The sequence below is a fragment of the Plantactinospora mayteni genome, assembly GCF_016862935.1.
Classification (GTDB): domain Bacteria; phylum Actinomycetota; class Actinomycetes; order Mycobacteriales; family Micromonosporaceae; genus Plantactinospora; species Plantactinospora mayteni.
The window spans coordinates 1-103,686 of record NZ_BONX01000046.1 but is presented as its reverse complement, the minus strand read 5'-3'; the positions used below and the strand labels follow the sequence as shown (position 1 = coordinate 103,686).

At 72.4% G+C, this 103,686-nt stretch carries 97 protein-coding genes and 7 pseudogenes; 61 read left to right on the top strand and 43 right to left on the bottom strand.

Annotated features, from left to right (window positions below):
- The first annotated feature begins 24 nt into the window (after positions 1 to 24).
- The 9 genes from Pma05_RS31160 to Pma05_RS31120 all read left to right on the top strand — a co-directional run bounded on the left by Pma05_RS31160 (position 25) and on the right by Pma05_RS31120 (position 11,217).
- Positions 25 to 1,170, top strand: coding sequence for an exonuclease SbcCD subunit D (locus tag Pma05_RS31160; protein ID WP_203861078.1), 1,146 nt, complete (start codon positions 25 to 27; stop codon positions 1,168 to 1,170).
- Positions 1,170 to 3,653 carry an AAA family ATPase gene (locus tag Pma05_RS31155; protein WP_203861065.1) on the top strand — a complete coding sequence of 828 codons (2,484 nt, stop codon included), beginning with the start codon at positions 1,170 to 1,172 and terminating at the stop codon, positions 3,651 to 3,653. Before Pma05_RS31160 ends, Pma05_RS31155 begins: the two co-directional genes overlap by 1 nt.
- The gene (locus tag Pma05_RS31150) at positions 3,650 to 4,612 is read left to right on the top strand and encodes a hypothetical protein (RefSeq protein WP_203861064.1); all 963 of its coding nucleotides are present in this window, start codon (positions 3,650 to 3,652) and stop codon (positions 4,610 to 4,612) included. The genes Pma05_RS31155 and Pma05_RS31150 overlap by 4 nt, the downstream gene beginning before the upstream one ends.
- Positions 4,613 to 4,862: 250 nt before the next feature.
- Positions 4,863 to 5,720 carry a spermidine synthase gene (locus tag Pma05_RS31145; RefSeq protein WP_203861063.1) on the top strand — a complete coding sequence of 286 codons (858 nt, stop codon included), beginning with the start codon at positions 4,863 to 4,865 and terminating at the stop codon, positions 5,718 to 5,720.
- A 165-nt stretch (positions 5,721 to 5,885) separates the two neighbouring features.
- Positions 5,886 to 6,578, top strand: a complete 693-nt coding sequence (locus Pma05_RS31140; RefSeq protein WP_275414778.1) for a sigma-70 family RNA polymerase sigma factor — start codon at positions 5,886 to 5,888, stop codon at positions 6,576 to 6,578.
- On the top strand, positions 6,575 to 7,327 hold the full coding sequence (locus tag Pma05_RS31135) for a zf-HC2 domain-containing protein (protein WP_203861061.1): 753 nt from the start codon (positions 6,575 to 6,577) through the stop codon (positions 7,325 to 7,327). Before Pma05_RS31140 ends, Pma05_RS31135 begins: the two co-directional genes overlap by 4 nt.
- Positions 7,328 to 7,638: 311 nt before the next feature.
- The gene (locus Pma05_RS31130; RefSeq protein ID WP_203861060.1) at positions 7,639 to 8,277 is read left to right on the top strand and encodes a hypothetical protein; all 639 of its coding nucleotides are present in this window, start codon (positions 7,639 to 7,641) and stop codon (positions 8,275 to 8,277) included.
- Positions 8,278 to 9,026: 749 nt separating this feature from the next.
- Positions 9,027 to 9,989, top strand: coding sequence for a Pecanex-like protein 1 (locus Pma05_RS31125; protein WP_239313442.1), 963 nt, complete (start codon positions 9,027 to 9,029; stop codon positions 9,987 to 9,989).
- 307 nt (positions 9,990 to 10,296) lie between these two features.
- The gene (locus Pma05_RS31120; RefSeq protein ID WP_203861059.1) at positions 10,297 to 11,217 is read left to right on the top strand and encodes a DNA-3-methyladenine glycosylase family protein; all 921 of its coding nucleotides are present in this window, start codon (positions 10,297 to 10,299) and stop codon (positions 11,215 to 11,217) included.
- 154 nt (positions 11,218 to 11,371) lie between these two features.
- Here the strand turns inward: Pma05_RS31120 and Pma05_RS31115 are convergent, their stop codons facing one another.
- Complete coding sequence (locus Pma05_RS31115; protein WP_203861058.1) at positions 11,372 to 11,872, bottom strand: DUF1990 domain-containing protein; 501 nt, start codon at positions 11,870 to 11,872, stop codon at positions 11,372 to 11,374.
- Between the two features lie 112 nt (positions 11,873 to 11,984).
- Positions 11,985 to 13,007 carry an ArsR/SmtB family transcription factor gene (locus Pma05_RS31110; RefSeq protein ID WP_203861057.1) on the bottom strand — a complete coding sequence of 341 codons (1,023 nt, stop codon included), beginning with the start codon at positions 13,005 to 13,007 and terminating at the stop codon, positions 11,985 to 11,987.
- Between the two features lie 135 nt (positions 13,008 to 13,142).
- Here Pma05_RS31110 and Pma05_RS31105 point away from each other — a divergent pair, with 135 nt between their 5' ends.
- The 6 genes and pseudogenes from Pma05_RS31105 to nrfD all read left to right on the top strand — a co-directional run bounded on the left by Pma05_RS31105 (position 13,143) and on the right by nrfD (position 21,175).
- The gene (locus Pma05_RS31105; protein ID WP_203861056.1) at positions 13,143 to 13,961 is read left to right on the top strand and encodes an isocitrate lyase/PEP mutase family protein; all 819 of its coding nucleotides are present in this window, start codon (positions 13,143 to 13,145) and stop codon (positions 13,959 to 13,961) included.
- Between the two features lie 133 nt (positions 13,962 to 14,094).
- Positions 14,095 to 15,168, top strand: coding sequence for a glutathione S-transferase family protein (locus tag Pma05_RS31100; RefSeq protein WP_203861055.1), 1,074 nt, complete (start codon positions 14,095 to 14,097; stop codon positions 15,166 to 15,168).
- Positions 15,169 to 15,467: 299 nt separating this feature from the next.
- On the top strand, positions 15,468 to 15,758 hold the full coding sequence (locus Pma05_RS31095) for a hypothetical protein (protein WP_203861054.1): 291 nt from the start codon (positions 15,468 to 15,470) through the stop codon (positions 15,756 to 15,758).
- A gap of 57 nt (positions 15,759 to 15,815) precedes the next feature.
- Positions 15,816 to 19,079: pseudogene (gene fdh, locus Pma05_RS31090) on the top strand (formate dehydrogenase); the annotation flags it as partial.
- A gap of 28 nt (positions 19,080 to 19,107) precedes the next feature.
- Entirely contained in the window at positions 19,108 to 20,079 is a 972-nt protein-coding gene (locus Pma05_RS31085) for a 4Fe-4S dicluster domain-containing protein (RefSeq protein WP_203861052.1), read from the top strand.
- A gap of 67 nt (positions 20,080 to 20,146) precedes the next feature.
- On the top strand, positions 20,147 to 21,175 hold the full coding sequence (gene nrfD, locus Pma05_RS31080) for an NrfD/PsrC family molybdoenzyme membrane anchor subunit (protein ID WP_239313440.1): 1,029 nt from the start codon (positions 20,147 to 20,149) through the stop codon (positions 21,173 to 21,175).
- Between the two features lie 168 nt (positions 21,176 to 21,343).
- Here nrfD and Pma05_RS31075 read toward each other — a convergent pair whose 3' ends face one another.
- Positions 21,344 to 22,141, bottom strand: coding sequence for a TetR/AcrR family transcriptional regulator (locus tag Pma05_RS31075; RefSeq protein WP_239313438.1), 798 nt, complete (start codon positions 22,139 to 22,141; stop codon positions 21,344 to 21,346).
- A gap of 84 nt (positions 22,142 to 22,225) precedes the next feature.
- On the opposite strand from Pma05_RS31075, the gene Pma05_RS31065 reads away from it, so the two are divergent.
- A complete protein-coding gene (locus Pma05_RS31065; protein ID WP_203861051.1) occupies positions 22,226 to 23,401 on the top strand; it encodes an FAD-dependent oxidoreductase in 1,176 nt (391 codons plus the stop codon).
- A gap of 189 nt (positions 23,402 to 23,590) precedes the next feature.
- Positions 23,591 to 23,794: a hypothetical protein gene (locus Pma05_RS31060; protein ID WP_101370542.1), complete on the top strand. Its 204-nt coding sequence runs from the start codon at positions 23,591 to 23,593 to the stop codon at positions 23,792 to 23,794.
- A 33-nt stretch (positions 23,795 to 23,827) separates the two neighbouring features.
- Here Pma05_RS31060 and Pma05_RS31055 read toward each other — a convergent pair whose 3' ends face one another.
- Complete coding sequence (locus tag Pma05_RS31055; RefSeq protein WP_203861050.1) at positions 23,828 to 24,052, bottom strand: hypothetical protein; 225 nt, start codon at positions 24,050 to 24,052, stop codon at positions 23,828 to 23,830.
- Between the two features lie 142 nt (positions 24,053 to 24,194).
- Here Pma05_RS31055 and Pma05_RS31050 point away from each other — a divergent pair, with 142 nt between their 5' ends.
- Positions 24,195 to 25,289, top strand: coding sequence for an ATP-dependent DNA ligase (locus tag Pma05_RS31050; RefSeq protein WP_203861049.1), 1,095 nt, complete (start codon positions 24,195 to 24,197; stop codon positions 25,287 to 25,289).
- A 33-nt stretch (positions 25,290 to 25,322) separates the two neighbouring features.
- Positions 25,323 to 26,897 (top strand): alpha/beta hydrolase, encoded by a 1,575-nt coding sequence (locus Pma05_RS31045; protein ID WP_203861048.1) that lies wholly within the window; start codon positions 25,323 to 25,325, stop codon positions 26,895 to 26,897.
- 27 nt (positions 26,898 to 26,924) lie between these two features.
- Here Pma05_RS31045 and Pma05_RS31040 read toward each other — a convergent pair whose 3' ends face one another.
- Entirely contained in the window at positions 26,925 to 27,761 is an 837-nt protein-coding gene (locus Pma05_RS31040; protein ID WP_203861047.1) for a class I SAM-dependent methyltransferase, read from the bottom strand.
- 66 nt (positions 27,762 to 27,827) lie between these two features.
- Here Pma05_RS31040 and Pma05_RS31035 point away from each other — a divergent pair, with 66 nt between their 5' ends.
- The 9 genes and pseudogenes from Pma05_RS31035 to Pma05_RS31000 all read left to right on the top strand — a co-directional run bounded on the left by Pma05_RS31035 (position 27,828) and on the right by Pma05_RS31000 (position 33,538).
- Positions 27,828 to 28,451 (top strand): TetR/AcrR family transcriptional regulator, encoded by a 624-nt coding sequence (locus Pma05_RS31035; RefSeq protein ID WP_203861046.1) that lies wholly within the window; start codon positions 27,828 to 27,830, stop codon positions 28,449 to 28,451.
- A 150-nt stretch (positions 28,452 to 28,601) separates the two neighbouring features.
- Positions 28,602 to 29,069: a GNAT family N-acetyltransferase gene (locus tag Pma05_RS31030; RefSeq protein WP_203861045.1), complete on the top strand. Its 468-nt coding sequence runs from the start codon at positions 28,602 to 28,604 to the stop codon at positions 29,067 to 29,069.
- Positions 29,070 to 29,135: 66 nt separating this feature from the next.
- Entirely contained in the window at positions 29,136 to 29,501 is a 366-nt protein-coding gene (locus Pma05_RS31025) for a type II toxin-antitoxin system RelE/ParE family toxin (RefSeq protein ID WP_203861044.1), read from the top strand.
- Positions 29,498 to 29,815, top strand: coding sequence for a helix-turn-helix domain-containing protein (locus tag Pma05_RS31020; RefSeq protein WP_203861043.1), 318 nt, complete (start codon positions 29,498 to 29,500; stop codon positions 29,813 to 29,815). The genes Pma05_RS31025 and Pma05_RS31020 overlap by 4 nt, the downstream gene beginning before the upstream one ends.
- Before the next feature lie 206 nt (positions 29,816 to 30,021).
- A pseudogene (locus Pma05_RS42970) lies at positions 30,022 to 30,397 on the top strand (DUF5753 domain-containing protein).
- The gene (locus tag Pma05_RS31010; protein ID WP_203861041.1) at positions 30,388 to 30,576 is read left to right on the top strand and encodes a DUF397 domain-containing protein; all 189 of its coding nucleotides are present in this window, start codon (positions 30,388 to 30,390) and stop codon (positions 30,574 to 30,576) included. The pseudogene Pma05_RS42970 and the gene Pma05_RS31010 overlap by 10 nt, the downstream one beginning before the upstream one ends.
- A gap of 437 nt (positions 30,577 to 31,013) precedes the next feature.
- Entirely contained in the window at positions 31,014 to 32,483 is a 1,470-nt protein-coding gene (locus Pma05_RS31005) for an SNIPE associated domain-containing protein (RefSeq protein WP_239313434.1), read from the top strand.
- A pseudogene (locus tag Pma05_RS44105) lies at positions 32,480 to 32,614 on the top strand (DUF4236 domain-containing protein); the annotation flags it as partial. The gene Pma05_RS31005 and the pseudogene Pma05_RS44105, both read left to right, overlap by 4 nt.
- Before the next feature lie 102 nt (positions 32,615 to 32,716).
- Complete coding sequence (locus Pma05_RS31000; RefSeq protein WP_239313432.1) at positions 32,717 to 33,538, top strand: hypothetical protein; 822 nt, start codon at positions 32,717 to 32,719, stop codon at positions 33,536 to 33,538.
- Positions 33,539 to 33,697: 159 nt separating this feature from the next.
- On the opposite strand, the gene Pma05_RS30995 is transcribed toward Pma05_RS31000, so the two are convergent.
- Positions 33,698 to 34,105 (bottom strand): MerR family transcriptional regulator, encoded by a 408-nt coding sequence (locus Pma05_RS30995; protein ID WP_203861039.1) that lies wholly within the window; start codon positions 34,103 to 34,105, stop codon positions 33,698 to 33,700.
- Between the two features lie 52 nt (positions 34,106 to 34,157).
- Between Pma05_RS30995 and Pma05_RS30990 the strand changes: the two genes are divergently transcribed.
- A complete protein-coding gene (locus Pma05_RS30990) occupies positions 34,158 to 35,048 on the top strand; it encodes an NAD(P)-dependent oxidoreductase (RefSeq protein ID WP_203861038.1) in 891 nt (296 codons plus the stop codon).
- 67 nt (positions 35,049 to 35,115) lie between these two features.
- On the opposite strand, the gene ligD is transcribed toward Pma05_RS30990, so the two are convergent.
- From ligD to Pma05_RS30960, 6 genes are all read right to left on the bottom strand, one after another.
- The gene (ligD, locus tag Pma05_RS30985; protein ID WP_203861037.1) at positions 35,116 to 36,147 is read right to left on the bottom strand and encodes a non-homologous end-joining DNA ligase; all 1,032 of its coding nucleotides are present in this window, start codon (positions 36,145 to 36,147) and stop codon (positions 35,116 to 35,118) included.
- Positions 36,148 to 36,220: 73 nt separating this feature from the next.
- Positions 36,221 to 36,364: a hypothetical protein gene (locus tag Pma05_RS30980; RefSeq protein ID WP_203861036.1), complete on the bottom strand. Its 144-nt coding sequence runs from the start codon at positions 36,362 to 36,364 to the stop codon at positions 36,221 to 36,223.
- Between the two features lie 111 nt (positions 36,365 to 36,475).
- A complete protein-coding gene (locus tag Pma05_RS30975) occupies positions 36,476 to 37,108 on the bottom strand; it encodes a TetR/AcrR family transcriptional regulator (protein WP_203861035.1) in 633 nt (210 codons plus the stop codon).
- A complete protein-coding gene (locus Pma05_RS30970) occupies positions 37,092 to 37,835 on the bottom strand; it encodes a hypothetical protein (RefSeq protein ID WP_203861034.1) in 744 nt (247 codons plus the stop codon). The genes Pma05_RS30975 and Pma05_RS30970 overlap by 17 nt, the downstream gene beginning before the upstream one ends.
- Positions 37,832 to 38,581, bottom strand: coding sequence for an ABC transporter ATP-binding protein (locus tag Pma05_RS30965; protein ID WP_203861033.1), 750 nt, complete (start codon positions 38,579 to 38,581; stop codon positions 37,832 to 37,834). Before Pma05_RS30965 ends, Pma05_RS30970 begins: the two co-directional genes overlap by 4 nt.
- 27 nt (positions 38,582 to 38,608) lie before the next feature.
- Entirely contained in the window at positions 38,609 to 39,088 is a 480-nt protein-coding gene (locus Pma05_RS30960) for a hypothetical protein (RefSeq protein ID WP_203861032.1), read from the bottom strand.
- 245 nt (positions 39,089 to 39,333) lie between these two features.
- Between Pma05_RS30960 and msrB the strand changes: the two genes are divergently transcribed.
- The 4 genes from msrB to Pma05_RS30940 all read left to right on the top strand — a co-directional run bounded on the left by msrB (position 39,334) and on the right by Pma05_RS30940 (position 42,482).
- On the top strand, positions 39,334 to 39,762 hold the full coding sequence (gene msrB / locus Pma05_RS30955) for a peptide-methionine (R)-S-oxide reductase MsrB (protein ID WP_203861031.1): 429 nt from the start codon (positions 39,334 to 39,336) through the stop codon (positions 39,760 to 39,762).
- 45 nt (positions 39,763 to 39,807) lie between these two features.
- Positions 39,808 to 40,071: a metallothionein gene (locus Pma05_RS30950; RefSeq protein ID WP_107258665.1), complete on the top strand. Its 264-nt coding sequence runs from the start codon at positions 39,808 to 39,810 to the stop codon at positions 40,069 to 40,071.
- Between the two features lie 209 nt (positions 40,072 to 40,280).
- Positions 40,281 to 40,784 carry a GNAT family N-acetyltransferase gene (locus Pma05_RS30945; RefSeq protein WP_203861030.1) on the top strand — a complete coding sequence of 168 codons (504 nt, stop codon included), beginning with the start codon at positions 40,281 to 40,283 and terminating at the stop codon, positions 40,782 to 40,784.
- A gap of 174 nt (positions 40,785 to 40,958) precedes the next feature.
- Complete coding sequence (locus tag Pma05_RS30940) at positions 40,959 to 42,482, top strand: hypothetical protein (protein WP_203861029.1); 1,524 nt, start codon at positions 40,959 to 40,961, stop codon at positions 42,480 to 42,482.
- Between the two features lie 135 nt (positions 42,483 to 42,617).
- Here Pma05_RS30940 and hemQ read toward each other — a convergent pair whose 3' ends face one another.
- Genes hemQ through hemE form a run of 3 tightly spaced genes read right to left on the bottom strand, consistent with a single transcriptional unit; the run spans position 42,618 to position 45,998 of the window.
- Positions 42,618 to 43,370 carry a hydrogen peroxide-dependent heme synthase gene (hemQ, locus tag Pma05_RS30935; RefSeq protein WP_203861028.1) on the bottom strand — a complete coding sequence of 251 codons (753 nt, stop codon included), beginning with the start codon at positions 43,368 to 43,370 and terminating at the stop codon, positions 42,618 to 42,620.
- A complete protein-coding gene (gene hemG / locus Pma05_RS30930) occupies positions 43,367 to 44,857 on the bottom strand; it encodes a protoporphyrinogen oxidase (RefSeq protein WP_372441583.1) in 1,491 nt (496 codons plus the stop codon). Before hemG ends, hemQ begins: the two co-directional genes overlap by 4 nt.
- Positions 44,858 to 44,915: 58 nt before the next feature.
- Positions 44,916 to 45,998: a uroporphyrinogen decarboxylase gene (gene hemE / locus Pma05_RS30925; RefSeq protein ID WP_203861027.1), complete on the bottom strand. Its 1,083-nt coding sequence runs from the start codon at positions 45,996 to 45,998 to the stop codon at positions 44,916 to 44,918.
- Positions 45,999 to 46,180: 182 nt separating this feature from the next.
- Between hemE and Pma05_RS30920 the strand changes: the two genes are divergently transcribed.
- Both Pma05_RS30920 and Pma05_RS30915 read left to right on the top strand, forming a co-directional pair.
- On the top strand, positions 46,181 to 46,753 hold the full coding sequence (locus Pma05_RS30920) for a DUF3000 domain-containing protein (RefSeq protein ID WP_203861026.1): 573 nt from the start codon (positions 46,181 to 46,183) through the stop codon (positions 46,751 to 46,753).
- 125 nt (positions 46,754 to 46,878) lie between these two features.
- A complete protein-coding gene (locus Pma05_RS30915) occupies positions 46,879 to 48,201 on the top strand; it encodes a ribonuclease D (protein ID WP_203861025.1) in 1,323 nt (440 codons plus the stop codon).
- A 113-nt stretch (positions 48,202 to 48,314) separates the two neighbouring features.
- Here the strand turns inward: Pma05_RS30915 and galE are convergent, their stop codons facing one another.
- Positions 48,315 to 49,340 carry a UDP-glucose 4-epimerase GalE gene (gene galE / locus Pma05_RS30910; RefSeq protein ID WP_203861024.1) on the bottom strand — a complete coding sequence of 342 codons (1,026 nt, stop codon included), beginning with the start codon at positions 49,338 to 49,340 and terminating at the stop codon, positions 48,315 to 48,317.
- 222 nt (positions 49,341 to 49,562) lie between these two features.
- On the opposite strand from galE, the gene Pma05_RS30905 reads away from it, so the two are divergent.
- From Pma05_RS30905 to Pma05_RS30890, 4 genes are all read left to right on the top strand, one after another.
- The gene (locus Pma05_RS30905; RefSeq protein ID WP_203861023.1) at positions 49,563 to 50,756 is read left to right on the top strand and encodes a thiolase family protein; all 1,194 of its coding nucleotides are present in this window, start codon (positions 49,563 to 49,565) and stop codon (positions 50,754 to 50,756) included.
- Complete coding sequence (locus Pma05_RS30900) at positions 50,753 to 52,852, top strand: 3-hydroxyacyl-CoA dehydrogenase NAD-binding domain-containing protein (RefSeq protein ID WP_203861022.1); 2,100 nt, start codon at positions 50,753 to 50,755, stop codon at positions 52,850 to 52,852. The genes Pma05_RS30905 and Pma05_RS30900 overlap by 4 nt, the downstream gene beginning before the upstream one ends.
- 577 nt (positions 52,853 to 53,429) lie before the next feature.
- Positions 53,430 to 53,801, top strand: coding sequence for a hypothetical protein (locus Pma05_RS30895; protein WP_203861021.1), 372 nt, complete (start codon positions 53,430 to 53,432; stop codon positions 53,799 to 53,801).
- 26 nt (positions 53,802 to 53,827) lie between these two features.
- Entirely contained in the window at positions 53,828 to 54,289 is a 462-nt protein-coding gene (locus Pma05_RS30890; RefSeq protein ID WP_203861020.1) for a roadblock/LC7 domain-containing protein, read from the top strand.
- Positions 54,290 to 54,515: 226 nt separating this feature from the next.
- Here Pma05_RS30890 and Pma05_RS30885 read toward each other — a convergent pair whose 3' ends face one another.
- The 3 genes from Pma05_RS30885 to Pma05_RS30875 form a co-directional block, all read right to left on the bottom strand.
- Entirely contained in the window at positions 54,516 to 54,899 is a 384-nt protein-coding gene (locus tag Pma05_RS30885; RefSeq protein WP_203861019.1) for a VOC family protein, read from the bottom strand.
- A gap of 193 nt (positions 54,900 to 55,092) precedes the next feature.
- On the bottom strand, positions 55,093 to 55,467 hold the full coding sequence (locus tag Pma05_RS30880) for a type II toxin-antitoxin system VapC family toxin (RefSeq protein WP_203861018.1): 375 nt from the start codon (positions 55,465 to 55,467) through the stop codon (positions 55,093 to 55,095).
- The gene (locus Pma05_RS30875) at positions 55,464 to 55,718 is read right to left on the bottom strand and encodes a type II toxin-antitoxin system Phd/YefM family antitoxin (protein ID WP_203861017.1); all 255 of its coding nucleotides are present in this window, start codon (positions 55,716 to 55,718) and stop codon (positions 55,464 to 55,466) included. The genes Pma05_RS30880 and Pma05_RS30875 overlap by 4 nt, the downstream gene beginning before the upstream one ends.
- A 336-nt stretch (positions 55,719 to 56,054) precedes the next feature.
- On the opposite strand from Pma05_RS30875, the gene Pma05_RS42965 reads away from it, so the two are divergent.
- Positions 56,055 to 56,993: a DUF2637 domain-containing protein gene (locus Pma05_RS42965; RefSeq protein ID WP_239313427.1), complete on the top strand. Its 939-nt coding sequence runs from the start codon at positions 56,055 to 56,057 to the stop codon at positions 56,991 to 56,993.
- Positions 56,994 to 57,217: 224 nt separating this feature from the next.
- Here Pma05_RS42965 and Pma05_RS30865 read toward each other — a convergent pair.
- The 3 genes and pseudogenes from Pma05_RS30865 to Pma05_RS30855 all read right to left on the bottom strand — a co-directional run.
- Positions 57,218 to 58,363, bottom strand: a pseudogene (locus tag Pma05_RS30865) (sensor histidine kinase); the annotation flags it as partial.
- A gap of 8 nt (positions 58,364 to 58,371) precedes the next feature.
- Positions 58,372 to 59,058, bottom strand: a complete 687-nt coding sequence (locus Pma05_RS30860; RefSeq protein ID WP_203861016.1) for a response regulator transcription factor — start codon at positions 59,056 to 59,058, stop codon at positions 58,372 to 58,374.
- A 78-nt stretch (positions 59,059 to 59,136) separates the two neighbouring features.
- The gene (locus Pma05_RS30855; RefSeq protein ID WP_203861015.1) at positions 59,137 to 60,483 is read right to left on the bottom strand and encodes an outer membrane protein assembly factor BamB family protein; all 1,347 of its coding nucleotides are present in this window, start codon (positions 60,481 to 60,483) and stop codon (positions 59,137 to 59,139) included.
- A 163-nt stretch (positions 60,484 to 60,646) separates the two neighbouring features.
- Between Pma05_RS30855 and Pma05_RS30850 the strand changes: the two genes are divergently transcribed.
- Complete coding sequence (locus tag Pma05_RS30850; protein ID WP_203861071.1) at positions 60,647 to 62,509, top strand: putative glycosyltransferase family protein; 1,863 nt, start codon at positions 60,647 to 60,649, stop codon at positions 62,507 to 62,509.
- Positions 62,510 to 62,621: 112 nt separating this feature from the next.
- Here the strand turns inward: Pma05_RS30850 and Pma05_RS30845 are convergent, their stop codons facing one another.
- Both Pma05_RS30845 and Pma05_RS30840 read right to left on the bottom strand, forming a co-directional pair.
- Positions 62,622 to 64,613 carry a DUF6311 domain-containing protein gene (locus Pma05_RS30845; protein WP_239313424.1) on the bottom strand — a complete coding sequence of 664 codons (1,992 nt, stop codon included), beginning with the start codon at positions 64,611 to 64,613 and terminating at the stop codon, positions 62,622 to 62,624.
- Positions 64,574 to 66,568 carry a DUF6311 domain-containing protein gene (locus tag Pma05_RS30840; protein ID WP_239313421.1) on the bottom strand — a complete coding sequence of 665 codons (1,995 nt, stop codon included), beginning with the start codon at positions 66,566 to 66,568 and terminating at the stop codon, positions 64,574 to 64,576. Before Pma05_RS30840 ends, Pma05_RS30845 begins: the two co-directional genes overlap by 40 nt.
- 190 nt (positions 66,569 to 66,758) lie before the next feature.
- Between Pma05_RS30840 and Pma05_RS30835 the strand changes: the two genes are divergently transcribed.
- A complete protein-coding gene (locus Pma05_RS30835; protein ID WP_203861014.1) occupies positions 66,759 to 67,949 on the top strand; it encodes a hypothetical protein in 1,191 nt (396 codons plus the stop codon).
- A 107-nt stretch (positions 67,950 to 68,056) separates the two neighbouring features.
- Here the strand turns inward: Pma05_RS30835 and dxs are convergent, their stop codons facing one another.
- Positions 68,057 to 70,054 carry a 1-deoxy-D-xylulose-5-phosphate synthase gene (dxs, locus tag Pma05_RS30830; RefSeq protein ID WP_203861013.1) on the bottom strand — a complete coding sequence of 666 codons (1,998 nt, stop codon included), beginning with the start codon at positions 70,052 to 70,054 and terminating at the stop codon, positions 68,057 to 68,059.
- Between the two features lie 424 nt (positions 70,055 to 70,478).
- Here dxs and Pma05_RS30825 point away from each other — a divergent pair, with 424 nt between their 5' ends.
- Positions 70,479 to 70,730 (top strand): hypothetical protein, encoded by a 252-nt coding sequence (locus Pma05_RS30825; RefSeq protein WP_203861012.1) that lies wholly within the window; start codon positions 70,479 to 70,481, stop codon positions 70,728 to 70,730.
- A 119-nt stretch (positions 70,731 to 70,849) separates the two neighbouring features.
- Positions 70,850 to 72,706, top strand: a complete 1,857-nt coding sequence (locus tag Pma05_RS30820; RefSeq protein ID WP_203861011.1) for an RNA ligase family protein — start codon at positions 70,850 to 70,852, stop codon at positions 72,704 to 72,706.
- Between the two features lie 248 nt (positions 72,707 to 72,954).
- Here Pma05_RS30820 and Pma05_RS30815 read toward each other — a convergent pair whose 3' ends face one another.
- Positions 72,955 to 74,448, bottom strand: a complete 1,494-nt coding sequence (locus tag Pma05_RS30815; RefSeq protein ID WP_203861010.1) for a class I SAM-dependent RNA methyltransferase — start codon at positions 74,446 to 74,448, stop codon at positions 72,955 to 72,957.
- A complete protein-coding gene (locus tag Pma05_RS30810; protein WP_203861009.1) occupies positions 74,445 to 76,568 on the bottom strand; it encodes an APC family permease in 2,124 nt (707 codons plus the stop codon). Before Pma05_RS30810 ends, Pma05_RS30815 begins: the two co-directional genes overlap by 4 nt.
- Before the next feature lie 330 nt (positions 76,569 to 76,898).
- Here Pma05_RS30810 and Pma05_RS30805 point away from each other — a divergent pair, with 330 nt between their 5' ends.
- Together Pma05_RS30805 and Pma05_RS30800 are read left to right on the top strand one after the other, a co-directional pair.
- Positions 76,899 to 77,564 (top strand): potassium channel family protein, encoded by a 666-nt coding sequence (locus Pma05_RS30805; protein WP_203861008.1) that lies wholly within the window; start codon positions 76,899 to 76,901, stop codon positions 77,562 to 77,564.
- Position 77,565: 1 nt separating this feature from the next.
- On the top strand, positions 77,566 to 78,258 hold the full coding sequence (locus Pma05_RS30800; protein ID WP_203861007.1) for a potassium channel family protein: 693 nt from the start codon (positions 77,566 to 77,568) through the stop codon (positions 78,256 to 78,258).
- Positions 78,259 to 78,444: 186 nt separating this feature from the next.
- Here the strand turns inward: Pma05_RS30800 and Pma05_RS30795 are convergent, their stop codons facing one another.
- The 4 genes from Pma05_RS30795 to dut form a co-directional block, all read right to left on the bottom strand.
- The gene (locus Pma05_RS30795; protein WP_203861006.1) at positions 78,445 to 79,143 is read right to left on the bottom strand and encodes a DUF3159 domain-containing protein; all 699 of its coding nucleotides are present in this window, start codon (positions 79,141 to 79,143) and stop codon (positions 78,445 to 78,447) included.
- 43 nt (positions 79,144 to 79,186) lie between these two features.
- A complete protein-coding gene (locus Pma05_RS30790) occupies positions 79,187 to 79,567 on the bottom strand; it encodes an OB-fold nucleic acid binding domain-containing protein (RefSeq protein WP_203861005.1) in 381 nt (126 codons plus the stop codon).
- Between the two features lie 228 nt (positions 79,568 to 79,795).
- Entirely contained in the window at positions 79,796 to 80,539 is a 744-nt protein-coding gene (locus Pma05_RS30785; protein ID WP_203861004.1) for a DUF3710 domain-containing protein, read from the bottom strand.
- 110 nt (positions 80,540 to 80,649) lie between these two features.
- On the bottom strand, positions 80,650 to 81,219 hold the full coding sequence (gene dut / locus Pma05_RS30780; RefSeq protein WP_372441582.1) for a dUTP diphosphatase: 570 nt from the start codon (positions 81,217 to 81,219) through the stop codon (positions 80,650 to 80,652).
- 42 nt (positions 81,220 to 81,261) lie between these two features.
- Here dut and Pma05_RS30775 point away from each other — a divergent pair, with 42 nt between their 5' ends.
- Positions 81,262 to 81,753 (top strand): DUF3093 domain-containing protein, encoded by a 492-nt coding sequence (locus tag Pma05_RS30775; protein ID WP_203861002.1) that lies wholly within the window; start codon positions 81,262 to 81,264, stop codon positions 81,751 to 81,753.
- An 81-nt stretch (positions 81,754 to 81,834) separates the two neighbouring features.
- On the opposite strand, the gene Pma05_RS30770 is transcribed toward Pma05_RS30775, so the two are convergent.
- Together Pma05_RS30770 and Pma05_RS30765 are read right to left on the bottom strand one after the other, a co-directional pair.
- Positions 81,835 to 82,641, bottom strand: a complete 807-nt coding sequence (locus Pma05_RS30770) for a hypothetical protein (RefSeq protein ID WP_372441581.1) — start codon at positions 82,639 to 82,641, stop codon at positions 81,835 to 81,837.
- A 387-nt stretch (positions 82,642 to 83,028) separates the two neighbouring features.
- Entirely contained in the window at positions 83,029 to 83,325 is a 297-nt protein-coding gene (locus Pma05_RS30765; RefSeq protein ID WP_203861001.1) for a DUF4193 domain-containing protein, read from the bottom strand.
- A 423-nt stretch (positions 83,326 to 83,748) separates the two neighbouring features.
- On the opposite strand from Pma05_RS30765, the gene Pma05_RS30760 reads away from it, so the two are divergent.
- Positions 83,749 to 84,294, top strand: coding sequence for a LytR C-terminal domain-containing protein (locus Pma05_RS30760; RefSeq protein WP_203861000.1), 546 nt, complete (start codon positions 83,749 to 83,751; stop codon positions 84,292 to 84,294).
- A gap of 3 nt (positions 84,295 to 84,297) precedes the next feature.
- Here Pma05_RS30760 and Pma05_RS30755 read toward each other — a convergent pair whose 3' ends face one another.
- Positions 84,298 to 85,122 carry an inositol monophosphatase family protein gene (locus Pma05_RS30755; protein WP_203860999.1) on the bottom strand — a complete coding sequence of 275 codons (825 nt, stop codon included), beginning with the start codon at positions 85,120 to 85,122 and terminating at the stop codon, positions 84,298 to 84,300.
- 289 nt (positions 85,123 to 85,411) lie between these two features.
- On the opposite strand from Pma05_RS30755, the gene Pma05_RS30750 reads away from it, so the two are divergent.
- Complete coding sequence (locus Pma05_RS30750) at positions 85,412 to 87,058, top strand: RNA polymerase sigma factor (RefSeq protein WP_203860998.1); 1,647 nt, start codon at positions 85,412 to 85,414, stop codon at positions 87,056 to 87,058.
- 245 nt (positions 87,059 to 87,303) lie between these two features.
- Positions 87,304 to 87,537 carry a DUF7455 domain-containing protein gene (locus Pma05_RS30745; protein ID WP_203860997.1) on the top strand — a complete coding sequence of 78 codons (234 nt, stop codon included), beginning with the start codon at positions 87,304 to 87,306 and terminating at the stop codon, positions 87,535 to 87,537.
- A gap of 190 nt (positions 87,538 to 87,727) precedes the next feature.
- Here Pma05_RS30745 and Pma05_RS30740 read toward each other — a convergent pair whose 3' ends face one another.
- The 3 genes and pseudogenes from Pma05_RS30740 to Pma05_RS30730 all read right to left on the bottom strand — a co-directional run bounded on the left by Pma05_RS30740 (position 87,728) and on the right by Pma05_RS30730 (position 90,761).
- The gene (locus Pma05_RS30740; RefSeq protein WP_203860996.1) at positions 87,728 to 89,449 is read right to left on the bottom strand and encodes a DEAD/DEAH box helicase; all 1,722 of its coding nucleotides are present in this window, start codon (positions 89,447 to 89,449) and stop codon (positions 87,728 to 87,730) included.
- 416 nt (positions 89,450 to 89,865) lie between these two features.
- Positions 89,866 to 90,504: pseudogene (locus tag Pma05_RS30735) on the bottom strand (trimeric intracellular cation channel family protein); the annotation flags it as partial.
- Between the two features lie 38 nt (positions 90,505 to 90,542).
- Positions 90,543 to 90,761 (bottom strand): DUF3039 domain-containing protein, encoded by a 219-nt coding sequence (locus Pma05_RS30730; protein ID WP_203860995.1) that lies wholly within the window; start codon positions 90,759 to 90,761, stop codon positions 90,543 to 90,545.
- Between the two features lie 106 nt (positions 90,762 to 90,867).
- Between Pma05_RS30730 and Pma05_RS30725 the strand changes: the two genes are divergently transcribed.
- Together Pma05_RS30725 and Pma05_RS30720 are read left to right on the top strand one after the other, a co-directional pair.
- Entirely contained in the window at positions 90,868 to 91,785 is a 918-nt protein-coding gene (locus Pma05_RS30725; protein ID WP_203860994.1) for a pseudouridine-5'-phosphate glycosidase, read from the top strand.
- Positions 91,785 to 92,750, top strand: a pseudogene (locus Pma05_RS30720) (carbohydrate kinase family protein); the annotation flags it as partial. The gene Pma05_RS30725 and the pseudogene Pma05_RS30720, both read left to right, overlap by 1 nt.
- Before the next feature lie 187 nt (positions 92,751 to 92,937).
- On the opposite strand, the gene Pma05_RS30715 reads toward Pma05_RS30720, so the two are convergent.
- Positions 92,938 to 93,315, bottom strand: coding sequence for a DUF4259 domain-containing protein (locus Pma05_RS30715; RefSeq protein ID WP_203860992.1), 378 nt, complete (start codon positions 93,313 to 93,315; stop codon positions 92,938 to 92,940).
- A 144-nt stretch (positions 93,316 to 93,459) separates the two neighbouring features.
- Positions 93,460 to 93,816: a DUF3099 domain-containing protein gene (locus Pma05_RS30710; RefSeq protein WP_203860991.1), complete on the bottom strand. Its 357-nt coding sequence runs from the start codon at positions 93,814 to 93,816 to the stop codon at positions 93,460 to 93,462.
- A gap of 156 nt (positions 93,817 to 93,972) precedes the next feature.
- Here Pma05_RS30710 and Pma05_RS30705 point away from each other — a divergent pair, with 156 nt between their 5' ends.
- Together Pma05_RS30705 and Pma05_RS30700 are read left to right on the top strand one after the other, a co-directional pair.
- Positions 93,973 to 94,260, top strand: coding sequence for a hypothetical protein (locus tag Pma05_RS30705; RefSeq protein WP_203860990.1), 288 nt, complete (start codon positions 93,973 to 93,975; stop codon positions 94,258 to 94,260).
- Complete coding sequence (locus tag Pma05_RS30700) at positions 94,257 to 94,664, top strand: YlcI/YnfO family protein (RefSeq protein WP_239313418.1); 408 nt, start codon at positions 94,257 to 94,259, stop codon at positions 94,662 to 94,664. Before Pma05_RS30705 ends, Pma05_RS30700 begins: the two co-directional genes overlap by 4 nt.
- Before the next feature lie 33 nt (positions 94,665 to 94,697).
- Here Pma05_RS30700 and Pma05_RS30695 read toward each other — a convergent pair whose 3' ends face one another.
- Positions 94,698 to 95,915 (bottom strand): low temperature requirement protein A, encoded by a 1,218-nt coding sequence (locus Pma05_RS30695; RefSeq protein WP_203860989.1) that lies wholly within the window; start codon positions 95,913 to 95,915, stop codon positions 94,698 to 94,700.
- A 157-nt stretch (positions 95,916 to 96,072) separates the two neighbouring features.
- The gene (locus tag Pma05_RS30690; RefSeq protein WP_203860988.1) at positions 96,073 to 96,651 is read right to left on the bottom strand and encodes an HhH-GPD-type base excision DNA repair protein; all 579 of its coding nucleotides are present in this window, start codon (positions 96,649 to 96,651) and stop codon (positions 96,073 to 96,075) included.
- Between the two features lie 133 nt (positions 96,652 to 96,784).
- Between Pma05_RS30690 and Pma05_RS30685 the strand changes: the two genes are divergently transcribed.
- The 7 genes and pseudogenes from Pma05_RS30685 to Pma05_RS30660 all read left to right on the top strand — a co-directional run.
- Positions 96,785 to 97,291, top strand: coding sequence for a macro domain-containing protein (locus Pma05_RS30685; RefSeq protein WP_203860987.1), 507 nt, complete (start codon positions 96,785 to 96,787; stop codon positions 97,289 to 97,291).
- A gap of 238 nt (positions 97,292 to 97,529) precedes the next feature.
- Entirely contained in the window at positions 97,530 to 98,543 is a 1,014-nt protein-coding gene (locus Pma05_RS30680) for an RNA polymerase subunit sigma-70 (protein ID WP_203860986.1), read from the top strand.
- Positions 98,544 to 98,548: 5 nt separating this feature from the next.
- On the top strand, positions 98,549 to 98,845 hold the full coding sequence (locus Pma05_RS42960) for a cupin domain-containing protein (RefSeq protein ID WP_239313416.1): 297 nt from the start codon (positions 98,549 to 98,551) through the stop codon (positions 98,843 to 98,845).
- Positions 98,842 to 99,297 (top strand): DUF6069 family protein, encoded by a 456-nt coding sequence (locus Pma05_RS42955; RefSeq protein WP_239313414.1) that lies wholly within the window; start codon positions 98,842 to 98,844, stop codon positions 99,295 to 99,297. The genes Pma05_RS42960 and Pma05_RS42955 overlap by 4 nt, the downstream gene beginning before the upstream one ends.
- 371 nt (positions 99,298 to 99,668) lie before the next feature.
- The gene (locus Pma05_RS30670) at positions 99,669 to 100,253 is read left to right on the top strand and encodes a hypothetical protein (RefSeq protein WP_203860985.1); all 585 of its coding nucleotides are present in this window, start codon (positions 99,669 to 99,671) and stop codon (positions 100,251 to 100,253) included.
- A gap of 127 nt (positions 100,254 to 100,380) precedes the next feature.
- On the top strand, positions 100,381 to 100,821 hold the full coding sequence (locus Pma05_RS30665; protein WP_203860984.1) for a cupin domain-containing protein: 441 nt from the start codon (positions 100,381 to 100,383) through the stop codon (positions 100,819 to 100,821).
- 299 nt (positions 100,822 to 101,120) lie between these two features.
- Positions 101,121 to 101,744: pseudogene (locus Pma05_RS30660) on the top strand (lytic polysaccharide monooxygenase auxiliary activity family 9 protein); the annotation flags it as partial.
- 268 nt (positions 101,745 to 102,012) lie between these two features.
- Here the strand turns inward: Pma05_RS30660 and Pma05_RS30655 are convergent.
- A complete protein-coding gene (locus Pma05_RS30655; RefSeq protein WP_203860983.1) occupies positions 102,013 to 102,516 on the bottom strand; it encodes an NUDIX domain-containing protein in 504 nt (167 codons plus the stop codon).
- Positions 102,513 to 103,514, bottom strand: coding sequence for a hydroxymethylbilane synthase (gene hemC, locus Pma05_RS30650; RefSeq protein WP_239313412.1), 1,002 nt, complete (start codon positions 103,512 to 103,514; stop codon positions 102,513 to 102,515). The genes Pma05_RS30655 and hemC overlap by 4 nt, the downstream gene beginning before the upstream one ends.
- Positions 103,515 to 103,686: the final 172 nt, after the last annotated feature.

Below are 103,686 nucleotides of genomic sequence, written 5' to 3'. Positions count from 1 at the left end.
GAACGGAGAAGAGGTCGGGCGGCCGTGAAGATCCTGCACACCTCCGACTGGCACGTCGGCAAGGTCCTCAAGGGACAGTCTCGGATCGGCGAGCACCGGGACGCCCTCGCCCAGCTCGTCGAGGTCGCCCAGGCCGAGTCACCCGACCTGGTGATCGTCGCCGGTGACCTCTACGACACCGCCGCGCCGACCCCGGAGGCGACCCGGCTGGTCACCCGGGCGCTCTCCGCGCTGCGCCGCACCGGCGCCCAGGTCGTGGCGATCGGCGGCAACCACGACAACGGCCCGGCACTGGACGCGCTGCGCCCGTGGGCCGAGGCCGCCGGGGTGGCGCTGCGGGGCAGCGTCCGGGACAACCCGGCCGAGCACGTCATCGACGGCACCACCGCCGGTGGCGAGGCGTGGCGGCTGGTCGCGCTGCCGTTCCTCTCCCAGCGGTACGCGGTTCGGGCCGTCGAGATGTACGAGCTGACCGCTGCCGAGGCGGTGCAGACGTACGCGGACCACGTCGGGCGGGTACTCGGGCGGCTGACCGAGAGCTTCGACGAGCCCGACCGGGTGCACCTGGTCACCGGGCACCTGACCGTGGTGGGTGCCCGGACCGGCGGCGGTGAGCGGGAGGCGCACACCGTACTCAACTACGCCGTACCGGCCTCGGTGTTTCCGGGCGGCGCGCACTACGTGGCGCTGGGGCACCTGCACCGGGCGCAGCAGGTGCTCGGGCCGTGCCACATCCGCTACAGCGGCAGCCCGCTCCCGATCGACTTCGGCGAGGAGGAGAACCGCCCCTCGGTCAGCATCGTCGAGGTGAGCACCCGGACGGCCGCCCGGGTCCGGGAGGTACCGATCACGGCGGCAGCGCCGCTGCGCACCGTACGCGGCACCCTGGCCGAACTCGCCAAGGTCGACGACCGCACGGCCTGGCTGCGGGTCTACGTCCGGGAGGCGCCGAGAGCCGGGCTGCGCGAGGAGGTACAGGAGTTGCTGCCCCGGGCCCTGGAGGTGCGGATCGACCCGGAGATGCTGCCGACCTCCAGTGCGACCCGGGCCGCCCAGCGGGCCGGACGCTCCCCCCGGGAGCTGTTCGGCGACTACCTGACCAGCCGGGGCCAGGCCGACGACGGAGTACGCGAGCTGTTCGACGAACTCTACGAGGAGGCGACCAAATAGTGCGTCCGCTCCGGCTCGACCTGGCCGGCTTCACCGCCTTCCGCGACGCCACCACCGTCGACTTCACCGACGCGGACTTCTTCGCCCTGGTCGGGCCGACCGGTTCGGGCAAGTCCAGCGTGCTCGACGCGATCTGTTTCGCGCTCTACGGCACCGTGCCGCGCTGGGGCGGCGCCCGGGGCATCGCGAACGCGCTGGCGCCGTCGGCCGCCGAGGCCCGGGTCCGGCTGGTCTTCGAGTCGGCCGGTGCGCGCTACGTGGCGACCCGGGTGGTCCGGCGGGACAGCCGGGGCAACGTCAAGACCGGCAACGCGGGGCTGCAACTGATGCCGCCCGGCTTCGACGTGACCAAACTGGACACCGGACTGTCCCCGGAGGACCTCGGCGAGGTGGTCGCCGGTACCCCGGCCGAGATGGACGACGCGGTGCTGGAGGCGGTCGGGCTGCCGTACGAGCAGTTCACGAGTTGCGTGTTGCTGCCGCAGGGGCAGTTCGCCGACTTCCTGCACGCCAAGCCGGCGACCCGGCAGCAGATCCTGGTCAACCTGCTCGGCCTCGGCGTCTACGAGGAGGTGCAGAAGCGGGCCACCGCCCGGGCTGGCCGGGCCGACGCCGCGCTGGAGGCCGTCGACCGGATACTCGACGGGCTCACCGGGATCGACGACGAGGCGCTGGCCGATGCCGCCGCCCGGGTGGACGCGATGCGCGAGCTGGCCGAGGGGGTCGACGGGGCAGTACCCGAGCTGCGCGCCGCGCGTACCGCCGCGACCGAGGCCGAACGCGAACTGGCCGCGCTCGACGCCGAACTCGCCGAACTGGCCCGGGTGCGGCCACCCCGCGACCTCGCGGTGGTCGCCGAGGCGGTCGCGACCGCCCGGGAAGCGGCGACCGAGGCGTCGGCGGCGGTGACCGTGGCCGAGGAACGCGAGGAGAAGCTCCGGGGCGAACTGGCCGGTGCCGGCGACCCGGCGGCGCTCCGGCTGCTGCAACAGGCGCACACCGAGCGCACGCAGGTGGCCGGCGAGGCGGCGACGCTGTCCGGCGCGCTGGACTCGGCCGGTGCCGACCATGACGCGGCGGTGGCCGCGCTGGCGGCGGCCCGGACCAGGGCGGAGCGGGCCGGTGCGGAACTGGAGGCGGCCCGGGTCGCCTACCAGGAGGCGCAGACCGCCGACCGGGCGGCGGCGCTCCGGGCCCACCTGCACGCCGGGGCGCCCTGCCCGGTCTGCACCCAGCCGGTGACCGAGGTGCCGCCGCTGCCGGCGGGCTCGGCGGTGGCCGCCGCGAAGCAGGCCGGCGAGGCAGCCAGGGCCGCCGCCGACACCGCCGACCGGCTGGTCGCCGAGCGGGACCGGGCCGCCCGGGACCTGGAACGCACCCTCGACCAGGCCCGGGCCAGGCACGAGCAGCTCACCGCCCGGATGGCCGACCTCGACGCCCGGCTGGCCGACTCCCCCGGCCCGGCCGCGCTGCGCGAGCGGCTCGACCTGCTGGCCGGGCTCCGGCGTGACCTGGAGACGGCGGGCGGCGCGGTACGGGCGGCCCGGGAAACGGCCCGGCGGGCCCGGGCCGGGGTGGAGGCGGCCGAGGAGCGGCTGCGCGGCGCCTGGCACGCCTTCGACACCGTGCGGGACGGAGTGGCCCGACTCGGCCCGCCGGCCGCCGACCGGGCGGACGTGACCGCCGCCTGGACCGGGCTCGCCGGCTGGGCGGCCCGGGCCACCGAGCAACGACGCGCGAACCGGGCCGGCGCCGCCTCGGCGGTGACCGAGGCGCACGACGGCGTCGACGGGGTGCGGGAACGGATCGCCACGCTCTTCACCGCCGTCGGGCTGGACCGGCCGGCCGCCGACGCCGACCCGGTCCGGCTGGCGGTGGTCGCCGTCGAGCGGGCCGAGGCCGAGCACCGCCGGCTGGTCGAGCGCCGGGAGCAGGCCCGGGAGCTGACCGAGCAGCGGGCCGGGCACGAGCGGGAGTCCCGGGTCGCCAAGGCGCTCGCCGGGCACCTGCGGGCCAACAACTTCGAGCGCTGGCTGCTGGCCGAGGCGCTCGACATGCTGGTCGACGGGGCCTCCCGGATCCTCCGCGAACTCACCGACGGGCAGTACGACCTGGCGCACGACAAGGGCGAGTTCTTCGTACTCGACCACCACGACGCGGGGCTGCGCCGGGCGGTACGGACGCTGTCGGGCGGCGAGACCTTCCAAGCCTCGCTGGCGCTGGCGCTGGCCCTCTCCGAACAGCTCGCCGGGCTCTCGACCACCACCGCCAGCCTGGAGTCGATCGTGCTCGACGAGGGCTTCGGCACCCTGGACGCATCCACTCTGGACACCGTCGCCGCCACCCTGGAAAACCTCGCCGCCCGGGGCGACCGGATGGTCGGGGTGGTCACCCACGTACCGGCGTTGGCCGAGCGGATCCCGGTCCGGTTCGAGGTACGCAAGGACGCCCGCAGCTCCCGGGTGGAACGGACCGGCCGGTGAGCGCCCGGCTCTTCGTCGACGCCTGGGATCCGGCCTACGGTGCCTCCTTCGAGGCGGCCGGTGGCCCGGCGGCGCCGAGCAGTGCCCAGGTGCAGACCGACGTCGAGCTGCCCGCCGACGAGTGGCACCCGCTCGCCGCCCCGGACTCCGTCGAGCCGCCGGACGTCGTACTGCTGGTCGACGGGGTACGCCGGATCGACGCCAGCGTCTGGACCGAGGAACCGGACGGCACCTCCTTCCCCGGGCTGGCCGCCTCGTACGCCGCCGGAGTGGTCCGGTGCGACCTGCGCAGGGGCGCCGCCGAGCTGGCCGGTGCCGAGGTGGAACGGGGACTCTTCACCGCCAGCCCGTCCGCGCAGGACGTGGTCGCGGGGCAGATCCGGTACGCCGTACACCGGCTGAGCGGGACCGGTGAGCTGAGCAAGCTGCCGGCGGCGGTCCAGGGGCCGCTGACCGCGCTCGAAGTGAAGGTCTCCGGCGCGGTCCGGGACGACGGCGACCTGCTGGTGGTGGACGGCCCGCTGCGCAGCCGGCGGCAACTGCCGCGCACCCTCGGCTACATCAAGACCCAGCACAGCCAATACCTCGACGCCCGGCACACGGCGCTGGTCACCGGGCTGGCCGCCCGGGAACGCTCCCCGGTCTTCCGGCTCGGTACGGCCTGGGGCGGCTATTCGTGGTATCTGCGGCTGCCCGGCTCCGGGCGCGGCCCGTGGGCCGGGATCGTCCGGGTCGAGTGCTCGGCCGAACTGGCCGAACAGCAGGCGATCGAGCTGGCCAACCTCTCCCTGGTCACGCTGCCGAGGTTCGCCTCCACCCCCTACAAGGATCCCCGGGCCCCGCAGAACCTGATCCCGATCGCCGGGCTGGAACGCCGGCTGCGGGCCCGGCTCGGCGACGGCCGGCTGCTGCACCGCGCGCTGACCCTGGCCACCACCCGGGCCGCCGGGCCCGCCTAGGGGCTGTCTCGCGGATCTCTGGCGGGCTGCGGCGGGCCCAGACGGCGCCCGGCGGCGTTGGAGGTTCGCCCGGATACGACACCGGTATCCGGACAAACCTCCGCCTTGCCGGATCACCGCCTGGACTCCGCCTCGCTCCACCGAGATCCACGAGACAGCCCCTAACCCCGCTGACCGGGCGGGGTGTGCGGAACGGCTCCTTCCGCCGACCCCCGCCCCGACCGGGCGGCCCGGCGGCCATACTTCAGCGGTGGGGCGGAAACGGCGGACCGACGCGCTCGCGGTGAAGGTGGCGAGCGGTCTGGCCGAGCTGCGCCCGGACCCGGACCGGCCGGGCTCCTACACCCTGCTGGTCGACGGGGCGCCGCAGTCGCACGTCGACCTCGCCGACCCGACCCACCTGGAATTCGAGTACGTCCGCCGGATCGCGATCGTGCTCGACCTCGTCGCGCCGGCCGGCGAGCCGCTCCGGGTGCTGCACCTGGGCGGCGGCGCGATGACCCTGCCCCGCTACCTCTGCACCACCCGGCCCGGCTCGACGCAGCGGGTCGTCGAGATTGACACCGCCCTGGTCGACCTGGTCCGGGAGAAACTGCCCTGGCCAGCCGATCCCCGGCTGCGGGTCCGGGTCGGCGACGCCCGGGAGGTGCTCGGGACGATCCGGGACGGCAGCTACGACGTGGTGGTGGCCGACGTCTTCGCCGGTGCGCGTACCCCGGCGCATCTCTCCTCAGTGGAGTTCGCGGCCGAGGCGGCCCGGGTGCTCCGCCCCGGCGGCGTGCACCTGGTCAACGTCGCGGACGGCCCGCCGCTGCGGTATGCCCGCGCCCAGGTCACCACCGTCCGAACCGTACTCCCCGAGGTCTGCCTGATCGCCGACTCGGCGGTGCTGCGCGGGCGACGGTACGGCAACCTGGTGCTGGCCGCCAGCCGGGCCGAACTGCCGGTGCCGGAACTGGTCCGGCGCACCGCCGGAGACTGGTTTCCCGGCCGGGTGCTGGCCGGCGCCGACCTGGACCGCTTCACCGACGGTGCCCGGGTGGTCACCGACACCGCCGCCCGGCCCTCCGCACCACCCCCGCCGGGCACTTTCCACATCGCCATCTAGTCGGACACATCGGTTGAACGGTCGCTGCGGCGCAGGTCCCGGCACAACTTCTCCGAGCTGCGTTGATCCGACCCGGGCCGGAATCCGTACTTCTGCGCGGCGGGATCGACCGGGCCCCAGGCGGGGGGCCGGCTCACACGCCTTCGACGCGGAGGTATGGGTGGGATGCAGGCGGTAGCCGGGGGATGGCATGGCGACACACTCATGCCGGGACGAATGTGCACCACCTCCCAACGCCGGGCAATTCGGTACCAGAAAAGTCTCGACGCGCGGCCAAACGGACGGAATGATGGGCCGGTGACATCGCGACCGGCTGCCGGCCGCCACAATTCGACCCCCGCCGAGACGAGGCACTCCGACGAGCTCGTTCGAGTGCTCTATGAGGAACATGCCAAACCTCTGCTGATGTTCGTCCTGCGGCTGACCGGCGGCGACCGCCAACGCGCCGAGGACGTGGTGCAGGAGACGCTGTTACGCGCCTGGCGCAACGCACACCGGCTCGGCACCCACGGCCAGTCGTCGCTGCGCCCCTGGCTGGTCACCGTTGCCCGGCGGATCGTGATCGACGACCACCGCAGCGAGCAGGCCCGACCCGCCGAGACGTACGACCGCGATCTCGAGGGGTTCTCCGAGTCGGACGACACGGACCGGGTGCTGCGGATGATGACCATCACGGATGCCCTGCGCACGCTGAGCCAGCCGCACCGGGAGGTGCTGGTGGCGACGTACTTCCAGGGGCGCACCGTGCCGGAGGCGGCCGAGGAGTTGGGGCTGCCGCTCGGCACCGCGAAGTCCCGGGTCTACTACGCGCTCCGGGCACTCCGCGCCGCCCTGCTGGAGCGGGGGGTGACCGAGTGAGCGCCGAGATCCACCGGGACGTCGCGTCGTACGCCCTCGGCGTCCTGGACGAGCGGGACGCCGTGCGCTTCGAGGAGCACCTGGCGGGCTGCCCGCAGTGCGGACTGGAGCTGGAGTCGCTGCTGCCGGTGGTGGACCTGCTCGGCGAGGTCGACGGCCACGACCTGATGGTGGCCGAGCGCGCCGAGACCGACGGCCAGCTCTTCGAGCGGGTGGTGGCGGCGGTCGGCGCGGACCGGCGGCGGGCCCGGAGCCGGCGGCTCTACAGTCTCGCGGCCGGGGTGGTCCTGGTGGCGACGCTGAGCGGCGTGGCGCTGTTCACCGGGACCCGGATCGCCGATCCGGGGACGACCGCGCAGCCGCCCGGCGCCGGCACGGTCACCAGCAGCCCGGGAGCCACCGGGCGGCCCGCGCCGACCGGCGAGCGGTCCACCGCCACCGACCCGGCCAGCGGGGCACACCTGGAGGTGGTCCTGGGGTCGACCGCCTGGGGCACCCGGATCTCGTACACGCTGAGCGGGGTGTCCGGCCCGAAGAAGTGCCGGCTGGTGCTGATCCACAAGAACGGCGAGATCGAGGCCCTCTCCAGTTGGAAGGTGCCGGCCGCCGGCTACGGCACGACGGCCCAGCCCAACCCGCTGACGCTGGAGACCGCCACCTCCACCGGCCTGGACGACATCGGCAAGCTCCAGGTGCAGGTGCTCAACGACGACGGCTCGGTGGACCGCCTGGTGACCGTACCGGCCTGACCGTGCCGGCCGCACTTCGTGACCCGAGGTGCGGCCCGGAGTTTCCCGGCTCGAGCCGGAGCCGGCGGATACGCGTTGTCCCGGTGACGCCACTCCTCGGATAATCGCACGCCCGAAATCGGGTCACCGACCCGCTGTCAGGGGTTTTGCCGCGATCGAAAAGCACGTCGCCACGACGGCTCTTGATTTGTACGGACCGGCACCGCGCAAGAGTTCAAGGTTTCGCTGTGAAATTGTCCACTGCGAATAGCCTCATCCGGGCGGCCGAGGCGGCCGTACTTCCCGGCAACCTGTCCAGCAGAGGAGGGGACGTGGCACCGACGAAGCGTACCGTCGTCGTTCTGGCCTGCGCGGCGCTGGCCGCGTTGACGGCCTGCGCACCAGCGGGAACCACCCCGGACAACAATACCGCCGGCAATGCGAAACCGGCGGCGAACGCGGTCGCCGAGCCGACCGCCGAACCCACCGCCGAGCCGGCCGCGCAGCCCGTCGAGGTGGCCGATGTGGACGTCACCGCCGGGCTGGTCGGCAAACGGGTCCCCCGGATGGGTCAGGTGGTGACCGACGACAAGGGCTGGGTGCTCTACCGCTTCGACCAGGACTCTGCGAAGCCGCCGACGACGACCTGTGCCGGCGAGTGTGCCCGGGTGTGGCCGCCCGCGCTCACCAACGGCAAGCCGGATCTCAAGGGCGTCGCCGCCGACAAGGTCGGCACGGTCACCCGGGCCGACGGCACCAAGCAGATCACCATCGGCGGCTGGCCGGTGTACCGCTACCTCGGCGACAAGAAGCCCGGACAGTGGAAGGGCCAGGGTGTCGGCGGTACCTGGTTCGTGGTGACCCCGACCGGCACCAAGAACCTGAGCTGCCTGCCCACCGGTACGCCGAAGCCGATCGCTCCGCCGCCGGGCGAAGCGGAGGACGAGGAACAGCCCCCGCTCAACTACTGAACCGTCCAGGCGCTCGGCAAGAGGGGCTGCGGACTCGTCCGCAGTACCCACGGGTGCTGTCCCACAGACCCGGCGGCCGGCCGTTGCCAGGGTAGGCGCGGTCGGTCGCCGCTGTGATCCCGGACTCGGCGCGCGGCAACCGTCGATGTCCGGCTGCGACGCCGACCCTGTCGGGGCCGGCGTCGCGGCCTGTCCAGACCGCCCCGACCGGGCCACAGCGGAGGCTTTCCGGAGTACGACCACAGAGGCTTCCGGAGCCCGACCACGGAGGCTTCCGGAGCACGATCGCGGAGGCTTTTCCGGAGCGTGGACGACACCTTCCGGCGACCGGCCCGACGGCCCTGCCGATGGTTCGCCCTCCGAAACATAATTTCCTTTTAAGTGGGCCTCAAGAGATCCCTATCTTCTCTACTGCGGTTTGACTCTCAGCCAACGCATTCCGTACGGTTTTTTTCGCACCGTTACCGGCTGAATATTCGGAAAGGCGGGAAGATGGAGACGATATACGGGTTGCCACGCGGCGACTACGATCGTCCGTCGCTTCGCCGAATTTCCCTGGCCAGCGCCGCGCCCGGTGACCCCCACCGGGTCGACAGCGCGCCGATCGCCGGACATCCGGGCCCGCTTGGCCGTCGGCCCGCCCAGCATCCCGCCCCGGCCGACGACCTCCTGGCTGTCGGCACCACCAGCCTGGTCCCGCTGAAATCCGACCTCGCTGACCGAACCCTCTAAGGAAGAGGTGGCACCACGTGAAGAACACCCCCGTCCGCTCCTCGCGGCGCTCGAACCGACCACCACGCAACAAGCGCCTGATCGCCGTACTGGCCACGCTGGGCGTGTTCGGCGCGATCATCACGGTGACCCAGGTCTCGAACGCCGGTACGTGGGGCCGGGGTCGGCCGCCGGCGGCCAAGCCATGCCCGACCGCTCCGGCCCCGGCGACCAGCGCCCCGGGTACGCCGAACCCGACCTCCTCGGCCGCCGCCGAGGGCCCGGGCACGGCGGCGAAGCCGCAGACCCGGTCGTACCAGGACCACGGTGCCGTCCAGCACCCCGGTGACGGGCAGGAGCCGGGCACCCTGGCCCAGCGCGGTCGCCCCGGCAGCGGTACCAACTGCACCCCGAGCCCCGGCACCAGCAGCAGCGCCGCCCCGGGCAACCCGGCGGCACTCGAACCGCTCGGCGCGGACTGCTCCGACAGCGGCCTCCAGGCGCACGACGGCTTCCAGAACGGCCCGCGCTGCGTCGGCACCGCCTTCGGTGAGGTCGGCGGCCCTGAGCAGAACCCGACGCTGCTGATCGCCCAGGCGCCGAACTCGGTCCGGGTCAACCAGCAGTTCACGCTCCAGGTCAGCACCCGCAACCTGGTCCGGGACCGGTTCCTGCCGGCCGCGCAGGGCGGCTACTACAAGGAGAGCTCCTTCCTCACCGAGGAGGGCCTGGTCCGTGGCCACTTCCACTCCGCCTGCCGGATGCTGACCAGCAACCGCAACGCGCCGGACCCGGCGCCGGTCCCGGCGTTCTTCGTGGCGACCGAGGACGGCCGGGGCGGTGCCCAGCCGGACACCGTCACGGTGACCGTGCCGGGGCTCACGCAGCGGGGTACCGCGCAGTGCGCGGTGTGGGCCGGCGACGGCTCGCACCGGATCCCGATGATGACCCGCGCCAACCAGGTGCCGGCCTTCGACGTAGTGCGGATCACCGTCCGGTGATCCCGGCCGGCTCCGGCCGGCCGGCGGCCGCAGCGGTGTAACGCTCCCGCCACAACCCGCACCACCCGGCGGTGACCGGTCCCCAACCCCCACCGCCACCAGGTCAGTCCGACGACGAGAACCCGAGAGGAGGAGACCGGGTCGGATCACACCTGACACCGCTACAGGCCGGACGGCACCGGAACGCGCACGGGCGTTCCGGTGCCGTCCTGTCGTAACACGGTCGGCCTGCCGTTCCGGGTGGAGTAGGAGTGCGCTGGTACCGGCGAGTCCGCCCTTCTCCGGTCCCGCGTGGCAGAGTGTCCGGGTGACCGACACCGGGCCGACCGCGAGCCGGCTGCTGCGCCCGCCGGAGCGCTACGACCTCGGCGGCTCGCTCCGGTCGCTGGCGATGGGAGCGCACGACCCCTGCGCCCGGTTCGTCGACGGCACGTTCTGGTGGGCCACCCGGACCCCGGCCGGGCCGGGGACGCTGGCGCTGCGCCGGGTCGGGGGCGACCTGGTCGCCGACGGCTACGGGCCCGGCGGGGCCTGGGTGGTGGACCGGGCCGACGCGGTGGCCGGACTCCGCGACGACCTGACCGGCTTCGACCGGCTCGCCGCCGGGCACCCGCTGGTGGCCCGGCTGGCCAGCACCCACCGAGGGCTCCGGCTACCGGCCACCGGGCAGATCTTCCCCCGGCTGCTCCGGGCGATCCTGGAGCAGAAGGTCACCGGCAAGGAGGCGTTCCGGGCGTACTCGGCGACGGTGCGCCGGTTCGGCGTACCCGCTCCCGGCCCGCTGGCGCGGCTCTGGGTCCCGCCCGAGCCGGCGGTGATCGCCGGTCAGCCGTACTGGGTGTTCCACCCGTTCGGGGTGGAGCAGCGGCGGGCGGAGACGCTGCGCCGGGCGGCTGCCGAGGCGGACCGGCTGGAGCGCTGCGCCGACCCGGTCGAGGCGACCCGTCGGCTCACCGCCGTCGCCGGGATCGGCCCGTGGACCGCCGCCGAGGTGGTCCGGATCGCCTTCGGAGACCCGGACGCGGTGAGCGTCGGCGACTACCACATCCCGAACACGGTCGCCTGGGCCCTGGCCGGCGAGGTACGCGGCGACGACAACCGGATGCTGGCCCTGCTGGAGCCGTTCCGGGGCCACCGTGGCCGGGTCTGCCTGCTACTCGAAGCGGGCGGTCACCACGCGCCCCGGTTCGGTCCCCGGATGCCGATCCGCTCCTTCGCCCGGTTCTGAACCGGCGACGCCCTCTCTCCGGCGGGTCGGGCGGGCCGGGTCCCGTATCGCCGCCCCCGAGTCCGGCGATCCGGCCCACGAATTTCCTCCGCCACCCGCCGCCACTCGCCGCCACCCGCTCCGCCCTACGGCCGGCTGGCACCTCGGGCGGTCGTCAGCGGGTGACCAGCCGGCGGAGTACCGACGCGCAGCGCCAGGCGTACCCGCGCTGGAAGAGTGGGACCAGCGGGCCGGCGGCCCGGGTCAGGGGACTGGCCGGCAGGCTGAACGCGGTGACGGTGAACCACACCCCGCCGTCGTCGGCGCGCTCCACCAGGAACGCCTCCTCGCCCCGTTCCGGGTGCCCGGGCAGGGTGCCGTAGCCGAAGCCGGCCCGCCGGTCGTCGCGTACCGCCCAGACCACCTCGCAGGGTGCGGCCAGCCGGAGCCGACCCACCCCGAGCCCGACGGTGACCGTGCAGCCCGGCTCGGCCCGGGGCGCGCTGGCGTCGATCCGCACCCCGATGGCCCGGTGCATCCGCCAGGAGAGCACCGCCTCGCCGGCCGCCTCGAAGGCGCCCGACGGCAGCGCGGCGCGGTACCGCAGGTGCTGGTATCCGGACGGCAGCCGGCCGGTACGGGTCGCGCCGACCTCCGGATAGGTCAGTCCGGGCATCGCGTGCCGCCTCCTCGCAGGGGTACCCGCCGTGGGCCACGGGTACGGCGTCGATTCCGTCGGGCAGCCTAACCGCCGCGCCCCGGCACCGTGCCGGAGCACACTCGTCGACTCAGCCGGCCACCGAGAGCAGCGCCTCGGCGACGGTGGTACGGCTGTTCAACACCGTCCGCCCGGCCCGGTGCGTGGCCACCAGCCCGGCGGCCCGGAGCACGGTGAGGTGCTGCGACACGCCCCCGGCCGAGAGCCCGGTACGCCGGGCCAGCTCGGTGGTGGAGACCGGCGCCCGCATCTCGGCGAGTACCCGGGCCCGGCCCCGGCCGAGTACCGCGGCCAGGCTGTCGGACGCCTGCCGGGGTGTCTCCCAGAGCGTGGCGATGCCCCGGGCCGGGTACCCGAGCTGCGGCGCCGGGCCGGCGGCGACGCTGAGCACCGAGGGCCAGACGAAGACCGACGGGATCAGTACCAGTCCGTTCCCGGTCGGTACGTCGGCGGCGGTGCAGTGCTGCTGGGCGATCGCCAGCGTCTCCCCCTCCCACCGGACCTGGCGGTGCAGGTCGTTGAGGAGTCCGGCGGCACCGTCGGCGGCGAGCCGTCGGGCCCGGTGGTGCACCTCGGCGTCGAGCAGCAGCCGGATCCGGGCCCAGTCGGGGGCGAGCGCGATCCGCCAGTACCGGGCGATCTCGTCGGTGAGCCGGCGCAGCCCGTCGGCCGGGTCGGCGTGCAGGTGGCGCACTGCCGGGGCGTGCCGGCCGGCGTAGCGGTCGAGGTCCGCCCGGACCACTTCGGCCGGGGTGGCCCGGAGCGCCGCGAGTTCGGTGTCGAGGTCCGGGTCCAGCCCGTCGGGCGCCGGGGTGAGGAAGTCGGGCAGGTAGTGCGGCCCGGCCGGAATGAGCTGCCAGAGCAACCCGCCGCCGGCCGCCCCGGCACCGCCGTCCGGGCCGGGGTGCGCCGGGCCGGCGGGGATCAGCCCGGCGTCGACGAGCCGGGGGCGTACCCGGGTCGCCCAGGGCAGGTGCACGGCGTGGTCGCCGGCGTCGCGCAGCACCCGGACGCTGGCCGCGACCTCCCAGAGGCAGGAGATCGCGAACCGGATCCGGGCGACCGCACCGCCCGGCAGACCGATGGAGACCACGTCGACCTTTCGCTTTGACCGGACCCGTCGTTTGGCCGGTCGCCTTGACCGGACCCGTCGTTTGGCCGGAACCGTCGTTTTAGCCAGCGCTGAAAGAATACGGCGGCGACGCGCGGGCGGCGGAGACTACCGGGCATGAGCGATCAACGCAGCCGCGCCGAACTGTTCCGTTCCCTGCACGTCCCGTCCACCCCGATCGTCCTGGTCAACGCGTGGGACGCGGCGAGTGCCCGGATCGTGGCGATCGCCGGCGCGCAGGCCGTCGCGACCACCAGCGCCGGGGTGGCGTGGAGTCTCGGCGCCCCGGACGGCGACGTCCTCGGCCGGGAACTCGCCACCGAACTCGTCGGGCGGGTCGCCGGCGCGGTCTCGGTGCCGGTCACCGCCGACATCGAATCCGGGTTCGGCACCACCCCGGAGCAGGTCGCCGAGACCGTCCGGGCGGTGCTGGCGGCCGGCGCGGTCGGGGTGAACCTGGAGGACGCGGCGCCGGGCGGCGGCCCGGGGCTGCGCGAGGTCGCCGACCAGTCGGCCCGGCTGGCCGCCGCCCGGTCCGTCGCGGACGAGGTCGGGGTGCCGCTGTACGTCAACGCCCGGGTCGACACCTTCCTGCGCGGTGCCGGCGGGGTACCGGAGACCCTCGACCGGGCGGCCCACTACCTCCGGGCCGGTGCCGACGGGATCTTCGTACCCGGAGTGGTCGACCCGGAGACGGTGGCGGCGCTGGTCGCCGGCATCCCGGCACCGGTCAACGTCCTCGCCGGCCCCGGTGCGCCGACCGTGCCCGAGTTGGCCAAGCTCGGGGTGGCCCGGGTCAGCCTCGGCTCGGCGGTGGCCGAGGCGGCGTACGCGGTGGTCCGGCGGGCCGCCGAGGAGGCGTACGGGTCGGGCGGTTACGACGCCCTCGCCGACGCACTGGACTACGGGGCGATCAACGAGCTGATGCGCCGCTGACACCGGCCCGGGGCGGGCGGGTGTGCTCGGTTCGGTTCGGGGCGTTACTGACACCGGCCCGGGGCGGGCGGGTCGGGTCGGTTCGGGGCGTTCCGGCGGTGGATCCGGGGAGAGTTTGGGGAACGATAGCGGAATGTCGAACACCACAGAGGGCAGCACGACAGCGGGCAGCACCGCCGAGGCCAGCAGCACCGAGGGCAGCTACGTCAACCCGGGTGGCGAGTTCACCCGGGACCAGCGCTACATCGCCACCCGGATCACCGCCGACGGTCGGGACGGCTATCCGGTGGAGCCCGGCCGATACCGGCTGGTGGTGAGCCGGGCCTGCCCGTGGGCGAACCGGGTGGCCATCGTCCGCCGGCTGCTCGGGCTGGAGGACGTGCTGTCGATGGGGATCGCCGGGCCGACCCACGACGCCCGGAGCTGGACCTTCGACCTCGACCCGGGCGGCCGGGACCCGGTGCTCGGCATCGAGCGGCTCCAGGAGGCGTTCTTCGCCCGGTTCCGGGGGTACGAGCGCGGGATCACGGTGCCGGCGATCGTGGACGTACCGACCGGGCAGGTGGTGACGAACGACTTCGCCCAGATCACCCTCGACCTGTCGACGCAGTGGCGGGCGTACCACCGGCCGGGTGCGCCCGACCTCTATCCGGAGGCGCTGCGGGGCGAGATCGACGAGGTGAACGGCGTCGTCTTCGCCGACGTCAACAACGGGGTGTACCGGTGCGGCTTCGCCGGCAGCCAGCGGGCGTACGAGAAGGCGTACCGGCGGCTCTTCGACCGGCTGGACTGGCTCTCGGCCCGGCTGGAGGGGCAGCGTTATCTGGTCGGGGACACCATCACCGAGGCCGACGTCCGGCTGTTCACCACCCTGGTCCGGTTCGACGCGGTCTACCACGGGCACTTCAAGTGCAACCGGCAGAAGCTGGCCGAGCAGCCGGTGCTGTGGGCGTACGCCCGGGATCTGTTCGGCACGCCCGGGTTCGGCGACACCATCGACTTCGACCACATCAAGCGGCACTACTACGAGGTGCACCGGGACATCAACCCGACCGGGGTCGTGCCGCTCGGGCCGGACCTGCGGAACTGGCTGGAGCCGCACGGGCGGGAGGCGCTCGGCGGTCGCCCGTTCGGGGACGGCACCCCGCCGCCACCGCCGCGCGCCGACGAGACCGTGCCGGCCGGGCACACCCCGCTGGCGGACTGACCGGTCACGCAGGGCCGCTTCCCGTCGCAGCCTGACGGGGAGCGGCCCTGCGCCATGTCCGTCCAGCACCTGCTCACGCTGGGAGTGCCTGCCAACCACCCCCATCGCGGTCCGCCTCGACCCGCCAGCGCTGTTCGCGGTGCGAGAGGGCCAGCACCGATCGCGGTGCGCAGATCGCGGCGCACCGATCGCGGTGCGCGGAGCGCAAACCGGCTCCGGCGCCCCGGGCGAAATGAGAGGCTTGTCGGTGGTTGGCGGTCGGCCGGTGGGTACCGGTCGGCACGGCGAACGGGGGCGGCGTGGCGAGCAAGGAAACGGTGCTGCACCTGGTCGGCCTGGGCCGGAGCTACCAGGAGATCGGCGCGACGTTGGGCATCCCGGCCGGGCAGGCGTACCTGGTCGGCACCGGGATCCCGGCCGACGGCGGCGGCACGGTGACCCGGGCGCAACGACAGCGCCCCGGCGTCCTGCCGTCCCGCACCCAGGCCCTGGTGAATCCGCGTGAGGTCAACCCGACGACGTCGCGGCGGGTGCGCGACTGGATGCGGGACCGGGCCCGGGCCGACGGGCTGGCTCGACCGGACCGCTAGCGGACGGGCCGCCCCGGGCAGTGCCGGTGGTGCGGCCATCGACGACAGGAGGCGCAGGTGCGGGGTCTACCGATCGGGTCGTGGCCGGTCTGGCGCCAGCTCACCGGTCCGGACCGGACCGGGCGGGCGGCCGCGGTGAAGTCGCGGCACAGCGCCGACCTGCGCGCCCGGACCGCCGACGCCGACCGGGTGGTCAAGTCGGTCTGCCCGTACTGCGCGGTCGGCTGCGCGCAGAACGTCTACGTCCGGGACGAGCAGGTGGTGCAGATCGAGGGGGACCCGGACTCGCCGGTGAGCCGGGGACGTCTCTGCCCGAAGGGCGCCGCCTCGCTGCAACTCACCACCGACCCGCGCCGGCTGGCCAAGGTCCGCTACCGGGCGCCGTACGCCACCGAGTGGCAGGACCTCGACCTCGACACCGCGATGGAGATGATCGCCGAGCGGGTGATCCGGACCCGGCGGGACACCTGGCAGGAGGAGCACGAGGGCACCCGGGTGGCCCGGACGATGGGTATCGCCAGCCTCGGCGGCGCCACCCTGGACAACGAGGAGAACTATCTGATCAAGAAGCTCTTCACCGCGCTCGGGGTGGTCCAGGTGGAGAACCAGGCCCGGGTCTGCCACAGCTCCACGGTGATCGGCCTCGGTACGTCGTTCGGGCGCGGCGGCGCGACCACCTTCATGCAGGATCTCCAGCACGCCGACTGCATCGTGATCGAGGGCTCCAACTTCGCCGAGGCGCATCCGGTGGGCTTCCAGTGGGTGCTGGCGGCCAAGGCCCGGGGCGCCACGGTGATCCACGTCGACCCCCGGTTCACCCGGACCAGCGCGCTGGCCGACCTGTACGTGCCGATCCGGGCCGGCACCGATGTCGCGTTCCTCGGCGGGATCATCAACCACGTACTGACCGAGGGGAAGGACTTCCGGGAGTACGTGCTGGCGTACACGAATGCCTCGACCATCGTCGACGAGCGGTTCCGGGACACCGAGGACCTGGACGGGCTCTTCTCCGGATTCGACCCGGAGAGCCACACCTACCGGGAGGAGAGCTGGCAGTACGAGGGCGTACACCTGGTCTCGGCGACCGGCGAGCGGGACAGGCAGTTCGAGGCCCGGGTGGCGGCCGGGCACGGCCTCCAGGACGACGCGGAGGGGGCGGCGGAGCGCAACGGGCACGGCGCCGGCCGGGAAGAGAAGTTCGGCTCCGGCAGTGCCGCCCTGGACGGTCAACCCCGCCGGGACCTGACCCTGTCCGACCCGCGCTGCGTCTACCAGATCCTCAAGCGGCACTTCGCCCGCTACACCCCCGAGATGGTGGAACGGGTCTGCGGCATCCCGCCGGAGGTCTTCGCGCAGGTGTGCCGGCAACTGGTCGACAACTCCGGCCCGGAGCGGACCAGCGAGTTCGTCTACGCGGTCGGCTGGACCCAGCACACCGACGGCTCGCAGTTCATCCGCTCGGCCAGCATCCTGCAACTGCTGCTCGGCAACATCGGCCGGCCCGGTGGCGGCATCCAGGCGCTGCGCGGGCACGCCAGCATCCAGGGCTCGACGGACATACCGACGCTGTTCAACCTGCTGCCCGGCTACATCCCGATGCCGCACGCGCACAAGACACAGAACCTGGACGACTTCATCCTCGCCGACGCCGCCCGGAAGGGGTTCTGGGCGAACATGCGGTCCTACACGGTCAGCCTGCTCAAGGCGTGGTGGGGCGCGACAGCGACGCCGGAGAACGACTTCTGCTTCGGCTACCTGCCCCGGCTGACCGGCAGCCACTCGCACTACGACACGGTCATCGAGCAGATGAACGGCGCCTGCAAGGGCTACTTCCTGCTCGGCGAGAACCCGGCGGTCGGCTCGTCCAACGCCCGGATGCAGCGGCTCGGCATGGCCAAACTGGACTGGCTGGTCGTCCGGGACCTCGCGATGATCGAGAGCGCCACCTGGTGGAAGGACGGACCGGAGATCGCCTCCGGCGAACTCGTCACCGAACGGATCGGCACCGAGGTCTTCGTGCTGCCGGCGGCGGCGCACACCGAGAAGGACGGCAGTTTCACCAACACCAACCGGCTGCTCCAGTGGCACCACCAGGCGGTCGAGCCGGCCGACGACCGGCGCAGCGAACTCTGGTTCATGTACCACCTGGGCCGGATCATCCGGCAGAAGCTGGCCGGCTCGACCGACCCGAAGGACCGACCGATCCTCGACCTGACCTGGGACTACCCGACGATCGGCCGGACCGCCGAACCGGACGCCGAGGCGGTACTCGCCGAGATCAACGGCTGGGACGCCGACGGCCGGCCACTGTCGACGTACACCGAACTGGCCGACGACGGGTCGACGGTCTGTGGCTGCTGGATCTACTGCGGGGTGTACCAGGACGGGGTCAACCAGGCCGCCCGGCGCAAGCCGGCCGAGGAGCAGCACTGGGTCTCCCCGGAGTGGGCCTGGGCCTGGCCGGCGAACCGGCGGCTGCTCTACAACCGGGCCTCGGCCCGGCCGGACGGGCAGCCGTGGAGCGAACGCAAGAAGTACGTCTGGTGGGACGCCGACGCCGGCAGGTGGACCGGGTACGACGTACCCGACTTCGAGCCGACCAAGCCACCGGACTACCAGCCGCCGGAGGGCGCCCGAGGGGTCGCCGCGCTGCGCGGCACCGACGCGTTCATCATGCAGGCCGACGGGCTCGGCTGGCTCTACGCGCCGGCCGGGGTCCTCGACGGGCCGATGCCGACCCACTACGAGCCGCAGGACTCCCCTGTGGACAATCCGCTCTACGGCCAGCAGCGCAACCCGTCCCGGCTGCTCCGACCGCACGAGCAGAACAGATACCACCCGAACGGCTCACAGCGGGGCGCGCAGACCTTCCCGTACGTGGTGACCACCTACCGGCTCACCGAGCACTTCACGGCCGGCGGGATGAGCCGGTTCACCCCGTACCTGGCGGAGTTGCAGCCGGAGTTCTTCTGCGAGGTCTCCCCCGAACTGGCCGCCGAACGCGGGCTGGTGCACTGCGGCTGGGCCACCATCGTCACCGCCCGCAACGCCATCGAGGCCCGGGTGCTGGTGACCGAGCGGATCGCCCCGCTGCGGGTCGACGGGCGGGTGGTGCACCAGATCGGCCTGCCGTTCCACTGGGGACCGAACGGTTACAGCCGGGGCGACGCGGCCAACGAACTCACCTCGATCTCGCTGGACCCGAACTCGCACATCCAGGAGAGCAAGGCGTTCTCCGCCGACATCCGCCCCGGGCGGCGACCGCGCGGGCCGGAGCGGGTGGCGCTGGTCCGGGAGTACCAGCGCAAGGCCGGGATCACCACGGCGACCGGCACGGAGGTGTGAGCGGATGGCTCCCGACCTGCGCGAGACGACCGCGGAGCGGCGCGACCCGGCCACCGTCGGCGGGTACGCCGAGCCACCGGAACGGGTCGGCTTCTTCACCGACACCAGCGTCTGCATCGGCTGCAAGGCGTGCGAGGTGGCCTGCAAGGAGTGGAACGCCGTACCCGAGGACGGGCTGACCTTCACCGGCATGTCGTACGACAACACCGCCCAGCTCGACGCGAACACCTGGCGGCACGTGGCCTTCGTCGAGCAGCCCCGGCGGCTCGGCCGGCAGGAGGCGCAGCTCGCCCCGACCGAGGTACCCGTCGAGCTGCGCCGCTCGGCGGGCGGCCGGACCGCCGTCTCGCTCGGCATGCCCGGCTCGGCACCGCCGGACGGGCACGTCGACACCGTGCCCGGGATGGACTTCCGCTGGCTGATGTCCTCCGACGTGTGCAAGCACTGCACGCACGCCGCCTGCCTGGACGTCTGCCCGACCGGCTCGCTGTTCCGTACCGAGTTCGGCACCGTGGTGGTGCAGGAGGACATCTGCAACGGCTGCGGCTACTGCGTACCGGCCTGCCCGTTCGGGGTGATCGACAAGCGCGAGGACGACGGCCGGGTCTGGAAGTGCACCCTCTGCTACGACCGGCTCTCGGTCGGCCAGGAGCCGGCCTGCGCCAAGAGCTGCCCGACCGACTCGATCCAGTTCGGCGAGCTGTCCGAGTTGCGGGCCCGGGCCGCCGCCCGGGTGTCCGACCTGCACGACGCCGGGGTGGAGAGCGCCCGGCTCTACGGCGCGGATCCACACGACGGGGTCGGCGGGGCCGGCGCGTTCTTCCTGCTGCTCGACGAACCCGAGGTGTACGGGCTGCCACCCGACCCGGTGGTCACCACCCGCGACCTGCCGGCGATGTGGCGCCGGGCCGGACTGGTCGCCGCCGGGCTGCTCGCCGCCCTGGTCGCCGTGTCACTTCCCGGAGCCCGCCGATGACCTGCCGCCAGGCGGTCGGCCCGCTGGTCGGGAGCCGCCCGTCCGTCACCACGTCCGGAGCCCGCCGATGACCCACACCGACGTACGCCTCGACACCGCGCCCGACCTGCCGGTCGAGCGGGACGCGCTGATCGGCTCGTCCGGTCGCCCCGGGCGGCGGCAGCGCGGCGAGCGGCTGATGGTGCCGAGGGCCGAGTTCCGGTCGTACTACGGCCGGCCGGTACTCAAGCCGCCGACCTGGGCGGCCGGGGACATCGCCGGCTACCTGTTCCTCGGCGGGCTGGCCGGTGCCTCGTCGGCGCTGGCCGCCACCGCAGAACTCACCGGCCGGCCGGGACTGGCCCGGGGGCTGAAGGCCGGTGCCGCGGTCGCGCTGGGCGGCTCGCTCTACTCGCTCGTGCACGACCTCGGCCGCCCGGAACGGTTCCTGCACATGCTGCGGGTGGTCAAGGTGACCTCGCCGATGAACGTCGGCTCCTGGCTGCTTGCCGGGTACGGCCCGTTGGCGCTGCTCGCCGCCGGCAGCGCGGTCACCGGTCGGCTGCCCCGGCTCGGCCGGCTCGGCACGCTCGGCGCCGCCACGCTCGGGCCGGCCGTCGCGTCGTACACCGGGGCGCTCTTCGCGGACACCGCCATACCACTGTGGCACGAGGCGCACCGGGAACTTCCGGTGCTGTTCGGGGGCTCGGCGGCGGCCTCGGCCGGTGCGCTGGGCCTGCTCGCCGCCCCCGGCCCGGAGGCCCGGCCGGCCCGCCGCGCCGCGCTGCTCGGCGCCGCCACCGAGCTGGCGGTGGCGTACCGGATGGAGCGCCGGCTCGGCATGGTGGCCGAACCGATGCGACAGGGCCAGGCCGGCGGGTTGCTCCGGGCCGGCAAGCTGCTCAGCGCGGCCGGCGCGCTGGCGGTGGCGGCCGGCGCCCGGCGTGGCCGGGCGACGACGGTGGCCGGCGCGGCGGCGATGCTGGCCGGTTCGATCTGCCTCCGGTTCGGCATCTTCCAGGCCGGGGTCGCCTCGGCGCGGGATCCGAAGTACACCGTGGAGCCGCAGCGGGAACGGCTGGCGGCCCGCACCGGCAGGCGGGAGCCCCGATCGTGAGAGTCGTGACCAAGTTCCTGCCGTTCGCCGGCATCGTGCTCGGCACCTGCGCGGCGGCGATCCTCGCCGGAAGGCGGACCGTCCCGGCGTCTCGGCGCACCCGCCGTCGCTGACCCGGCCCGTCCGGCCGGCGGAGGATCGGGTGCCGGGGCGGTCCCGGCAACCCGGTCAGGCGTCGCCGGTCTCCGGGGCGCCGAACTCCGAGATGCCGGCCATCGCGAACAGTACGGTCCGGACGGCCTGCTGGAGGTCCTGCCGGCTCTGCTCGCTCCCCGGGTCCGGCGCGGTGAGCGAACCGGCGCCGACGAGGCGGTCGAAGAGCAGCCCGTCCACGCAGGCGACGAGGTGGTTGCCGGTCCGCTCCGGATCGGTCGCTCCGGCCCGGGCGAGCAGCGCCCGGGCCTGGGTCCGGAACGCGATGCCGTACGACAGGATCTCCCGCAACTCTGGGTGGTGGGTGGCCTCCAGCAGGCAGGCGTACCGGGCCAGCGTCCGGGTACGCCCGTCGGTCAGCCAGCGGTCGAGCAGGCCGGCTATCCGACCGGCGAGCTGGTCGAGTTCCCGGGGCCCGAGCGATCCACCCCCGCCGGCCGGTACCGCCGACCCGGTGATCGCCTCGGTAGGCAGTTCGGTCGCCAGTCCGCTGGCCTCGGTGGCCCCGGTCGGCGGTCCGCTGGTCGCCTCGGTGGGCAGTTGGGTGGGCACTTCGGTGGCCTCGACGTCGGCACGGTCGAGGTCGGTAGGGAGTTGGGTGGCCTCGAAGTCGGCACGGTCGAGGTCGGCGAGGCGGCGTACGACCGCCTCGATCAGCGCCTTCCGGGTCCGGAAGTACGCCGAGGTGGACCCGAGCGGCAGTCCGGCCCGGGCGTCCACCGCCCGGTGGGTGAGCCCCCGCATGCCCAGCTCCGCCACCAGCTCGATCGCGGCGTCGGTGATGACGGCGAACCGGTCCCGCCGTGCGCCCACCCGTGCCCCTCCACTCCACTTTTCTACGCCTGTAGTATGCCCTTCTACAGCTGTAGAAGAACTGGTTTCTCGGAGGTGGGCGCGATGGTGGATCGGACGGCGGTGGTGGTCGGCGCCGGGATCGGCGGGCTCTGCACCGGGCTGGCGCTGCGCCGGCAGGGCTGGCAGGTGACCGTCCTGGAGCGGGCACCCGCGTTCGGGGCGGTCGGCGCGGGCATCGCGCTCTTCTCCAACGCGCTGACCGGGCTGGCGTCGCTCGGCGTCGACGAGCGGATCCGGGCGGCCGGCCGGGTGGAGGCGTCCGGTGGCACCCGCACCTCCGACGGCCGCTGGCTGGCCCGGCTCGACGCCGCCGACCTGGTCGACCAGCTCGGCACGGAGTCGCTCGGCATCCACCGGGCGACCCTGCACGGGATCCTCCGCGACGCGCTGCCGGAGGGCACGACCACGGTCACCGGGGCCGAGGTGGTCGAGGTGGTCGCCGGCCCGCCGGCCGAGGTCACGTACGTCTCCGACAGCACCCGTACGACACTCCGGGCCGACCTGGTGATCGGCGCGGACGGGCTGCGCAGCGTCGTACGCCGCCGGTTGTGGCCGGACGCGCCCGCACCGGTCTACGTCGGCACCACCGCCTGGCGGGGCGTGACGGACCAGCCGTGGGCCGGTGAGCCGCTGGTGGGGATCACCTGGGCGCCGGGCGCCGAGTTCGGGACGGTGCCGCTCGGCGACGGCCGGATCTACTGGTTCGGCGCGGTGAACGCGCCGGAGGGTGGGCGGGCGCCGGACGAGTTGTCGGCGGTCCGGGAGCGCTTCGGGTCGTGGCACGCCCCGATCCCGGCGCTGCTGGACGCGACGAGCCCGGAGACGGTGCTCCGGAACGACCTCTACCACCTCGGCACCCCGCTGGGCAGCTACGTGACGGGTGCGGTGGCACTGCTCGGCGATGCCGCGCACGCCATGACGCCGAATCTGGGCCAGGGCGCCGCGCAGGCCATCGAGGACGCGGTGGTACTCGGGCTGAGCCTGGCGGGCGGGACCGACGTGGCCGCCGGCCTGGCCCGGTACGACACCGAGCGCCGCCCCCGCAGCCAGCAGATCGCACGGGCCTCCTACCTGGTTGGCCGGTTCGGCCAGCAACTGCGCAATCCGCTGGCGGTTGGACTACGGAACGTGATGGTCCGGCTGACCCCACCCCGGGTCGCGCTCCGCTCGATGGCCCGCTACGTGGACTGGCGACCCCCGTCCGAGACCCGCGCCTGAGCTGCGGCATCCGGGGGCCGATACCAGAAAAAGCCCCGGATCCAACGCGAGATGAATCGTCCGTTCACCTACATTCACGCCACCACGTTCCTGTGATCCGTGCCCGAACGTCCCGATTAGCCCATAATGCAACACAGACCGCTGGGGCATCCGGCCCAAAGTGGCATAAAAGGAGCGAGAGGCCCGATTGTGAAGCTCACTTTCATTCGTAAGACCGCACAGTCCCAGGTCAACAACTGCCCGTCGCTGTACCGCACCGACCGGGACACCTTCATCGTCCAGGGGTGGCGGGTCTCCGACCCGGAGGCGCTGGCCCAGCTCGACATTCCGGCGCACGAGACCGCGGTGGAGGTCCCGGCCGACGTACTGGCCGAGATCGCGAAGGCGCTCTAGGCACCGCGACGACCCCGACAGACACAGATCGGTTCACGAGGCCCGGCCGGCCGGACGTTCGCGCAGGTCGGCCAGGGTCACCGGGGTACGGGCCAGCAGCAGCCGCTCCAGCGCCGCGATCGAGCCCACCTCCCCGAGTACGTCCACCCCGCCCACGTCCGGGCGATAGCGGTACGCCAGCCGGTAGAGGTATCTCCCGGCGATCCGCTCGACACTCACCTGCCACCGGCCGCAGCAGACGCACACCCAGCCCCGCATCCGGCGAAGATAGCCCTGACCTGCGAAAACGCGTCAACTGCGGTAGCTGGCCCGAGACTCCTGAGCGCGGTGGGGCCGATGGGGCCGACCGGTACGGCCACGGGGCACACCGGTTCGGCGCCCATCTGGTTGACTTGGCCGGGTGGAGCTGCCGATCAACCCGCCGGTCGAGCCGATGCTGGCGAAGAGCGTGCCGAAGATCCCCACCGGGCCGGGGATGAGCTACGAACCGAAGTGGGACGGCTTCCGGTGCATCGTCTTCCGCGACGGTGACGAGGTCGAGCTGGCCAGCCGGGGCGGCAAGACGATGACCCGCTATTTTCCCGAGGTCGTCGCGCAGGCACGGGCGCAGTTGCCGACCCGCTGCGCGGTCGACGGCGAGCTGATCCTGATCCGCCGGGACGGCCCGGACGGCGCGCCCAAGCTCGACTTCGAGCTGCTCAGCCAGCGCATCCACCCGGCCGCCTCCCGGGTCAACATGCTGGCCGAGACGACCCCGGCCGACCTGGTCGCCTTCGACCTGCTCGCCATCGGCGACGAGTCCCTGCTCGACCAGCCGTACGAGCGGCGTCGGGCCCGGCTCGTCGAGGAGCTGCGCGGAGTCGTGCCTCCGGTGCACATCACCCAGACCACCACCGACCCGGAGACGGCGGCCCGGTGGTTCGAGATCTTCGAGGGCGCCGGGCTGGACGGGCTGGTCGCCAAGCCGGCCGACATCCCGTACGAGCCGGGCAAGCGGCTCATGTTCAAGGTCAAGCACACCCGTACCGCCGACGTGGTGGTCGCCGGGTTCCGCTGGCACAAGTCCGGCCCGGTGGTCGGCTCGCTGCTGCTCGGCCTCCACGACGAGGCGGGGACGCTGCACCACGTCGGCGTCTCGGCGTCGTTCACCGCAGCCCGCCGGGCCGAGTTGCTGGACGAGCTGGCGCCATACCGCGAGGGCGTCACGGAGCACCCCTGGGTGCACGGCGACCACACCAGCGGGCAGCGCATCCCCGGCGGGCCGAGCCGGTGGACCGGCACCAAGAGCCTGGAGTGGGAGCCACTCCGGCCGGAGCTGGTGGTCGAGGTCGGCTACGACGCGATGGAGGGGGACCGGTTCCGGCACACCGCCCAGTTCGTCCGCTGGCGGCCGGACCGGGAGCCGGCCTCCTGCGGGTACGACCAGCTCGACCGCCCGATCCGGTTCGACGTCGACCAGGTGCTCCGGGGCGACCCGCTCGCCCCCGGCGGGTAGCCTGGCCGTCGATACGATCACGGAGGATCTCTCTTGGCCCGCTCGCACCTTCGCCGACTGCCCCTGGCCGGCCTTCTGGCCGTCGTGACGCTGGTCGCCGGCTGCACCATCCCGATCTTCCGGCCGGACGACGAGGGCGACCGCGGTGACCCCGCCACCTCGTCCAGCGGCGCGGGTGCCGCGAACTGGAAGTCCTGTCCGGAGGTGCCGCGCAAGCTCGTCGGCCGGGGCGCGCCCACCATGCGGTACGACTGCGCCACCATCTCCGTACCCGCGGATTGGAGCGCGGGCGGCGGTGCCGGCGCGGGCGGCGACAAGCTGGAGATCTCGCTGCTGCGGATCCGCTCCAGCAAGCAGCAGGACCGGATCGGCTCGCTGCTGGTCAACCCGGGCGGGCCCGGCGGCTCCGGCGTCGACTCGGCGGTCTACCTGTCGTTCGGAGCCAGCTTCGGCGGGCTGCCCGACGAGGTGACCCGGCGGTTCGACATCATCGGCTTCGACCCCCGGGGCGTCTCCCGGTCCTCCCCCGTCAAGTGCGTCTCCGACGCCGACCTGGACAGCACCTTCGGCTTCGAGCCCGACCCGGCGAGCCAGGCGGAGTTCGACGAGCTGGTGGCGCTGAACCGGAAGATCGGTGACACCTGCGGCAGCAAGTACGGCGAGCGGCTGCGGCTCTACTCCACCGAGCAGGCCGCGCACGACATGGACGCGATCCGGAGCGCGGTCGGCGACGAGAAGCTGAGCTACCTCGGATACTCCTACGGCACCCTGCTCGGCGCGACGTACGCCCAGCTCTTTCCGCGTAACGTCCGGGCGCTGGTGCTGGACGGCGCGATCGACCCGAAGCAGGACATCGTGGCCGGCTCGGAGAGCCAGGCCAAGGGCTTCGAGCGGGCCTTCACCAACTTCACCAACTGGTGCAGGGCAAACCCGGGCCGGTGCCCGATCGCCTCGGACGCCCGAGGCGCCGTGACCGACGCGATGGAGAAGGCCCGGGTCTCCCCGGTACGCGGCGACGGCGGCCGGGAGGCGACCGCCGGTTGGATCTTCTACGCGGTGATCTCCTCGCTCTACACCGAGGCCGGCTGGCAGAAGCTCGCCGCCGCGATCGACTCGTTGGCTGACGGCGACCCGAAGGAGGTCTTCGAACTCGCCGACTCGTACGCCGAACGGGCCGAGGACGGCAGCTACACGAACCTCTTCGACGCCAACCTCTCGGTGAACTGCGCCGACGAGGAGAGCAAGGTCGGTCTCGACCGGATCCGATCGTTGCAGTCGGAGTGGCGCAAGAAGTACCCGCTGTTCGGCGGCCCGCTGGCGGTGGGCATGCTGAGCTGCGAGTTCTGGCCCGGCCAGCGGGACCCGTACCCGACCGGGCCGGCGACCGGCGCCCCGCCGATCGTGGTCGTCGGCACCACGGGCGACCCGGCCACGCCCTACGAGCAGACGCCGAAGCTGGCCGAGATGCTCGACGTCGGCGTGGTACTGACCTGGCAGGGCGAGGGGCACACGGCGTATCCGCAGACCCGCTGCATCAGCAACGCGGTCGACGACTACCTGATCGACCTCAAGCCGCCGAGCGCCGGTACCACCTGCCCGGCCCGCTGACGCCCGGCCCGTCGATCGGGCGGGGTGTCAGGGCCGGGTGGCCGTGACCAGCCAGATGCCGCCGCGCAGACGTACGCCCGCCGGGGTCTCGTACTCGCGCAGTGCCGACCGTACGTCGTCGCGAACCCGCTCGACGGCGGCCGGGAGGACCTCGGCGAGGTTGTGCCGTACCGGACCGGTGGCGAAGTAGAACCCGACCGCGTCGCTGGCGTCCCGGCCCCAGACCACGGGCACCTCGACCGGCGCGATCGACACGTCGACGAACCCCGCCGCGTCGAGGACTTCGTGGATCCGATCCGGATCGGTGAGCGAGCCCATTCCGCGCGCGGCCGGCGAGGGCTCGCGCATCAGCGGGCCGAGCGCGGCGAACGCCCGTGCGTGGTCGCCGGCCGAGCCCGCCGGCTGCGGACCGGCGAAGACGAGCCGGCCGCCTGACCGCAGAGCCCGACCGAGATTGACGAACGCGGCGACGTGATCGCTGAAGAACATCACCCCGCCCCGGCTGATCGCCACGTCGTAGCCGCTGTCGACGAAGGGATGCACCTGTGCGTCGCCCTGCGCGAAGGTGACGTTGGCGACGCCTTCCTCGGCGGCGGCGGCCCGGGCCCGCGCCAGCATCGGGGCCGAGAGGTCGACTCCGAGCACCGTTCCCCGGGCGGCCTGGCGGGCCGCCTGCCGGGTGATGTAGCCCGTACCGCAGCCCACGTCGAGCACGCGATCCCGCTCGCCGATCCCGGCCGCGGCGAGCAGCGGGCCGTTGATCCCCTCGGCCATCGTGTCGTACCGGTCGGCCTGCTCGGCCCAGTGCTGACCCTCGTGGCCGTTCCACGCCTCGGACTGCTGGATGTTGACGATCCCCTGCATCCTGACCCTCTCCCCATTTCACTAGAGCTGGACTCTAGAGTCGGACTCTAGATATAGACTACAGCGGTGACCCAGGTCAAGGGCAGGCGCGCCAAGAAGAGCAGACAGACCCGACGAAAGATCGTCGAGGCCGCGCGCGAGCTGTTCATCGAACGTGGTTACGGCGCGACGGCTCTACAGGACATCGCCGACCGGGCCGGGGTCGCGGTGCAGACCATCTACTTCACGTTCGGCAACAAGCGGAGCGTGCTCAAGGAACTGGGCGACGTCACGGTCGCGGGTGACGACGAGCCGGTGGCGACGATGGACCGCCCCTGGTTCCGCCGGTCCCTCGCCGCCGACACCGTCGACGGCCAACTACGGGAACTCGTCCCCGGGGCACGCGGGATCCTCGAACGGATCGCCCCGATCACCGAGGTACTGCGGACGGCCGCGACGATCGAGCCGGAGGTCGCCGAACTCTGGGGGCGCGAGAGCGACCCCCGGTTCACCGTCTACGCCACCGCCGCCGAGGCGCTGGTGACCAAGCCGGACGCCCGCGCCGGGCTCTCGGCCGAGGAAGCCGCCGACGTACTGTTCGGCCTGCTGAGCCCCGAGCTGTACCTCGTGTTCGTCCGCGACCGTGGCTGGTCACCACAGCGATGGGAACGCTGGGTGTCCGAGACCCTGCGCGCCCAGTTGATCGCGTGACACCGGTACTGACCCGGTGGTTCGACCAGCGTTGACCCGCTACCCCGACGGGCCATGGTGTCACCCGCGCCTGCCAGCCCGGTTCGTCGGCGACCAGGCCCGCTGCCCGGTCGGCCGGGTTGGCCAGGCCCGATGTGCCACGCTAAGGGCATGAGTGAGCTGATCTTCCGGACCGCCCGCCGGGACGACGTACCGGCGATCGTCGCGATGCTGCTCGACGACGAGGTGACGGCGAGCCGGGAGCCGGCGGAGCCGACCGGCGAGGAGGTCGACGCCGCCTACTGGGCCGGCTTCGAGGCGGTCGACGCCGACCCGCGCAACGAGCTGGTCGTCGCCGACCTCGACGGCGAACCGGTCGGCACGATGCAGCTCACCTTCATCCCCGGGGTGAGCCGGCGCGGCGCCGAACGGATGCAGATCGAGGCGGTCCGGGTCCGTTCCGACCTGCGCGGCGAGGGAATCGGCCGGCGGATGATGAACTGGGCGGTGGACCAGGCTCGGGAACGCAACTGCCGGCTGGTCCAGTTGACCACCGACAAGCGACGTACGGGCGCACACCGGTTCTATGCCGCACTGGGCTTCGAGGCCAGCCACGAAGGCATGAAGCTGCCGCTCTGACGCTGCCGCCGAACGGCTCGGTTCCGCAGTCCTCGCGAAGGTATAGCAGGCGCTATACTCAGCCTGGTGGAGGCCGAGGAGTGGGAAATCTATGTCGTCGACGAGGTGCGGGACTGGATCGACGACTTGGACGAGGGGACCCACGCCCGAGTCGTGCAGGCGATCGACATGCTTGCCGAGAATGGACCAGGGCTGGGCCGTCCATTGGTCGACACCATCCGGGACTCCTCGATCGCCAACCTGAAGGAACTGCGACCGGGGACGGCACGCATCTTGTTCGCCTTCGATCCCTGGCGGTGCAGCATCCTCCTCGTCGCAGGCGACAAGGCGGGGCGGTGGAACGAGTGGTACCGCGTAGCCATCCCGCTGGCGGAGCAGCGTTACGAGCTCTATTTGAAGGAACGCGCTGATGAGGAGGGCAGCGGACGATGAGTGGATATGTGCGCTGGAGGGACATCCGCGCCGCGCACGTCGAGCGCGCCGGCGGCGAGCAGGCGGTCGAGGCTGGCAAGGAAGAACTTCGCGCCACCGTCGTCGGACATCGGCTCGCCGAGGTCCGCCGTGCCCGCGGACTGACGCAGCAGCAGGTCGCCGATCGGATGGGTGTTACCAAGGGGCGTGTGTCACAGATCGAGCAAGGAAAGGTCTCCGGGCACGACATCATTGCCCGGTACGCCGCAGCCCTCGGCGGTCGCCTGCATCAGGCCATCTACTTCGACGATGGCGACATCGCCGCTATCGCCTAGCGGATCGCTAGCACGATCGCGACAGCGTCACATCGCTCGATCATGGGCATTCGTTGCTCAGTCGTTCCTCATCGCACCGGCGCTTCGCGATTCGCTGTTTACACCACCATTCACCAGCCCACAGGGTCAGGAGTCCTACGAGGACCGTCCCGCGTGCCGGCGGATCGGAACCGCGCCGAGTCCAGGCTCGGATCGACCGCCAGCAGGTGCTCGACGCGGAGAACCCGCCGACATTCATCGCAGTGCTCGACGCGACCGTGCTGCATCGAACCATCGGTCGACCCCAGGTGATGCGGGAACAGCTCGACGCCCTTGCCACGATGGCCGAGCGACCGAACGTATATCCACGTCGTCGCGAACGACGCCGGGGCGTATCTTGGACTGGCCGGCCCGTTCACGATCGCGACGTTGACGGACAGTCGGGAACTGGCCTATCTGGACAACCAACTCCAGGGGGTCGTCGCCGAACGACCGGGCGACATCCTGATCATCCGGGACGCGTGGGAGAACGTGTGCGGGTTGGCGCTACCCCTCCAGCGGTCCATCGAGATGATCAGGAAAGTGGCGGAGACATGGACGTGACGGACGCCCGCTGGCACAAGTCGACCCGCTCGGGCCCCAACGGCGGCGACTGTGTCGAGGTGGCCGACAACCTGCCGGGTCGGGTACTGGTCCGGGACAGCAAGGAGCAGCAGGGGCCGATCCTGACCTTCGGACCCGACTCCTGGCGAGCCTTTGTCACGAGGGTCGTCAGCCGTTGATCCACTGGGGAGGATTCCCGCCGCCGTCACCCGTCCGGCGGAACCCTCCCGACTGATCGCACAGTCTGCCCCGGACAGACTTCCACGTTCCTTCCCCTATCAATCGACTCTGACGGCGGCCCTTCGGCCCCGAACCCTGGCGAGCGTCCACCCGCTATCTCCCGTCGGCCGAGGCGTCTCCCCTTTCCGTGGCGCTGGCCGGGCCGCCCGGAACACCACCACGCCTGGCCGTAGGAGTTATCAGGCGGACACGCTGTGCAAGGGTGGTCTCCCCGTCGGAGACCGCCAAAGGACACGTCGTGCGCCAGCGCTTCAACTCGCCGCCCGGATGGCCCGCTCCACCACCTGGCTGGGCACCTCCGCCAGGGTGGAAGCCTGACCCGTCCTGGCCACCGGCGCCGGCCGGTTGGCAATTCTGGTTGGCCGATCCACCCGCGATGCCAGCGCACACCGGCAGCGCCAGCGTCCAGCCGATAGCCGCTCAACCGGTAGCCGTACCGGCCGCACTACCGCCGGTGCACATCCCGCCCCAGCCGGTGGAGACGACGCCAACACGTCCGAAGTCCGGCCTCTTCGGGCCGGGCCGGAAGCAACTCGAGGCCGAACAGCGGATGCTGTCCGCCGAAGTCGAGCGGTTGCGGGTCGAGAACACCCGGCTGCTCGGCGCGGACCGGAGACAGCTTGACGCCGAGATCAACCAATGGCACGCCCGGCTCGCCGATCTCCAGCGCCAGGCCGCTGAGGCGCGGCAGGACCTCGCATCGGTACGGCGGCAGGTCGAACAGGTAGGGGTCGAGCTCGTACAGACTCAGGACGCCGCGCTGCTCCAAGAGGTCGGGCTATACCACTACCTCCACCCGCTGGAGGACGCCGTGGCGTATAAGGAGCGGCTCAACCGGCTTCAACAGTCCATCAAGACGATGGCGCGGGGCGATCAGGCGGTCCTGGCGGTGACCAACTGGACGGTCAACGGATCGTCACGGGAAGGCGCGGCGATGGTTCGGGACTTCTCCCGACTGATGCTGCGGGCCTACAACGCCGAGGCCGACAACTGCGTGCGCAACGTGAAGCCGCACCGGGTGGCCGCCATGGTCGACCGCCTGGCGAAGGTACGGGCCACCATCGCCAGGCTGGGCAAGACGATGGACATCCAGATCGCCGGGTCTTACCACGAGGCCCGGGTCATGGAGATCAGGCTGACCGCCGACTATCTCGGCAAGGTCGAGGAGGAGAAGGAGCGGGTACGCGCCGAGCGCGAGCGCCAGCGTGAGGAGGAACGCGCCCGCCGCGACTTCGAGCGGGAGAAGGCGCGACTCGCCAAGGAGCAGGCGCACTACCAGTCCGCGTTGGCAAAGTTGCAGGCGAGCGGCTCCACGGCCGGGGTGGAGGAGCTACAGCAGAAACTCGAGGAACTGGCCGATGCGATCGCCGGAGTTGACGCGCGAGACGCGAACGTGCGGGCCGGCTACGTCTACGTCATCTCCAACCTCGGTGCGTTCGGGCCTGACATGGTGAAGATCGGCATGACCCGCCGGCTGGAGCCACAGGACCGCATTCGGGAACTGGGCGACGCCTCGGTACCGTTCCGGTTCGACACTCACGCGTTGATCTTCTCCGAGGACGCCGTCGGGCTGGAGTCCCGCCTGCATGCCGCGCTGGCCGAGCACCGCGTCAACCAGGTCAACACCCAGCGGGAGTTCTTCTACGCAACACCTGCCGAGGTACGCGCGGTGCTGGAGCGGATCGCCGGCCAGCACCTGCTGGAGTACCGCGAGATGCCGGAGGCGTTGGAGTGGCGCGCCAGCGGTGCGAGGACGAGCCGTGGGAACGCTCCGGACCGCGCCGTCGAACCGTCGGTGCCGGCCGCGACGATGCCACCCGTCGCACCACCGGCGGTGACGGCATGAGCATCTACCTCCGGTGCAGTCTGCGGGCCGGCCCGTTCCGCTTCACCATGTCCCGTTCAGGGATCGGAGTGTCGGTCGGTGTTCCCGGATTCCGAATCGGTACCGGCCCGCGGGGCAACTACGTCCGGGTCGGTGGCCTGGGAACTCACTACGCCAGTGTCCGTCGTGAGCCATCCGCGCTCGCCGATCCGGCAGTGACACGAACTCCGGCACCGGTCCCGGCGACCACCCCGATGCCGGTACTCGACGAGCTGACCGGCACGTCCGTGGAGCAGCTCGCTGCCACCCATCCGGCGGAGATCGTCAATCAGATCCAGGCCGCCGCGCGACGGATATCGCTGTCGCCGTACGCCGCAGTGACCGTCGCGCTCGTCGCACTTCTGACCGTGCCGTACGGCCTCCTCGGGCTGGTGCTGGCGCTGCCCGGCATCTGGTGGTTGCGGCAACGTGACATCGCACGTCGGTCGGTAGTGGTGTTCTATCGGGTCGACGACGAACCGGCCCAGCGCTTCACCCGGCTGTTCGCCGCGCATTCGCTGGCTTGCCAGACCCAGCGCGTCTGGGCGGTGGAGGCCCAGGGCTTTCTGCATGCCCCGTACCAGCGCAAGGTGAACGCCGGAGCCTCCAGTCTGATCCGGCGCGGCCCGGCGACCCCGAGCATGACCGGCCCGCCCGTGCTGGTCACCAACATCGCGGTGCCGAGCCTGACCAGCGGGAACCGGTCGGTGCACTTCCTGCCGGACCGCATCCTCCTGAGGCAGGGCAGAGCCTATGCCGAGATCGGCTACGCGTCCCTTCAGGTCCGCATGGCACCTCAGCGGTTCATCGAAGACGGCAGTGTTCCGACCGATGCCCAGATCGTGGACACCACCTGGCAGTACGCCAACGCCAGGGGCGGCCCCGACCGTCGTTTCAAGAACAACCGCCAGTTGCCGGTGATGCAGTACGGTCGCCTGAGCATCAGCAACCCGAGCGGCCTGCTGATGGTCTGGGACTTCTCGAACGTGCAGGCGGTCGCCCGGTTGTCCGAAGCGCTTCAGGCGATGACCAGGTAGAGCTTCCGTCCCCGACGATCGTTTCCCTCGTCGCCGGGAGGATCCTGAGGCGCGAAAATGCCGCTGCGGCGTTCGCTCAACCGGCATATGGCTATCCGCTTGGAGGGGTTCCACCCTTGCCGTCGGGCGGGTGGACCTCCAGAACGTCCCCTACCGCGATCACGTCGCCGCCGGCTCCGGTGGGCCGGCGTCGTGGCTCCGGAGGTACGTCGACACCCGCTTCTCGGTGACCGAGATGTAGTCGGCCAGGGTCTCGCGGGATCGGGCGAGCGTGTCGATGCGGTCGTCCAGCCCGTGCAGGCGGGCGCGCAGCGTGTCCAGGAGTTCGGGGCAGGGTTCCAGGTCGGGGGCCGAGCCGGTGGCACAGGGCAACAGGAACCCGATCTCCTGAGTGGACAGTCCGGCTTCGAGCAGTCTCCTGATCTGGGTCACGGTCACGACGTCGTCGGTGCCGTACTCGCGGTAGCCGCTGCTCCCCCGCGCCGGTTCGATCAGGCCCTGGGCCTCGTAGTAGCGCAACTGGTGCGTGTTGACCCCGGTCTGCCGGCTCAGCTCCCCGATCAGCATGTAGCCACGCCTCCTTGACCTTCATACCGGTGTGAACGTTGAGAATTCTGCCATGACCACCAACAAGACCCCCGTGACCGTTGTCGGCCTGGGCCTGATGGGCCAGGCGCTGGCCGGTACGTTCCTGCGCAACGGGCACCCCACGACCGTGTGGAACCGGACGGCAGCCAAGGCCGACGCACTCGTCGCCGAGGGCGCACGGCTCGCCGACTCACCCGCCGACGCGGTCACGGCCAGCCCGCTCGTGATCGTCTGCGTCTCGAACTACGACGCCGTACGCGAACTCCTCGACCCACTGGGCGAGGTCTTCGACGGTCGGGTCCTGGTGAACCTGACCTCGGGTACGTCCGAGGGTGCCCGGCAGACCGCCGAGTGGGCGGCCCGGCGGGGCGGCAGCTACCTCGACGGCGCGATCATGGCGCTCCCGACCGCGATCGGTACCGCCGAAGCCACCGTCTTCTACAGCGGGCCGCAGTCGGCATTCGCGCAACACGAGTCGACCCTGCGGCTGCTCGGCGCCGGGACGACCTACCTCGGCACCGACCACGGCCTGTCGTCGCTGTACGACGTGGCGCTGCTCGGCGTGATGTGGAGCGTACTCAACGGCTTCCTCCAGGGTGCCGCCCTGGTCGGCACGGCGGGCGTGGACGCCTCGACGTTCGCCTCGATCGCCGGCCCGCTGACCGGGACCGTACGCGACTGGCTGCCCGACCTGGGGCGGCAGATCGACAAGGGTGACTACACCACCCGGGACTCGACCATCGACACGCACCTGGGCGCGATGGAGCACCTCGTGCAGGAGAGCGAGTCCCTCGGCATCAACGCCGACCTGCCGAGGCTCGTCAAGGCGCTGGCCGACCGGGCCGTCGCCGACGGGCACGGCGGCAGCGACTACGCGGCGATGATCGAGCAGTTCCGCAGGCCCGCCGGGAACCGACCGTGACCGACACACCGTTCGACCGACGCGCACCCCTGGCGAAGAGTCGACTCGGACCGGGCCCGCCGCCCGTTCACTCCTTGAGGTCGCGGTCCCGGGACGGCTGGACCCGCTTCGGCTCCCCCGGCATCTTCGGGTGGTCCGGCGGATAGGGCAGGTCTCCGGAGCCGCCCCGGTCGTCCCGGTCGGCCCACTCCAGCAGCGGGGTGATGTCCCACGGTGCGTCGTCGATGCCGGCGTGCGGGTCGCCGATCTTCGCCACCCGCTCCGGCACAGTCCTCAGGTCGAAGTCGTCCGGCTCCACCTCCGGCAACTCGTCCCAGGTGACCGGGGTGGAGACGGTGGCCCGGGCGTTGGCCCGCAGCGAGTAGGCACAGGCGATCGTCCGGTCCCGGGCCATCTGGTTGTAGTCGATGAAGACCTTCTCGCCGCGCTGCTCCTTCCACCAGGAGGTGGTGACCAGATCGGGGCGGCGCCGCTCGACCTCCCGGGCGAACGCGATCACCGCCCGGCGTACCTCGGTGAAGGTCCAGCGCGGCTCGATCCGAAGATAGACGTGCACGCCCCGGCCGCCCGAGGTCTTCGGCCAGCCGGTCGCGCCCAGCTCGTCCAGTAACCCGCGCACCTCGCCGGCCGCCTCCACCGCGTCGGCGAAGTCGGTGCCCGGCTGCGGGTCGAGGTCGATCCGCAGCTCGTCGGGGCGGTCGACGTCGACGCCCCGCACCGGCCACGGATGGAAGACCACGGTACCCATCTGGGCCGCCCAGGCGACGTGTGCCAGGTCGGCCGGACACAGCTCGTCGGCACTCCGGCCGCTCGGAAACTGAATCTTGGCGGTCTGGATCCAGGGTGGTACGCCCCGAGCCGGCACCCGCTTCTGATAGAACATCTCCCCCTCGATGCCCTCGGGGAAGCGCTGCAACGCCGTCGGTCGGTTGCCCAGGGCACGCATGATCCCGTCGCCGACCGCGAGATAGTAGTCGAACATGTCCTTCTTGGTGAACCCGCGACGAGGGAAGTAGACCCGGTCCGGGCTGCTCAGCCGTACCGTGTGCCCGGCCACCTCGACCTCGACGGGCTTCGCCTTCGTGCTGCCACCAGCCATGCGCCGACCCTATGCCACGGGTCCGACGAAGGTGACCCGACACGGAGACGCCGCCCGCCGGGCAGGCTCACAGTCAGCCGAGCACACCCACGGCGTGCAGCGTCAGGCCGAGGGCGGCCACGAGCAGCACGGAGAGCACGATCAGCAGCGTGCGGCGCCGGTTGGCCCGGGCACCGTGCGGACGGTACGGGGTGCGGTCGTCGTCGGAGAGGTCCATCTGCGCCTCCGGTCAGGTCGAGTCGGCCAGGTCAGGTTGGATCGGCCAGGTCAGGTTGGATCGGCCAGGTCGAGTAGCTCGGGTGGGGTCGGAGCAGTCAGATCAGAGCAGTCAGGTCGGATCGGGCCGGGACCCGGAAACGGAGGCGATCGCGGCGGCGGTGGCGTGCAGGAACCGGTCCAGTTCGGCTCGCTCCGGGCGCGGCCAGGCGTCGCCGACGACCACCAGGTTGTGCAGGGCGCCGGCGACCAGGAAGCCGAACGCCGCCACCTCGACCTCCGGACGGATCCGCCCAGCCTGCTGCTCGGCGTGCAGATAGTTGGTCAGCAGGACCGGAAACGCCGTCGGGCCGAAGCCGTGCTCGTGTGCGCCGGCCATCACGGCGTGGGTGTGCGCCTCGTCGGCCAGCAGTTCCCCGGCCAGCGCCACCGACGGCGAGTCCAGCAGGAAGCCGGAGAACCAGCTCAGGTTGCCGCCGACCGTACCGGTGCCGGCCCTGGCCAGCAGCTCGGCGGCGGCGGAGCGGAACCGGTCGAGGTCGGCCAGTACGATCGCCCGGACCAGGTCCCGCCGGTCGGCGAAGACCTTGTACGGCAGGCCGACCGAGGAGCCGGCCTCGGCCGCCAGCGCTCGCATCGTCAGCGCCGAGGCGCCGCCCCGGGCGACGATCCGCCGGGCGTGCTCGACGAAGGACGCCCGCAGTTGGGCGGTGGTCTCGGCATCGCGTTTAGCTGGTGACATCATCGCGTTCTACCATCCGCAGTCCGACGGCCAGCGCCACGGTGATGGTGCCGAGCAGCACGGCGGCGGCGGTGACCGGCGGCAGCAGGTCGTCGGCGGGTTGGCCGCGCAGGGCCAGCGACGCCACCCCGGGCAGCCAGCGGGACACCGCCGGCACGGCGGCGAAGAGCGCCGGCTCGACCAGTACCAGCCAGGCCAGCGTGCCGACCAGGGCCGGCACCTGCCGGCGTACGGCGGCGCCGACCGCGACACCGAGCAGCCCGAAGAGCCCGGCGACGGCGACGCAGCCGAGCAGGGTCAGCCAGACGGCCGGCCGCTCGACCGGCAGCGTCAGACCCTTGCGGTCGTACCAGATCCAGGCCGCGACCGCCGAGCCCAGTGCGGCGACGAGGCCGTAGCCGAGGCCGACGCCGAGTTGGAGTACGCCCTTGGCCAGCACCACCCGCCAGCGGCGCGGGCTGGTCAGGAACGCCTGCGCCGCCTGGCCGTACCGCCACTCGCCGGCCATCCCGACGATCCCCACCACGATGACCAGCACCGATCCGCCGGCAGCGCCGTGCAGCGCGGTCCGGAGCTGGGTGTCGGTCAGCAGGTCGACCGGGCGGCCGTCCATCGCGATCAGCGGGGCGATGGTGCCGAGTACGCCGATAGCGGCGGTGCCGAGCAGCAGCCACCAGGTCAGCGGGGTGCCGAGCACCTTGCGCAGCTCGGCCCGGAGCAGCCGGTTCACGACGCCGCCCCCGGCTGGCTGGCCGGCGTCGAGAGCGAGCCGGCGAGGTCGAAGTACGCCTCTTCCAGGCTGCGCCCGCGCAGCAGGTCCGGCAGGGTGGTGTCGGCGACCAGGCGACCCCGGTCGATGATCACCACCCGGTCGACCACCTCGGCGAGTTCGCCGAGCAGGTGGCTGGAGACCAGCACCGCTCTTTCCTCGGCGGCGAGCCGACGGAGCAGGTCGCGCAGCCAGGCGATGCCCGGCGGGTCGAGGCCGTTCACCGGTTCGTCCAGGATCAGCAGTCCGGGGTCGCCGAGCAGCGCGCCGGCCAGGGCGAGCCGTTGCAGCATCCCCATCGAGTACGTCCCGACCCGCTTGCCGGCGTGCTCGGTCAGCTCGACCTGGTCGAGTACCTCGGCCACCCGGCGGACCGGCAGGCCGGCCCCGGTGGCCAGGATCGTCAGGTGGGTCCGCGCGGAGTGCCCGGGGTGCGCCCCGGGCCCGGCCAGCACCGCGCCGACCTGGCGGCGCGGGTGCGGCAGTTCCCGGTACGGCCGGCCGTGCACCAGCGCGCTGCCGGAGGTGGGCGCGACCAGGCCGAGCAGCATCCGCATCGTCGTCGTCTTGCCGGCGCCGTTGGCCCCGACGAAACCGGTGACCGCGCCGGCCGGCACGTCGAAAGAGAGCCCGTCAACGACGGTACGCGACCCGAAGAGCTTGGTCAGCGAGCGGCAGGAGGCCGCCGGCCCTTGTTGTGAACGCATGTTCACGACCATAGCGTGAACGCGCGTTCACGACAAGGGTCGGGCCTCCGGTTCCCGGCTGCCGTGCCGGTGCCCCTCCCAGACCTGGCAGATCAGTACGAGCTTCTGCTCGAAGCGGGGATCCCGGTCGAGCAGGACACCGTCGTACGGGGCACGCAGCCGCAGCGGCCCGGCATCGCCCAGATAGACGGCGACGACCGTACGCCCCCGGCGCCGCTCCGCCCGGACGTCGACCACCCGCCGCCAGGCCACGAACGCGTACGCCCCGTACGCCCGGCCGCGCAGCCCCGCCTCGTCCAGCCGGACCCGGGCCCGGAACCGGTCGGCGGTGCCGCAGAGCACCCCGAGTGGCAGCGGGGCCAGCACCGCGACCCATGCCAGTTCGGAGAGTTGCCGGTGCCCGGGCAGCGCGCCAGCGATCACGATCACGGCACCGGTGCCCAGACCACCCCAGCGCAGCCCCCGGACCACCGCCTGCCGCCAGGTCAGCCGGAACTCGGCCAGCACCGGTCGGTGCTCGCGTCGCCGTCTCTCTCCGCCCGGCCTGGTGGCCGCCCGCATGCCCTGTCAACGACTCGCCAGCCGCCCAGTGATTTATCAGCGGTTTCTCGTTGTTTTCCGGCGATTCCGTGGCGCCCAGCCGCCCGAGGAGGCGCCCAGCCACGCAAGGAGGCGCCCAGCCGCCCGAGGAGGCGCTCAACCGCGTAAGGAGGCGCTTAGCCGCCCGGCGATCTCCGCCGTACCGTTGGGATATGGCTGACGACAGTGTCCGGGGCGACCAGGCAAACAGGCTGCCCACCACGGAGGAGGAGTGGCGGGTCCGGCTCACTCCCGAGGAGTTCAAGGTGCTCCGCCAGGCCGGCACCGAGCGCTCGTGGACCGGCGAGTACGTGGACACCAAGACCGAAGGCACCTACCACTGCCGGGCCTGCGGGGCGGAACTCTTCGCCAGCGCCACCAAGTTCGACTCGCACTGCGGCTGGCCGAGCTTCGACCAGGCGCTGCCCGGCGCGATCCGTTACCTGGAGGACCGCTCGCTCGGCATGGTCCGGATCGAAGTACGGTGCGCCACCTGCGACTCCCACCTAGGGCACCGCTTCGACGGCGAGGGCTTCACCCCGACGAACGCCCGGTACTGCATCAACTCGATCTCGATGCGCCTCGACCCGTCGACCACGTAGAATCGTCGCAGATGCGATGAAACGGGAAAACGGGGGAATTCGACAATGGCGACGACCTGCGAGGTCTGCGGCAACGACTACTGGCTGGCCTTCGAGGTCCGCACGATGAGCGGGGACGTGCACACCTTCGACTCGTTCGAGTGCGCGGCGCACAAGCTCGCCCCGGTCTGCGAACACTGCGGCATCCGGATCATGGGGCACGGCGTCGAGGTCTCCGGCCGGTTCTTCTGCTGCGGGCACTGCGCCCGGGTCGTCGAGGGCGAGCGCGGCGCGGAGATCCGGGACGCCGTCGGCGCCCGCCCGGCCTGACCCGCCACCCGGGTTCCCGACTCCCGCACAGACCGGGCCACAGACCCGGCACGGCAAGGCCCAGCGCGGCCGCCCACCCGCCGGGTCGCCGTCCACCCGCCCGATCGCCCGTCCACCCGCCCGATCGCCCGTCCACCCGCAGGATCGGCCGTCCACCCGCCCGATCGCCTGGGCGGCGGCCAGCGCTCGGGCACGCCTACCATCGCGGGATGCACCAGTCGCAGACGCCACCGCTGGAGGCGAACCCCGCGGACCGGGTCGAGTTCCGGGTCGCCTCGTTCGCCGACCTCGACGCCCGGACCCTGCACGACCTGCTGAAGCTGCGGGTCGACGTCTTCGTGGTGGAACAGGAGTGCGCCTATCCCGAACTCGACGGCCGGGACGTCGAGCCGGGCACCCGGCACCTCTGGCTGGCCCGGGGCGGTGCGCCGATCGCGTACCTGCGACTGCTCGCCGACCCGGGCGGGGTGGAGCGGATCGGCCGGGTCGTGGTGGCCAGGGAGGCCCGGAGCGGCGGGTACGCCGGACGGCTGATGACCGAGGCGCTGGCCGTGGTCGGCTCCCGGCCGTGCGTACTCGACGCCCAGGCGCACCTGGTCGACTTCTACGCCCGCCACGGCTTCACGGTGAGCGGCCCGGAGTACGTCGAGGACGGCATCCCGCACGTGCCGATGCGCCGCGACCCGGCGGACCGGGCCGAGGCGACGAGCTAGTCTGCCTGGCCAGCCCCGCCCGACGGTTCGGACGGAACTGCCCGCCGATCGCGGGCATTTGCGGGGTTCGTGCCGGCCGGGGTTGCTGACCCGACCCGGCCACCTCTAGCCTCCCGAGCACCGCCGTGGAAATCCGCCCCGGCGCCTTTCCACGCATCCCTCTGGAAGGTCTACATGCGCCCCCTCCTGCCCTTGGCCCGGATCGGCGTGGCCGTCACCGTGGTCGCACTGACCACGGTCGCCGCCGCCACGCCGGCCGGTGCCCAGGAGCCCGAGTCACCGTACGCCGCCGCGTACCCGTCGCTGCCGGTCGTGGTCAACGTCGCCGAGAACGCGACCAAGCCCAAGCCGGTCACGCTCACCATCGACAACTACTCGCGCGTCGCCGCCCGCAACGTCTCGGTGAAGGTCGACGCCTCCGGGCTGCCCGCCGCCATCACCGCCACGCTGCCCGGTCCGGACCAGGGCTGCGCCGTCTCCGGCGCGGTGGCCACCTGCACGCTCGCGGAACTCGCGGCCGAGACGACGCACACCTACACCATCGGCGTCGCACCCGGAAACCTCGCCGAGACCCCGTGGGGCGGCACCATCACCGCTACCTCCCGCGCGGAGAACACCATGGGCGAGGCCAGCACGGAGGGCATCGTCCACGTCAGCGGCCCCGGCATCGACCTGGTGATCGGCCGGATCGCCGACGTCGAACTGAAGGCCGGCGCCTCGACCAACGTGCCAATCTCGGCCCGCAACGACGGCACCGTCGCCGCCGACGCGGTCGCCGTGGTGATCAGCACCACCCACTACCTGGAACTGCCCAACCCGTACGAGAACTGCCTGTACAGCCGGGACGACCTCGCGCTGACCTGCATTGTGGACGGAGCGGTCGGCCCGGACGAGACCTTCGAGATCGATCCCGCGACGCCGCTGCGACTCAAGGTGGCCGACAAGGCGGCCGGTCCGGACACCTACGGGGTCTGGGCCTCGGTGTTGCCGCTGACCGACGACGAGGCCGAGCAGCGGCTCAGCCAGGCAGGCAACAAGTCGAGCGGCAAGCGGCTCCGGCTGGTCCCGACCAGCAAGGCGTTGCGGGCCCCGGCTGAGGACCTGAACTACGACGACAACGTGACCGAGTTCTCCGTGAAGGTGCCGCTGCACGAGGCGGACAGTGTCGCGATCGGGGCGACCGTCAACGGCGCGGTCGACGAGACCAGGTCGATCCGGGTCGGCATCCGCAACGACGGCCCGGCGAACACGCTCACCCCGAACGAGGAGTGGTCGTCGTCGGCCGATGTGGTCCTGCCGGCCGGCCTGTCGGTGCTCAAGGTCGACGAGCAGTGCGAGCCGAACACCGACAACCCGGACGGTGCGGATCGGCGGGGAGTGGTGGACGGCTTGTCGTACCACTGCTGGCCGTCGGAGCAGCTCCAGTCGGGTAGGACCTGGCTCTTCGACTTCACGGTCAAGGTTGCCGGCGAGCCCGGGGCGGCCGGCTCGATCGTCGTCGACGGCGGCGTACAGGACAAGAACACCGGCAACAACACCGCTCCGATCACGCTGGAGACCGGTGGCGCCGGCGGTGGCCTGCCGGTGACCGGTGCCCGGGCCGGGCTGGTCGCGCTCGGCGGCGTGCTGCTGCTCGCCGCCGGCGTACTCGGCGTCGTCGTGGCCCGGCGCCGCCGGATCGTCACGGTCGTCGACTGACGCTCCTATCGACGGAAGGAGTAGGGGCAGCGGCGCGACGCGGTTGCCCCTACTCCTCTCCGGCCAGGTGCTGCCCGGCTGCGGCCGTGTCCGGATCTGACGCGGCACCACCGATGGCAGTGCGGCGCGCTCGCGTCACGGCAGCGCGTTGACCAGTTCGCCGATGCTCCGGCGCCGGCCGGTGTAGAACGGCACCTCCTCGCGGACGTGCCGGCGGGCCCGGGAGGCGCGCAGGTCGCGCATCAGGTCGACGATCCGGTGCAGCTCGTCGGCCTCGAAGGCGAGCAGCCACTCGTAGTCGCCGAGCGCGAACGAGGCGACCGTGTTGGCCCGGACGTCCGGATAGCCGCGCGCCATCCTGCCGTGCTCGGCCAGCATCTCCCGGCGCTCGGCGTCGGGCAGCAGATACCACTCGTAGGAGCGGACGAACGGGTAGACGCAGACGTACCCCCGGGCCGGCTCGCCGGCCAGGAACGCGGGTACGTGGCTCTTGTTGAACTCCGCCGGCCGGTGCAGCGCCATCTGCGACCAGACCGGCGCCAACTGCCGACCGAGCGCGGTACGCCGCAGCCGCCCGTACGCGTCCTGGAGCGCGTCGCTCGACGAGGAGTGCCACCAGATCAGCAGGTCCGCGTCGGCACGCAGCCCGGAGACGTCGTAGCTGCCCCGTACCACCACGTCCTTGCCGGCCAGCTCCTCGAAGAGCGACTCGACCTCGGCCGCGATGCCGTCCCGGGCCTCGGGCAGCGGGCCGGTCGCCCGGAACACCGACCACATGGTGTAGCGAATGCTCTCGTTCAACTCGCGCAGCCGCGCCGCGTTGCTCTGCTCCACGCTGCTCTGCTCCAGGTTGCCCTGCTCCGCGCCACCGGTCTGTTCCGCAGTCATGTCCTCGATACTCCCAGCACCTTGATGATCTCCTCGGCCGCGGTCTCGCCGGAGCGTACGCAGACCGGAATCCCCACCCCGTCGTAACCGGCGCCGGCCAGCACCAGGGTCGGGTGTGCGGTCCGCAGCGCCGCCCGGGCCGCGGCCACCCGGTCCAGGTGGCCGGGGGCGTACTGGGGCAGCGCGCCGCCCCACCGTTGCAGGTGGCTGTCGACCGGCTCCGGCAGCTCCGCACCGAGCAGCCCGGACAGCTCCCGGTGCACCGCCGAGACCAGCTCGTCGTCGGCGCGTTGCAGCAGGTGCTCCTCGCCGTGCCGGCCGACCGAGGCACGCAGCATCAGGGTGCCGTCCGGCCGGCGCAGGTGCGCCCACTTGCTGGTGAAGAAGGTGGCCGCCTTGACCAGGGTCCCCTCGGTCGCCGGTACCAGGAACCCGGACAGGTCGGCCGGCAGCACACCGCCACCGACCGCCGGCAGCACACCGCCACCGACTGTCAGCACCGCAGCGCCGCCGCTCGCCGGCAGCACACCGCCGTCACTCGCCGCCGCCCCGGCGGGCGGGCCGGGCAGGGCCAGGCTGACCAGCGCCACGCTGGCGTAGTCGAGCCGGCCGACCAGTGCGCCGACCGCCACGTCGACCCCGCCGAGCAGCCGGGCGGCGGGCCGGGCCGGCAGGGCCAGCACCACCGCGTCGACCTCGACCAGTTCCGGGTCGCGGGTCGGGCCGATCACCAGCCGCCAGCCACCGGGTACCGGCAGCAGTTCCCGGACCGCCGCGTTCAGCCTGATCTCGGCCCGGGCCGCCTCGGCGGCGGCGGTCACCAGCCGGCTCACCCCGCCGTCGACGGTGGCGAAGACCGGAGTGCCGGCCGGCCGGGGCGCGGCGGCCAGTGCCGCCCGGACCGCCCCGGTCAGGGTCGGCTCGGTGCGCGCCGCCCGGGCCAGTCCCGGCATCGTGGCGGTCAGCGACAGCTCGTCGGCGCGGCCGGCGTAGACCCCGCCGAGCATCGGGTCGACGAGCCGGTTCAGCACCTCGTCGCCGAGCCGCCGCCGGACCAGCTCGCCGACCGTCGGGTCCTCGTCCGGGCCGACCAGCGGGCGGCCCTCGTCGGTGTCCCGCTCCGCCGCCGGCCGGGCCACCGCAGCCACCGCGGCCAGGTCACCGGGTACCCCGACCAGGGTGCCCGGGGGCATCGGCCGCAGCTCGCCGCCGATCGCCAGTGCGGCCCGGCCGATCGCCGGGTGCACCAGCGCGTCGGCCAGCCCCACCCGGCGGGCCAGGGCGACCGCCGCCGAGTCCCCGCCGGCCGGGTCACGGGTCAGGAACGCCTCGGCGCCGAACTCGACCGTCGTACCGGCCAGCGACCCGGTACGCAGCTTGCCGCCGAGCGCGCCGGACTGCTCGTACACGGTGATCTCGGTGCCGGCGGGGAGCCGGTCCCGCAGCCGGAGCGCGGCGGCCAGCCCGGTGATCCCGCCGCCGACCACGGCGATCCGCGGCCCGCCGGACCGTGTCGTGTCGTTCACCCCCGTGCCCGCCTTTCGATCAGCTCGCGGACGCCTCGTGGACCAGTGCGACGACCCGGGTCAGCACGTCCGGATCGGTCTCCGGCAGCACGCCGTGCCCCAGGTTGAAGACGTACCCGGGAGCGGCGGCGCCCTCGCCGAGGACCCGGCGCACCTCGGCCTCGACCACCGGCCAGGGCGCGAAGAGCACCGCCGGGTCCAGGTTGCCCTGCACCGCCAGGTCCGGCCCGATCCGCACCGTCGCCGCGTCCAGCGGGGTACGCCAGTCCACCCCGACCACGTCCGCGCCGGCCTCGCCCATCGCGCCGAGCAGCTCGGCGGTGCCGACCCCGAAGTGGATCCGCGGCACTCCCGCGTCGGCGAGCCCGCGCAGCACCGTCGTCGAGTGCGGCAGCACGAACCGCCGGTAGTCGGCCGCGGAGAGCGCCCCGGCCCAGGAGTCGAAGAGCTGCACCGCCGAGACGCCAGCGCCGACCTGCACCCGCAGGAAGGCGAGGGTGATCTCGGCCAGCCGGGCCAGCAGCGCGTGCCAGACGTCCGGGGCGCCGTGCATCAGCGCCTTGGTGCGTACGTGGTTGCGGGACGGCCCGCCCTCGACCAGATAGCTGGCCAGGGTGAAGGGCGCACCGGCGAAGCCGATCAGCGGGGTCTCGCCGAGTTCGGCGACGAGCAGCCGTACCGCCTCGTCCACAAAGGACACATCGGAGGGGTCGATGGTGCGGATTCGGTCGACGTCGGCGAGGGTGCGTACCGGTTCGGCCACCACCGGCCCGGTGCCGGGCACGATGTCCAGGTCCACCCCGGCCGCCGCCACCGGTACGACGATGTCGCTGAACAGGATCGCCGCGTCCACGCCGTGCCGGCGTACCGGCTGGAGGGTTATCTCGGTGACCAGCTCCGGCCGGCGGCACGACTCCAGCATCGGGATCCCGGCCCGCACCTCGCGGTATTCCGGCAGCGAACGCCCGGCCTGCCGCATGAACCAGACCGGGGTGTGTGGCACCGGCTCCCGCCGGCAGGCCCGCACGAACGGCGAATCGGCCGGGCCACCCAGGGCCGGTTGGTCGTCTCGGGCCGCGTTGCCCGCAGTCGTGGTGCTCATCGGCGCAATCGTGCCACGCGCCCCGATCCCGGCGACGCGCACCGCCGGGTTTTGTGGCGTGCCAGACGTACCGCTGCGCGGGTCTGTCGGGCCGACCGCAGTGCGGGTCTACCGGGCCGACCGGGCGGGCTGACCGGCGCGGCGCCCCACCACGGCGCCGACGATCGGCTTAGGCTGCGGATATGGCCTCCCCGATCGTCCAGCCCGAGACCTTCGCCCGCGCGGTGGCCGGGTTACGGTCGGCGGCGCCGCGCGCGGAGATCGTACTGGAGGAGGTGGGCGCCCCCCAGCGGCTCGCCCCGTACGCCTTCGCGCTGGCCGCCACCGTGCGCCGTGACGACGAGGAGGTGGCCACCGGCCGGCTCATCCTGCTGCACGACCCGGCCGGACACGAGGGCTGGGAGGGGACGCTGCGCCTGGTCACCTACGTCACCGCCGAGCTGGAGATCGACCTCGCCGCCGATCCGCTGCTCCCCGGCGTCGGCTGGACCTGGCTGACCGACGCGCTCCAGGTGCGGGACGCCACCTACCGGGCGCTCGGCGGCACGGTGACCCAGACCATGTCGACCCGGTTCGGCGAGCTGGCCGGCCCGCCGGCTGCCGGTGACATCGAGATCCGCGCCTCCTGGACCCCGGTCGGCGACGACCTGCGGGCGCATCTGCTGGCCTGGTGCACGCTGCTCGCCTCCACCGCCGGGCTGCCGCCGCCCGGTGTCACCGCACTGCCGCACTCCCGGCCGGCCGGCGCCGCCTGACCAGCCGCAACTTCCGCCGAACCTCGTACGCCCCAACCGCTTCGGCGGACCTCAGCCGCCCCACCGGACCCGACTCGCCGGACCGGCTGCGCGACCCGAATCTCGGCGAAGACTAGGGTTGCCAGGTGACCGACGAACCACCCCTGCGCCGTCGGGCCGCGCAACGCCGAGCAGGGGACGAGCCGCACAGCCTTCCGGTGTCCGCGCCGGATCCCGAGACAGTGGGGCCCGACCCAACGCCCGGCGGGCCCGTACCGCTTCTCACCCCTCGCGACGGCACTCCGGCCCCCGTCGAGACACCCGCCGGCCTGGCCGACCTGGTGTCCCGGTTCGGGGCCGGCACCGGCCCGGTCGCCGTCGACGCCGAGCGCGCCTCCGGCTACCGCTACAGCCAACGGGCCTACCTGGTCCAGCTCCGGCGGGCCGGGGCCGGCACCGTGCTGATCGACCCGCTACCGCTCGGCGACCTCCGCACCCTCGACGAGGCGATCGCGGACGCCGAATGGGTGCTGCACGCCGCCAGCCAGGACCTCGCCTGCCTCGCCGACCTCGGGCTGCGACCGAGACGCCTCTTCGACACCGAGCTGGCCGCCCGGCTGGCCGGCTTCGAACGGGTCGGCCTGGCCGCGCTGACCGAACAACTGCTCGGCTTCACCCTGGAGAAGCACCACTCGGCGGCGGACTGGTCCAGCCGGCCGCTGCCGGAGTCCTGGCTGACCTACGCCGCGCTGGACGTGGAGATGCTGACCGAGCTGCGGGACATCCTCGCGGCCGAACTGGAGCGCCAGGGCAAGGAGAAGTGGGCGGCCGAGGAGTTCGCCGCGCTGGTGGCCTGGGGTGCCCAACCGGCCCGGCAGCGGCCGGACCCGTGGCGGCGGACCTCCGGCATCCACCGGGTACGCGGCGCCCGGGCGCAGGCCCGGGTCCGGTCACTCTGGTACGCCCGGGACGAGATCGCCGCCCGCCGTGACTCGGCACCCGGCCGGGTGCTCCCCGACGCCGCGATCATCGCCGCCGCCGAGATGGACCCGAAGGACGAGCGCACCCTGCTGATGCTGCCCGGCTTCGGTGGCCGCTCGGTACGCCGGCTCGTCCGGACCTGGCTGGACGCCCTCGCCGACGCCCGGCAACTGCCGGACGACGCGCTGCCGGTGAGCCCGACGATCGACGGGCCGCCCCCGCCACACCGCTGGGCCGAGCGGGATCCCGTGGCGGCGGCCCGGCTGGCCCGGTGCCGCGAGGTGGTGACCCGGATCGCCGCGACACACACCCTGCCGCCGGAAAACCTGATCACCCCGGACTCGGTACGCCGGCTGGCCTGGATCCCGCCGGAGGAGATCACTCCGGACACGGTCGCCGAGACCCTGCGCGGGTACGGCGCCCGGGGCTGGCAGGTCGGCCTGATCGCCGAGGAACTCGCGGTGGCGCTGGCCGAGCCGACGGCCTGACCCGTCCGCACCGGCCCGCCGGCGGCACAGCTCTCCGGCGGGCCGGCATGGCAGCACTCGCAGGCGAGTTCGTCGATGCTTCAGGCGGCCAGCGCGTGCACGGTCCAGATCAGTCAACGGTGCAGGTGCAGGGCGGGTCGGTGGAGGCCGAGCAGCTCGTCGCGGACCCGGCACCACTGCACGGCGTGCCGGATGCCGTCGACGACGGAATACTCCGGCTTCCAGTCGAGCAGCAGCCGGGACCGGGTGCTCCGGGTGAACGAGCCGGCCCCGTCGCCGGGGCGGGGCGGCGCCTCCCGGGTACGTACCGGCCCGACCGCCTCGGCGAAGGCGGCGACGAGTTCCCGGACGGTGGTGCCGTCCCCGGTGCCGAGGTTGACCGCCTCCACCGACCGGTCACCGCCGGGCGGCAGGATCCCGTCGAACCGGCGCAGCGCACAGACGTGTGCCCGGGCCAGGTCCCAGACGTGGATGTAGTCCCGGAGTCCCGAGCCGTCCCGGGTGGGCCAGTCGGTGCCGGTGATCAGGAACTCCCCGCCGTCGCTCCAGGCGTCGATCAGTTTGCCCAGCGCGTGCGTCGGCCGGGGCACCTGGAGACCGGTACGCAGCAGCGGATCGGCACCGATCGGGTTGAAGTAGCGCAGCGAGAGCGCCCGCAGCGGGGTCGCCTCGGCGGTGTCCGCCAGCACCGCCTCCATCATCGCCTTGGTCCGGGCGTACGGGCTGGCCGGCTCCAGCGGTGAACTCTCGTCCACCGAGAGGTCGGCACCGGTACGGTAGATCGCCGCCGAGGAGCTGAAGACATAGCGGGTGACCCCGTTGCGGATCACGTGTTCGAGGAAGTCGAGCGACTTGGCGACGTTCTCCCGGTAGTAGCGCAGCGGCTCGCTCACCGACTCCGGCACCACGATCAGTGCCGCCGCGTGCACCACCGCGACGATCTCCGGGTGCTCGGCGAAGATCCGGTCCAGCAGCGCACCGTCGGAGATGTCGCCCTGGTAGAAGATCCGCCCCCGGGTGAACTCGACCCGGCCGGTGCAGAGGCTGTCCAGGATCACCGGCTCGATGCCCTCGTCCAGGCAGGCCGACGCGATGGTGCTGCCGATGAAGCCGGCACCGCCGGCGACCAGCACCTTCACCCGGACTCTCCTGGCTGGATTCGAGTAGCGTGGCTGATTCGGAGGCTGATTAGGAAGCTTTTTCGTTATTGCTCGGTGTTTAGACGGCAATAGCGGGATTACTGAGCACCCAGCCGGACGATATGTGGTCCGAGCCACACGGGGGGCGCAAACGGCGTTAGTTACTGGCTAGTAGCATCCGAGGTACCCGCCCATCCAGGCCCCTGCGGCAAGGAGGCTCCAGTGCCCCGTGAAGTCCGGGACGTCGTCTTCGTCGACGGCGTCCGCACCCCGTTCGGCAAAGCGGGTGGGATGTACGCCCACACCCGCGCCGACGACCTGGTGATCCGCTGCATCCGCGAACTGCTGCGGCGCAACCCGCAACTGCCGCCGGAGCGGGTCGACGAGGTGGCCATCGCCGCCACCACCCAGATCGGCGACCAGGGCCTCACCATCGGCCGTACCGCCGCGCTGCTCGCCGGGCTGCCCAGGACGGTGCCCGGCTACGCCATCGACCGGATGTGCGCCGGGGCGATGACCGCGGTCACCACGGTGGCCGGCGGGATCGCGATCGGCGCCTACGACCTGGCGATCGCCGGCGGCGTCGAGCACATGGGCCGGCACCCGATGGGCGAGGGCGTGGACCCCAACCCGCGGATCCTGGCCGAGAAGCTGGTCGACCCGTCCGCCCTGGTGATGGGCTCCACCGCGGAGAACCTGCACGACCGGCTCCCGCACGTCACCAAGGAGCGCGCCGACGCGTACGCGCTCGCCTCGCAGGTCAAGACCGCCAAGGCGTACGCCAACGGCAAGCTCCAGCCCGACCTGGTGCCGGTGGCGACCCGCGACCCGGAGACCGGCTGGGAACTCGCCACCGTCGACGAGGCGCCCCGGGAGACGTCACTGGAGAAGCTCGCCACCCTGAAGACGCCGTTCCGCCCGCACGGCAGGGTCACCGCCGGCAACTCGGCCGGGCTCAACGACGGGGCCACCGCCAGCCTGCTCGCCGCCGAGGACGTCGCCCGGGAACTCGGGCTGCCGGTGGCGATGCGGCTGGTGTCGTACGGCTTCGTCGGGGTGGAGCCGGAGGTGATGGGCTACGGCCCGATCCCGTCCACCGAGAAGGCGCTGCGGATCGCCGGACTCTCCATCGACGACATCGGCCTCTTCGAGCTGAACGAGGCGTTCGCGGTGCAGGTACTGGCCTTCCTCGACCACTTCGGCATCGCCGACGACGACCCCCGGGTCAACCAGTGGGGCGGGGCGATCGCCATCGGCCACCCGCTCGCCTCCTCCGGGGTACGGCTGATGACCCAGCTCGCCCGGCAGTTCGCCGAGCACCCCGAGGTGCGGTACGGCCTCACCGCGATGTGCATCGGCATCGGCATGGGCGGCACGGTCGTATGGGAGAACCCGATGTGGGAGGGGGACAAATGACGGTTCCGCGTAACCCGAACGAGGTGATCACCCGGTCGCTGCTCCGGCTGGTGGACGTGCCAGGGCTGGACCGGCCGGCCGCACTGATCACCCTGGACAACGGCCTCGACCACACCAAACCGAACACCTTCGGCCCGGCCGGTCTGTCCAGTCTGGACAACGCCGTCACCGAGGCCCTCGCCGCCGAGCCGGCGTTCGTGGCGGTGACCGGCAAGCCGTACATCTTCTGCGTCGGCGCCGACGTGACCGGCATGCCGCTGCTCGCGGACCGGGACCAGGCCCGCGAGATCGGCCGGCTCGGCCACCGGGTCTTCGGCCGGCTGCGCACCAGCGCCGTGCCGACCTTCGCCTTCGTCAACGGCGCCGCGATGGGCGGCGGGCTGGAGTTGGCGCTGCACTGCCACTACCGGACGCTCTCCGGCGGCGCCGCCGCGCTGGCCCTGCCCGAGGTCTCGCTCGGTCTGGTGCCGGGCTGGGGCGGTACCCAACTGCTGCCCAACCTGATCGGCATCGTCGGTGCGGCCCAGGTCGTCATCCAGAACCCGCTGACGCAGAACCGGATGCTCAAGCCGAAGCAGGCCGCCGAGCTGGGCATCGCGGACGTGCTGCTGGAGCCGGCCGACTTCCTGGAGCGCTCGCTGGAGTGGGCCGGGCAGGTGGTGCGCGGCGAGATCCAGGTGACCCGGCCGGAGGTCGACCGGGAGATGTGGGACGGCGTGCTCTACTTCGCCCGGCAGACCCTGGACGAGCGGCTGCACGGCGCGGTCCCGGCGGCCTATCAGGCGCTGGAACTGCTGGAGCTGGCCCGCGAGGCGCCGGCCGGCGCCGCCGACGGCGACCCGGACGGGCTGCCGCCGGGGATGGCCGCCGAGGTCGAGGCGCTGGCCGAGCTGATCTTCAGCGAGGAGCTGCGCAGCGGCCTCTACTCCTTCGACCTGGTGCAGCGCCGGGCCAAGCGGCCGGTCGGGGCACCGGACAGGGAGCTGGCCCGGCCGGTGACCAAGGTCGGCATCGTCGGCGCCGGCCTGATGGCGTCGCAGCTCGCGCTCCTCTTCGCCCGCCGGCTCCAGGTGCCGGTGGTACTCACCGACCTCGACCAGTCCAGAGTGGACAAGGGCGTCGGCTACGTGCACGCCGAGATCGACAAGCTGGTCGGCAAGGGCCGGCTTTCCGAGGGTACGGCCGCCAAGCTGCGCGCCCTGGTCAGCGGCTCGGTCGACAAGGGCGTCTTCGCCGACGCCGACTTCGTGATCGAGGCGGTCTTCGAGGACCTGGCCGTCAAGAAGCAGGTCTGGGCCGAGCTGGAGAAGATCGTCTCCCCGGAGGCCGTACTCGCCACCAACACCTCCTCGCTCTCGGTCAGCGCGATGGCCGCCGACCTGGAGCACCCGGAGCGGGTGGTCGGGTTCCACTTCTTCAACCCGGTCGCCGTACTGCCGCTGCTGGAGATCGTCCGGGGCGGGCGGACCGACGACGCCACCCTGGCCACCGCGTTCGCGGTCGGCAAGGAGCTGCGCAAGTCCTGCGTACTCGTCGCCGACGCTCCCGCGTTCGTGGTGAACCGGCTGCTGACCCGCTTCCTCGGCGAGATCTTCGCGGCCGTGGACGCCGGCACCCCGCCCGAGGTGGCGGACGCCGCGCTCGACCCGCTCGGCCTGCCGATGCGCCCGCTGGCGCTGCTCCAACTCGTCGGGCCGGCGGTGGCGTACCACGTCGGCGGGACGCTGCACGCCGCCTTCCCGGACCGGTTCGCGGTCAGCGAGAACCTGCGGCGGATCGCCGAGTCCGGTAGGCCGCTGGTGGTCGACGGCGAGGTCAACTCCGAGGTGGCCGCGCTGCTGGAGGTCGGTTCCGCGCCGCTGACCGCCGAAGAGGTACGCCGGCGGGCGCTGGACGCGCTCGCCCAGGAGGTCCGGCTGATGCTGGACGAGGGTGTGGTCGCCGAGCCGCAGGACATCGACCTCTGCATGATCCTCGGTGCCGGCTGGCCGTTCCACCTCGGCGGCGTCACGCCGTACCTGGACCGGTCCGGCACCTCCGAGCGGGTCACCGGCCGCCGCTTCCTGCCCCGGGGCGCGGCCAGCCTGCCCGGCTGACCAGTCCCACCCCACCTATCCCCCCACGATCGCGGTGATCAGGGACCTGTCCCGGCGAGTCGCACGGCGCGCTGTGCGACCCGGTCCCTGATCACCGCGATCTGCCCGGACACCGGCGGCGTACGGCGGTACGGCATCAGTCGATCCGCGACCGCCAGCCCTCGACGTGGGTCGGCGCCGTGCTGTTCTGCCTGCCCGGCCGGGCGGGGGCGCCGGCCGGGCAGGGATCAAGATTCGCGTACCGGACTGAACGGCCACTGGACACCGACTGGATTCGTCTCCCGTACGCCGGACCCGCCCGGCGAAGGCGGCTGTCCCGGCCGAATGCGTCGCCGCTAACAGCTTGGGGCGGACAGTGGCATCCCCTTGGCACCCGGAGTTCTCCGCCCCGTGGGTGATCACCGACTGTCCGGTCAGTCCAATGATCGTTTCAACACATGCGAACGACCTGCCGGTATGCAAACCTCTCCGCAGAAGTTCCACGACACACGGCGACAGTTCCCCGACCGTGGCGGCACCGCAGGCGTCCCGCTACCGGGGAACCGTCGCCGGGGACAGCACGACCGGAAGGAGAATCGTGGCGAACCTCGATATCGCCCTCAAGGGCGCGATGAGCATCGACGGTGCGATCGGCGTCGCGTTGGTGGACTACACCAGCGGCATGACGCTCGGCGTCGCAGGAGGAACCGCCGAGTTCGACCTCACCGTCGCGGCGGCCGGCAACACCGAGGTGGTGCGGGCCAAGATGCGGACGATGGAGATGCTCAAGCTCAACGACACGATCGAGGACATCCTGATCACCCTCGGCAGCCAGTACCACGTGATCCGGCCGCTGCGCTCGCAGACGGGCAAGGGCCTCTTCCTCTATCTGATGCTCAGCAAGAGCCGCGCCAACCTCGCGCTCGCCCGGCACCAGCTGCGCACCATCGAGGAGAGCATGGAGTTGTGAGCACTCTCGACAACCCCGAGAGAACTTTGCCCCGACGAGTAGCCGAGGCCCGGTCGGACCAGGTCGCCGACGAGCGGTACGGCGCGCCGGTGCCCCGCCTCGACCGGCTTCCGCACGTGGCGATCGACACCGTCCTGTCCGACCTGCGGCTGCTGATCCCCGGGGTGCGCGGTTGCGTCCTGGGCGGGGTCGACGGACTGCTGATCACCCACAACCTGCCCGAGGACGCCGACCCGTGGGACCTGGCGGCGCTCGCCGCCACCAGCTTCGGGATCGGCCGGCAGGTCGGGCTCCGGCTCCGGCAGGGCGCGTTCCGGGAGTCCACCGTACGGAGCCAGGACGGCTACCTCAGCGTCTACATGGCGGGTCCCAGCGCCCTGCTCGGGGTGATCGGCGAGGACGCCATCAACGTGGCCCGGCTGCACCTGCACGCGCCGACGGCGGCCGAACGGCTCGCCGCGCTGCTCGCCACCGCCCGAGACTCCTGACCCCGGACGCGGGATCCCGAGTTTCCCGAACGGTTCTGGCAGCCGGACGGGGCCTCGGCGGCAGCCTGGCCGGCCCGCGCCACCGAACGCGTACACCAGGCCGCCCGGTTAGCCCGGCCGCCCCTGCTCGCCCGGCTGTCCCGTTAGCACGGGCCCCGCCACACCGCTGCCGGTGCGGAGGGGCCCGCCACGTCCGTACTACCGGTTCACCGCCGGTACGCCGGGCTCAGCCGGCGCGCTCGGCGGCGCTCCGCTCGACGCAGAACTCGTTGCCCTCAGGGTCGGCGAGCACCGCCCAGCCGGTGCCGTCCGGCCGCCGGTGGTCGGCGACCAGGCTGGCGCCCAGCCCGAACAGCCGGTCGACCTCCTCGTCCCGGGTCCGGTCGGTCGGTTGCAGGCAGACGTGCAGCCGGTTCTTGCCGGACTTGCCCTCCGGCACCCGTTGGAAGAAGACCTGCGGCCCGACGCCGTCCGGCGCCAGCAGCGTGATCTCGTCGTCGCCGGGCTGGTCTTCCGGGCGCAGGGACCGGTCCAGCACCTTCGCCCAGAAGCTGGCCAAGGTGTACGTGTCGGCGCAGTCGAAGCTGATGTTGTGGATGACGGAACTCACGAATCCTCCGTGTTGGAGTGTGCGCCTCGCGGAGGAACGCGGATCGGTCAGCGGTGGCCGAGGCGAGGCGCGGGACAGGACAGCGCAACCATCAACCGCACCTCCCTCCGATGATCCGGGCTGACGGCGGCAAGCCTGTCACAGCGGCACGGGATCGGCAACAGCCAGCCGGAAGCTCAGGAAACGTTGGTGGTCAGACCTTGAGGATGTCCACGTCGTACTGCGCGATCGACATGTCGCGAGAGGCCAACGTGAAGCCTTCCACTGCTGCTTGCGCCACCAACATCCGGTCGAATGGATCGCGGTGATGAGGTGGGAGGCGACCGGCGGCGATCGCGTGGGCGTGGGTCACCGCCAATTCGCGAAAGCCCATGTCTCGTACCCGCTCTGCGAGGTCGGACGGTCCGGTGAGCTTCCCAGCCGTCTGCTTGATGGTGATCTCCCACAGACTGACCGGAGAGAGGAAGATGTCCGGGTCGCGGCGAAGCCGGTCAAGGAACTCCGGGTCCAGAGTCGCATCACCGGCGATGGCCCAGAGCGCGACGTGGGTGTCCAACAGCAGGCTCATGCGCCGATGCCAAAGTCGGCGGCGATCTCGTCATTGGTCTGGGGCGAGTCCCAGTCACCTGACAGGTCCAGCTGTCCGGCGAGGGAGCCGATGGCCGTGCGGTTGACCCGGTGCACCAGCGGCACGACTTTCGCCACCGGGGTGCCCGCCCGGTCGATGATGACCTCCTCGCCACGTTCCACTCGCTCGATGATCCGCGACAGGTGGGTCTTGGCGTCATGCATGTTGTAGTGCACGGCTTCGGACGACATGACCACCTCCCGGGTTAGCTAACAGCTTAGGCTACCTCGCGAACAGCCGGGGTGCGACTCGTCCCGACCATCGCCTGCCTTCTGGGCTGTGCGGTCCGCGTCCCGGGCTGGACAACGGGGCGCAACCGACCGGCCAGGACCCGGCAGGGCGATCCGGCGGGCCGGGCGCGGGCGGTCGCGGCAACGCCAAGCACATGGAAGGCCACCAGGCGGTGAGCGACACGCCGTAAATTCGGCCGGTACACCGGCTGGACCGCTTCGGCCGTAAGGATGAGCGGTCAGGCCGGCTGGTCCGCTGGGCCGAGAGGAAGCACGACGACAGGCAAGGAGTGACCGGTGCCCCTCCCACAGCTTCGCCGGGTCCGCTGGGCCGTACGCGCCATCCTGGCCCTCGGGGTCGCCGTCTCGGTGGTGGCCAACGTCCTGCACGCCTGGGACAACCCGATCAGCCAGGCCATCGCCGCCTGGCCACCGCTGGCTCTGCTGCTCACCGTCGAGTTGATCTCACGGGTACCGGTGCACCGCCGCTCGCTGGCGTACGCCCGGATGGCGGCCACCGCCACCATCGCCGGGATCGCCGCCTGGGTGTCGTACTGGCACATGGTCGGGGTGGCCGCCCGGTACGGCGAGACGGGCGCGTCGCCGTACCTGCTGCCGCTCTCGGTCGACGGCCTGATCGTGGTGGCCAGCATCTGCCTGGTCGAGCTGGGCGGCCGGATCTCCGCCGCCCAGGCCGCGACGACCGTTGCGGCGGTGAGGGCCGGCCCGGCGGATTCCGCCGGCGCGGCCGGGTCCGCCCGGAGCGGAGAGTTCGATCATGCCCTGGGATCCGAACGGGTCGCCGCAACGGGTGGGGCTGCCGGAACCCGTCGGCGTCCGGCGGCGACATCGGGCGGCGGGTCGCTCGGCGCGGTCGAGCCGCTCGGCCGGGGTATCGGCGAGATCCTCGCCGTCCCCTCCGGCGGGACGGAAACCGGCCTGCCCGACGGGGCGCGGGGAACGGGTGCGGAGGCGGCACCGGACGCCGGAACCGCTGCCAGGGCCGGGAAGGCGGCGGCCCGGCAGGCGGCGGCCGGACCGGCCCGGAAGCGGGCCTCGACCGGCCGGGCGGCCAAGCCGCGCCGCCCGATCACCGAAACCGCCGCCCTGGCCGCGGCGATCCAGGCGGAGCGGCCCGAGGCCAGTGACGCCGACGTGGCACAGGAACTCGGCATCACCACCGCCCGGCTGCGGGCGATCCGCCGCGAGGTACGCGAACTCGACCTGGTCGCCTGACTCCGGAGTCATCCGCTGCCAGGGCTAGCCCCTGTCGGGCCGGTCGGAGCGCCGGGAGTCGCCTCGGGCGGCGTACCCGGGATCGGCAGGCCGGCCGGGGCGGCGCGGGTGACGGACGAACCGAGCGGGACCGTGCTGACCGTGCTGTTCGCCGGCACCGGCCGGACCGGCGTGCCGACCGGGCCGCCGCCGACCGCCGCCGAGGCGGCCACCACCGGAGTGGTCTCGGCCGCCGGAAGCGTCACGGTCACCTCCAGCCCGCCACCGTCCTGGGCGATCGCGCTGACCGTGCCGCCGTGCGCGTCGCAGACCGCCCGGACGATCGACAGTCCCAGCCCGGACCCCCGGGCGCCGGTCCGCTCCCGGCCACCCCGGCGGAACGCCTCGAACAGCCCGGGTACGTCCGCCTGCTCCACCTCGAAGCCGGTGTTGCCGACCACCAGCCAGGCCTGCTCGGGATCGGAGCCGGTACGCACCCACATCCGGCCGTGCAGGTGGTTGTAGCGCACCGCGTTCTCGATCAGGTTGCCGGCCAGCCGCTCCAGCAGGCCGGGATCGCCGACCACCGGTGCCGGGGCCAACGCCGTCTCGACCTGGAGCTTGAGCCGGGTGGTCTCGTTCCGGACCGCCGAGAGCGCCGCGCTGGCCCCGGCGGCGAGATCGGTCGGCGCCTTCCGGGCCAACCGGCGACCCGACTGCGCCTCGCTGCGGGCCAGCACCAGGAGCGCGTCGACCAGGTTGTTGGCCCGCTCCGAGGCGTCCCGGACCACCGTGGCCATCCGCCGGTACTCGGCCACGTCCGCCTCGTCGTCGGCCATCGTGACGTCGATCTCGGTACGCATCACCGCCAGCGGGGTACGCAGCTCGTGCGAGGCGTTGGCGACGAAGCGTTTCTGCGCCTCGAAGGCGTCCCCGATCCGGTCCAGCATCGCGTCGAAGGTGCCGGCCAGCTCGGCCACCTCGTCGTCCGCGCCGGAGTAGCGGATCCGCTGGTCGAGGGTGGCCTCGCCGAGCCGTCGGGCCGTCGAGGTGACCTGGTGCAGCGGGCGGAGCGCCCGGCCGGCCACCGCGTACGCCCCGGCGACCCCGACGACGCTGATCACCAGCAGCGCCAGCAACCCCTTGACCAGCAGTTCCCGCATGGCGATCTGCGCCATCTCCTGCTGCCACTGGCTCGCACCGACCCGCCGGCCGTCGGACAGCTCCAGCGTCGGGTTCGACCTGAGCTGGATGTCCGGGGTCAGCACGTCCCCGACCAGCAGCCAGGCGAGCAGCACCAGGATCACCCCGGCGCCGATCAGCAGGATGCCGTTGAGCAGGGTCAGCCGGAGCCGCAGGGTGGGCCGTACCCGGGGGCGACGGCGGGTCAGATAGACGGTCACGCGCTCACCTGCCCTGGCACGTACGGGTCCGGTACCCGGTAGCCGGCACCGACCACCGTCTCGATCAGCGGGGGATCACCGAGCTTCTTCCGCAACGTCATCACGGTCACCCGGACCGTGGTGGTGAACGGGTCGGTGTTGGCGTCCCAGACCCGTTCCAGGAGTTCCTCGCTGGAGACCACCGCACCGCGCGCCTTGACCAGCTCCTCCAGCACGCCGAACTCCTTACGGGTCAGGTCGACCGCCGCCCCGCCCCGGGTCGCCACCCGTCGCGCCGGGTCGACCACCAGGTCGGCCACGGTCAGCACCGGCGGGGTGGCCGGGGTGGCCCGGCGGCCCAGCGCCTGCACCCGGGCGACCAGCTCGTCGAAGGCGAACGGCTTCGGCAGGTAGTCGTCGGCGCCGAGTTGGAGCCCCTCCACCCGGTCGGCGACCGTGCCGCTGGCGGTCAGCATCAGCACCCGGGTCAGGGCGCCCGAGGTGACCAGGTCGGCACAGATCTGGTCGCCGTGCACGCCGGGCAGGTCCCGGTCGAGCACCACCACGTCGTACCGGGTGACGAAGGCCATCTCGTGTCCGGCCGAGCCGTCGTAGGCGACGTCCACCGCCATCCCCTGCCGACGCAGCCCACGGACGATCGCGTCGGCCAGGTTGCGCTCGTCCTCCACCACCAGTACCCGCACCACGCCCTCCCCGGCTGCCTGTAGGGGACAACCTATCCGTGCCCGACAAGTGACTGCTCGCAGGCGCCGGCCGGGGTGCTATCCGGGCAGTCGCCACACCCCGATCGAGGCGTCCAGCCGCCGGCAGTGCAGCGCCGTCGCGGTCAGCCCGCAGTCGTCGGAGACGCCGGGCAGCACCGCCAGGAGCCGGCTCCGCCAGGTCGCCGGATCGAACTCCACCACCCAGGCCCGCCGATCCGCGCCGTACCGGACGGCGACGAACCGCGACCCGTGCGGCGTGAGGAGTCCCCAGGCGCCGAGGTCGGCGAGTACCCGCCCGGTGGCCGGATCGAGCACGGAGAGCGCCTCGGTCGGGCCGGTACCGGCCCGGGCGGCGACCAGGGCGTCACCGACCGCCCAGATTCCGGTCCAGCGCTCGTCCGACCAGCGGGTACCGCCGGTCCCGGCATCCCAGACGCGTACCCCGCGCGGGCGGCGCAGGCTGCACAGGTCGGCTCCGCAGCCGAACGGCCCCTGCTCCACGGCGGGCTGGGTCCGGACCGACCAGCGCCGGTCCAGCCACGGCAGCCCGTACGCGGTCACCGTGCTCTCCTCGTACACCAGGAACAGGCCGGCGGCGATCTCGGCCCGCCAGTTGGCCTGCGGCCCGGCGCTCGGCGGCGGCAGTTGGACGGCCCGCACGACGGCGCCGGTGCCGAGATCGCGCACCTCGACCCGGCCGGACGGCAGGGCCAGGACCAGCGTCGAGGCCCGGACCGGTGCCGCCGGGTCGACCACCGTCGTGTCGAACGACGGCAGGGCACCGGCCGGCACCGGCAGCGACCAGCGCACGGCGCCGGAGGCCGGATCCACCGCCTCCAGCCTGCCGGGCCGGCTCTCCGCGCCCGGCTGCCAGTCCTCGGCCGTCGCCCAGAGCACCAGTTCACCACCGTTGCCGACCACCAGCAGGCTCGCCTCGCGCTCCCAGACCACCGCGCCGGCCGACAGGTCCAGCACCGTCAGCCGCGCGGCCCTGCTCAGCAACGGCTCCGGATAGCGGGCCAGCAGCAGGTGCTCGCCGACCACCTGGAGGCTCCCGACGGCGTCGGTCGACAACGTCACCCGCCAGCTCTGTTCCGCCGCCGGCAGCCGGTACGCGGCCAACTCCGGAGCGCCCCGACCGGACCGCCGGGGTTCGACGACGAACATCCAGTCCCGATCGGCGAGGACGATGGAGCCGAGCCGGGTCGGTATCGTCGCCTCCGGCCACGGTCGGGGTGACGGGCCGCCGGCCGCCACCGTGCCGAGCAGCCCGACCAGCACCGCCGCGAGCAGTCCCGACCGGGGCATCCGACGCCGGACCGCCCCTCGGGTCGCGGCCCGCACCGGGCCGACCGGCTCCGGGCGGGACGCGGCGGTCAACTCACCCAGCTCGATGGTGGCCATCTCTGCTCTCTCCCCCGGCTCGTCCGGCCCGGGCCGCCGACCGGCGCCCGGGTGTGCCCGGCATGGCCGCGATCCTGGTCGGGCACGTTCCGGATACACCCGAGCGGGTAGCGGCAATTCGGACGCGAAGCCACCTGTACGATGGCGCCTCGTGGCAGTTCCGGTGGTGGACAATTCTTCGGACGCCGAAGCCGGCTCGACCGAAGTCGGTCGATCTCGACAGAGGCGTTTCTTCCGAACTCCCGCGCGGGCCGACGTACTGGCCATCGGAGCGTACGTCCTGCTCGGCGTCTTCGTGTGCGCCAACTACTGGGTCGACGTCAACCACCGGGTGTCGTCGCACCTGCCGACCGACCACAGTTGGTTCGAGTGGCTCTTCGCGCACGGCGCGTACTCGGTGCAGCACCTGGAGAACCCGCTCTTCTCCGCCCGGCAGAACGCCCCGGACGGGGTCAACATGATGGCCAACACCTCGCTGTTGGGCGTCACGCTGCCGCTGGCCCCACTCACCTGGCTGTTCGGCCCACAGGTGACGTACGCGCTGTATCTCGGCGGTGCGCTCGCGGCGACGGCCGGCACCTCGTACTGGATGCTCTCCCGGTACCTGGTCTCCTCGCGGGGCGCGGCGTTCGTCGGCGGGGCGTTCCTCGGCTTCGCGCCCGGCATCATCCACCACGCCAACGGGCAGCCGAACTTCGTCTCCAACTTCCTGCTCCCACTGATCGTGGTCCGGGTGTTCCGGCTCACCGAGCCGGGTCGCTGGCTGCGCAACGGGCTGGTGCTGGGGCTGCTGGTGGCGTACCAGATCTTCATCAACGAGGAGATGCTGCTGCTCACCGCGCTGGCCTGCGCGGTGGTCGTGCCGCTCTACGTCGCCTTCCGCTGGTCGCGGATGCGCGACCAGATCTGGAACCTCCTCCGCGGCGTCGGCGTCGGCGGCGCGGTGGCGCTGCTACTGGCCGGCTACCCGATCTGGTACCAGTTCAACGGCCCGCAGTCCTACCGCGGCCTTCAGGGTGGCGTCTTCCACAACTGGGGCGAGGACCTGCGGGCCTTCGTCACCTACTCCCGGGACACCATCGCCGGCACCCCGGAGGTGGAGAAGACCATCGGGGTCACCGAGCAGAACACCTGGCTGGGCTGGCCGCTCGTCGGGCTGGTCGTGCTGGTCGCGGTGCTGCTCTGGCGGACCTCCGTCGCCGCCCGGATCGCCGCGCTGCTCGGTGCCGGGTTCGCGCTCTTCTCGCTGGGCCGGCAGATCCGCTACGACGGCCGGCTCACCGAGCACGAGGGGCCGTGGCACCTGCTGCCGGAGGATCTGCCGCTGATCGAGATGATGATGCCGACCCGGCTGAGTCTGGTCACGGTCGCCACCGTCGGCATCCTGGTCGCACTCGCCTGGGACGAGGTCGCGAAGAGCCGACCCCGACCGTTCGCCTCGAACGGCGGCACCCCGGCCAGCGCCCCGCTCGAGGTCGCCGGGCCGGTCGAGCCGGTCCGGCGACGGCTGCGGATCATGGCGTACGCCGCGATCGCGCTCGCGCTGCTGCCGATCATCCCGCGCCCGCTGCCGGCCATGCGGATCGACCCGCCGCCGCAGTTCATCACCTCCGGGGCCTGGCGACCCTACGTACCGGCGGGCCGGACCCTGGTGCCGGTGCCGATCCCGAGCAACGTGCACGGCCTCTCCACGCTGCGCTGGAGCGCGCTGACCGGGCAGGAGTTCCCGATCCCGGCCGGCTACTTCATCGGGCCGGACACGGAGGGCTACGGGGTGTTCGGCGCCCCGTCCCGGCCGACCAGCCTGCTGATCTACGGGACCATGGACCGGGGCGCCGCACCGGTGGTCACCGAGGAGAACCGCCGCCAGGCGATCGAGGACCTGCGGTTCTGGAAAGCCTCGGTGGTGGTGCTCGGCGACCATCCGGCCACACCCGCCCTGCACGTGCTGCTGGCCGGACTGTTCGGCCCGGGGCAGCGGGTGGACGACGTCTGGCTCTGGGACGTCCGACCGCTCGTCGGCTGAGGTCCGACCGCCGCTCGGTGGGGCTGACGTCCGCGCCGCTCGTCGGCTGACGTCCGCGCCGCTCCTCGGCTGACGTTCCCGACCGCTGCTCGTCGGCCGACCGGGCGTCGGCTCAGTCGACGAGGGCGCGGACGTCCCACACCCAGGCGCCGGAGATGTCCCGGCCCGGCCCGAGCAGTTGGTCGAGGGTCTCCTTGACCGGTACGCCCCGGTGCAGGCCGCCCTGCACCACGATCGCGGCCCGCCAGTGCCGCAGGTCCTCGATCGCCTGCCGCCGTTCGACGTCGCCGATCGACGGCACCTCGCCGGTGGCGGCGACCCGGTCGAGCAGTATCGCGGTCGGGCGGTCCGGCGCACCCCAGCGCGCCTGCGGATCGTCCGGGCCGGTGGGTCCGATGAAGTAGCCGCCCGGGGCGGTGAAGTCCAGCCCCGTCCGGGCCGACCAGTACATCCCGGCGGTCCCCTCGGAGCCCCGGGTCGGCGGCACGGCCACGAGGGTACGCCCCGGCGGCACGTACGACCGCCACTCGCCGTTGGCCACGAAATCCGGTACCGGCCAGACCGGCCTGGTGTGCAGCGGCGTCGGGGCCAGCGGCAGCAGTACCGCGACCACCGCCCCGGTCCAGAGCAGCCGGATCGGCACCCGCCCGCCGGCCACCCCCGCCCCGGGTACCGGCACCGCACCGCCACCCGCCGCAGCGACGTCCCCGGTACGGCCGTCCGCCGCCCCACGCCGGAAGACCTCGTCGAAGGAGAGCGCCAGCAGGATCGCCAGGGCCGGTACGCAGATCAGCGGGAACCGGGCCGGCACCGCCAGGTCGATCAGCGGCACCCCGGAGACCAGCCGGTACGGGCCGGGCAGGTCCAGCACCTCCCCGCCCAGCCGCAGGTTCTCGCCGAGCGACAGCGCGGCGAAGATCAGTACGCAGAGCACCAGCGCCCGCACCAACGGTCGCCGCCACAGCCAGATCGCCACCACCGCGCAGAGCACGATCAGGGCCAGCCCGAAGAAGGAGTTCTCCTCGGTCAGGTTCGGTGAGAGCATGCCCGGCACCGACTCGTGACCGGTGATCGACTGTCGGGACGCGGCGGTGAACGACGCCAGGTCCAGCGGGTACGCCTTCGGGTCGAACGGCAGCCCGCGATAGTGCCCCGGCCCGAAGAACTGGAACCACAGCGGGTACGCCAGCAGCACCACCCCGACCCCGGTGCCGACGCCGAGCCGGCCGAGGAACGCCGGAGCCAGCCGCCGGGCGTTCCTCGGGGCCGAGACGGCGTAGCCGACGGTGAAGACCCCGCAGGCCAGTACCAGGAAGGCCAGCACCTCCTCACCGAGGAAGACCTGGTAGCCGACCAGCACGCCGAGCAGTACGCCGCGCCGGAGGACCCGGTCGGTGCGCCGGTCGAAGACCACCGCGAGGATCGCCGGCACCAGGAACTGGGCGATCATGTGCAGGTGCCCGGTGGCCTGGGAGATCATCCCGGGCGCGAACCCGCAGAACAGCCCGGAGACGGCCGCGCCGAGGCGGGAGCGGACGAGCCGGCGGGACAGGAAGAGATACCAGGCGGTGGCCGTACCGGCCAGCGAGAGCACGACCGCGAGCAGGTAACTGTGCTGCGAACCGAGGAGCAGGGTCACCGGGGTCAACGGCACGCCCAGGCCGAGCACCGAGGTGTTCGCCATCAGGTTGATCCCGTCCGGCGCGTTCAACGCGGTGCTGTAGAACGGGTTCTCCAGGTGGGTCACCGCCCGGGCGGCCCGGGCCAGCATCCACTCGAAGAGGATCATGTCGTTGCCGGCGTTAGTCATCCGGTCCCGGTGCAGCCACAGCCCGGAGGTGACGTGACCGGCGGCGGCCAGGTAGAGCAGCACGACCGCCGCGTCGACCAGTCCGCCCCGCCGCCGCGTGGACCACGCGCGCAGCGCGCCGAGCCGGCTGACGTGCCGCGCGCCGAGCCGGGCGGCGGTGCGGCGTACCACCCTCCAGCTGTCGACGGTCGCCGCCGGCACGGCCGCCGGGACCGCGACGTCCGGCGCGGTCTCGGCGGGTCGCCCCGGCCCGCTCACCCAGCCGTGCGGCTGGTCAGGGCGCGGACGTCCCACACCCACACGTCGGCGGTACGCCGGGCCGGGCCGGCGAGCTGGTCGACGGTGCTGCGCAGCGCCTCCACGTTGTCCTGCCGCACCGGCAGCACCAGGATCGCGGCCTGCCAGTGTCGCAACTCGTCCAGGGCCCGCCGGCGCTGCCGGTCGGTCAGCGTCGCGGGCTGGCCGCTGGTGGCGACCCGGTCGAGTACCGCGCTGAGCCCGCTGGGCCGCCCGCCGAACCGGCCGGCGTCGCCGGTGTTCCCGTTCCGGGGAGCCAGGAAGTAGCCGCCCGGCATCTTGAAGTCGAGGTTGGTGGCGGCGGCCCAGCGCATCCCGTGGGTGTGCCCCATCGCGGGGATCGGCACCGGCACCAGCGTCTGGTCAGGACCGACGTACGGCCGCCACTGGCCCGAGGTGATGAAGTGCGGCACCGGCGGCCGGCTCACCTCGCGCAGCGGCAGCGGCAGGATCGGCACCAGCGCGATCGCCAGCACGGCCACCACCACGGTACGCAGCGTGCGCCGGTCGGCGATCTCCAGTTTCCAGGCCCGGTCGGTGGCGAGCGCGAGTAGCAGCCCGATCACCACTGTGGTAATCAGGCCGAACCGGGTCGGCACCACCGCGTCGAGCAGCGGGGCCCGGACCAGGATGTCCCACGGCCCCCAGAAGGCGCCCCGGTTCCACCAGGAGATCCGCTCGCCGAGCGAGAGGATCGCGAAGAGCAGGCCGGTCACCGCGAGCGCCCGGATCAGCACCTCGCGGCGGAGCCAGACCACGATCGCCACGGTCAGCAGCGCCAGGCTCCAGCCGAAGAAGGCGTTCTCCTCGGAATAGTTCGGGGCGAGGTCGAGATTGGCCCGCTGGTTGCCGCCGAGCGTGGCGGAGCCGGGTGCGAAGAACGCCGCCAGGTCGTTGCCGTAGTCCCGGACCGCGTCGCTGAGCCCGTGGTACGCCTGCCGGCCCGCGAACTGCACGATCAGCGGGTACGCCAGCAGCGCCCCGGCGAGTACGGCGCAGACCGCGATGCCGGCGCCGAGCGGGCGCCACGCCGCCCTCCACCGGGCCGGCTCCTGCACCAGTACCGCGAGCAGGAAGACCCCGCAGGCCATCGCGGTGAAGAGCAGGATCTCCTCGTTGATGAACGCCTGGTAGGTGACCAGCAGCGCGAGGATGACGCCGTCCCGGAGCGGCCGGGTGGAGCGGGTCAGCACCAGGACCCGCCAGACGATGAACGGCAGCAGGAACTGCGAGATGATGTTGGGGTGCCAGTTGGCGTGTGACAGCAGCGCCGGGGAGAAGCCGCAGAACCAGCCGCCGGCGATCGCCGCGATCGGCGCGCTGACCAGGTGCCGGGAGATCACGTAGTACCACGCGGAGGCGGTGCCGGCCAGGCCGAGCGTCACCAGCACCACGAAGGACACCGCCGGGCCGAACAGCAGCGTGATCGGCACCATCGGGATGCCCAGCCCCAGGATCGCCGTGTTGGCCATCAGGTTGACGCCGTCAGGATAGTTCAACCGGTCGGTGAAGAACGGGAACTCGCCGTGCAGCACCACCCGTACGGAGTGGGCGAGGAAGTATTGCACCTGCGCGGGGTCGCTGCTGTAGAGCGAGGCGACCCGACCGGCCGGGTCGAGCCAGATCTGGCTGGTCACCCAGAAGCCGGCGACCAGGAAGGCCGCGTAGACGGCGAGGTCACGCCGCCAGGTGGGCCAGCGGGCCGGCCGGGTGGCCGGCTGGCCGGTGTTCCGGTCCGGGGTACCCGAGTCCTCGCCGGTGTCGTCGGAACGCGGCGCCGGCTCCCGGTCGGCGGGCGCCGCCGACGCGGTTTCCGAGCCGGTCTCGGAACCGGCGCCCGAACCCGCCGGCTCCGCCGCGCCCCCGTCGGTTCCGGTCGCCGTACGGCTTCCTGACTCGGGGCCCTCCGGATCCGGCGTGCTGTTGTGCAGGCGTGGCTGGGCAAGCGTCACAGTCGGCGGAGTCTACAGGAGTACCCCATTGGTCCCAGTTGCCTGGGCGGCTGGTTTCCGCAGGGCGGGTCGTGTCGTCGGGCCGGCGGTCCCCGATCGGCCGGGCTTTCCCGGGTCCCGCCCGAGCCGCGTCCGAGATCTCGTAGGATGTGGCATCTGTAGACGACTGAGGCGGATCGGGAGCACAGCGGTGGGTTCACTCCCTCGTAGCGGGATCGTCGGCGCGGCCCTCACGCTGGCCCTCCTCACCGGCGGGTGCGGCGCCGTCCCGAAGGAACCTCCGATCGCGCTCCGGGTCGGCTACGACACCCTGGACGGTACGCTCCAGGTGTGGCCCTCCCGGGGTGCTCTGGCCGGTGATCCACAAGCGACCGCGGCGGTGGCCCGGGCCGTCGACGCGTGGCGCACCCCGGTCGAGGACCGGGCGCACCTGCCCTCCTCCGGCATCCTCTGGCTCGGCGAGGTCGACGGCGGCCGACTCGCGCTGGTCGCCGCCGACGTGCCCGGCGAGGCGGGCTCCTGGCTCTTGCAGTTGACCGGCGACGGAACGGAGTTCACGGTCGACCGGGCGGTCGAATACACCGACCCCGGCTACCTGGTCTACTCCGACGTGCTGCCGGTGCAGTTGCCCACCGGCCGGCGCTATCTGGTCTCCGCCCGGGTGGACCGGCTGCTCGGCTCGGACCGCCGGCCGCTGGCGGTCACCGACGGCCTGACCGGCCCGGTCGCAGTGCCGGCCTGCGCCGCCCGCACCGTCACCGCCCGGCTGCGCCCCAGCGAGTCGCTGCCGAGTGGCAAGGCGGCCGACCGGCTCGTCGACCTCGGCACCGGTATCGAGGGGCCGCGCTATCCGCTGGTCGGCGACGACACCGGCTCCGGCGCCTCCGTGCTGAACAACCTCGACACCTGCGCCCTCGGCACCAAGACCGGTCCGTTCGGCAGCATCCCGCACCGGGTGCACGGCGAGGCCCATCCCGGTTCGGTGCCGGTCTCCTGGCCGATCGACCGGGTGTCGACGAAGTCGCTGGCCGAGGTCGAGCTGGTCGGCGCCGGGGAGCAGCCGGCCAAGCTCGAACAGATGAGCTGGCGTACCGACGAGGGCATGATGACGGCCGCCCTGCTCCGGCCCGCCGAGGGTCCGCCGGTGGTCTCGGCCGCCGACCGGCTCGAGCCGCTCCAGGTGTACGTCCTGCCGCTCTCCAGCCCCGTCGTGGTGCTGGTCTGGCAGCCGAGCCCGGATACCAGCCTCGCGCTGCCGCCGAACACGACCCGCCTGGTCGACCGGCCCGGCCTGGTCGTGGTGCCGAATCCGGCCACCCGCGAGACGTTCAACCTGATCGCCCTCGACAAGACCACCACCCGCTCCGCCGGCGGCAACTGAAACTCCCCCACCGCGGGGCCCGCACGATCGCGCTGTTCCAGTGATGTAGTGGCCTCATCCTCGGTGTGAGGCCACTACATCAGGTAAATAGCAGGATCTTCGGGGGGTTAGGCGCGGCCGTTGCGGCCCTTGGCTGTTTGGGCGGTGTGGGGGGTGGTGGTTACCTGGACTGGGGCGATCGGCTCGTCGTCGAGCTGGGAGACCCAGCCGGTGACGTCCCTGGCCACGTCCTGCGCGGTCAGTCCCAGGTCGGCGAGGATCTGCGCCCGGGTGCCGTGCGGCTGCCAGACCGGTGGCACGCCGAGGTCGCGTACCGGCACCCGCAGGTCGGCGTCGCGCAGCGCCTTGGCCAGCGCGTCACCGACCCCACCGGCGCGTACGCCGTCCTCGACGGTGACCACCAGCCGGTGGCTGCCGGCCAGCGTGACCAGCTCCGGCGGGACCGGCCGGACCCAGCGCGGGTCCACCACCGTCACGCCGTAGCCCTGCTCGGCGACCCGGGCGGCCACCTCGACGCCGAGCTTCCCGAACGCACCGACCGCGACCAGCAGGACGTCGGTACGGGCAGATTCGGCGAGTACGTCCACGCCGCCGGAGACCGAGTCGGTGGCGGTGATCCGGCGCACCGCCGGCAGGTCGGCGACGACGGAACCGGTCGGGAAGCGCAGGATGGTCGGCCCGTCCTCCACGGCGACCGCCTCGCGCAGCTCCGCCCGCAGGGTCGCGGCGTCCCGGGGGGCGGCGATCCGCAGCCCGGGCACCACCCCGAAGACGGACATGTCCCAGATGCCGTAGTGGCTCGGCCCGTCCGGGCCGGTGATCCCGGCCCGGTCCAGCACGAACGTCACCGGGAGCTTGTGCATCGCGACGTCGAGCAGCACCTGGTCGAAGGCGCGGTTCAGGAAGGTCGCGTAGACGGCCACCACCGGGTGCAGGCCGCCCATGGCCAGGCCGGCGGCCGAGGTGGCCGCGTGCTGCTCGGCGATGCCGACGTCGTAGACCCGATTCGGGTATTTCCGGGCCAGCGCGGCGATCCCGGTCGGCTCGGCCATCGCGGCGGTGATGCCGACCACGTCCGGCCGCTCGTCGGCGATCGCGACCAGCTCGTCGGCGAAGACCTGCGTCCACTTCACCGACGGCGCGGCCAGCAGCTTGCCGGTCTCCACGTCGAAGGCGCTCGGGCTGTGCAGGCAGTCGGCGTCGTCCTCCTCGGCCGGGCGGTAACCCAGACCCTTGCGGGTCACCGCGTGCACGATCACCGGCCCGCCGAAGCCCTTGGCCCGGCGCAGCGCCGACTCCATCGCGGCCACGTCGTGCCCGTCGACCGGGCCCAGGTATTTGATGCCGAGGTCCTCGAACATCGCCTGCGGGGCGACCGCGTCCTTGACGCCCTTCTTGACCGCGTGCAGCACCTCGTACATCGGCTTGCCGACCAGCGGGGTGGAGCCGAGCGCCTCCTTGACGACGTCCAGCACCTTCTCGTAGCCGGGGTTGAGCCGCAGCGTGGCCAGGTGGTCGGCCAGGCCGCCGATCGTCGGCGCGTACGACCGGCCGTTGTCGTTGACCACGATGACCAGCGGGTTGCGGGCGGCGGCGATGTTGTTCAGCGCCTCCCAGCACATGCCGCCGGTCAGCGCCCCGTCGCCGACCACCGCCACGACGTTGCGCGACTCGCCGCGCAGCGCGTATGCCTTGGCCAGCCCGTCCGCATAGGAGAGCGCGGTCGAGGCGTGCGAGTTCTCGACCAGGTCGTGCTCGCTCTCCGCCCGGCTCGGGTAACCCGACAGGCCACCGCGCTGCTTGAGCTGGTCGAAGCCCTCCTGCCGCCCGGTGAGCATCTTGTGCACGTACGCCTGGTGGCCGGTGTCGAACAGGAAGCGGTCCCGGGGCGAGTCGAAGACCCGGTGCATGGCCAGGGTCAGCTCGACCACCCCGAGGTTCGGGCCGAGGTGCCCGCCCGTCCGGGACACCTTCGCGACCAGGAAGTCCCGGATCTCGGCGGCGAGCAACGCCAGCTCCTCGGCGGACATCCGCTTGACGTCCTGCGGCCCACGGACCGCGCCCAACAGCCGTCCGGCGGACGTCTCCGGCTCCTCCACCGTCATGCCGTCACCTCGCCGCGCTCGGCAGGGGTATCGGGCCGCACGGCGCTGGGCTGGCTGATTCGCTCCCTACACAGGCTCATAGCCGCAGAGTCTATCGGTGCCGGGCCGGCCCGCAGCCGGGCCGCCGAACCAGTGCCACGGATCGCACCGGGCTGTCCGGGTCGGAAGCGGTTGGGTGCGGCAACCGGCGAGCCCGGGTAGCCGATGCCGGGCGCTTCGGCCGGCGAACCGCTTCGCCGGCCGGTACCGGGCGGTTGGCGATCGGCAGAGTCCCGTTGACCGGACGGCGGAAGCGTCGCGGACAGTCGACGACTCCGCACCGCGAGTGGCGGGCAGGGGCTCCGCCGAACGAACGAAAAATCGGGCAGATGCCGCCAACGGCCGTAGCATGGCCGGTAACCCGACCCTCCCCTAAGGTCTCGACATGTCGCCTGCTGGCTCCCGTCCCGACCGGTCCACCGGCCGTGCCCGAACCACCCCGACATCCGGCCGGTACGCCACCGGCCAGCTCCTCGCGGTCGGCATCGTACTGCTGATCGCGCTGCCGCTGCTGCCACTGATTCTGCTGATCATCGCCTGGATCCGGCTCCGCGACCGGGCCGCCGCCCGGGCCGCCCGCCGGGATACGGAGGCGGTCCACACCCCGCCCCGGTCCGCCCTGCACGCCACCCCCTGAACCCGCGGCTGATCCCCTGATTTCCACGCCGGGATCTGTGTTGCCCGCCCACCCCGGATCCCGCAGAGTTGCCGGAACCACCGATGGGTGGATGGCAGCACAGATCACGGGGAGGCAGCATGTCCGACTTCAACGTCCGTACGGCGAACCTGACGGCCGTCAACTCGCTGACGAAATACCCGCCCATCCCGACCTATCACTCGCTCGACCCGCGCAACGGTGGGCTGCTCGACGAGACCGTCGCCTTCGCTGGCCGGGTCCTGCTGACCGAGAAAGTCGACGGCTGCCTGCCGTATACGACACGAATCTCGATGGCTGACGGCACCCGTAGGATTCTCGGCTCCCTCCGCGCCGGCGACGAGGTCCTGGGCGTCGACGAAAGCGGCTCGGTGATAGCCACCCCGATACTCCAGACCTTCAACAACGGCAAGGCCGAGACGTGGATGAGGATCAAGGGTCGCCGGCTTGGGGCGGGGCGGGGAAGCGCGTTCTTCTCGGTCACCTGTACGCCGAATCACCGGTTCTGGTCACCGGATCGAAGCGAGTACATTCCGGCTGAAAAGATGAGCGTCGGTGACGAAGTGTCCCTCCTACGGAGTGAACTCGACCTCTCTCCGTGCCAATTTTCGGTGTTGCTCGGCAAACTGCTCGGCGACGGCCACCTCCATCGCGCCGCATCAGGTAGCTCGGCGGTTGTGTGGGGCCATCGCCAACCCGATGCGGAGTACGTGGCCTGGACCCAACGGGCCATTGGTGATCTTGCGAGCGAAGCCGTACGCAACCTCACCAGCGGCTACGGCAGCACAATTGTGTCCGGCCGGTCCACGTTCCACCCGTGCATCACAGAGCACTTTGGCGACATGACCGACTCGGGTGAGAAGCGCGTGCCCGAGTGGGTGGCTGACGCACTCGACCCGATCGCCCTGGCATTCTGGTACATGGACGATGGCTCGCTGATGACCAGCCCGGACCAGGAAGATCGGGCGACCTTCTCGACGAATGGCTTCAACGAGCGCGACTGCGCGGTGCTGCTACGGGGCCTCGCACGACTCGGCGTCAACGGTGAGCTGATGCGTGACGGCCGCGGGTATCTGACCATCCGCCTCAACGTCACCGCCGCCGAGCGGCTGTTTCTCCTCGTCGCACCCTATGTGCCGCCGGCGATGCAGCGAAAGCTGCCGGAACGGTACCGTGGGCACGAAGGGTGGCTTCCACCGGCCGGGATGCGGTTCAAGCCTCCGATCGTGAACCAGGTGATCGAGGAGATCGAATTCGACGTCGAAGGCGTCCGCTCGACCCGCCGCGACATCGAGACGGGCACCCACAACTTCTTCGCCAACGGCGTTCTCGTCCATAACTCCAACGGTCGGATCGTCTCGCTGCCGGACGGCAGTTACCTGATCGGCAGCCGCGAGGAGCTGCTCTACGCCCGGGGCGACCTGATCGGCAACCCGGCGCTCGGCATCGTCGAGGCGCTCCGCCCGATCGCCGACCGGCTGCCCCCGGTCGACCGGGACGCGATCGTGGTGCACTACCTGGAGGTCTACGGCGGCAAGGTGACCGCCGCGTCGAAGCACTACACCGACTCCCGTACGGTGGGTGCCCGGCTCTTCGACGTGGTCGTGCTGGACGACTACGCCGAGCTGCTGGACTGGCCGGTCGAGCGGATCTCGTCCTGGCGGGAGTCGGCGGGTCAGCCGTTCCTCGCCGAGCCGGAGCTGCTGGCCCGGGCCGAGGCAGCCGGGCTGCCGACGGTGCCCCGGCTCGGCACGGTCGACGCCGCCGAGCTGCCGACCGACCTGGAGAAGACCCACCGACTCCTCGCCGAGCTCCTGCCGGCGACGACGGTGGCCCTGGACGGTACGCCGGGCCGGGCCGAGGGCATCGTGCTGCGCTCGGAGACCCGGTCGGCGATCGCGAAGGCGCGGTTCCAGGACTACGAGCGGACCCTGAAGCGCCGCCGTACCGGCCGCTGAGGCGCGGGCACACCGGCCGCTGAGGCGCGGGCACACCGGCCGCTGGGCGCAGCCACATCGGCCGCTGAGGCGCGGGCGCACCGGCCGCTGAGGCAGCGGCGGAGGTCGACTCCACTCCGGGTGTCGACCTCCGCCGCCGGCCGGACTCAGCCCTCCGCCGCCGCCGGCCGGACTCAGCCCTCCGCCGCCGCCGGCCGGACTCAGCCCTCCGCCGCCCTCCGGCTCAAGCCCTCCGCCGCCGGGCGGGCTCAGTCCTCGGCGGGCAGCAGCAGCGCCACCAGTTCCACGTGCTGGGTCATCGGGAAGAGGTCGTAGCCGCGCAGTGCGGCGAGCCGCCAGCCCGCCTCCCGGAACGTCCGGGCGTCCCGGGCGAAGGCGGCCGGGTCGCAGGCCACGTAGGCCACCGCCCGGGTGGTGGCCGCGGCGACCGCCCGGACCACCTCGGCACCGGCTCCGGCGCGTGGCGGGTCCAGCACCACCAGGTCGACCGGTCCGACGATCCGGCGGCGGCGCAGCGCCGGGCCGACCGACGCCCGGACCACCTCGATCTGCGGCAGGTCGCCCAGGTTGTCCCGGGCGGCCTCGACCGCCGGCTCGGCCGACTCGACCAGGGTGATCCGGCCGGCCGGACCGACCCGGTCGGCCAGCGCCGCCGCGAACAGCCCGGCACCGCCGTAGAGATCCCAGGCGGACTCGCCGGGCCGCGGCGCCAGCAGATCGAGTACGGCCGCCGCCAGCGTCTCCGCCGCCGCCGGATGTACCTGCCAGAACGCCTCCGGCGGCAGCCGCCACGTCCGGCCGACCGCCACCTCCCGGACCCGCCCCGCCGTACCGTTCCCGACCGCCCGCTCCGACCGGTGCCCCGGCCCGCCAGCGCCCTGACCCAGCCCAGCGCCCTGACCCAGCCCAGCGGCACCGTCGCCGGCCGGGCCGCCCGCACCCTGGCCGGAGGCGCCCTCCATCGGGTCGGCACCGCCACCGACCGGGCCACCGGAGTGCGGAACGGCGACGGGCAGGCCGCCAGCAGGCGGAACGCCGACGGAAGGAACGGCGATGTCGCCCAGGTCGCCGCCGACGGATACGCCCGTGGCACGCCGCTCACGTACGGTCAGGTCGCCGGCCGAGGAGGCGACCACCTCCACCAGGTCGGCGTCGGGCCAGCGCCGACCGCTGGGTGCCAGTACCGGCAGTTCCTGGATCGCCGGGCGGGCGATCCGGCACCGGTCGATCGGGACCACCTCGTGCGACCGGTGCTTGAGAAGTCCGGCCCGGCCGGCGGCGTCCACCGCGTACCGGACCCGGGAGCGCCAGCCGAGCGGGCCGCCGGGTAGCTCGTCGACCCGGACGTCCAACTCGGTGATCTCCTCCGGGGTCAGTCCGGCCAGCCGGCGTAGCTGCTCGACTACCACCTCGGCCTTCCAGTGTCGCTGTGCCGCCGGTGCCACGTGCTGGAGGTCGCAGCCGCCGCACCGGTCCGGCCCCGCCCAGGGGCACGGCGGGACGACCCGGTCCGGCGAGGCGTCGAGTACGGTCACCGCGTCCGCCCGCAGGAAGTCCCGGCGTACCTCGGTGATCTCGGCGACCACCCGCTCACCCGGCAGCGCGTGCCGGACGAAGACCACCTGCCCGTCCAGCCGGGCCACGCAGTGCCCGCCGTGCGCCACCGGGCCGACGGTCAACTCGACCCGCTCTGCCTCGCCCGGACCTGCCCCGGACACCCGGGACCGCTCGCCGATGCTCATCGGGGACCGGCGGTGTCGCGGCCGGGGCCGGGCGGGGGCTCGTCCAGGTCGGTACCGGTCAGCGGGGGCGGCGGTGCCGGCGCGGCGGCGGTGTTCGACGGCGGGCGCGGCCCGAGCAGCCCGCCGACGGTGGCACCGCCGCGCGGCCCCCGGGCCGGTCCGCGACTGAGCGTGGCGTCGAACCGGTCCAGGTTCTTCCGGGCGGTCGAGGCGAGCTGCCACGGCACGCTGGTCACCATCACCCCGGGCTCGAAGAGCAGTCGACCCTTGATCCGCAGCGCGCTCTGGTTGTGCAGCAGGTTCTCCCACCAGTGCCCGACGACGTACTCCGGGATGAAGACCGTGACCACGTCGCGCGGCGACTCCCGGCGGGCCGACGCGACGAAGTCGAGGATCGGCCGGGTGATCTCCCGGTACGGCGAGTCGATCACGGTCAGCGGGACGGTCACCCCGTGCCGTTCCCACTCCGCCTGCACCGCCCGGGTGTCCGCCTCGTCGACGTTCACGGTCAGCGCGGTCAGGGTGTCCGGCCGGGTCGCCTGGGCGTAGGCGACCGCCCGCAGGGTCGGCTGGTGCACCTTGCTGACCAGCACGATCGCGTGGTTGCGGGCCGGCAGCACCGGACGCCCCTCGGCCGGGGTCAGCTCGGCGGCGATCCGGTCGTAGTGCCGGCGGATGCCGAGCATCATGGCGTAGATCACCGCCATCGCGGCAATGGCGATCCAGGCGCCGAGCAGGAACTTGGTGATCAGGACGACCACCAGTACCGCCCCGGTCAGGCCCATCCCGAAGGCGTTGATGGCCCGGGACCGGATCATGCGGCGCCGCACCACCGGATCCCGCTCGGTACGCAGCAGCCGGTTCCAGTGCCGGATCATCCCGGCCTGGGAGAGCGTGAACGAGACGAAGACGCCGACGATGTAGAGCTGGATCAGCCGGGTCACCTCGGCCTGGAAGGCGACGATCAGCAGGATCGCGGTGACCGCGAGGAAGACGATGCCGTTGGAGAACGCCAGCCGGTCGCCCCGGGTGTGCAGTTGCCGGGGCAGGTAGCGGTCCTGGGCCAGGATCGAGCCGAGCACCGGGAAGCCGTTGAACGCGGTGTTGGCGGCCAGGAAGAGGATCAGCGCGGTCGCGCCGGCCACCACGAAGAGCAGCACCCCGTTGCCGAAGATCGCCTCGCCGAGCTGCACGGTCACGGTCTTCTGCACGTAGCCGGCCGGGCCGTGTTCGAGCTGCCGGACCGGGTCCTCCATGAACTGGAGGCCGGTCAGCCGGGACAGCCAGATGATTCCCATGATCATCACGATCGCCACCGAGCCGAGCAGCAACAGCGTGGTGGCGGCGTTGCGGCTCTTCGGCGGCTTGAACGCGGGTACGCCGTTGGAGATCGCCTCCACCCCGGTCAGCGCGGCGCAGCCGGAGGAGAAGGCCCGGAGCAGCAGGAAGGCCATCGCGAAGGCGGTCAGGTTGGCGTGCTCGGCGCTGACCACCAGGTCGGCGCTCGGCGCCCGGAGGTCGTGGCCGAGGACGAAGACCCGGACCAGCCCGGTGAGGATCATCCCGATGATGACGATCATGAAGCCGTAGGTCGGGATCGCGAACGCGGTGCCCGACTCCCGCAGCCCGCGCAGGTTGATCGCGGTCAGCACGACCACCGCGGTCACCGCGACCCCGACCCGGTGCTCGGAGACGAACGGCAGCACCGACCCGAGGTTGGCCACCCCGGAGGAGACCGAGACCGCGACGGTCAGCACGTAGTCGACCAGCAGCGCGCTGGCCACCCCGACGCCGAACTTCGGCCCGAGGTTGACCGTGGCCACCTCGTAGTCGCCGCCGCCGGAGGGGTAGGCGTGCACGTTCTGCCGGTAGCTCGCCACCACGGTGAGCATCACCACCACGACGGCCAGCGCGACCCACGGCGAGAAGAGGTACGCCGAGGCGCCGGCGATCGACAGCGTCAGCAGGATCTCGTCCGGGGCGTACGCCACGCTGGAGAGCGCGTCGGAGGCGAACACCGGCAGCGCGATGCGCTTCGGCAGCAGGGTGTGCTGCAACTTGTCGGACCGGAACGGTCGGCCCAGCAGCAGGCGCTTGACTAACGAGGTGGGACTGGCCACAACCGCTAAGGGTACGGGTGCCGGATTCGCCCGGCCGGCCGGTGCGGCCGATCTTCCCGGTGAGCCGGCTAACACGACGGCCGGGGCGACGGGTCACCGGACCAGGAGTTCCGGGTCGGTCCGGGCCGTGCGGAGATCGCGGTACGACCGGCAGGACGCCGCTACGAGGGGCACCGCAGCCGGGACAGCGCCTTCGTCGACCCCTTCCCTGCCGGAGATCCCGCGACGCGGGGAGGTCGGGCGGCACGGGTGGGGGGCCGGATGGCTACGCTCATGGTGACATCACCCCACCGGACGGGTCGGTCCCGCGGTGACCCGGAAGGACTTGCCGTGCACGTCGTGATCATGGGCTGTGGACGGGTCGGTTCGACCCTCGCGCACAACCTGGAGGCGCGCGGCCACTCGGTGGCCGTCATCGACCAGGACTCGGACGCGTTCCGCCGGCTCGGCCCGGACTTCGGCGGGGTCACCGTCACCGGGGCCGGGTTCGACGCGGAGGTGCTCCGGCAGGCCGGCGTCGAGCGGGCCGACGGCTTCGCCGCCGTCTCCAGCGGCGACAACTCCAACATCATCTCGGCCCGGTTGGCCCGCGAGACGTACGGCGTCTCCCGGGTGGTGGCCCGGATCTACGACTCCAAGCGGGCCCAGGTCTACGAGCGGCTCGGCATCCCGACCGTGGCCACGGTCCGGTGGACCGCCGACCGGATCGTCCGGCATCTGGTGCCGGAGGGCCACGTGGAGATCTTCCGCGACCCGACCAGCACCGTCTCGGTCATCGAGGTACCGGTGCACGACGACTGGATCGGCCGACCGCTACGCGGGCTGGAGGAGGCGACCGGCGCCCGGGTCGGATATCTGACCCGGTTCGGCATCGCCGCCCTGCCGACCGCGTCCAGCGTGCTCCAGGAGGGCGACCAGGTCTCCATGCTGGTCACCGACGACATCGCCGACCAGGTGACGACGGTGGCGGGTTCGCCGCCGGAAGGAGGGCGCTGACATGCGGGTCGCCATCGCCGGCGCCGGCAACGTGGGCCGCTCGATCGCCCAGGAGCTGATCGAGAACGGGCACCAGGTGATGCTGATCGAGCGGAAGCCGAAGATGCTCCGCCCGGAGCGGGTACCGGCCGCCGAGTGGATACTCGCCGACGCCTGCGAGCTGGCCAGCCTCGAGGAGGCCGACCTGGCGAGCTGCGACGTGGTGGTGGCCGCCACCGGCGACGACAAGGTCAACCTGGTGGTCTCGCTGCTGGCCAAGACGGAGTTCGCGGTCGCCCGGGTGGTCGCCCGGATCAACCGGGCCGAGAACGAGTGGCTCTTCACCGACCAGTGGGGGGTCGACGTGGCGGTCAGCAAGCCACGGGTGATGGCGGCGCTGGTCGAGGAGGCGGTCACCGTCGGCGACCTGGTCCGGCTGATGACGTTCCGGCAGGGCGAGGCGAACCTGGTCGAGATCACCCTGCCGCCGACCGCACCGTACGTCGGGCATCCGATCCACTCCGTGCCGCTGCCCCGGGACTCGGCGCTGACCGCCATCCTGCGCGGCAAGCGGGTGCTGGTGCCGAGCCCCGACGACCCGCTGGAGGCCGGCGACGAGCTGATCTTCGTGTGCACCGCAGAGGTCGAGGACGACGTCCGCAAGGTGATCCTGGGCCCGGACAGCGTCGAACGGACCCGAGGCAGCAGCGCCTGACGGCCGCCGCCGGAACCAATCGGACAGTTCCCTCCCGACGGCGCTCGGCCAGCCGCCAGAGCCGATCAGCCGGAGCCCTGCCGGCGGCGGCCAGCCAGCCGCCAGAGCCGATCGGTTCAGAGCCAAGCCGGCGGCGCTCAGCCAGCCCTCGGAGCCGATCCGGCCGGAGCCCTGCTTGCGCGGCGGTCAGCCGCCCAGCGGGGCAGGCACGGTCGGCACCCGGTTCACCCGGCGTACCGCCCAGATGGTGATCACCAGCAGCAGCGCGTACGGCGGATAGCCGAGCAGCAGCCGGGCGATGCCCAGCGCCGTTTCCATTTCGGCCAGGTAGAGCCCGGCCTGCACACCCACCTTGGCCAGCCACACCACACCCCACAGCACGGTGAGCCGGGTGAAGGTGCGGACCAGCCGGGGATCCTGCCGCCACTCCGACCGGCCACCGGCGGCGATGATCGACCAGATCCAGCCGACCAGTGGCTGGCGGATCACCGCCGAGCCGAGCAGCACCAGCCCGTAGACGATGCCGTAGAGGATGCCGGGCAGGTAGAAGTTCCGTTCGTCACCGGTACGCCAGGCGATCATGGCGCCGATTCCGATCCCGACCAGGCCGTTGACGGCGTGCCGGACCGGTCGCCGCTGGACGAGCCGGACGACCGCGATCAGCACCGCGACCGCCATCGAGGCGATCAGCGCGGGACGCAGTTCGGTGATGATGTTGACCACGACGAAGACGATCACGGGGATGCTGGACTCGACCATCCCCCGCCAGCCGCCGAGCTGCTCGGCCATCTGCTCGGTAAGACTGGGGAGCGGTTCCTCCTCCTCGGTTCGGCCGGCCGTCGGGTCGCTGCCCGGGCTGTCGGTGCGGGGCTGTCCAGCGGTCATCTGCGTGTCTTCCGGTCGCGGCCGGATTCGCCGCCGTCCGTGCTCACCGCGGCGACTCCAGCTCGTAGTACGGGTTGTAGATGACTTTACGGTCATCCCGTACCGCCATGCGACCGCGCGCGGTCAATTGCCGACCCGGCTCGATCCCGGAGATGTGCCGGCGCCCCAGCCAGACCAGGGTCACGATGTCGCTGCCGTCGTAGAGGTCCGCCTCCAGGGTCGGCAGGTTCGTCCGGGGGGTGTAGACCACGGTGCGGAGCCGGCCGGAGACCGACACCAACTGGCCCCGGCTGCACTGCCCGGCCGGGGTGCTGCCGCACTCGGCGCTCTCCCGGAGCAGCTCCTCCGCCTCGATCTCGGCCTCGCTCGCGGTCAGCCGTTGCAGGAAGCCCCGCCACGAGACTCGGCCCTGGTCGGTCGCCATGACCCGGTGTCACCCTCCTCGACGCGCCGCCCCGGCACGTGCTCGACACGACTCCGTGAAGCCGTCCCGCAAGCGTACGCCGGTTCGGCACGTCTACGCCGGCCACCCGCTGGCGCACAGGTCAGGAGCGGTCCGCTCACGTCAGGTCAGGAGCGGTCCGCTCACCGGCGGTTGCCCTCGACCACCCGCCACCGGCGCCCGGACCTGCGCCCCCGACCGGCGGCCCGGTCAGGAGCCGTCCGGGCGGCGGGGTCGCGGTTCGGAGCGGTGTGGGTGCTGGTGGCCCGAGACCACGCCGTTGACCGGCGCGTCGGAACCGCCGTGGTCCGGCTGCGACTCGGCCGGGGCGGCCGCCTCGCGGGGCAGCCGCAGCGGCAGCGGCTCGCGGACCGGCTTGGCCTCCTGCCCCCGGTCGACCACCAGCCCATTCAGGCACTCGGTGAGCGTTTCCGCCGCCGCCAGGTCGCTGGCGGCACGGCCCTGGAAGACGCCCTGGATCATCCAGCGCGGCCCGTCGACGCCGACGAACCGCAGGTCCGCGACGCCGCCGTCCGGGGTACGGACCCGGGCCCGCAGTTCGGTGCCGTACTCGCCGTCCACCTCCTCGGCCACCACCCCGTCGGCCGCCAGCGAGGTGCGGATCTCCTCCCGCCACTCCGACCAGATGCCCTCGGTACGCGGCGCCGCGAAGACCCCCAACTGGAGGGCGCTCTCGCCGTGCACCAGGACGACCTGCTGGATCACCCCGTCCGGATTGGCCTGGACGCGCACCTCCACGTCCTGGACGGCCGGGATGTGCAGGCTGCCCAGGTCGAGCCGCTGCGCCTCCGGCGGCGCGTCGCCGATGTCGTACGGCCCGTGCCTGGGCCCGTCGGGCTCGGCCGCGGCGGCGAGGTCCTGGGTGTCGGCCGACTGCCGACCGGAGCGCTCGTCGCGGGAGTGGCGCCCGCCGCGTCCTCGGGAGAAGATCATCGTGCTTACCTGCTACCTTCCGTTTCCGGCTGCCGGATGGGCGGATCTGACTCGCATTGTCGGCCACGGCGTACGGCGACAGCCGACCCGGGCACCTCTTTCCGGCCGGTTCACCGGTTGTCCGTCCCCTCGACCCGCTCGACCCGCTCGACCCGCCCGCCCGGGTGGTCGGCGGTGACCAGGCCGGCGTGCCCGCCGGTCGAGCCGTGCCCGCCCGCGCCCCGGGCGGAGTCGGGCAACTCGTCGACGGGCAGGAACTCCACCCGCTCCACCCGCTGCACCAGCAACTGCGCGATCCGGTCGCCCCGGGAGATCTTCGCCGGGGAGACCCGGTCGTGGTTGACCAGGTTGACCAGGATCTCGCCCCGGTAACCGGCGTCGACCGTACCGGGCGCGTTCAGCACGGTCACACCGAGCCTGGCCGCCAGCCCCGACCGTGGATGGACCAGCCCGACATAGCCGGCGGGCAGCGCCAGCGCGACGCCGGTCCGGACCAGCCGCCACTGGCCGGGCGGGATCTCGACCTCCTCGGCGGCGACCAGGTCGGCGCCGGCGTCGCCGGGATGGGCGTACGCCGGCAGCGGCAGGTCGGAATCGAGTCGCCGGACGGGTACGGGCAGCACGTGCGTCACGCTCTCACTCTCCTGGCAGGTTCGCGGATCCACCGGTGCTGCCCCCATCCTGCCGGGTCGACCGGCCGCATCGGGCCGTACCCTTCCAGCGTGGCCCCGACAAGTTCCGAGCCCGCCGTCGTACCGACCCGTGCCGGGTACGCCGAGCGGCTGACCCTGCCCTGGTGGCTCTGGCTGGCCGGGACCGCCGCCGCCGGGTTGCTGGCCACCGAACTCTGGCTCGGTTCCACCGGCGTACGCTCCTGGCTGCCGTTCGTACTCCTACTCCCGTTGGCCGTAGCCGGCCTCGGCTGGCTCGGCCGGATCCGAATCGCCGTACGCGACGGCGAACTCCTGGTCGACGACGCCCGGCTGCCGGTGCGGTTCGTCGCCGACGCGATCCCGCTGGACGCCGAGGGCCGGCGCGAGGTGCTCGGGGTCGGTGCCGACCCGCTGGCGTTCGTGGTGCAGCGCCCGTGGGTGCCCGGGGCGGTGCAGGTGGTCCTCGACGACCCGGCCGACCCGACGCCCTACTGGGTGGTCAGCTCCCGCCACCCGGTACGCCTGGCCGAGGCGATCCTCGCGGCCCGCGACCCGAACTGACCCGGCCCGACATCCCGGGTAGGTGCCTGGTCGCCCCGGCGCGATCCGGCCCGATCCGGCGCGACCGCCAGGGTCGCTCGGTCATCCGTCGAGCGCCTTGGGGCCCTGGCGGAGGTCCTCCCGGACCCGGTCGCCGAGTCCCCGGGTGGCCCGGCCGTTCAGGAAACCGGCCACCACCGCGCCGGTCAGGAACGGCCCGAGGGTGGTCAGGTTGCGGCCGAATCGCCGCAGCAGCCGGTCCCGCAGCTCCCGGCGGGCCGCCGTACCGAGTACCGCGCCGACGCCGACCCCGGGCAGCAGCGGATTGACCCCGCGCTGGGCGGCCCAGGAGCGGATCAGGGTGACCGCACGCTGGCTGGTGCCGCCCGGCAGCCGCACGCCGTACGCCTCGTGCAGTTCGCCGATCAGCTTGAGTTCGATGGCGACCACCGCGACGGTCTCGGCGGCCAGCAGCACCGGTGCCGAGAGCAGGGTCGGGGTGACCGCCCACTCCACCGCAGCGACCCCGCCACCGGCCGCGCCCACCCCGGCGGTGGCCCGTACGGCGTTGCGGATCAGCCGGTCGGCCAGCGCGTCCCCGTCGAGACCGTCGAAGTGCCGGAGCAGGGTCTCCCGGTCCCGCACCGGGATGTGCGGCGCGATCTCCGCCACCGTGTCGGTGAGCCAGCGGACCGCCGTCTTCGGCTTGAACAGGTTGCCGGGTCGCCCGGTCCGCACCTGGCTGACCAGCCGGCCGAGCAGCCGTCGCCGACGGGACTGGTTCAGCTCGTCGGCGGTGAGTGCGGCGACGGTCGACCTCAACTCGTCGTCGCGGTGCGCCAACTCCCCGCCCGACCAGGTATCGGCCGCCGCGTCCGGGTCGGCGGGCAGGTCCGGGTCGGTGGGCACGGCCGAGGTCGTATCGCCGACCAGCGCGGCGTACCCGTCCTGGTCGCCCGACCCCGACGAGACAGCGCCGCCCGGTCCGGGCAAGACAGCGTCAGCCGGTCCCGGCGAGGCAGCGCCGCCCGATCCCGGCGAGACAGTGTCAGCCGGTCCCGGCGAGGCAGCGTCGGACGGCCGGTCGGAGCGGCTCATCATGACCTCCAGCGCGTGTCGTCGGTTGGGCGTGCCAGCACGCGCATCGAGTCAAGCAGTTGCCCGCCAACCCCGCATGTCGAATCACGCGCGGCGACCCCCAGCCGTGGAGGTCGCCGCTCCCCCCGTCCCGGAAGACTCACCCGGTTACCGCCGGACCGGCTCCCCTGCCCGGGAAGGCCGCTCCGGCCGCGGCGGTCAGGCGCACTCGCGGCAGATCAGCTCACCGTTGCGCTCCACCGCGAGCTGGCTGCGGTGGTGCACCAGGAAGCAGCGCGCGCAGCGGAACTCGTCCGACTGCATCGGCAGCACCTTCACGGTGAGCTCCTCGTCGGCCAGGTCGGCACCGGGCAGCTCGAAGCTCTCGGCGACCTCGGCCTCGTCGACGTCCACTGCGGCCGACTGTGAGTCGACCCGCCGAGCCTTGAGCTCTTCCAGGCTGTCCTCGCCGAGGTCGACCTCGTCGCGACGCGGGGCGTCGTAGTCGGTGGCCATCGGTCTCACTCTCCCATATCGATATAGTCGCTTCCGGTTGTAACGCCGGAGGACGCTGTTTCGGTTCCCGCTGGCCGGCCATCACTTCCGGTCGCCCGACCCGGCGCACGTTCCGGGTCGTGGCCGCCGGACGGAACTCCCCCGGCGAGCGGGGTACCTTACCCCCCTTCGGGCGAGGCATGTATACCGTCCCTGCGGCATGCATGTACGTCCGAGCGCGCGGAGTTGTTCCCAATGTGACTCAGGCGACACGAAGATAGGGGTAGTGGTCGGCCGATCGTCGTCGGCGCGCCGACAAACCTGGCGGATTCAGCACCCGGTCGGACAACGGCTAGCGTCACCGGCATACTCGATAGCCACGGCGGCCCGTCGGTCGGCCGGCCGGCGTCTTCTCTTCCACACCAGCTTCGGGGAGCCAAGCAGATGAGTTTCGCGCGCGTCCGAGCCCTCCTCGTCGTCGGCGTGCTCGCGGTGATCGCCCTGGTGTTCGTCGCCGTCACCCTCGTCCGCGACACCCAGGCCGGCAAGGAGGCCGCCAGCCACTGCCAGGAAGGCGACAAGCTCGCCGACACCCGGTTGCGGCAGCCAAAGGACATCAAGATCAACGTCTACAACGCGACCGAGACGGCCGGCCTGGCCAACACGGTGAAGACCGACTTCCAGAACCGGCAGTTCCAGGTCCTCAAGGCCGGCAACGAGCCGAACAAGAAGGGCGTCGACGACGAAGTCGCGGTGCTGCGGTACGGGCCGAAGGGCGTCGGCTCGTACCACGTGCTCAGGGCGTACTTCCTGAACGAGGCGGAGCCGGAGTTCCAGCTCGACCGCGACAACGACGTGGTCGACGTCGTCATCGGCGGCGAGTTCAAGCAGCTGGCGACCATCACCGAGGTCAACCAGGCGCTGACCCAGCGCGACAGCGCGAGTACCCAGCTTCCGCCGCGGACCTGCGCCGACCCCGACCTGAGCTGACCGTCAGGGGCCGCCGGCCGCGTCGAGCCGGGCCAGGTGGTCGTGCAGCGGACCGAACAGGGCCGGTGGGGCCGCGATCACCAGGTCCGGCCCGGGGGCGGCACCGGCCAGCCCGTCGACCCGGAGCCCGGCCTCGGTGGCGACCAGCCCGCCGGCCGCGTGGTCCCAGAGGTTCAGGCCCTTCTCGTAGTAGCCGTCGACCAGTCCCTCGGCGGCCAGGCAGAGGTCGATCGAGGCGACACCGAACCGGCGGATGTCCCGGACGTACGGGATGAGCCGGTGCAGCACCCCGGCCTGGTGCGCCCGGCGCGCGGGGTCGTAGCCGAACCCGGTGGCCACCAGCGCCTGCCCGAGATCGGTCTCCACCGAGCCGTGCAGCCGCTGGCCGGCCCGGTAGGCGCCCCGGCCCCGGACGGCCGTCCACTCGTCCCCGGTGGCGGCGTTCCGGACCACTCCGGCGACCACCTCGCCGTCGACCTCGGCGGCCAGTGAGACGGCGTAGTGCGGCAGCCCGTAGAGGTAGTTCACGGTGCCGTCGATCGGGTCGAGGATCCACCGTACGCCGCTGCCGCCGGCCGGGCCGGCACCCTCGGCGTCGCCGTACTCCTCGCCCAGCACGGCGTCGCCGGGCCGTACCGCCCGCAGGGTCGCGACCGCCTGCCGCTCGACCGCCCGGTCCGCGGCCGTGACCACGTCGGTCACGGTGCTCTTGGTGGCCACCCCGGAAACTCCGTCGGCGCGCATCCGGCACGCGGTCTCCGCCGCCTCCCGGGCCACCTCGACCGCGATCTTCAGCAGCTCCTCCGGAGCCGGTGTCGTACCGTCCATGACGTCCCCTTCCCGCACGCCTGTGACGTCTCGCCCCTGGCGCGAGTATCATCCTTACAAAGTCAACACGCGCATCGGGTCGGTGGCCCCGGACCACGTCTCCGGCGTGCGGCGCGGGATGATCGCCGCAGACGGCGCTACAATTCACGCCTGCCCACGCGCCACGGACCGCCGAGCACCGGCCGGCCCGGGACACGGGGGTCCCTCAACCACATCGGCCCGACACAACGCATAGCGCTGCGCCGGCCGATCCCGGCCGTGCTCGCTCATCGCCTCCGGAAGGTCATTCGTGACAGAACCCCGCCACATCGGCGCCGACGTACGCTCGCTCACCGACACCCTGATCGCCCACGCGCAGAACGCTGGCGGCCAGCTCACGTCGGCCGAGCTGGCGCGTACGGTCGAGTCTGCTGAGGTGACTCCGGCCCAGGCCAAGAAGATCCTGCGTGCGCTCTCGGACGCGGGGGTCACCGTCGTGGTCGACGGCTCGGCGAGTACCCGTCGCCGGGTCGCCGCCGCCCGGTCCGCCACTCCCGCGTCGCGGGCGACCACCGCCAAGGCGACCAAGAAGTCGGCGCCGCCGGCCCCGAAGCAGGCCCCCGCCGCCGACGAGTCGGCCGGCGGGGCGCGCAAGCCGGCGGCCCGCAAGCCGGCGCTCGCGGCCGACGGGGCGACGCCGGCCGGTGCCGCCAAGCCGGCCGCGAAGGCCGCTGAGACGGCCGCCAAGGCTCCGGCGAAGGCCGGCCGGGCGGCGACCAAGGCCGCCGGCACCGGCCCGGCCAAGGCCGCCAAGGGCGCCGCCCCGACCAAGGGCGGCGATCCGGACGGTCCCGGCGAGGACATCGATCCGGAGGAGCTTGCCGCCGCGATCGAGGACGTGGTGGTCGAGGAGCCGGCCGAGCTGACCAAGGCCGCCGAGGCGGACGCCGCCGACGCCGCGACCGACAACGACTTCGAGTGGGACGACGAGGAGTCCGAGGCGCTCAAGCAGGCGCGCCGGGACGCCGAGCTGACCGCCTCGGCGGACTCGGTCCGGGCCTACCTCAAGCAGATCGGCAAGGTCCCGCTGCTCAACGCCGAGCAGGAGGTCGAACTCGCCAAGCGGATCGAGGCCGGGCTCTACGCCGCCGAGCGGCTGCGCGCCGCCGAGGAGGGCGAGGAGAAGCTCGTCCGCGAGATGCAGCGCGACCTGATGTGGATCTCCCGGGACGGCGAGCGGGCCAAGAACCACCTGCTGGAGGCGAACCTCCGGCTGGTGGTCTCGCTGGCCAAGCGCTACACGGGGCGGGGCATGGCGTTCCTCGACCTGATCCAGGAGGGCAACCTCGGCCTGATCCGCGCCGTCGAGAAGTTCGACTACACCAAGGGCTACAAGTTCTCCACCTACGCCACCTGGTGGATCCGACAGGCCATCACCCGAGCCATGGCCGACCAGGCCCGCACCATCCGCATCCCGGTACACATGGTCGAAGTGATCAACAAGCTGGGCCGGATCCAGCGCGAGCTACTCCAGGATCTGGGCCGCGAGCCCACGCCGGAGGAGCTGGCGAAGGAGATGGACATCACACCCGAGAAGGTACTGGAGATCCAGCAGTACGCCCGGGAGCCGATCTCGCTCGACCAGACCATCGGTGACGAGGGGGACAGCCAGCTCGGCGACTTCATCGAGGACTCCGAGGCGGTCGTCGCGGTCGACGCGGTCTCCTTCTCGCTGTTGCAGGACCAGCTCCAGCAGGTGCTCCAGACGCTCTCCGAGCGGGAGGCCGGCGTGGTGCGGCTGCGCTTCGGACTGACCGACGGGCAACCGCGCACCCTGGACGAGATCGGCCAGGTCTACGGCGTGACCCGCGAGCGGATCCGGCAGATCGAGTCCAAGACGATGTCGAAGCTGCGCCATCCGTCCCGTTCGCAGGTACTGCGGGACTATCTTGACTGACCCCAAAAGTCAACCAGTCGTGTCCATCTGATCACTACACGTACATCGGGCACATCGTGATCGGCTGGTTCCCCACTTGTGATCGTTGACGTGGCACCCTGGTGGCACGGCACACTGTCTCTACCACGTGTGACATCGGTCCCCCGGGGGCACACTGGGAAGGCCACACCCCACAAGGGTGTTGCACGATAGGTGAGCAATGACCGACGAGAGTGTTCATCGGTGACGACCGCAGGAGGAAGGCGATGACCCCGACCCTCACGCCGCCGCCCGAGACGGTGGCTCCCCCAGCCGCCGATGAACGGTGCGACCGCTGTAACGCCGCCGGCAAGCTTCGGATCACCCTCGCGGGTGGGAGCGAGCTGGTGTTCTGTGGGCATCACGCGAACAAGTACGCCGAGGATCTCGTGAAGATCACGGTCCGGTACGCGGTTGACCCCGAGTTCAGCTGGCGTGGCGCCGAGTTGATGGCGAACTAAACCAACAGGACATAGTTGACCGGAGGTGCCCCGAGTGGGCGCCTCCGGTCGTCTATTCCCCGACACCGCCGATTGCCGACAGAGCCGGCGATCGGCGGCAGGACGGTACGGGCCGCCGGCACCGCGTGGCCGGTGTCGCCCCGCGCCCCCGGCACCGCCCACAGCACCGGCACCGGCACCGGCACCGGCTTCACAGCGTCTGGACGGTGGCGATCCGCTCCTCGAGCTGTTCGATGGTGGCCTGTGCGCTGGGCGGACCGCCGCAGCGGCGGCGCAACTCCGCATGGATCTTTCCGTGTGGCAGCCCGGTCCGGTGGTGGTGCGCCGCGACCAGCGCGTTGAGCTGGCGGCGCAGGTTGACCCGCCGCTCCGCCGCGCTGAGCGGGCGGCTCTCCGGCCGGGGCGCCGGCACCGGCTCGGCGGTCTTCCGGCGGCGCTGCGCGGCCAACTGCTCGGCCTGGCGCTTGTTCAGCAGCACCGCGACCTGGTCGGCGGTGAGCAGGCCGGGCAGGCCGAGATATTCCTCCTCCTCCGGCGTACCCGCCTGGGCGGCGGTGCCGAAGGACGCCCCGTCGAAGATCACCTGGTCCAGCTCGGCGGTCGCGGAGAGCGCCTCGAACCGCTTCTCCAGTTCCCCGCTGGCCTGCTCGGTTCGCTGCGCCCGCTCCAGCAGGTCGTCGTCGAGCCCGTCGTCCCGCTTCGGCTCGCCCAGCACGTGGTCCCGCTCGACCTCCATCTCGCTGGCCAGCCCGAGCAGGTGCGGCACGCTGGGCAGGAAGACCGACGCCGTCTCGCCGGGCCGGCGGGCCCGGACGAACCGCCCGATCGCCTGGGCGAAGAAGAGCGGCGTGGAGGCGCTGGTCGCGTAGACGCCGACGGCCAGCCGGGGGATGTCGACCCCCTCGGAGACCATCCGGACCGCCACCATCCAGCGCTGCTCCGAGACGGTGAAGGCGGCGATCCGGGCCGAGGCGCCCTGGTCGTCGGAGAGCACCACCACCGCCCGCTCACCGGTGATCCGCTCGATCAGCCGGGCGTACGACCGGGCCGCCTGCTGGTCGGTGGCGATCACCAGACCCGCGGCGTCGGAGACCCCACCGGCTCGGAGCACCTGCAACCGGGCGTCGGCGGCCCGGAGTACCTGCGGCATCCAGTCCCCGGCCGGGTCCAGCGCGGTACGCCACGCCTGGGCGATCAGGTCCTGGGTCATCGGCTCGCCCAGCCGGGCGGCCAACTCGTCCCCGGCACTGGTCCGCCAGCGGGTCTCCCCCGAGTACGCCAGGAAGATCACCGGGCGGACGACACCGTCGGCGAGCGCGTCGGAGTAGCCGTACACGGAGTCGGCCCGGGAGCGTTGCAGGCCGTCGCCGCCCCGCTCGTACAGCACGAAGGGGATCGGGTTCTCGTCCGACCGGAACGGCGTACCGGTCAGCATCAGCCGGCGTACGGCGGGCTCGAAGGCCGCCTTGACCCCGTCGCCCCAGGATCGGGAGTCACCGGCGTGGTGGATCTCGTCGAGGATCACCAGGGTCCGTCGGGTCATCGTCCGGCGGCGGTGCACCTGCGGGGCGATGCCGACCTGGGCGTAGGTGACGACCGCACCGTGGAAGTCCGCCGAGGAGTGCAGATCGGCGTTGCGGAACGCGGCGTCGAGCTGGATGCCGACCCGGGCCGCCGCGTCGGCCCACTGGGTCTTCAGGTGCTCGGTCGGGGCGACCACCGTGACCGCCTCGACGGTGCCGTCGGCGAGCAGTTCGGCGGCGATCCGCAGCGCGAAGGTGGTCTTGCCGGCGCCGGGCGTGGCCACGGCCAGGAAGTCCTCGGAGCGGCGTCGCAGGTATTCCACCAACGCCTTACGCTGCCACGCCCGCAGCGCCGGAAACGACTCAAGAACCGGCAGTCGGGCTCCCACGCGAACACTCCCCTCCGACGGCCAGGTATCCGACCACACGAAAAACGCCTCCGCGACCGGACCGAGCGCGAAGGCCGTACCAGCATAACCAGCCGGCCCCGTCCGACCCAGGCGACACCGACGCCACAGCGGGCACAGTTGGCACCGCCGGCCCGGGCCTCGGCCGAGCCTCTCCGGCCGCTTCGCGACGCCGGTCGGCGACCCTCGATCCGGCGGGGAGTCCGGACCGGTCAGCCCGACCCGGGCCGCCCGTCGGGCGGAACGGCACGGTCGTGCGGCGAGCGCGCCTGCCTGCCGGGTCGACGGTCACGGCCGTCCGCCGAGCGACGGCCGAGGTCGTCCGCCGAACGGGCGGAGATGTCGTCCGCCGGGCGGGCGGGAAGTTCTTCGACCGGGCGGGCGGAGATGTCGTCCGCCGGGCCGGGAGCGTCGCCGGCCGGTGGGTCGGTCGGGACCGGAGCGGACCAGCGGCGGCGCAGGGCCACCAGCCGGACCGCGAAGACGAAGAGCGCCGCCGCCATCAGCGGCCCCGGCCCGGCCAGGCCGGCCCGCTCCAGGCCGACCACCGCGACCGCGCCGGCCAGCGCCGCCACCGCGTAGATCTCCCGGCGCAGTACCACCGGGATCTCCCCGGTGAGCAGGTCCCGGCCCAGTCCGCCGCCGATGCCGGCCATCATGCCGATCATGCCGGCGCCGACCGGCGGCAGGCCGGCGTCCAGCGCGGTGAGCGTACCGGTGACGGTGAAGAGGCCGAGCCCGGCCGCGTCGAGGACCAGCACGGTGGTACGCAGCCGCGCCAACTGGGGATGCAGCCAGAAGACCGCCGCGGCGGTGACCATGGCGGTGACCGCGTACCGCCAGTCGGCGAAGGCCAGTGGTGGCCCGTCGCCGATCACCAGGTCCCGGAAGATGCCGCCGCCGAGCGCGGCGACGAAGCCGACGAAGACCACGCCGAACAGGTCGAGCCGCTTCACCACCGCGGCTGACGCGCCGGAGGCGGCGAAGATCGCCACACCGGTGAGGTCGGCGAGGAGCAGGGCGGCTGCGGCGGTCACCGCAGGATGTTACGCGAGCAGGGGTGGCCCGGCCCGGCTCAGTCCCGCATGGAGTTGTAGATCTCCTTGCACTTCGGGCAGACCGGCGAGCCCGGCTTGGCGGCCTTGGTTACCGGGAACGTCTCACCGCAGAGTGCGATAACGAAGGTCCCCATGACCGCGCTCTCGGCGATCTTGTCTTTCCGGACGTAGTGGAACATTTCTGGCCCGGTGTCCGCGTCCTTCAGCTCCGGACGCTCGAGAACCTGAGTGCTCACGGCAGTGATTCCTCCCTAGTGACCCCGCCAACGCTCAAGTTTGGCAGGTCACTGCCGAGCGGTCCACCGGAACACCCGCCGGTGCCGGCCCGTACGGTGGTCAGCCGTGACCGATTTCCAGATCCGGTACGGCGCCGAGGTGGCCGAGGCACTGCGCGCCGGCCGTCCCGTCGTCGCCCTCGAGAGCACCATCGTCTCGCACGGCCTGCCCCGCCCGGACAACCTGCGGGTGGCCCGCGAGATCGAAGCGGCGGTACGCGCCGACGGGGCGGTGCCGGCCACCATCGGCATGGTCGAGGGCGTTCTCGTGGTGGGCCTCGACGACGCCCAGTTGACCCGACTCGCCTCCTCGGACGGGGTGGCCAAACTCTCCGTACGCGACCTGGCACTGGCCGCCGCGACCGGGGCGGACGGGGCGACCACGGTGGCCGCCACCAGCGCGGTCGCGGCGGCGGCCGGGATCCGGGTCTTCGCCACCGGCGGGCTGGGCGGGGTGCACCGGGAGGCGGCGCAGACCTTCGACGAGTCGGCCGACCTGACCACGCTCTCCCGTACCCCGATCGCGGTGGTCTGTGCCGGGGTGAAGTCGATCCTCGACGTCGGCGCGACGCTGGAACGGCTGGAGACGCTCGGTGTGGCGGTGGCCGGCTACCGCAGCCGCCGGTTCCCCGGCTTCTTCGTCACCGACGGCGGCTTCGACCTGGACTGGTCGGTCGACTCGCCGGAGCAGGTCGCCGCCGTACTGGCGGCCCGGGCCGCGCACGGCGTCCAGCCGGGCGCGCTGATCGTAGCCAACCCGCTCCCCACCGCCGAGCAGCTCGATCCGGCCCTGCACGACCGCACCCTGGCCGACGGGCTGGCCCGGCTCGCCGCCGAGGGAGTGACCGGCAAGGCGGTCACCCCGTTCCTGCTGGCCCACTTCCACTCCGCTACCGAGGGCGCCAGCCTGGCGGTGAACGTCCGGATCATCCTGCGCAACGCGGCCCTCGCGGCCCAGATCGCCGTGGCCGCCGCCACCCGGTGATGACCACTCCGGAGCACGGCGGGCCGGACCGCGACGGCGTGCGGACGAGCGGGCGCGGGCCGGGCCCGGCACGGGCGGGCTCCAGGATCGTCGTGGTCGGCGACATCGTCACCGACGTGCTGGCGGTGCTGGCCGGGCCGGTGGCACCCGGCTCGGACACCTCGGCCGAGATCCGGGTCACCGGTGGCGGCCAGGCCGCCAACACCGCCGCCTGGTTGGCCTGGCAGGGCTGCCCGGTGACCCTGGTCGGCGCCGTCGGCGCGGACGACGCGGGCGCGTCCCGGCTCGCCGAACTGACCGCGCTGGGGGTGCGCTGTGCGGTGCGGCGGCATCCGGACGTACCGACCGGCACCGTCATCGTGCTGGCCGGGAACGGGGAGCGGACCATGGTCACCCAGCGCGGGGCGAACCTCCGGCTGACCCCGGAGCAGGTGGAGGCCGTGCTGGGCGCGAGCGCGGACGCGACCCATCTGCACCTGTCCGCGTACACCCTGTTGGACGCCGGGTCGCGGGAGGCCGGGCGGCGGGCGCTGGCCGCCGCGCGCGGGCGCGGCCTCACCACCAGCGTCGACGCAGCCTCCGCCGAACCGCTGCGCCGGGTCGGCGCGGCGGCGTTCCTGTCCTGGGTACGCGATGCCGACCTGCTGCTCGCCAACGCGGACGAGGCGGCGGTACTGGCCGGCCCGGGCTCACCGGCCGCCCAGGCGGGTGCCCTGACCGAGGTGACCCCGCACGTGGTGGTGAAGAACGGGGCCGCCGGTGCGGTCTGGGCCGAGCGCGGCGGCGAGGTGGTCTCCGCGCCGGCCCGCCGGGTGCCGGTGCGGGACGTGACCGGAGCCGGGGACGCGTTCGCAGCCGGCCTGCTGGCGGCCCGGGTCGCCGGGGCGTCCACGGCCGAGGCGCTAGACCGGGCGGCCGAACTGGGCGCGGCGGCTGTCGGCACCCTCGGTGCCCGACCGGTAGCCGACGGGTCCACCGAGGTCGCGGCGGAAGTCGCCGCCGAGGGGTCCGCCGAGGTCGCCGGCTGACCGGACAGTCAGCCGATCGGGTCGCCCGGTCGGCGACCGTTTTCGGTCCACTCCGTCCGGGCCCCCGCTCATCCCGTGACCGCTCGTGACCACTTCGTCCGTGACCGCTCAGTCCGTGGCCACCTCAGTCCGTGGCCTCGCGTCGGGCCGCCGCGATGAACCGGTCGAAGGTCTCGACCAAAACGGCCCGGCGGGTCTCCCGGGCCTGCGCCGACTCGACGAGCCCGCCGATGTTCTCGTCCCAGACGGCCAGGTAGTGCCGTTTCCACTCGATGGCGACGTCCGGCTCCGGCAGGCACACGCCGACGTACGGCAACTCGGCAAGCCGATAGAGCAGTTCGAGGTTGCACGGCACCGCCACGCCCCAGTACTCGTCCGGCTCGAGCTCGACCGGGTCGCCGGACATCGCCTCGGTGACCTCGTCGAGCAGTCGCTTGGTGACGATCGACAGGTGGTCCGCCGCGGTGTCGTTGTCGAAGTTGCCGAAACCCCAGCTACCCACCGCTACTCCTCCGGACCGTTCGCGTTCCACGCCGGCCGTTCGGGTTCCGCGCGGGTGGCTCGACGGGCATGCGAGCTGCCCGGCCGGTGAGCGAAGTCGATCACCGGCCCGGGCGAGACTACCGACCGGGGCGGCCGGTACGGATCACGGCTCGGCGTCGATCACCCGGTGCGCCCGCTCCTCGGCGGGCAGCGCCCGGGGCGGGGTCTCGTCGAGGTGCGTACGACGCAGCTTGGCGCCGATCCGGTGCTCCTCCTTCGGCGGGCGGTCGTTCGCGAGCAGCACCGCCAGCCACGGGATCAGCACCATGCCGACGGCGCAGAGCGGCAGCCAGAGCCAGAGCAGCGGTGCCTTGGCACCGACCAGGATCGCGCCGACGACGACGCAGAGCGCCCGGATGGACATCATCACGATGTACCGGCGCTGGCGGGTACGCAGCTGGTCGTCCTGGCTGCGCGAGGCGTCGGTGATCAGGATCGGCTGGTACGCCTGGCGCTTCACCACGGCCTCCGAAGGGGTGCGGTCGGTCCTCCCCGGAACTCTCCCGCCCCGGGATACCACCCCCATCCTCGCATCTCCGCCGGGGAAGCGGCGCCGGGGCGGCGGCCCGCGTCCGCCACTCCCCCGGCGTGTTACGTGCGTGGTACGCTCCCCGGCGTGGGCAGCAGGTTCAGCTTCACCGACGAGGCACTGGGCAACCTGACGGTCCACGACGTCACCCCCGGCGAGGTGTGGGAGGCGCTGCACAGCGCCCGACGGGTAATCCGGCACCTCGGCGACGACGTGATGGTCGTCTACGCCACGGCACGGCGCGGGCGACGACTGGCCATCCTGCTGGCCGAGGCCGATCAAGTTGACAACGACTGGGACATCCTCTCCGCGCGGGACCTGACCGACATCGAGTCCAAGCGCTACGAGGAGGCGATCCAGGGGCGACGACGTTGAGTCCGACCTCACCGGGCGGGCCCGAGATCGCGCACCAGGAGACCGGGATCGATCACGAGATCGAGCACGGGGACGAGGAGGAGGCGGTGACGATGCACCGAGACGATGCCATCAAGCGGTTCCATGCCGGGGGCGACCAGCTCGCGGACCTGATCGACGACGCGCAGCCGGTCGAGCTGCCCACCCCCGACAGCGACGTGCCGATGGTCAGCCGCTCCGTACGCCTGCCGCTGGACACCTACGAACGGGTCCGCTCGGCCGCCGAGGCGCGGGGCATCGGGGTGACCACCCTGATGCGGCAGTGGATCGAGGCCGGGCTGGCCGACCTGGACGACTCGGCGACGGTGTCACTGGCCGACGTACGCCGGGCCCTGGCCGCGCTCGCCCACCCGACCGCCGCCTGACGCCGACGAGGGCCTGACGCTGACGAGGGCCGGTCAGATCGGCGGTGCTGGCTGCTCCGGCGCGCGGCCACGCGAGCGGCGCAGGTCGGAGACGGCGACTCCGAGCAGTATCCCGGCGGTGGTGCCGGCCACCGCCAGCAGCGGCAGCCGGCCCATCGTCGGCGCCGTCGCACCCAGCAGGACCACTCCGGCGACCCGGGGCCAGGAGATTCGCCCGAACACCTGGAACTCGAAGCCAGCCCGCCCGGCCAGGAAGAGCGCGGGTCCGCCCAGGATGGCGATCAGCCAGGCGGGCACGATGTGCCCGAACGGGTGGGTGATGGTCAGCTCGTAGCCGACCCCGGTGAGCACGATCCCGGCAATCATGATCAGGTGCGTGTACGCGGCCGAGAGGCCGAGCCGGGCCGGATCCCGGGCCTGGATGATCGCGGTCGGCAGCACGTGCCCGGCCCGGTAGAAGTAGATCCGCCAGAGCAGCACCGTGGTCAGCAGCGCCAGGCCCAGCGCACCGGTCCGGGCCGGAGTGAAGGCGCCACCACCGCCACTGAACGTGATCCCGGTGACGAGGATCAACTCGCCGAGCGCGATCAACAGGAATTGCTGGTAGCGCTCGGCCAGGTGCTCCCCGGCGAACGGCTGCGTGCCGTACTGCGAGCGTCCGAGTCGCGGGGTCGGCCAGCCCAGCGTGAACCCGAGATAGTCCACGCCTACCGCGACGCTCCAGAGCACCCCACGGAGGACGCTCTCGCCGGCCAGTCCGCCGACGAGCCACGGCACGGCGGTCAGCGCGGTCCAGAAGAGCACCCGCTTCGGCGCCGCGGGGTCGCCCGCGATGATCCGGCCACGGGTGGCGAGCAGGAAGAACCCGATCCGGCCGAACTGGACCGCGAGGTAGGCGACGACGAAGATGAGGCCCCGATCGCCGAACCCCTCTGGCAACGCGACCGCCACCACCATGCTGCACACCACGGTGATCACCACGACGCCCTGCACGGCGAACGCCTCGGGCTCCAGGGTGCTGGTGACCCAGGCCGTCGACGCCCAGATCAGCCAGAGCGCCAGGAAGAGCACCAGGGTCTGGCCGGCCTCGGAGAGCAGGATGCGCTGATCGGTGGTGAAGTCCTCGACCAGTCGTTGGGAGACCCGGGTGAGCGCGAAGACGAAGACCAGATCGAGGAAGAGTTCCAGGAAGGTGGCCCGCTGCGAACTGGACTCGGCCCGCAGCACCGGGTCCACGGGTGTCTCAGCCATCCGGCGTCAGCCCGGCGGGTCCGGTCGGCGGTCCGAGACGTACCCGGCTCGGAGCCGTCGCAGCCACCACGTCGCCCCCTGAGTGTCGACGATCTCAACACTCAACGAGCCAGCACCCGCCCGGGCGCTGCCGGCGGGTCGGACTGGTGCCGAGGGGTCAGCTGGGTGCGGCAGCCTTGGCGGCGGCCTTCATCTGCTGCTTGTGCTGGCGTACCTTGGCCAGCGACGTCTCGTCCACCACGTCGGCGACCGAGTAGTGGGCACCGTCGACGCCGTAGTCGCCGGCCGCCTCGCGCCAGCCGGGCGGCTGGACACCGAAGCGCTTGCCGAGCAGGGCGAGGAAGATCTGCCCCTTCTGCTTGCCGAACCCGGGCAACCCGGTGATCCGCTTCAGCAGCTCGCGGCCGTCCTCGGCCTCCGACCAGAGCCGGCTCGGGTCACCGTCGTACCGCTCGACGAGGGTCCGGCACACCTCCTGCACCCGGCCGGCCATCGCCTTGGGAAACCGGTGCAGGGCGGGGCGCTCGGCGAAGATCACTGTCAGCGCCTCCGGATCGAAGGCGGCCAACTCGGCCGCGTCCGGCGGGTGGCCGAGCCGCTTCACCAACTCGTACGGGCCGGCGAATGCCTTCTCCATGCTGACCTGCTGGTCCAGGACCATGCCGATCAGCAGTGCCAGCGGGTCACGCCGGAGCAGTTCGTTCGCTTCGGCGTCGATGGGCAGCGAGAGCGTCATGCGGCTATCTTGCCTGCTCATTCCGGCACCGAGAGAACGCCCCCGGACGGGTACGGCCGGTCGGCGGGGTACCGGAGCCGAGAAATCGTCGGACCGGGCTGTTAGACACCGTTACCGGGCGAGAGGTGCGGAGATGATCGAAGAGGGGCGCGGCGACCTGCTCGCCGCCAATGTCGATGCCCTGGTCAACGCGGTCAACACGGTCGGCGTGATGGGCAAGGGCCTCGCGCTGGCGTTCAAGCGGGCCTATCCGGCAAACTTCGCCGCCTACCGTGCGGCCTGCGCCAGCGACGCGCTTCGGATCGGGACGGTCTGGGTCCACGACAACGCCGTACCCGGCCCTCGGCGATACATCATCAACTTTCCGACCAAGCGGCACTGGCGCAGCCGCTCCCGGCTGCCGGACATCGCGGCCGGGCTCGATTCGCTGGTCGAGGTGGTCGCCGAGCGTGCCGTCGGCTCCGTCGCCGTCCCGGCACTGGGCTGCGGCAACGGTGGCCTCCGGTGGAGCGACGTCCGGCCGCTGATCGAGCGGGCGGCCGACCGGATGCCGGGCATCCGCGTCGTGGTCTTCGCTCCGGCGGCCATCCCGGTGCCCGCCTCCGCCTCCGCCTTCGACGCACCACCGGCGTCGGGCTGATCCCCGGCCGGCGCGCGACCCGTTCCCGGCCGACGCGGCCGTACGAGCCCTCGGCTGGACGAGCCTCCCACTCGGGCCGGGCCCGCAAGCCGTGATTGCCGGCCATCTCCCGGGTGAGTCGGTGCTCGGCGCCAAGATCAAGCCTGGATCCTCCATGCCGACCGACCCTGGTGATGAGTTGTCGCGCCCGCACCCGTCATACCTACGACAGGACACGACGAGCCGGAAGGATGACGTCATGGGTGTGGAAATGCGGCTGGAGGAGCTGGGCATGAGCGGGCTGGGCGGGAGCGGGCTGGGCGAGGTCGACGAGCCGGCGTTCTCGGGGCTGGCGGAGCGGCACCGGCGGGAACTGCACGTGCACTGCTACCGGATGCTCGGGTCGTTCGAGGACGCCGAGGACACCGTACAGGAGACGTTCCTTCGTGCCTGGCGGCGGCGGGAAACCTTCGAGGGGCGGTCGACGTTCCGGGCCTGGCTGTACCGGATCGCCACCAACGCCTGCCTGGACCTGCTCGCCAAGTGCCGCCCGGAGCCTGCGACCGGCGGCGAGGTGCTGTGGTTGCAGCCCTACCCGGACCGGCTGCTGGACGAGCTGCCCGCGGGCCACGCGGACGAGCCGGAGACCGTCGCCGTCGCGCGGGAGACGATCGAGCTGGCGTACCTGGTCGCCGTCCAGCACCTCGCGCCGCGCCCGCGGGCCGTGCTGATCCTGCGGGACGTGCTCGGCTGGCCGGCGAAGGACGTCGCGGAGCTCCTCGGGGACTCCGTCAACTCCGTGAACAGCGCGCTACAGCGGGCCCGCGCCGGCATGCGGGAGCACCTGCCCGCCGAGCGGCAGGACTGGACCGGCGGCGAGGAGGACGCCGGGACGCGCGAGCTGGTACGCCGCTTCACCGAGGCCTGCGTGGCCACGGACGTCGACCGGCTCGCCGCAATGCTGCGGGACGACGTCCGGTGCTCGATGCCGCCCACGCCGGGCCTGCACGTCGGCCGCGACGCGGTGGTGAACGACTGGGTCGAGAGCGGCTTCCCGAGCATGAAGAACCTGCGCGGCATCCCCACCTCCGTGAACCGCCAGCCCGCCGTCGCCTTCTACCACTGGCGGGAGCAGGAGGGCGCGTACCTGCCGCTGACGATCGACGTCCTGCGCGTCACCGGCGGGGCGATCACCGAGATCGTCACCTTCCACGACGACCAGTTCCCGCGGCTCGGGCTGCCGGAGCACCTGCCGGCGGACGGCACGGAGTAGTCCCGGTGTGGACGCTCACGCTGCGCCCCGGCGCGCGCGTCCCGGTCGTCGCGGCCGAGTGGTCCCACGCCTTCGCCGTCGTCACCCGAGGCCAGGTCCAACTGGAGCTGCGCGACGGCGAGCCCGGGCCGGTCCTCGGCCGCGACGCCGGGTTCTGGCTCCGCGGCACCGGCGTCCGCGCCCTGCGCAACCCCGGCCGTCGCACGGCGAGGGTACGCATCGTCACGCCCAGGACCAGGACCGCCACCTGCCAGTCGACACAGCCCGTACGCCAGTTACCGAATGACGGAGGAACGACATGAACAGCATGAACGACACCGGGGTCGTCGCAGGCCCGGCATCGGGTCGGACCAGCCACACCCACCGATTCCGCGGGCTCGCCGTCACCGGCTTCATCGCCACGCTCGCGGCGATGGTGGCCACCACCCTCGCCGCCGCGCTTGCCCAGGCCGTTGGCGTCGACTTCGAGATCCCCGACGGCGGCGAGACGATCCCGTTGTCCGGGTTCGCCGTGGTGACCGGCTTCTTCTCGGTCGTGGGCGTCGTCATCGCCGTCGCTCTTCTTCGTTGGAGCGCTCGCCCCGCCGAGCGATTCGTGTGGACGGCAGTGTCGCTGACCGCGATCTCGATGGTCCCGCCCGTCATCTCCGGGGCAGACACCGCCGCCATCACCGCCCTCATCGGGCTACACCTCGTCCCTGCGGCGGTGATGATCCCCACCCTGGCGCGGAGCCTCCGCCCCCGGACCGACTGACGATCCCGCAACGGGACAACGCGCGACGCAAGCGCGTGCGCGAGCGCACTGACGTGGCCCCCGGTGCGGGGGCGGAGCGGAGGTCGGATCGGATGGGACGCTGAGGGCCGTCGATGTTGCCGGGGCGGGGCGGGGCGTGCTGGAATGGCTCATATCGCCGCAGCGCGGGGGCAACCGCACTGGGAAACGGCCAGCACGGGAGCACCGCAGCGCCGCCAGCGCGCCGCCTCGACGCCAGATCCGCGCCGCGCCAGCTCCGCGCCGCGTTCGCCGGGCCAGTTTCGACAACGACGGACACCTACCCAGCACGGGTCGGCGCGTCCGACGAGATCTGCCAACGCACCAACCCGGCGACGAGATGAGACACGATCATGATTACCCGGAACAGTTTCGCGGGGTGGTACCGCAACCGCTTCGTGTGGGTGGCGGTCATCCTGCTGGCGGTGTCGGCCGGCACGGTCGTACTGGTCAACACGGCCGGTTCGGAGGCCGGGCCGCCGGATCTGCGGGGGCAGATCACGACCCGGCTGCGTACCACGCTGGAATCGGCCGACCCGGCGCAGCACCAGCACGCGGGCCACGACACGCAGGCGACCGCCGGGAAGGACGGCAAGAAGCCGTCGATCATCTGCGGGGTGCGCGTCTACGGCTTCGAGCCGGCCGGCGTCAGCACGCTCGCCGAGGTGAAGACGGTCTACGGCTTCCACCTCTGCGGGGTCGCCGAGCAGCAGCGCCCCTGGGACTGGGCGGTCAAGCTGGCCGGTCCGCTGATCGTGGACATGTCCACCGAACCGCCGGGCATCCAGGTGGTCGAGGCGACCGAGGACGTCTGGTTCGTCGACCGGCTCAAGGAGATGTTCCCGGACAAGTACGAGGAGCTGGCGCTCAAGGAGGCACTGGACGACTCGGAGATGTCCAACCTGCGCCGCCGGTACGACGAGGCGGCCGGGCTCTGACCCGCTCGGCTCGACCGGACCGAGGTCGTACCCGCCGCCGTCCGGCCGTCGGGGCGTACCCCGCTCGGTAGACTTCCGGTTCGTCGGGTGCCGGGCCGGCCCGGCGTACCCAAGTGGAGGTCGACCCGTGACGACGCCGCACCGGCCCCCGCTGGCCGAGCAACTCGACCTGGCCCCGCACCCGGAGGGCGGCTGGTTCCGCGAGACCTGGCGCTCGGCGCACGCCTTCACCCCGGACGGATACTCCGGACCGCGTGCCGCCGCCACCGCGATCTACTTCCTGCTGCACCCCGGGGAGCGGTCCCGCTGGCACGTCGTCCGCTCCGACGAGCTGTGGCTCTGGCACTCGGGCGGCCCGCTGCGGCTGTGGCTCGGCGGCGCGGCCGAGGTGCCGGCGGAGGAGCCGACCGAACTGCGACTCGGCCCGGACCTGCCCGCCGGTGAGCGGCCACAGGTGGTGATCCCCGGCGGCGTCTGGCAGTCGGCCGAGCCGGCGGGCGACCAGTCGGTCCTGGTGAGCTGCGTGGTGGCGCCCGGCTTCGACTTCGCCGACTTCCAACTGGCCTGAACCGACCGCTTACCGACCCGCTCGCAGGCATCGATCGACACCTATTGATTGAGTCGGCGGCCCGTGCTGCAATGGTTCATACCGCCGCAGTACGGGGGCAACCGTACCGCGCGTGTGGGATCCGGGCCTGATGCCAGTAGCCGGTGACCGGGCAGAGCGGACGCCACCATCACGCCCGCCCGCCCCGCCGGACTCCACCCGACCGCGCCGCCCGACGACACCTCCGGCAGCGGTCGAACAGAAGGGATCGACTCGTGAAACTCCTGCGCAGACTGACGGTCGTCGGCGTCACCGCCGTACTGACCGCCGGCCTCCTGACGGTGATCTCGCCGAACCCGGCCAACGCACACGGCGCGCTGATGGTTCCGGCGAGCCGGACGTACGCGTGCTACCGGGACGGCCTGACCCCGCAGGGCAACATCGTCAACAAGAACCCCGGCTGCGTCGCCGCGGCCAACGTGAGCAGCGTCTACCCGCTCTACAACTGGTTCAGCGTGCTCCGCTCGGACGGCGCCGGCCGGACCCAGGGCTTCATCCCGGACGGCCAACTGTGCAGCGGCGGCAACTCCACCTACCGGGGCTGGGACCTGGCCCGGAACGACTTCCCGAAGGCCCAGGTCAGCTCGGGCGCGAGCATCGAGTTCCGGTACAGCAACTGGGCCGCGCACCCCGGCCGGTTCGACCTGTACGTCACCCGGAACACCTGGAGCCCCACCCGCCCGCTCGCCTGGAGCGACCTGGAGTCGACGCCGTTCTCCTCGGTCACCAACCCGCCGCAGCGGGGCAGCGTGGGCAGCAACGACGGTCACTACTACTGGACCGGTCGACTGCCGTCCGGCAAGAGTGGCCACCACATCATCTACTCGGTGTGGACCCGCTCCGACAGCACGGAGACCTTCTACGGCTGCTCGGACGTGACGTTCTGACGCCCTGAAGCTCTGGGGCTCTGGGGCTCTGACGTTCGGAAGCTCTGACGCTCTGACGTTCGGAAGCTCCGGCCCGTGGCCCGTCCGGCCGCGAGTACGTCGCCCGGCCAGCCCTCGCGCGGCGAACCGTGCCGCTCCCGACGGGATGCCACCGGCCCGATCCGGCGGCGGCATCCCGTCGAGAACGGCCGTCTCCGGACGGACCGCCCCGGGCCGCGTCGAAGACGGCGCGCACCCGGGGCGGGTCTGTATGTGGGGCCGAGGGTCAAGGCCCGCTGTTGCTCTCCCGCCGGGACGGCAGCCGGGCGACCGGAACCGCCGGAACCGGGCAGCGCGGACCTTCGGTGTAGATCTCCTCGCCCATTCGGGTAAGCCGGCCGGCCGAGTCCGGGTGCAGTAGGGACCTGGCATCGTCCGGCCGGGCGAACTGCCACGCGTCAACCTCTGTCGGCTGTAGCCGGATACGGGCCGCGACTGCTTCCGGGTTGTGCCGGCCCATGCTGAAGACGAAGGTGAATCGGGCGCGGCTCCCGGGTCGACGTGGCGGATTCCAGCCGACAACCAGCAGGCGGCCGGGAAGCAGGTCGAGGCCGATCTCTTCGCGTACCTCCCGCTGGCACGCCTCGGCCGGTGACTCGTCCTGTTCGATGAGTCCGCCGGGGAGGTGCCACCACTCGCGGCCCGTAGGACGGACGATCAGCCATCGGCCGGCCGGATCGGAGATCAGCCCTCGGGCGGTAGCGGGATGTGCGGGAACCTGGCGGTTCATTTCCGGGTCGCCATGATGAGGCGCCGGGCGCCTTGGTGGAGGAGGTCACCGGCGACGACCGCGCCGAGGGATGCCGGATCGTCCGTCGGTCCCCAGTTGTGCGCGCGCACCCACGCGGACCCGTCCCGGTTGAACACCATGCCGAACAGGCTCAGCTTGCCGTCCGGGGCAACGTGGGCGTGCCCGGCAATCGGGGAGTTGCAGTGCCCCTGAAGCATGTGCAGCATCACCCGCTCAGCCGTGATCGCCGTAGCCGTCGCCGCATGGCTGATCTCCTGTAGGAGGCGCATGATCGGGCCGTCCGAGCTGCGAGCCTGAACCCCGATCACGGCCGCGCCAACGGCCGGGACCATCGCAATGGTCTTGCCGTCGCTCCAAGCTGTCGGCAGTACTTCCGTGATCCGGTCTTGTAGGCCGATGCGCTCAAGACCGGTCCGGGCAAGGATCAGCGCGTCGTACTCCCCGCCGTCCAATTTCTTGATCCGGCTGTCGATGCCGCCGCGTACCCGCTCAAGGATGAGATCCGGGCGGTACAAGGCAAGCTGCGCGCGGCGCCGGACGGCCGACGTTCCGATCCTCGCCCCGGCCGCCAGCTCGGCGAGCGGACCGCCGTCACGAATGATCACCACGTCGTGAACGTCGCCGCGCTCCAGGTACGCGCCGAACTCGGTTCCGGGCGGCAACGGCACATCTCCGGGTACGTCCTTCATGCTGTGAACGGCAATGTCCACCCGGCCCGCTATCAGCGCCCGATCGATTTCCTTCGTGAAGTTGCCCTTCCCGCCGAACTGCGACAGATCCCCGCTCCAGAGGTCGGCGGAAGTTTGGATCTTCACAATCGTCGTGGATAGCCCCGGGACGACCATCCGCAGGGCGTCAATCACCCGATCCGTCTGCGCCAGCGCCAAGGGAGTTGTACGGGTTCCGATCCGCACGCTTCCGCCCCCGAGCCGGTCGGACAGCTCTGCATAGAAAGCGCCCGCCGATGCCGTTGTCATCGATTCCGCTCCGACTTCAATCCGTAGTGAGGGGATACGATCTTTGCTGCTATTCGGACATATTCGCCGGGGCGGCAAGAGCAAAGTACCCCGGCCGGTAGGACCGGCGCTCAGCGCCCCGGGCCGGTGTCGGAGAGGACAACAGCGACCCGGGGCGCTTCGCCTGTCGGTG

Coding starts and splice junctions, on each gene's coding strand:
- dxs (WP_203861013.1), bottom strand. CDS start 70,054: ATGACGGTGGAGGAGCCGGAGACGTCCGCCGGACGGCTGTTGGGCGCG.
- Pma05_RS31005 (WP_239313434.1), top strand. CDS start 31,014: ATGCCAGCGCACACCGGCAGCGCCAGCGTCCAGCCGATAGCCGCTCAA.
- nrfD (WP_239313440.1), top strand. CDS start 20,147: ATGACCCACACCGACGTACGCCTCGACACCGCGCCCGACCTGCCGGTC.
- Pma05_RS30940 (WP_203861029.1), top strand. CDS start 40,959: ATGCGCCCCCTCCTGCCCTTGGCCCGGATCGGCGTGGCCGTCACCGTG.
- Pma05_RS30995 (WP_203861039.1), bottom strand. CDS start 34,105: ATGCTGATCGGGGAGCTGAGCCGGCAGACCGGGGTCAACACGCACCAG.
- hemQ (WP_203861028.1), bottom strand. CDS start 43,370: ATGACTGCGGAACAGACCGGTGGCGCGGAGCAGGGCAACCTGGAGCAG.
- Pma05_RS31065 (WP_203861051.1), top strand. CDS start 22,226: ATGGTGGATCGGACGGCGGTGGTGGTCGGCGCCGGGATCGGCGGGCTC.
- Pma05_RS30790 (WP_203861005.1), bottom strand. CDS start 79,567: ATGGCGACCGACCAGGGCCGAGTCTCGTGGCGGGGCTTCCTGCAACGG.
- Pma05_RS30670 (WP_203860985.1), top strand. CDS start 99,669: ATGATTACCCGGAACAGTTTCGCGGGGTGGTACCGCAACCGCTTCGTG.
- Pma05_RS30920 (WP_203861026.1), top strand. CDS start 46,181: ATGGCCTCCCCGATCGTCCAGCCCGAGACCTTCGCCCGCGCGGTGGCC.
- Pma05_RS31085 (WP_203861052.1), top strand. CDS start 19,108: ATGGCTCCCGACCTGCGCGAGACGACCGCGGAGCGGCGCGACCCGGCC.
- Pma05_RS30815 (WP_203861010.1), bottom strand. CDS start 74,448: ATGAGCATCGGCGAGCGGTCCCGGGTGTCCGGGGCAGGTCCGGGCGAG.
- Pma05_RS30765 (WP_203861001.1), bottom strand. CDS start 83,325: ATGGCCACCGACTACGACGCCCCGCGTCGCGACGAGGTCGACCTCGGC.
- Pma05_RS30945 (WP_203861030.1), top strand. CDS start 40,281: ATGCACCAGTCGCAGACGCCACCGCTGGAGGCGAACCCCGCGGACCGG.
- Pma05_RS31100 (WP_203861055.1), top strand. CDS start 14,095: ATGTCGAACACCACAGAGGGCAGCACGACAGCGGGCAGCACCGCCGAG.
- msrB (WP_203861031.1), top strand. CDS start 39,334: ATGGCTGACGACAGTGTCCGGGGCGACCAGGCAAACAGGCTGCCCACC.
- Pma05_RS30760 (WP_203861000.1), top strand. CDS start 83,749: ATGAGTTTCGCGCGCGTCCGAGCCCTCCTCGTCGTCGGCGTGCTCGCG.
- Pma05_RS31000 (WP_239313432.1), top strand. CDS start 32,717: ATGCCGGTACTCGACGAGCTGACCGGCACGTCCGTGGAGCAGCTCGCT.
- Pma05_RS30855 (WP_203861015.1), bottom strand. CDS start 60,483: ATGGCCACCATCGAGCTGGGTGAGTTGACCGCCGCGTCCCGCCCGGAG.
- hemE (WP_203861027.1), bottom strand. CDS start 45,998: ATGAGCACCACGACTGCGGGCAACGCGGCCCGAGACGACCAACCGGCC.
- Pma05_RS30880 (WP_203861018.1), bottom strand. CDS start 55,467: ATGAGCCTGCTGTTGGACACCCACGTCGCGCTCTGGGCCATCGCCGGT.
- Pma05_RS31055 (WP_203861050.1), bottom strand. CDS start 24,052: ATGCGGGGCTGGGTGTGCGTCTGCTGCGGCCGGTGGCAGGTGAGTGTC.
- Pma05_RS30785 (WP_203861004.1), bottom strand. CDS start 80,539: ATGATCTTCTCCCGAGGACGCGGCGGGCGCCACTCCCGCGACGAGCGC.
- Pma05_RS30965 (WP_203861033.1), bottom strand. CDS start 38,581: ATGCGTTCACAACAAGGGCCGGCGGCCTCCTGCCGCTCGCTGACCAAG.
- Pma05_RS31020 (WP_203861043.1), top strand. CDS start 29,498: ATGAGTGGATATGTGCGCTGGAGGGACATCCGCGCCGCGCACGTCGAG.
- Pma05_RS31040 (WP_203861047.1), bottom strand. CDS start 27,761: ATGCAGGGGATCGTCAACATCCAGCAGTCCGAGGCGTGGAACGGCCAC.
- Pma05_RS30820 (WP_203861011.1), top strand. CDS start 70,850: ATGTCCGACTTCAACGTCCGTACGGCGAACCTGACGGCCGTCAACTCG.
- Pma05_RS30975 (WP_203861035.1), bottom strand. CDS start 37,108: ATGATGTCACCAGCTAAACGCGATGCCGAGACCACCGCCCAACTGCGG.
- Pma05_RS30950 (WP_107258665.1), top strand. CDS start 39,808: ATGGCGACGACCTGCGAGGTCTGCGGCAACGACTACTGGCTGGCCTTC.
- Pma05_RS30875 (WP_203861017.1), bottom strand. CDS start 55,718: ATGTCGTCCGAAGCCGTGCACTACAACATGCATGACGCCAAGACCCAC.
- Pma05_RS31105 (WP_203861056.1), top strand. CDS start 13,143: ATGAGCGATCAACGCAGCCGCGCCGAACTGTTCCGTTCCCTGCACGTC.
- Pma05_RS30745 (WP_203860997.1), top strand. CDS start 87,304: ATGACCCCGACCCTCACGCCGCCGCCCGAGACGGTGGCTCCCCCAGCC.
- Pma05_RS30695 (WP_203860989.1), bottom strand. CDS start 95,915: ATGGCTGAGACACCCGTGGACCCGGTGCTGCGGGCCGAGTCCAGTTCG.
- Pma05_RS30680 (WP_203860986.1), top strand. CDS start 97,530: ATGGGTGTGGAAATGCGGCTGGAGGAGCTGGGCATGAGCGGGCTGGGC.
- Pma05_RS31140 (WP_275414778.1), top strand. CDS start 5,886: ATGCAGGCGGTAGCCGGGGGATGGCATGGCGACACACTCATGCCGGGA.
- dut (WP_372441582.1), bottom strand. CDS start 81,219: ATGGGGGCAGCACCGGTGGATCCGCGAACCTGCCAGGAGAGTGAGAGC.
- Pma05_RS30990 (WP_203861038.1), top strand. CDS start 34,158: ATGACCACCAACAAGACCCCCGTGACCGTTGTCGGCCTGGGCCTGATG.
- Pma05_RS30685 (WP_203860987.1), top strand. CDS start 96,785: ATGATCGAAGAGGGGCGCGGCGACCTGCTCGCCGCCAATGTCGATGCC.
- Pma05_RS30690 (WP_203860988.1), bottom strand. CDS start 96,651: ATGACGCTCTCGCTGCCCATCGACGCCGAAGCGAACGAACTGCTCCGG.
- Pma05_RS30980 (WP_203861036.1), bottom strand. CDS start 36,364: ATGGACCTCTCCGACGACGACCGCACCCCGTACCGTCCGCACGGTGCC.
- Pma05_RS30900 (WP_203861022.1), top strand. CDS start 50,753: ATGACGGTTCCGCGTAACCCGAACGAGGTGATCACCCGGTCGCTGCTC.
- ligD (WP_203861037.1), bottom strand. CDS start 36,147: ATGGCTGGTGGCAGCACGAAGGCGAAGCCCGTCGAGGTCGAGGTGGCC.
- Pma05_RS42955 (WP_239313414.1), top strand. CDS start 98,842: ATGAACAGCATGAACGACACCGGGGTCGTCGCAGGCCCGGCATCGGGT.
- Pma05_RS30800 (WP_203861007.1), top strand. CDS start 77,566: ATGCGGGTCGCCATCGCCGGCGCCGGCAACGTGGGCCGCTCGATCGCC.
- Pma05_RS31030 (WP_203861045.1), top strand. CDS start 28,602: ATGAGTGAGCTGATCTTCCGGACCGCCCGCCGGGACGACGTACCGGCG.
- hemC (WP_239313412.1), bottom strand. CDS start 103,514: ATGACAACGGCATCGGCGGGCGCTTTCTATGCAGAGCTGTCCGACCGG.
- Pma05_RS31115 (WP_203861058.1), bottom strand. CDS start 11,872: ATGCCCGGACTGACCTATCCGGAGGTCGGCGCGACCCGTACCGGCCGG.
- Pma05_RS30755 (WP_203860999.1), bottom strand. CDS start 85,122: ATGGACGGTACGACACCGGCTCCGGAGGAGCTGCTGAAGATCGCGGTC.
- Pma05_RS30795 (WP_203861006.1), bottom strand. CDS start 79,143: ATGACCGCTGGACAGCCCCGCACCGACAGCCCGGGCAGCGACCCGACG.
- Pma05_RS31010 (WP_203861041.1), top strand. CDS start 30,388: ATGGACGTGACGGACGCCCGCTGGCACAAGTCGACCCGCTCGGGCCCC.
- Pma05_RS30655 (WP_203860983.1), bottom strand. CDS start 102,516: ATGAACCGCCAGGTTCCCGCACATCCCGCTACCGCCCGAGGGCTGATC.
- Pma05_RS30825 (WP_203861012.1), top strand. CDS start 70,479: ATGTCGCCTGCTGGCTCCCGTCCCGACCGGTCCACCGGCCGTGCCCGA.